69 protein-coding genes, 1 tRNA gene and 1 pseudogene (2 of these 71 cut by a window edge) are annotated in these 115,343 nt (G+C 59.3%); 43 read left to right on the plus strand and 28 right to left on the minus strand.

All coding sequences use genetic code 11. The features are described from left to right. The 9 genes from J3U87_RS19070 to J3U87_RS19110 all read left to right on the plus strand — a co-directional run. Positions 1-1,457, plus strand: the 3' portion of a protein-coding gene (locus J3U87_RS19070) for a pentapeptide repeat-containing protein (protein ID WP_237377370.1). 25 nt of this gene lie to the left of the window's left edge; 1,457 of the gene's 1,482 nt are visible here — the last part of the coding sequence; its start codon lies off the left edge, out of view; it ends in the stop codon at positions 1,455-1,457. Between the two features lie 300 nt (positions 1,458-1,757). Continuing rightward, positions 1,758-3,266 carry a M28 family peptidase gene (locus J3U87_RS19075; protein WP_237377371.1) on the plus strand — a complete coding sequence of 503 codons (1,509 nt, stop codon included), beginning with the start codon at positions 1,758-1,760 and terminating at the stop codon, positions 3,264-3,266. A gap of 115 nt (positions 3,267-3,381) precedes the next feature. After that, positions 3,382-3,906: a preprotein translocase subunit SecG gene (secG, locus tag J3U87_RS19080; RefSeq protein WP_237377372.1), complete on the plus strand. Its 525-nt coding sequence runs from the start codon at positions 3,382-3,384 to the stop codon at positions 3,904-3,906. Positions 3,907-3,975: 69 nt separating this feature from the next. After that, a tRNA-Leu gene (locus J3U87_RS19085) sits at positions 3,976-4,062 on the plus strand. 89 nt (positions 4,063-4,151) lie between these two features. After that, a complete protein-coding gene (locus tag J3U87_RS19090) occupies positions 4,152-5,093 on the plus strand; it encodes a hypothetical protein (protein ID WP_237377373.1) in 942 nt (313 codons plus the stop codon). Positions 5,094-5,833: 740 nt separating this feature from the next. Beyond that, positions 5,834-7,018 (plus strand): homocitrate synthase, encoded by a 1,185-nt coding sequence (gene lysS / locus J3U87_RS19095; protein WP_237377374.1) that lies wholly within the window; start codon positions 5,834-5,836, stop codon positions 7,016-7,018. After that, positions 7,002-8,294: a 3-isopropylmalate dehydratase large subunit gene (locus tag J3U87_RS19100; protein WP_237377375.1), complete on the plus strand. Its 1,293-nt coding sequence runs from the start codon at positions 7,002-7,004 to the stop codon at positions 8,292-8,294. The genes lysS and J3U87_RS19100 overlap by 17 nt, the downstream gene beginning before the upstream one ends. 101 nt (positions 8,295-8,395) lie before the next feature. Continuing rightward, positions 8,396-8,908: a LeuD/DmdB family oxidoreductase small subunit gene (locus J3U87_RS19105; protein WP_237377376.1), complete on the plus strand. Its 513-nt coding sequence runs from the start codon at positions 8,396-8,398 to the stop codon at positions 8,906-8,908. After that, positions 8,908-9,954 carry an isocitrate/isopropylmalate dehydrogenase family protein gene (locus tag J3U87_RS19110; protein ID WP_420038215.1) on the plus strand — a complete coding sequence of 349 codons (1,047 nt, stop codon included), beginning with the start codon at positions 8,908-8,910 and terminating at the stop codon, positions 9,952-9,954. The genes J3U87_RS19105 and J3U87_RS19110 overlap by 1 nt, the downstream gene beginning before the upstream one ends. A gap of 1,010 nt (positions 9,955-10,964) precedes the next feature. On the opposite strand, the gene J3U87_RS19115 is transcribed toward J3U87_RS19110, so the two are convergent. The 3 genes from J3U87_RS19115 to J3U87_RS19125 all read right to left on the minus strand — a co-directional run bounded on the left by J3U87_RS19115 (position 10,965) and on the right by J3U87_RS19125 (position 14,942). After that, positions 10,965-13,376 (minus strand): S9 family peptidase, encoded by a 2,412-nt coding sequence (locus tag J3U87_RS19115; protein WP_237377378.1) that lies wholly within the window; start codon positions 13,374-13,376, stop codon positions 10,965-10,967. A 495-nt stretch (positions 13,377-13,871) separates the two neighbouring features. Then, positions 13,872-14,153: an HU family DNA-binding protein gene (locus J3U87_RS19120; RefSeq protein ID WP_237384514.1), complete on the minus strand. Its 282-nt coding sequence runs from the start codon at positions 14,151-14,153 to the stop codon at positions 13,872-13,874. A gap of 495 nt (positions 14,154-14,648) precedes the next feature. Then, positions 14,649-14,942, minus strand: coding sequence for a DciA family protein (locus J3U87_RS19125; RefSeq protein ID WP_237377379.1), 294 nt, complete (start codon positions 14,940-14,942; stop codon positions 14,649-14,651). Between the two features lie 410 nt (positions 14,943-15,352). On the opposite strand from J3U87_RS19125, the gene J3U87_RS19130 reads away from it, so the two are divergent. Further along, positions 15,353-17,818, plus strand: a complete 2,466-nt coding sequence (locus J3U87_RS19130) for a hypothetical protein (protein ID WP_237377380.1) — start codon at positions 15,353-15,355, stop codon at positions 17,816-17,818. Between the two features lie 105 nt (positions 17,819-17,923). Here J3U87_RS19130 and J3U87_RS19135 read toward each other — a convergent pair whose 3' ends face one another. Together J3U87_RS19135 and J3U87_RS19140 are read right to left on the minus strand one after the other, a co-directional pair. Then, complete coding sequence (locus tag J3U87_RS19135) at positions 17,924-21,412, minus strand: two-component regulator propeller domain-containing protein (protein ID WP_237377381.1); 3,489 nt, start codon at positions 21,410-21,412, stop codon at positions 17,924-17,926. A gap of 329 nt (positions 21,413-21,741) precedes the next feature. Then, positions 21,742-25,578 (minus strand): PKD domain-containing protein, encoded by a 3,837-nt coding sequence (locus J3U87_RS19140; protein ID WP_237377382.1) that lies wholly within the window; start codon positions 25,576-25,578, stop codon positions 21,742-21,744. Between the two features lie 751 nt (positions 25,579-26,329). On the opposite strand from J3U87_RS19140, the gene J3U87_RS19145 reads away from it, so the two are divergent. The 5 genes from J3U87_RS19145 to J3U87_RS19165 all read left to right on the plus strand — a co-directional run bounded on the left by J3U87_RS19145 (position 26,330) and on the right by J3U87_RS19165 (position 32,260). Then, positions 26,330-27,253 carry a phytanoyl-CoA dioxygenase family protein gene (locus J3U87_RS19145; RefSeq protein WP_237377383.1) on the plus strand — a complete coding sequence of 308 codons (924 nt, stop codon included), beginning with the start codon at positions 26,330-26,332 and terminating at the stop codon, positions 27,251-27,253. Positions 27,254-27,524: 271 nt separating this feature from the next. Then, positions 27,525-28,754, plus strand: a complete 1,230-nt coding sequence (locus tag J3U87_RS19150; RefSeq protein WP_237377384.1) for a hypothetical protein — start codon at positions 27,525-27,527, stop codon at positions 28,752-28,754. 348 nt (positions 28,755-29,102) lie between these two features. Beyond that, positions 29,103-29,807: a hypothetical protein gene (locus tag J3U87_RS19155; RefSeq protein ID WP_237377385.1), complete on the plus strand. Its 705-nt coding sequence runs from the start codon at positions 29,103-29,105 to the stop codon at positions 29,805-29,807. Positions 29,808-29,963: 156 nt separating this feature from the next. Beyond that, positions 29,964-30,488 (plus strand): GrpB family protein, encoded by a 525-nt coding sequence (locus tag J3U87_RS19160; protein WP_237377386.1) that lies wholly within the window; start codon positions 29,964-29,966, stop codon positions 30,486-30,488. Positions 30,489-30,631: 143 nt separating this feature from the next. Further along, complete coding sequence (locus J3U87_RS19165) at positions 30,632-32,260, plus strand: NAD(P)/FAD-dependent oxidoreductase (RefSeq protein ID WP_237377387.1); 1,629 nt, start codon at positions 30,632-30,634, stop codon at positions 32,258-32,260. A 1,475-nt stretch (positions 32,261-33,735) separates the two neighbouring features. Here J3U87_RS19165 and J3U87_RS19170 read toward each other — a convergent pair. Next, complete coding sequence (locus tag J3U87_RS19170; RefSeq protein WP_237377388.1) at positions 33,736-37,020, minus strand: S41 family peptidase; 3,285 nt, start codon at positions 37,018-37,020, stop codon at positions 33,736-33,738. Between the two features lie 853 nt (positions 37,021-37,873). Here J3U87_RS19170 and J3U87_RS19175 point away from each other — a divergent pair. Continuing rightward, positions 37,874-39,643: a hypothetical protein gene (locus tag J3U87_RS19175; RefSeq protein WP_237377389.1), complete on the plus strand. Its 1,770-nt coding sequence runs from the start codon at positions 37,874-37,876 to the stop codon at positions 39,641-39,643. A 229-nt stretch (positions 39,644-39,872) separates the two neighbouring features. Here J3U87_RS19175 and J3U87_RS19180 read toward each other — a convergent pair whose 3' ends face one another. From J3U87_RS19180 to J3U87_RS19200, 5 genes are all read right to left on the minus strand, one after another. Next, positions 39,873-41,513, minus strand: a complete 1,641-nt coding sequence (locus J3U87_RS19180) for a sensor histidine kinase (protein WP_237377390.1) — start codon at positions 41,511-41,513, stop codon at positions 39,873-39,875. Between the two features lie 1,011 nt (positions 41,514-42,524). Further along, a complete protein-coding gene (locus J3U87_RS19185) occupies positions 42,525-43,760 on the minus strand; it encodes an MFS transporter (RefSeq protein WP_237377391.1) in 1,236 nt (411 codons plus the stop codon). 235 nt (positions 43,761-43,995) lie between these two features. Beyond that, positions 43,996-44,841: a pantoate--beta-alanine ligase gene (gene panC, locus J3U87_RS19190; RefSeq protein ID WP_237377392.1), complete on the minus strand. Its 846-nt coding sequence runs from the start codon at positions 44,839-44,841 to the stop codon at positions 43,996-43,998. A gap of 365 nt (positions 44,842-45,206) precedes the next feature. Further along, the gene (panB, locus tag J3U87_RS19195; protein ID WP_272932383.1) at positions 45,207-46,145 is read right to left on the minus strand and encodes a 3-methyl-2-oxobutanoate hydroxymethyltransferase; all 939 of its coding nucleotides are present in this window, start codon (positions 46,143-46,145) and stop codon (positions 45,207-45,209) included. A 465-nt stretch (positions 46,146-46,610) separates the two neighbouring features. Further along, positions 46,611-47,252, minus strand: a complete 642-nt coding sequence (locus tag J3U87_RS19200; protein ID WP_272932384.1) for a deoxynucleoside kinase — start codon at positions 47,250-47,252, stop codon at positions 46,611-46,613. A gap of 695 nt (positions 47,253-47,947) precedes the next feature. Between J3U87_RS19200 and J3U87_RS19205 the strand changes: the two genes are divergently transcribed. The 10 genes from J3U87_RS19205 to J3U87_RS19250 all read left to right on the plus strand — a co-directional run bounded on the left by J3U87_RS19205 (position 47,948) and on the right by J3U87_RS19250 (position 64,708). After that, positions 47,948-49,345 (plus strand): S1 RNA-binding domain-containing protein, encoded by a 1,398-nt coding sequence (locus J3U87_RS19205; protein WP_237377394.1) that lies wholly within the window; start codon positions 47,948-47,950, stop codon positions 49,343-49,345. A gap of 133 nt (positions 49,346-49,478) precedes the next feature. Beyond that, complete coding sequence (locus J3U87_RS19210; protein WP_237377395.1) at positions 49,479-50,213, plus strand: hypothetical protein; 735 nt, start codon at positions 49,479-49,481, stop codon at positions 50,211-50,213. A 472-nt stretch (positions 50,214-50,685) separates the two neighbouring features. Further along, positions 50,686-51,603 (plus strand): DUF58 domain-containing protein, encoded by a 918-nt coding sequence (locus J3U87_RS19215; RefSeq protein ID WP_237377396.1) that lies wholly within the window; start codon positions 50,686-50,688, stop codon positions 51,601-51,603. A gap of 88 nt (positions 51,604-51,691) precedes the next feature. Further along, positions 51,692-53,680, plus strand: a complete 1,989-nt coding sequence (locus J3U87_RS19220; RefSeq protein WP_237377397.1) for a vWA domain-containing protein — start codon at positions 51,692-51,694, stop codon at positions 53,678-53,680. Further along, entirely contained in the window at positions 53,680-54,435 is a 756-nt protein-coding gene (locus J3U87_RS19225; protein WP_237377398.1) for a DUF4159 domain-containing protein, read from the plus strand. Before J3U87_RS19220 ends, J3U87_RS19225 begins: the two co-directional genes overlap by 1 nt. After that, entirely contained in the window at positions 54,432-56,657 is a 2,226-nt protein-coding gene (locus J3U87_RS19230) for a hypothetical protein (RefSeq protein WP_237377399.1), read from the plus strand. Before J3U87_RS19225 ends, J3U87_RS19230 begins: the two co-directional genes overlap by 4 nt. 9 nt (positions 56,658-56,666) lie before the next feature. Beyond that, entirely contained in the window at positions 56,667-59,810 is a 3,144-nt protein-coding gene (locus J3U87_RS19235; protein ID WP_237377400.1) for a DUF4175 family protein, read from the plus strand. A gap of 103 nt (positions 59,811-59,913) precedes the next feature. Beyond that, on the plus strand, positions 59,914-61,464 hold the full coding sequence (locus J3U87_RS19240; RefSeq protein WP_237377401.1) for a peptidase MA family metallohydrolase: 1,551 nt from the start codon (positions 59,914-59,916) through the stop codon (positions 61,462-61,464). A 62-nt stretch (positions 61,465-61,526) separates the two neighbouring features. Continuing rightward, the gene (locus tag J3U87_RS19245; protein WP_237377402.1) at positions 61,527-62,546 is read left to right on the plus strand and encodes an AAA family ATPase; all 1,020 of its coding nucleotides are present in this window, start codon (positions 61,527-61,529) and stop codon (positions 62,544-62,546) included. Between the two features lie 743 nt (positions 62,547-63,289). Beyond that, positions 63,290-64,708: an IS1182 family transposase gene (locus J3U87_RS19250; RefSeq protein WP_237377403.1), complete on the plus strand. Its 1,419-nt coding sequence runs from the start codon at positions 63,290-63,292 to the stop codon at positions 64,706-64,708. A 657-nt stretch (positions 64,709-65,365) separates the two neighbouring features. Here J3U87_RS19250 and J3U87_RS19255 read toward each other — a convergent pair. Next, positions 65,366-65,626, minus strand: a complete 261-nt coding sequence (locus J3U87_RS19255; protein WP_237377404.1) for a hypothetical protein — start codon at positions 65,624-65,626, stop codon at positions 65,366-65,368. A gap of 581 nt (positions 65,627-66,207) precedes the next feature. On the opposite strand from J3U87_RS19255, the gene J3U87_RS19260 reads away from it, so the two are divergent. From J3U87_RS19260 to J3U87_RS19275, 4 genes are all read left to right on the plus strand, one after another. Continuing rightward, entirely contained in the window at positions 66,208-67,362 is a 1,155-nt protein-coding gene (locus J3U87_RS19260; protein ID WP_237377405.1) for an acyl-CoA dehydrogenase family protein, read from the plus strand. 150 nt (positions 67,363-67,512) lie between these two features. Continuing rightward, on the plus strand, positions 67,513-68,157 hold the full coding sequence (gene coaE / locus J3U87_RS19265; protein ID WP_237377406.1) for a dephospho-CoA kinase: 645 nt from the start codon (positions 67,513-67,515) through the stop codon (positions 68,155-68,157). Between the two features lie 498 nt (positions 68,158-68,655). Further along, positions 68,656-70,587 carry a polysaccharide biosynthesis protein gene (locus J3U87_RS19270; protein ID WP_237377407.1) on the plus strand — a complete coding sequence of 644 codons (1,932 nt, stop codon included), beginning with the start codon at positions 68,656-68,658 and terminating at the stop codon, positions 70,585-70,587. Between the two features lie 337 nt (positions 70,588-70,924). After that, positions 70,925-71,632, plus strand: coding sequence for a PilZ domain-containing protein (locus J3U87_RS19275; RefSeq protein WP_237377408.1), 708 nt, complete (start codon positions 70,925-70,927; stop codon positions 71,630-71,632). Here J3U87_RS19275 and J3U87_RS19280 read toward each other — a convergent pair. Continuing rightward, positions 71,602-71,868 (minus strand): HU family DNA-binding protein, encoded by a 267-nt coding sequence (locus J3U87_RS19280; RefSeq protein WP_237377409.1) that lies wholly within the window; start codon positions 71,866-71,868, stop codon positions 71,602-71,604. The two genes, J3U87_RS19275 and J3U87_RS19280, sit on opposite strands and share 31 nt — an antisense overlap. A gap of 77 nt (positions 71,869-71,945) precedes the next feature. Here J3U87_RS19280 and J3U87_RS19285 point away from each other — a divergent pair, with 77 nt between their 5' ends. From J3U87_RS19285 to pyrE, 4 genes are all read left to right on the plus strand, one after another. Then, complete coding sequence (locus J3U87_RS19285) at positions 71,946-72,245, plus strand: hypothetical protein (RefSeq protein ID WP_237377410.1); 300 nt, start codon at positions 71,946-71,948, stop codon at positions 72,243-72,245. A 400-nt stretch (positions 72,246-72,645) separates the two neighbouring features. After that, positions 72,646-72,936: a co-chaperone GroES gene (locus tag J3U87_RS19290; RefSeq protein ID WP_272932385.1), complete on the plus strand. Its 291-nt coding sequence runs from the start codon at positions 72,646-72,648 to the stop codon at positions 72,934-72,936. 175 nt (positions 72,937-73,111) lie between these two features. Beyond that, positions 73,112-74,764, plus strand: a complete 1,653-nt coding sequence (gene groL, locus J3U87_RS19295) for a chaperonin GroEL (RefSeq protein ID WP_237377411.1) — start codon at positions 73,112-73,114, stop codon at positions 74,762-74,764. A 170-nt stretch (positions 74,765-74,934) separates the two neighbouring features. Then, positions 74,935-75,609 (plus strand): orotate phosphoribosyltransferase, encoded by a 675-nt coding sequence (pyrE, locus tag J3U87_RS19300; RefSeq protein ID WP_237377412.1) that lies wholly within the window; start codon positions 74,935-74,937, stop codon positions 75,607-75,609. 316 nt (positions 75,610-75,925) lie between these two features. On the opposite strand, the gene treZ is transcribed toward pyrE, so the two are convergent. The 4 genes from treZ to J3U87_RS19320 all read right to left on the minus strand — a co-directional run bounded on the left by treZ (position 75,926) and on the right by J3U87_RS19320 (position 89,204). Beyond that, positions 75,926-77,731 carry a malto-oligosyltrehalose trehalohydrolase gene (treZ, locus tag J3U87_RS19305; protein ID WP_237377413.1) on the minus strand — a complete coding sequence of 602 codons (1,806 nt, stop codon included), beginning with the start codon at positions 77,729-77,731 and terminating at the stop codon, positions 75,926-75,928. A 134-nt stretch (positions 77,732-77,865) separates the two neighbouring features. Next, a complete protein-coding gene (locus J3U87_RS19310; protein ID WP_237377414.1) occupies positions 77,866-83,325 on the minus strand; it encodes an endonuclease/exonuclease/phosphatase family protein in 5,460 nt (1,819 codons plus the stop codon). Between the two features lie 323 nt (positions 83,326-83,648). Next, positions 83,649-85,979, minus strand: a complete 2,331-nt coding sequence (locus J3U87_RS19315) for a hypothetical protein (protein WP_237377415.1) — start codon at positions 85,977-85,979, stop codon at positions 83,649-83,651. A gap of 123 nt (positions 85,980-86,102) precedes the next feature. Continuing rightward, positions 86,103-89,204 (minus strand): sensor histidine kinase, encoded by a 3,102-nt coding sequence (locus tag J3U87_RS19320; protein WP_237377416.1) that lies wholly within the window; start codon positions 89,202-89,204, stop codon positions 86,103-86,105. Positions 89,205-90,349: 1,145 nt separating this feature from the next. Between J3U87_RS19320 and J3U87_RS19325 the strand changes: the two genes are divergently transcribed. Beyond that, positions 90,350-91,828, plus strand: coding sequence for a sensor histidine kinase (locus J3U87_RS19325; protein ID WP_237377417.1), 1,479 nt, complete (start codon positions 90,350-90,352; stop codon positions 91,826-91,828). Between the two features lie 485 nt (positions 91,829-92,313). Next, a complete protein-coding gene (guaD, locus tag J3U87_RS19330) occupies positions 92,314-93,618 on the plus strand; it encodes a guanine deaminase (RefSeq protein WP_237377418.1) in 1,305 nt (434 codons plus the stop codon). Positions 93,619-93,671: 53 nt separating this feature from the next. Here guaD and J3U87_RS19335 read toward each other — a convergent pair whose 3' ends face one another. The 3 genes from J3U87_RS19335 to J3U87_RS19345 all read right to left on the minus strand — a co-directional run bounded on the left by J3U87_RS19335 (position 93,672) and on the right by J3U87_RS19345 (position 96,221). Then, positions 93,672-94,376, minus strand: coding sequence for an outer membrane lipoprotein-sorting protein (locus tag J3U87_RS19335; RefSeq protein WP_237377419.1), 705 nt, complete (start codon positions 94,374-94,376; stop codon positions 93,672-93,674). 378 nt (positions 94,377-94,754) lie between these two features. Continuing rightward, positions 94,755-95,792, minus strand: coding sequence for an agmatinase family protein (locus J3U87_RS19340; RefSeq protein WP_237377420.1), 1,038 nt, complete (start codon positions 95,790-95,792; stop codon positions 94,755-94,757). A gap of 69 nt (positions 95,793-95,861) precedes the next feature. Beyond that, a complete protein-coding gene (locus tag J3U87_RS19345; RefSeq protein ID WP_237377421.1) occupies positions 95,862-96,221 on the minus strand; it encodes an arsenate reductase family protein in 360 nt (119 codons plus the stop codon). A 569-nt stretch (positions 96,222-96,790) separates the two neighbouring features. Between J3U87_RS19345 and J3U87_RS35315 the strand changes: the two are divergent. From J3U87_RS35315 to J3U87_RS19370, 5 genes and pseudogenes are all read left to right on the plus strand, one after another. After that, a pseudogene (locus tag J3U87_RS35315) lies at positions 96,791-97,363 on the plus strand (GTP-binding protein); the annotation flags it as partial. A 934-nt stretch (positions 97,364-98,297) separates the two neighbouring features. Beyond that, positions 98,298-98,942, plus strand: a complete 645-nt coding sequence (locus J3U87_RS19355; protein ID WP_237377422.1) for a succinate dehydrogenase cytochrome b subunit — start codon at positions 98,298-98,300, stop codon at positions 98,940-98,942. Between the two features lies 1 nt (position 98,943). After that, positions 98,944-100,857, plus strand: coding sequence for a fumarate reductase/succinate dehydrogenase flavoprotein subunit (locus tag J3U87_RS19360; protein WP_237377423.1), 1,914 nt, complete (start codon positions 98,944-98,946; stop codon positions 100,855-100,857). Continuing rightward, a complete protein-coding gene (locus J3U87_RS19365; RefSeq protein WP_237377424.1) occupies positions 100,854-101,609 on the plus strand; it encodes a succinate dehydrogenase/fumarate reductase iron-sulfur subunit in 756 nt (251 codons plus the stop codon). The genes J3U87_RS19360 and J3U87_RS19365 overlap by 4 nt, the downstream gene beginning before the upstream one ends. 122 nt (positions 101,610-101,731) lie before the next feature. Next, on the plus strand, positions 101,732-103,150 hold the full coding sequence (locus J3U87_RS19370) for a type I 3-dehydroquinate dehydratase (RefSeq protein WP_237377425.1): 1,419 nt from the start codon (positions 101,732-101,734) through the stop codon (positions 103,148-103,150). A 42-nt stretch (positions 103,151-103,192) separates the two neighbouring features. Here J3U87_RS19370 and J3U87_RS19375 read toward each other — a convergent pair whose 3' ends face one another. Beyond that, on the minus strand, positions 103,193-103,441 hold the full coding sequence (locus J3U87_RS19375) for a BolA/IbaG family iron-sulfur metabolism protein (RefSeq protein ID WP_237377426.1): 249 nt from the start codon (positions 103,439-103,441) through the stop codon (positions 103,193-103,195). A 385-nt stretch (positions 103,442-103,826) separates the two neighbouring features. Between J3U87_RS19375 and J3U87_RS19380 the strand changes: the two genes are divergently transcribed. Then, positions 103,827-107,276: a M4 family metallopeptidase gene (locus J3U87_RS19380; protein WP_237377427.1), complete on the plus strand. Its 3,450-nt coding sequence runs from the start codon at positions 103,827-103,829 to the stop codon at positions 107,274-107,276. A gap of 17 nt (positions 107,277-107,293) precedes the next feature. Here J3U87_RS19380 and J3U87_RS19385 read toward each other — a convergent pair whose 3' ends face one another. Both J3U87_RS19385 and J3U87_RS19390 read right to left on the minus strand, forming a co-directional pair. Next, positions 107,294-107,563, minus strand: coding sequence for a hypothetical protein (locus tag J3U87_RS19385; protein WP_237377428.1), 270 nt, complete (start codon positions 107,561-107,563; stop codon positions 107,294-107,296). Between the two features lie 55 nt (positions 107,564-107,618). Next, complete coding sequence (locus J3U87_RS19390; protein ID WP_237377429.1) at positions 107,619-108,176, minus strand: hypothetical protein; 558 nt, start codon at positions 108,174-108,176, stop codon at positions 107,619-107,621. A gap of 102 nt (positions 108,177-108,278) precedes the next feature. Between J3U87_RS19390 and J3U87_RS19395 the strand changes: the two genes are divergently transcribed. Next, positions 108,279-108,701, plus strand: coding sequence for a hypothetical protein (locus J3U87_RS19395; RefSeq protein WP_237377430.1), 423 nt, complete (start codon positions 108,279-108,281; stop codon positions 108,699-108,701). 78 nt (positions 108,702-108,779) lie between these two features. Here J3U87_RS19395 and J3U87_RS19400 read toward each other — a convergent pair whose 3' ends face one another. The 5 genes from J3U87_RS19400 to J3U87_RS19420 form a co-directional block, all read right to left on the minus strand. Then, positions 108,780-109,760: a hypothetical protein gene (locus J3U87_RS19400; RefSeq protein WP_237377431.1), complete on the minus strand. Its 981-nt coding sequence runs from the start codon at positions 109,758-109,760 to the stop codon at positions 108,780-108,782. 142 nt (positions 109,761-109,902) lie between these two features. Further along, positions 109,903-112,650, minus strand: coding sequence for a proprotein convertase P-domain-containing protein (locus J3U87_RS19405; protein ID WP_237377432.1), 2,748 nt, complete (start codon positions 112,648-112,650; stop codon positions 109,903-109,905). A gap of 670 nt (positions 112,651-113,320) precedes the next feature. After that, positions 113,321-113,644, minus strand: a complete 324-nt coding sequence (locus tag J3U87_RS19410) for a 2Fe-2S iron-sulfur cluster-binding protein (RefSeq protein ID WP_237377433.1) — start codon at positions 113,642-113,644, stop codon at positions 113,321-113,323. A gap of 21 nt (positions 113,645-113,665) precedes the next feature. Then, entirely contained in the window at positions 113,666-114,202 is a 537-nt protein-coding gene (cobU, locus tag J3U87_RS19415; protein WP_237377434.1) for a bifunctional adenosylcobinamide kinase/adenosylcobinamide-phosphate guanylyltransferase, read from the minus strand. Between the two features lie 90 nt (positions 114,203-114,292). Continuing rightward, on the minus strand, positions 114,293-115,343 hold the 3' portion of the coding sequence (locus tag J3U87_RS19420) for an FG-GAP repeat domain-containing protein (RefSeq protein WP_237377435.1). 908 nt of this gene lie beyond the right edge of the window; only the last 1,051 of its 1,959 coding nucleotides appear in the window; its start codon lies beyond the right edge, outside the window; the stop codon is at positions 114,293-114,295.

Below are 115,343 nucleotides of genomic sequence, written 5' to 3' on the forward strand. Positions count from 1 at the left end.
CCAAAGAACAACTGCTGCACGTGCTCAAAACCAATCTCGCCGGTTGGAACCAGTTGCGCGCGGGCTTTCCGGATTACGTGCCCAATCTGAGCAAAGCCGATTTGAGCGGTGTCAACCTCGCGGGTGCGGATTTGCGGCGGGTCAATTTGATTCGGGCCGACCTGAGCGGGGCCAATCTCAACAAGGCAGACCTCAGCCGCGCCAACCTGATCAGCACCCATTTGGCCGATGCCAACCTGAGCGGCGCGCTGCTCAAGGAGTCCAATCTCATGCGCGCGGTACTCGACCGTTGCAACCTGAATCGGGTCGACCTTTCCGCGGTCAATTTCGCACAGGCCTCGTTGGTGGGGGCCAATCTGATCCGCGTCAACCTGGCCAGTGCCGTGCTCACCGAAACCAACTTCACCGAAGCCAACATGGTGCATGCCTGCCTGACCGAGGCCCAATTGGAGAAGGCGATTCTGGTCAAAGCGAACCTGATCAACGCGGACCTGGAACGCGCCAATCTCTGCGATGCCGACTTGAGCGGAGTGACCCTCAACGAGGGAAAGTTGGCCGGCGCCAATTTGAAGCGCGTCGACCTGTCGATGGCCGATCTGAGCTGGGCCGACTTGAGCGAGGCCGACCTGGTTGGGGCCAAGCTGCGACGGGCCGACCTGACCAATGCCGATCTCAGCGGCGCTTGCCTTCAGCATGTGGATTTTACCGGGGCCACCCTCGCCAAGAGCGATTTGAGCGAGGCCGACTTGATCGGTGCGACCCTGATCGGGGCCGATCTGGAACGAGCCCATCTCGAACGGACCCTGTTCGGCGAAACGCTTTTTGGAAATTCGCGGTTGAAACATGCCGAGCAACTGGCGACCAGCGCATTTCGCGGGCCCTGCGGTCTGGATCACCGCACGTTGATGCAGTCCTGGCCCTTGCCGGTCGCCTTCCTGCAAGGCTGTGGTCTGCCCGACAACATGATCGAAGCGCTCGCCAAACGCGATTCGGGCTACCACTCGTGCTACATCTCCTTCAGTGGCTACAGCGATCGCGATACCGAACTGGTGGAGCGGCTCCACACCGATTTGCAGGTCAAGGGCATCCGGTGTTGGCAATCGCCTTATCGCAGCCGCGATCAAAAGGACAGCGAGCGACCGGCCGAGGCGGGTTCACGGACCACCGAACGGGTCGTCATGGTGCTTTCCTCGCACAGCATGTACAGTGAATGGCTCAAGAACGAGGTGGCCTTTCTGCGCAAGCAGGAAGCCAAGGACGGAGCTCGGCGGTTGTTCCCGGTGAGCCTGGTGGATCAGCAGGAAGTCGCGGAATGGGTATGTCCCGATCCGGAGACCGGAGTGGATCATGCGCCGGCCTTGCGGGAGCACGGCATCCTCGATTTCAGCGAATGGCGCGATTCGGACAATTATTCGTTCGCCATCGAATTACTTCGGGACAGTCTTCGTTTCATGTGAGGAAGCTCGGGGCCGCGAGCGCGGACCGGGCGATCGGCGAGGGTGGTTCGCCGCTGATCCTAAATGCCCGCGAACCGCGCGTCAACCCATGGGAACCCTTCGATTCCGGGTGGAAAAATCGCGGTGGGACGGTGGATATGGCGGTTTTGCCGCAGAGCCTGGGGCCGAAACCTCGTATCCATCATGTAAGATGGTTCCTTGAACTGTATCGACCGATGGTTTCGGCTCGCACCACGGCGGCTTTCCCGATTTCCCATGCCGTGGGGCCGAGTTCGGAATGTCGCGGCCCGGGGGGGTCTCTTGCCTCTTTGTACCTTTTTGTTACTGTCCCTTCTGGGGTTGGAGTCCGACCAGGTGGCCCGTGAACTCCAAGCCCACATCCGCTTCCTGGCCGACGACCTGTTGGAAGGTCGCGAGACCAGCTATCGCGGCCAACGTCTGGCCGCCCGTTACCTGGAGACCCAGCTCGAACTGGCCGGCTTGCAGCCGGTGGACGGCGCATCGGACCACGGTTATTTGCAGCCTTTCGACGTGCGTGTCGCCGAGGCCGAAAACGAGTCCCATCGAGCGCGGTTCCGCGGTGGCGGACGCGGCACTTCCTGGGCCCATGGTCGCGACTATCAGGTGATTCCCTACGGCGTCGGGCGCTACGACCGGGTCGCACCGATGCTCTATTTGGGTTACGGCATCAAGGCCGGCGATTACAACGACTGGGCGGGTATGGAGGCCAAGGACCACTGGGTCGTGGTGCACGACGGCCTGCCCGAGAACCCTTCCAAGGACGGCCCCTTCTCCTCCAAGGAAGCCCAACGGTTTTCCAATTTCATCAAGTTCTACAACGCCCACGGTGCGGAAGCGGCGGGCCTGATCATTTTGAAAAAGCGAAACCCCGACAAACCCCTGAGCTACCTGCCGGCGTTGCGGGATATGGAACTGGTGGAAACCAACGAATTCGAAACGAAGCTGTTTCCCATCCTTTGGGTCTACGAGGACAAGTGGCCCGAACTGTTCGGCCGCAGTTACGAACGGTTTCAGGAAGCGCACGACCAAATCGTGACCAAGGAGCGGCCGCGCTCGATGGAGATCCGCGGCCGGAAGCTGGCGCTGAAGCTCAACATTCAAAATCGCGTACGGCAAACCGAAAACGTGGTGGGTTGCGTACCGGGGACCGATCCGCAACTGCGCGACGAAGCCCTGGTGATCAGCGGCCATTACGACCACCTGGGCGTGATTCACGGTGAGGTCTTCAACGGCGCCGACGACAACGGCTCCGGTACTGCCACGCTGTTGTTGTTGGCTCGCCACTTCGCCAAGAACCCCACCCGGCGCAGCTTGATTTTCGCCTTTTTTACCGGTGAGGAGCAGGGCCTGTTGGGATCCGACTGGTTCGTGGCCAACACCCCGATTCCCCTCGAACGCATCGTGGCCAATATCAACGTCGACATGATCGGCCGCAACGCGACCGACACCATCGGCGTGATTCCTTCTGCCGGCAAGAGCGTGTCCACCATGAACGAGGTGCTCGATGCCGTCAATCTCAAGCAGAGCCAGGCATGGAGCTTCGACCGCAGTTTGGACAAGTACCACAACCGCAGCGACCAATATCATTTCGCCAAGAACGGGATACCCACCCTGTTTTTCTTTTCCGACGTGCACCCGCACTACCACAGCCCCGCCGACGATTGGGAGCGCTTGGACTACGACAAGCTGGCGCGCTTTTACACGCTGATGCGAGATTTCCTGACGGAAGTCGGCGATCGGGAAGAGCGTCCGAAGTTCTTGGAAACCGAGGCGGTTCCCGATCCCTGAGCGACACCGGGTTCGGCGGTCCTTTCAGCCCGGCTGTTCCGGGCCTTGGCAGCGATGATTTGTTGTGTTAGACTGCGACGTTCCGGGCCACGCCCGTATGTCATGGAGGAATCTGATGGGCTTTTTCTTCATCATCCACTGTTTTCTTTGCGTACTTTTGATTCTCGTTATTCTTTTCCAGGATGGGAAGACCGGCGGGCTCGTAAGTGTGGCCGATAATTCGAGCTCTCTTTTCGGCGCTCAAGGTGCGACCAGCTTTTTGACCAAATTTACCTCGGCGATCGCCATCCTCTTTATGGTTTCGTCCATGTTCCTGGCTTACCGCAACTCTCCCGACAACCAAGGGATCGCTTCCGGCTTCACGCCCACGACCCAGGCTCCGGTAGAGAGTACCGTGGTTCCCTCGAATGGAAACTCTGGCGATGCCGGTTCTTCCACCGTTCTTCCCGAAGGTATTCAGGCCATCGATGCCGAAGGCAATCCGATCAACCTCAAGGAGGCGATCACCAACCAAGAAGTGATCACCGATCCCAGCCAGCTTCCGCCGGACCTGCGCGAGGCTGAAATGCAGCGGATCAAGGAAGAAACGGAAAAAGCGAAGAAGCGCGCGCAGGAAGCGTCCGAGGGTAACGATCCCTAAAAAAGTTTCTGGAAATACAGCTTGCTTTTGCAGCGGTGCTTTTGTAGAATGCACCGCTGTAACAGAGATGCCCAAGTGGTGAAATTGGTAGACACGCTATCTTGAGGGGGTAGTGACCTTTCGGTCGTTCCGGTTCGAGTCCGGACTTGGGCACCACCTCAAAACAAAAAAGGCACCCCCTCGGGTGCCTTTTTTGTTTTGGGGCTGCGTTTCGGATCGAGGATTCGCGAGTGCGGAGGCCGCCCGTGTTTTGGATGTTGTTGATGCTTCTGGGGGCCCAGCCCGGCAAAGCCCCGTTGGAAGGGCTCAGTCCCGATCGCTTCTCGATCCACGAAATCCACGGCGTGGAAGCGCCCACCGGCATCCTGTGTCACGAGGGGGCCTGGTACCTGACCGCCGGACTGCCGGAGTCGCGTCCCGGCCTGTTTCGGCTCCTGCGCGAAACCAACGGCCGTTTCGAGGCCAAGCTGGCCTTTCCCGCGATGCAGTTGGATCTCTCCGCGCTGTTCCAGGCACCCGGGCAGGGCAATATCGGCTTGATCAGTGCGCGCACCTTCTCGTCCGAGGAATCGGATTGGCTCGGCACCTACGCGGTGCTCAACCTCGAGACCATGACGCCGCACCATCGGTGGACGCTTCAGATCGATCCGAAGTGCTACAACGGCACCTATGAATGCGGTCTCTCCTCCGTCGTTCACCTCGACGACAACCGTATCCTGGCTTTTCGCACGGCCGATCCTGCCCGCGTCACCCTGCTCACCAAACTGAACGGCCAGTGGCAGCCGTTGCAGGAGGTGACCCTGGTGATCGACCGCAAATACGTCAAGGTTGCCGAAGCGCGCCGTTTCGGCGACCGCATCCTGTTGTTGCTCCAGCGGCGCTGGATGCTGGTGGAGTTCGACATCGCCGCTTTCAACGATGCCGAGCTGGCGCGCCTCGAGTTGACCAAGCGCTTCGATTTCAGTGCCTTGAAGAAAAAAATCGTGAGTGCCGACCTGCGCACCCGCTACGAGGGGTTGGCGGAGGGTTTCGAGATCGACGACCGCGGCAACCTGTTGGTGGTGTTGAACAACAACGGGTTCGGGTACCAACGGATTCCGGAAACCGACAAGACGGCCACCAGTGGTCGCCTGTTGGTATTTCCGAAAGTGATTACGCCCAAGGATCTCCAGCAGATCGAAAAGTGAGCGGGGTGCTAACTGCGTTTGAATCCAAGCGGTTCGATCTTTTTTTGATTTTTACGGGTTGACAGGGCTCGCGCTTCACTCCTAGAATTCGCCCCATGAAAAGCGCAATCCTTCCTTCCACCAAACTTTTGAAGAAGAACAAGAAGGTGCCTACCGGCACGTTGTAGCGGCCTGTCCGCCTGAAGTTGCAACGTGCCTCGCTAAATCTAGCGGGGCTTTTTCATTTTAGGCCTCGAACATTACCGTTTCGGATTTACTCGGGAAAAACACATGTCTTTCGCCATCCAACAAACCATCGCCAAGAAAAAGGACAAGAAACGCAAACGGGTATCCCACCCGGTCGGCGGCGCTTGTCCCTGATTCGAGCCAGAATCTGAAACAGGAAAGCGGGCTTACCGGAACACGGTAAGCCCGCTTTTTTCGTTTTGGGGCCGGCCTTCCCCCGGTCGTCTCCACCTCGAAAATCCTCGATTCCCCCACCGACCTCAACCTTCCCCCAACCGTCTCGCACATCCCCAAGTGCCGTTACCGAACAAACCCCCAGCGCGCACCGCGCCAACTTCCAAAGGAGCTTTGCATCATGAAACGTCTCGAACTCGATCGAAAGCGACGGGCCACGAGCCCGAAACGCACCCTTCCTTCCATCGATAAAGCGTTTTTCACCACGTACTCCGGCTCGAATGCCGGCTTGATTTCGTCGCGCCCCTCTCTGGCGGGTCCGCGACGACGGAGGCCCGACCATGACATTGCCGCGCTTTTCCATCATTGAATCGACCTTGCGCGAGGGAGAGCAGTTCATTCATGCCTCCTTTTCCACATCCCAAAAAATTGAAATCGCTCGCTACCTGGATGCTTTCGGCGTCGAATACCTGGAACTGACGACACCCTGTGCGTCGCCCCGCAGCTTCGAAGATTGCTGCACCATCGCCGGACTCGGGTTGCGGGCCAAGATTCTCACCCACACCCGCTGCCACATGGACGACGTGCGGAGAGCGGTGGACGCGGGTGTCGACGGCGTCAACGTGGTGATCGGTACCTCGCGATTACTGCAACGCCACAGTCACGGCAAGAGCATCGAGGCCATCGTGGACCAGGCCTGTGAAGTGGTGTCGTGGTTGCTGTCGCAACGGGTGGAAACCCGGTTCAGTACCGAGGACAGCCTGCGCAGCGATCCCGCCGACCTGTTGCGGATCTACGAGGCGGTCGATGCGCTGGGCGTGCATCGGGTCGGCCTGGCCGATACGGTCGGGATCGGGACCCCTCAACAGATCGCCAGTCTGGTGGCGCGGGTGCGGACCCGCATCGGGGCCGACATCGAGTTTCACGGACACAACGATACCGGTTGCGCGGTCGCCAATGCCTTCGCGGCCTGGGAAGCGGGCGCCACCCACATCGACACCACCGTGCTCGGCATCGGCGAGCGCAACGGCATCACACCGCTGGGTGGGTTGATCGCACGCCTGCACGCCACCAACCCGGAGTTGACCCGCAAGTACGATCTCCCGCTCCTGAAGGAGCTGGACGCGCTGGTCGCCGAGATCGTCGGCATCGAGATCCCGTTCAACAACTACATCACCGGACAATGTGCCTTTTCCCACAAGGCCGGGATCCACACCAAAGCGGTACTCAAGCATCCGGCCACCTACGAGGTACTCCCGCCCGAGGCGTTCGGCCTGAGCCGCACCATTCACATCGGCCACAAGCTGACGGGCTGGAACGCCGTGGGTGCCCGCGCCCGACAACTTGGATTGGACCTGTCCGAGGCCCAGGCCCGTGATCTGGCGGTGCGGATCAAGGTCCTCGCCGATCGTGGCGACCTGAGTCCGGAATACGTGGACCAGATGATTCGTGAATGCGCCTGCGTTCTGGCCGCCCAACACCACCAAAGCCATACCGGGGAGGTAACCCATGTCACTCAGCGTTAGATCTCATGTCGAATCATCCGGGTCGAGGGTGGCCTCCGTGGATGTGGCCCAAACACTCGCCGAACAGATTCTCTCTCGCAAAGCTGGCCGGGCCGTGTGCGCCGGAGACATGATCGTCGTGGAACCGGACCTGGTCATGGGGCACGATTCGCTTTCGCCCAGCATCATTCGCGTCATGCAGGAGCAACTGGGGGTCGAGCGCGTGTTCGATGCGGGCAAGATCGCGATCGTCCTGGATCACGTGTCGCCGGCCTCGACCGTGGGCACGGCCAACAATCAAAACGCGGTGCGTCGGTTCGCGCGCGAGCAGGGCATCCAGTTGTTCGACGTGGGCCGCGGTATCTGCCATCAGGTCCTGGTGGAGGAGCGGCTGGCCAGGCCAGGCATGCTGATTTTCGGATCAGATTCCCATTCTTGCAGTTATGGCGCAGTTGGGGCCTTCGGGTCGGGCATGGGCACAACCGACATCGCGCTCATCTGGGCCACGGGCAAGACCTGGCTGCGCGTTCCCGAGACGATCCGCGTACGCGTTTCCGGGCGATTCCGTTCGGGCGTTTCGGCCAAGGACCTCGCACTGCGCATCTGCCGCGACCTGACGATTGCCGGCGCCACCTACGCTTCGGTGGAATACCACGGTTTGGATTGGCTACCCCTCGAGGGCCGGCAGACCTTGGCGAGCATGGCCGTCGAGATCGGCGCCAAGGCCGGCATCGTGCCGCCGACCGGTGTCGTCGCCGAACGGTTGACACCGCCCGACTGGTTGCAGGTCCACCCCGACGCCACCTACGCCCGAACCCTGGAAATCGACGCCGACCGACTGGAACCCCAGGTGGCGCGGCCGCACCAGGTCGACGCGGTCTGCAACTTGTCGGAAGTGGAGGGAACCCGGGTGAGCACCGTGTTTTTGGGGACCTGTACCAACGGACGTTACGAGGACATGCGCGCCGCGGCCAATCTGCTTTCCGGGCGTCGCATTCATCCCGAGATTCGCCTGATGATCACGCCGGCCTCCAGTCAGGAGCTGCAGCGCGCGATGCGCGACGACACGCTCAACACCTTGATCTCGGCCGGCGCCACCCTGACCACTCCGGGCTGCGGCATGTGCATGGGCCGTCACCAGGGCACCCTGGGCGACGACGATGTCTGCCTGTCCACCGGGAATCGGAATTTCCGGGGCCGGATGGGGGCGCCCAGCTCACAGATCTACCTCGCGTCGCCGGAAGTGGCCGCGGCCACCGCCATCACCGGCCGTATCACGGCACCTTTCGACCTCTGAATCGGAACCGGGTCCCCTGGGAGAAGCGCCGCGACGGCCGTGCCCAGGAGGTCGACAACATCCGGGGGGCCGTGCCTTCCGGAGCGGAAAGGAAAAGAATCATGGTTAGAATTTGGAAATTCGGTACCGATGTGGATACCGATCAAATCGTGCCGGGTCGCTATGCGCCCTACATGCGACCCAATGACGACGTAGCCGACGCGGCCTTCATCGAGGCGCGCCCGGACTTCAATCGCGATGCGGCGCCGGGCGACATCATGGTCGCCGGACCCAATTTCGGGTGTGGATCCTCGCGCGAGTACGCGCCGTTGGCGCTTCGGCGGCGCGGGGTTGGCGCCATCATCGCCCCCTCGTTCGCCCGCATTTTCTTTCGCAACGCCATCAATCTCGGTATCCCCCTGTACGTCAGTTCGGAAGTCGGGGAGTTCGTCGAGGATGGGGACCGTGCGGTGCTGGATGCCGAGCGCGGCGTGCTGGTGGTCGGCGATCGGGAAATACGTCTGCCGCCGCTGCCCTCTTTCGCACGCACGATCGTGGAGGCCGGCGGCATCGTGGCCTATGTGCGCGAGCATGGCCGCTTTCCCGATGCGGACGGCGAAAGGGCGGTGTCCTGATGGGGAGGATCGCGATACCTGAAGAGCGAAACCCATTGCGACTTTGCGTGATTCCGGGGGATGGGATCGGTCGGGAGGTCGTTCCGGCCGCGGTTGCCGTGTTGCAGGAGTTGTTGCCGGACCTGGAGATCGTGCAGGCCGATGGTGGCTGGGATTGTTTTCAACGCACGGGCACGGCCATGCCGGAAGCGACGCTGCAGGCGGTGCGCACTTGCGGGGCCGGGTTGTTCGGGGCCGTGTCTTCCCCCAGCCGGGCCGTGACCGGCTATCGCAGCGCCATTCTCACGTTGCGGCGCGAACTGGAGCTTTTCGCGAATGTGCGTCCCGTTCGCTCCCTGCCGGGATTGACCTCGCGCGAGGATGTGGATTTGATCGTCGTCCGCGAAAACACGGAAGGATTGTACGTGGGTCGCGAACGCAGCGAGCCCGGTGGTGCGGTGGCGGAACGACGGATCACCGAAGCGGCTTCGCGTCGCATCGGGGCTCGGGCCTTGGACCTGGCTTGCGGGCATTCGGGCGGACGGCTGACCATCGTGCACAAGGCAAACGTGCTGCCTTTGACCGATGGGCTCTTCCGCGACAGTGTGCGTGCGGTGATCGGAGAGGCCGAATCACCGCGCGTGGGCGACCTGATCGTGGACGAGCTCCTGGTGGATGTCGCCGCGCTCAAGCTCTTGGAGGCGCCCCAGCGATTCGGTGTGATCGTGACCACCAACCTGTTCGGTGACATTCTCTCCGATGCCGCCGCACATTGGTGTGGCGGGCTTGGATTGGCGCCTTCGCTGAATTGGGGCGAGGGGGTGGCCGTGGCCGAACCGGTTCACGGTTCGGCACCCGATATCGCCGGTACCGGAGCGGCCAATCCGGCGGCCGCGATCCTGAGCGCGGCCTTGTTGGTGCGCCATGTTTGGCAACGACCGGCCATGGCGGATCTGATCGAAGGCGCGGTACGAAGGGCGATGCAGGCGTCAGGCCCCGCCGCGGGCACCGCGGCGATCGGCGATGCGGTGCGGAGAAACCTCGAGGTGGCGGCGGCTTCGGGCTGATCGGGACATACTGCGGCGTCGGCGAGGTACCGGCGCCGCTCCGCTGCGCTCGCCGAATCTACCGTTGCCAAACCTGCCACTTTCGTCGAAGTGTGTTGTTTCGCAGTCCCCGAATGCCGAGAGAGGCCAGGTGCCTGTAGGTGGAGCAGCCTGCTCCACCAATCGAAGCGACTCAACCTTACGGTTTATCAGGATGCCCAAGAGCGAAGCCGATTCTTTCCCGAAACGCCCTCTCCGAAGTACCCATCCTCGCTGTTCCCGACTACCGAGAGAGAAACCATGCCTGTAGGTGGAGCAGCCTGCTCCACCAATCGAAGCCCAGCGGCATCGGAGAAGACAGAAACCTAGGAGCGAAGCTCCTTCTTTCGTGGAAGGGCCTCCCTCAAAGTGCATGGTCTCGCATTCCTCGTACGCGGAGAGAGGCGTTATCGCTGCAGTCATCATGAACTCACAACCAAGCGGGAACAGCGGACAGCGCATTTCGGCGAAGGCCCTTCGGCATGGCGACGGGCTCTGCTCTTTGGCGGCTGTCTTCTCCTGCGTTGAGTTGCTTCGATTGGTGGAGCAGGCTGCTCCACCTACAGGCACCACACCTCTCTCGGCATTCGGGAACTGCCGGGCAAAGCTCTTCGATGTGGACGTTTAGGGCAACCCTCGGCTCACGCTTCATCGCTTCCGGGACCGCTTCGAAGTGTCGGTCCAGCGCCCTGGGCGGGCCCGGCCCCCACAGGCCTGGTTTCTCTCTCTGCATGCGGGAACTGGGAGGCAGCGCATTTCGGCGAAGGTCCTTCGGCATCGCGATGGGCTTCGCGCTTTGACGTTGTTTTTCTTCGATTCCGAGTTGCTTCGATTGGTGGAGCAAGCTGCTCCACCTACAGGCATGGCATCTCTCTTGGCGTACGGGAACTTCTCGGTGCGTCACTTCGGCGGTGGGCTCCAGCCGAAAAAAGCCCGAAAAGCCGGCCAGGTGGCACGGCCTTTCGGGCTTTCGTTTCAATCGAAGCGAGCGATTATTTCAGCGTGCGCTGGAACAGTTCGTGGATCCGACGGTATTCGTCGTACCAGCCCGAGGGAGTCTGGAAGGTGTGCGGTTCGACGGGATAGGAACTCAGTTCCCAATTTTTCTTGCCGAGCTCGATCAGCTTCTGCGCCAATCGCACCGAGTCCTGGTAGTGCACGTTGTCGTCCACCATGCCGTGGCAGATGAGCAGGTGCCCTTTCAACCCTTCCGCGAAATAGATCGGCGAGCTGCGGCGATAGGCCTCGGGGTCCAGCCGCGGCGTGTTCAAGATCCGGCTGGTGTACCAGTGGTGGTAGTAGGCCCAATCGGTCACCGGGCGCAGGGCCGCGCCGGCTTGGAACACGTCCGGCTGGTCGAACATCGCCATCAAGGCGATGAAACCACCGTACGAGCCGCCGTAGACACCCAGACGATCTGCCGAAATACCGTGTTTTTCCACCAGGAACTTGGCGCCGTCGATCACGTCGTTCAAGTCGCGGCCGCCCATGTGGCGGTAGATGCCCGTACGCCAGTCGCGACCGTAACCGGCCGAGGCGGTGTAGTCGGGATCGAGCACGGTGTATCCTTCCCGCATCAACAGGTTGTGGAACATGTACTCGCGGAAATAGCCGCTCCACCCGAAGTGGGCGTTTTGGAGATAGCCCGCACCGTGGACAAACACGACGCCGGCGCCATTGGGATTCTCCGGCACGTAGAGGCGCGCGTACACTTCCTTGCCGTCGCGATTCTTGTAGGTGACGACTCGGGGTTTCACCCAGCTTTTGGCCTTGAATGCCTCGGAGCGCCCATCGTACAGCGTCTCCCAGCGCTTGCCGCGACGAACCCGGACCTGGTTGGGGGCATTGCTCTGGGCGAACAGTTCGACCATGGTGCCGTCGTGGGCCAGCGCCACGCGGTGATGGCCCACGCCGTTCGTCAGCTTTTGCATCTTGCCGCCCTTGGTGGGCATCCGGTAGAAGTGGAGCTCGCCGGGATGTTCCCTGTTGGCGTGAAAGTACCAGTACTTGTTTTCCGGGCCGACGAACGGATTGAACACCTCGAAATCGCCTTTGGTCACCGGCTTGGTCTGCTTGCTGGCCAGGTCGTAGGTGTACAGGTGCTGGAACTCGGTTTCGTCCGAAAGCCACGAGATCCGGCTGCCGTCGGGCACCCAGTTCGCCGCGCCACCGACCCAGGCGTCGAGGCCCTCGTTTCGCATGAAGAACTGAATCCAGGCCGGATCATACTGGTGATAGACGACTTCCTTGTTCATTGTGGCGGGGTCTACCTTGAGGACCCACTTGTCCTTCCAGTCCCGGCTGAAGACCGTGACCAGATAATGTGAATCGCTGGGATGGAAGCCGGAGGGCACGAAATACACCGAACGAGGCCCTTCGGGGGTGGCCGGCAGATATTTCCGATCTTCTTCGGAGATTTTGTCTTTGATCTCGGCGAGGCGATCGGTCTCGATTTCGGGGAGATCGGAAATGTCCAACCAGGAAAGTTTGTCCTCTTGGCGATCCCAGATCGCCAGTTTCCAGGTCGGCGTCTGATGGCCCACGCGCGGGCGCGCGTTCTTGGCCTGCACTTCCGCTTCCTCGTTGATGAATTCCGCGTATTGGGTGGGGTCGCCCTCGTTTTCCGGTTCCAAGGCGATCGCCACGAAGCGAAGATCGGCGGAGATGTCCAGCATGTGGCGATCGTGCTCGCTCACGTGCTTGCGGCCGATGCGGTGATCGGGACCCAGGTACAGGGGCTTGGGCTTGGCGTAGCCGCCGGCACCGCGGCGGATTTCCGCGTCGGCCTTGGCGGCCTCTTCCGCCACGTAGCGTTTGTCGACCTCGGTCAGCATGCGACGTTCTTCCGCGTGGTACCAACTGTCCGCGGGTTTTGGCTCGTCGCTCATCTGCAGGGACGTCAACTGGACGAGGCGACCCTGGCCGGGATCGAACTGAAATAGATCGTTGCCTTCGCGGAAAACGATCTTTCCATCAGGGGTGAAACGGACGAACCGGACCCATTCGTCGCGGGCGATCATGGGCGCCAGCGCCGCGTCCCCATGTGAGGACCAGAGATCGCCCTCGATTTCGGCGACCCGCAAATCCTTATGGAAAAAATTTTCCGAAACCAGTGCCTCGGAAAGCGCCTCGCGCGTCACGGGTACGACCTTTCCGTCCGCCAGTTGGATCATCAGGCGTTTTGCGGGGTGGGGGAGCGGCTGGGTCACACTGAGGTGAACGGTCTTGCCGTCGGGGGTGATCGTCAGGCTCTCCGGCAGTTCACCGATCCAGTAACGATCCTGCATGATGGTTTTCAAATCGAGCTCTTGGGCTGACAGTGGCGCGAGCGCTCCGAAGAGCACGAGCAGGCACAGCGGTGCGAGGCCTTCGAGCCGCCACTTGAGTCGGGAGAATTGGTTCACAGCAGACTCCGCAATATTAATCTTCCTTCGACAGGCAGGGGACATGCCCTCTTCACGAGAGAAGGAGACCAGCGGATCCTGGAACACGGCGGCGAATCGTTTTCAAAACGACAGCCGGTTCGGTCGAAACCGAACATCTGCGCGATCTTCGTGTGTGCACTACCCAACGCGTCGAAGCAGGGATCCCTTTCAAAAAGTCATAGGGATACAGGGTCGATCATTGGGCGCCATCATAACATAGGGCCTGCCGATTCAAGGGGATTGCGACAGGGGAAGAAGCCTTCGGTGGCGTTGCTGGAAAGCGCGCTCGCCATGGTTCGGGGAAACCGGGATGGATCGACCGGTGACCACGGCGATCACCCTGCAAAATACGCGATGGACGGCCGTCGCCATGGGGCGCGGCCGCGACCACAGGTCATCGCTTTCCCGAAAAACCCCATCAACCGAATCCCGCGCTGCTCAGGCCTGATCTATGGCTTTCACATCGGACGGGAATCAGTTGTTGGCGTTGATCAGCTCTTTCAATTGTTTGCCGACTTTGAAATAAGGAACTTTTTTCGGCGCGACTTCCACGCTTTCACCTGTTCGAGGGTTGCGACCGGTGCGCGGACCTCTTTCTCGTATACGGAAGCTGCCGAAACCCCTCAGTTCAACCCCTTCTCCGTGGTTGAGGGCGCTCACAACACACTCCAGAAAGGTATTCACCACCATTTCTGCATCTCTTTTGCTCACGTTGATGGACCGCGAGACAGCCTCAACGAGGTCTGCTTTTGTCATTGACACGGTTACCCAGCTCCTCTTCTCAGGATGATCGTTGAATGATCTTCGAAGTTTTCTTTAGACTGCTCTCTTTAAAATAGTTACCGTTTTTCGAATTGTCAATACCTCAAAAATGGGTTACGGCGCTTTTTTCGAAAAAGTGCGTCCTCCCACTCCAAACGATCGACACTCGCTCACCTCGCTTTTTTGTCGTGATGAGGTGTCGCGTTTTGGAGGTATCTTCGTTGTGATTCGTGTGGTGTTAAAAGTAATCTAACCCGTCTATCGGCACCTGCGCCATAAAATTAACTAAAATAAGGCCTTGATCTTAGAAAAAATTTAATTGGGTTGGAGCGGGCCCTTTCCCGACACGGTTTCCCATGCAACCGCAAGCCTGACGGGTCCCTGGGAAACGGATCTCGTGCAAACCCCTGTCTTGGAGTAAACCACTTGTAAAAAATAGTTTGACTGAGATTTTGCAAGGGTGGGGCGTCAGTCGCCCCGGGCTCGGATTTACGGCTCGATCAGAAGGTTCGTGATGCGCCGATTGAATGCTCGAGCCTTGCGCAGCAACTCGCCGCGGCCGTTTTCCAACTGGCGCCGCCAACCGCTGTCAGGTACGTGTAGAATCAGCGTGTTGTCTTCCAGAACCATCTCTTCGATTCGGTCGCCGATCAAGGGCCCGAAGATCAATCGAGGTTGGTCTGTCAGGCAGTGTTTTTTCAACCCTGGCAGGGCATTTTCGCGTATCAGCGTTTCGGTCAACGTCGCAATCGGCGTCATTTTTCTCAGGCGTTTGGTCCGCATCGCTACCTCCGGAGGGGTGCCGCGCCTATTGTGAAACAAATCTCCCTCATTCCAAAGCCACAATTCGTGGGTCCGCACCATGGCGACAGGTCGTCTCTCCCTCGAAGGCAGAAATCCGGGCCTTGTCTCTCGAATCGGGCACAACCACCACACCAATAGATCGGTGCCTGCAAGGTGAAATGAAGCCTTGATCTAAGTTGTTTTGGAACAGTAGATTGCGCGGGTGGTATGTGGCTTGCTTTGGTGCCTGTGAACGATACTCTATGGGGGCCGACCCGATGACGACTCAGCTCAAGTCATCCATGATACGTGTTTTGACCACGTGCGTATTTTTATCTTGCCTTTCTGTTGGGGCCATCGAGATTCGCACCAATATTAAAGAAGTCTCCCATGAGAGAGATTTTCAGTCCTTGGGTTTTTTCTTCCTGGACGTGGACAACGACGCCTTTGCCAATGCCAGTCCCGAAAACCCTATCTATATTCGCTTCAATACCGCTTTTTCCAACGGGTGGTCCAAGACCCTCGTCGATTTGCGGACCGGCTCCAACGGCGTACCGATCAACCTCGCGATCTCCCCCGCCAACAGCACGACGTCCCTGCACCCTGGAGTGCCGCCGACCGCGGTTCAATTGGTGCGGCTCATCAAGGGCGAAACCCAGGGCTGGATCCGGGTGACCTATTCCTCTTCGGTGTGGATCGACGGCGGCTCGGGTGGTGTCTCGCCATCCGAAGCGCAGCCGGTGACCTTCGGCCTGGGCCTGCGGGGCGGCGAATCGGTCAATCCGCGGTCCAACACCAGTACCGGCGGCAATGAATTCGACACCATCCCGGCCTTTACCGCCAGCACGGTGCTGTTCGCCGATTACCGGGAAACGCCGAGCTTTGGCGAAGGTACCCTCGAGACGCTCGATTTTCAGGCTTACGACAGCACTTCGCGAGGCATCGAGTCGGGTAGCCCGATTCCCGGGGCCGTGTTGTCCATCGCGTTCTCCAACGACAATCTCGTGGCGCGCGGCGTTTCCAGTCTTCCCTGTTTGGAATACCATTTCCAACCCGACGATTTCGAGTCGGTCGTGACGCCGCAACCGCTGTCGCGCTTCGATTTGGTGGGCATGCGGACCTACGGCATCAACTCCCCACCCGTGTACATTTCGAATACCAGCGATTTTCCCTGGCAGGCCGGTACCCGTTTGTTTCTCGTTCTCCCGGAATTCAATGTCGAGAGCTACGTGAAAGGCTGGCCACAAAGTACCACTCATTTCGATAGTGCGCGCGAGATCCTCATGTTCGCGAGGGACGTCGAAGTCAGCGGGGTTCCCGACACTTCCTGGGAAGTGAACAAGATCATGTGGGGCGATTCGATCTTCGCCGGCTACGAGATCGTCCTCAAAGAGGGTGAGTTCCCGGTGGATACCACGCTTCAGGTGGATGGGCTCTACGCCGAAGTGGATGCGGAAGATCTCGAATCGGCACGGCTCTCTCTCGAATTGAGCGGTTACTACCGCCACCAAACGGTGACGGATGGGGAATTTCGCTGGCTTCATCTTTCCGCGCGCCGCACGTTCGACCTGGAGGCATCCGAAGGTAGCTTTCAACGGCAGGTTCTGCCGTACACGGCCTTCGACGAAACGGAATGGAAATTCCAAGCCCAGGTCGTGAACACCCATGCCGGTAAGAACCGCGTGAGCGTCCATTTCTACAATCGCCACGGCATTCTCTTGCGGGTGTTCGGTCCTCATGAACTGAACGCCTTCGAACGCCTCGAGTTCGACCTCAACGAGTTGTTCGGTCCGGATGCCGATCGCCTGTTGGCCTGGGTCGAATTGCTCTCCGAACATTCGGCGACCGCGGTCGGGATCATCGAGGATGAGGCCCGCAGCATGCTGGATATCTATAGTAGTAACGATCGTCCGGTCGATACGCTGTATGGCGCGCATCTTCCGGCGCAGATCGGTGCCTGGGAAACCAAGGCGCTGGTGGTTTCGACGGATCTCGAAAAAGAAACGAGCTACTTCCTGCAATTGCCCGGAGCGGCCGAGCGCCAGTTGAGCGGATTTTTCTTCCCTGGCGGAACGGCGGTCCTGGACGACGAGGACTTCGTCGCTGACGAGGAACGCAGCCCCTGGTTCCAGGTTCAGGGTTCGTCGCAGTCCGGAGCCGGTTTGCTCTACTACTTCCGAAAGGACCGCGGCGATCAATTGGTATCGACGCCGCTGAACGTGGAGCCGCAGAAAAACTGGCGTTACGACCACGTGGGCGATCTCAAGAACCTTTGGTGGAACGGCCTGGTGATCCTGAACCAGAACGATCGGGCCGTCGAAGTGACCGTGCGCGGGTTCGGTGCCGACAACCAGGAAATCGAATCCAATACGTTCTCGATCGCCGCAAAGGAAAAGTTCGTGAATGTGTTGACCGCGGTGTTGCCCTACTTCGACGATCCCTATTTCACGCGAATCGAGGTGGTCTCCAACGTTCCCGTCGTCTCTTTCCTGCTGATGGGGCAAGAGGGCTTCTCGGTGTTGACGGCCGTCAACGGCAACATTCCCACCAGTGCCCACCAAATGGTTCCCTATGCGCCGAGACGTGAAGACGGGTTCCTGGGCCTGGCGGTGATCAATCCCTGGAACCAGAGCAATACCGTCGAGATCGGGTTCTATCGCGCCGACGGCAGCCTCGGCGAGACCCGCCAAGTCAACCTGGCGGCCTACGGCAAGCAGTTGACGCTGCTGCAGCAGCTCGTGGACGACCCGCTGCAGTACAGCCACCTCGTCCTCGAGAGTTCGCTGTCCTTCCGCACCTTCGCCCTGGCCGGAGGCAACGGCATCGAGCAGTTGGCCACGGTCGACGCCGTGCTCGTCACCTCGCCCGACGATTGAGATCGATCCCTCGATGGATCACTCTTTTCGACGTGCCACCTCCTTGACGCCTTCGCGGTTCGAATCGGTCGAAAGCCTCTGCCCTTCGAGACGCGGGGGCTTCTTTTATTCGGAGACGTCGTTCGTGGGGGAGGACGGCGGTTGGGGCTTCATGCGCACGACCACGACCGTCATGTCGTCGTCGTGGGTTCGGCCGTCGGCGAACAGGTCGCAGGCTTCGAAGAACTGGTGCGCCACGGTTTGGGCGCTGCCGCCGAGCCGGCAGATCCGTTGGAGCGTCTGGGCCACCTTTTCCTGGCCCCAGAGTTGGTTTTCCCGATTGAATCGTTCCGGGAACCCATCGCTGTAAAAGATCAGGTAATCGTCGGGTTCGAGCGTCAACTCCTGGCTCGCCACGGGGATTCGCTCCAAGAAGCCCAGCGGCGGGCCCTTCATGACCAGCGGTTTGAGCGTGTGGCTCTTGGCGCAGAAATGATAGGGGAACGGCATGCCCGCGAAGGCCATCTGGACATGGCGACTCTCCAGATCCAGAACCGAGATGCCGAGGCTCATGCCCATGGTTCGTTCGGTCAACGACTTTTTCAACCCGCGATTCAGTTCCTGGATCATGTCCACCAGTGAGGAGCCCTTCCCCAGCGCCCAAACCATGGAGCCCAATTTGGTCATGCCGACCACCAGGCCGGCGGCGAAGCCGTGTCCGGTGGCGTCGCCCACGGCGATGCAGAACCGCGAGGAATCCAGCTCGAGAAAATCGTAGTAGTCGCCACCCACCTCGGTGGCGGTGCGCATGGCGCCCACGGCCTCGAAGACTTCGTTGTCGACGTTGTCGCGAGGCAGCATCGAGAGCTGAATGCGGCGCGCGTAATCCAGTTCCTCGGTCTTGCGCTTGAGTTCCAGCTCTACCAGGGCTTCCTGTTGTTGGGACTCCAGCCGTCGCCGCTGCGCCAGGAAACCGAGGAACAACAGGGAGATGACAAGCACCACCTCGATGCCGTAGAACCACCAGGTTTGCCAAAAGGGCGGGCGAATACGAATGGCCAGGGTGGCACCTTCCTCGTTCCAGATGCCGTCGTTGTTGGCGCCGATGACGCGGAACGTATAGGTCCCGGGATCCAGGTTGGTGTACGTCACCTCGCGCTTGGTGCCGCTGAACTGCATGTGCGTGTCCAGGCCCTTGAGCTGGTAGTAGTACTGGTTTTTTTCGGTGTAGGTGAAGTCCAGCGCCGACCACTTGATTTCCAGGAAATTGCGGTTGTGGTCCAATTCCACGATGTGGTTGGGATCGAAGGGCCGCAGCGGCTGGCCCAGCACGTTGACGCCGGTCAGCACGATGGGCGGCGGATGGGGATTGGTGCTGAGCTCGGTGGGTTTGAACTGATTGAAGCCGTTGATGCCACCGAAAAAGAAGGTGTCGTCGCGATCGCGTCGAAAGAAACCGTGTGCGAAGGCGCTGTTGCCGATCAGGCCGTCGCCGGAATCGTAGTGAATCACTTCACCGCGACGCGGATCGAAGGATGTCAGACCCAGGCTGGTACAGAGCCAGAGGTTGCCGTCGCTGGATTCGAGTATGTCGTAGATGATGTTGCTGGCCAACGAGTCGCGCAGGGTGTAGTGCTCGAATCCGGCGGTTTCCCAGCGGTAGCGGTTGAGGCCGCCGCCCTGGGTGCCGACCCAGAGCCCCCCGTGGCCATCGATGTGCACGGCCGAAACGCCGTCGTGGCTGAGGCTGTCCTGGCGCGTGATGTCGTGGCGAAACAGGCGGGTTTTGCCTTCGTCTGGATGGTAACGAATCAGGCCGACACCGCGATTCGCCAGCCAGAGGTGTCCTTCTCCGTCCCTGACGATGTCCACGATGGCGCCCCGCTCGACGAGCGATTGGTCGCCACTCTTGAGATCGATGGCTTCGAACTGCTGGTTTTCGGGATCGAATCGATGCAGCACCGATCCGGTGGTGCCGACCCAAACCCCGCCGTCGCGGGCTTCGGCCAGGGACATGATGTAGTTGGAGGTGAGCTCCGAATTGGCGCGGGTGAACCTCGGAAACGTTCGATTGCTCAGATTGAGTCGACTCAATCCGGCCGGTGTACCGATCCAGAGGTTGCCGTCGGCGTCGTAGAGCAGGACCGTGATGTGGTCACTGGCCAAGCCGGTCGACGTATTCGATTCAGCCGTAGCATGGTGGATCACCCTTCCCGAAAGCGTGCTGAATCCCAGGACTCCGGATTGGAGCGTACCCAACCAGATCAGCGTGTCGTTTCCCGGGGCGTCGGTGATGGCCGTGATCTGATCGTTGGGCAGGCTGTTCTCGCGTTCGGGATCGCCGGTGATCAGCCTGAACTTGTGGCGAAAGCGGCTGAACTTGCTGAGGCCCGCGGATTTGGTGCCGATCCAGACCGTTTCGGCCCGGTCGACCGCGAGAGCCGTGATGTGGTCGTCCGAAAGGCTGTCGCGCCGGCTGGCGTCGTGCTGCAATCGAAAGAAGCGTTCACTGTTGGGATACAGCAGGTTGACGCCGTGCCCCGGCGTACCGATCCACAACCGATCCTGGGTGTCGAGTGCGAACACCGCTTCGCCGAAATTGGTGTCTGCCAACGAATAGGGATTGTCGGGATCGTGTCGGTATTTTTTGAAAGCGCCACTGCGCGGATCGAAGAGGTCCAGGCCGCCCGCTTCCGTCGCCAACCACAAACGGTCCAGGCCGTCGCGAAACAGGGTGTACACCACATTGTCGCTGATGCTTTGTGGCTCCGACGGGATGTGGCGGTATTGAATGTAGGTCTCTTCGATCAGGTCGAAGCGAATGAGGCCACCACCGTGGGTGATGATGAAGAGCTGATCCTCGATCTCAACCATTGGCGCCTGGTGGCGCTTGGGCGGAATCTTGTGGTAGCCGACCAACGAAAGGACGTCGATCGTGCCTGGATCCAGGAACCGCGAAAAGGTATCGGAATCCGGCAGATACTTGTTCAACCCGCCGCCATAGGTGGAGATCCAGAGGCCGCCGCGTCGATCGCGATGAATGTGCGAGACGAGGTTGGAACTGAGGCTCTCGAAATTGTCGGGATCGTGGAGGTAGGCCTCGAAGGAATCGCGCTCGCGATCGTAGCGGTAGAGGCCGCGATTGCGGGTACCGACCCAGACCTCGTCCCGGTGTTTTCCTTCGTGGTAACCGGTTTTCGGCGGATCGGCGAAGAGGGCCAGGGCCTGACCGGCACCGGTGTTGGTCTGCGCCAGATCGTAACGGTAGAACATGTCCTCCGCACGGGCATAGCGGTTCAGGACCCCGTTGGCGATCAGCCACAGATCGCCGTAGACATCCTCGGTGATTTCCGTGATGTGGTTCCCCGACAGCGTGTGCGGGTCGAAGGGTTCGTGCTTGAACGAGACCAGTTCGTATCCGTCGAAGCGCTGCAGGCCTTCCTGCGTGGCCACCCAAGAAAAGCCGTGCGAATCTTGAAACAGCACGTCGATTTTTCCCGGCGCCAGCCCTTGCTGCGACGTGATTCGCTGAAACGAGAAAGGCATGTTGGTCTGGGCCGACATCTGGACGGCACTCAAAAGCCCAACGGCCATGATCATCAAAAAAAACTTCATCTACTGGCCACGATTCCCACGAGTTTTCCGGATCCGACAGTTGCCGGTCGCACGTCGACCGATGTCGCGCACCGAGAGTGCCCTGCCGAGGGTTTCGACGGGGCGCGTCTCGGGTCGAGTGGTTCCGGCATCCCTCTTTTCCGCGGTGATGGGGACTGCAGGACCGGTCTTTTGTCGCGGTTCTGAAACTATCAAATCTTACTTTGACTGTTTACGAAATGTCAAAACGGGAAGTTCCGTTGCCTTTATGATGCTAACCTTTTTTTTCTGACTTATTTACGTTGTTAATTGGCACCGTCGCCCTTGTGGGCGGGGTCATTTTTTGAATTTCAGAAGGGAATGGCCGCCAAACCGGCCAATTGTTCGCCGAGGCCGGTATCCGTCAGGGTTCCGAACAGTTCGAAGCCGCAGATGGATTTTTGGTTGGCGTCGACGCGTAGGTAGCGAGCCGCCGCGGGAAGGGTCTCGGGTGCGAACAGGTCCTGGGCCACCGCTACCCACTTGGTGTTGGGTCCCAGTTGCCTGCTGGTCCGTACCAGCAACTGGCCATTGGCGTCATAGGCCGAGATTTGGATGTCGACCGCCACCGGTGCCACGTTGAGCAGCGAGATGCCGGTCCATTGACGGCCGTCCTCGAAGCTGACGTGCGGGAAATAGAGGCGATCCGTCAAGGCGGTGGCCGCCTGGAAGCCCGCCAACCGATTCAGTCCGTGGTCGCCGAAAAGTTCGAAGCCGGCCAGACCGCCGTCCGCTTCGACCTTGAGCCAGTCAACCTGGACTTCCCCGAACAGGTCCCGCGCGGTCTTCAAGAGCTTGCCGCCGGCCGGCAGGGATTGGTTGTCGAGCCGTATCTTCACCTGGCCGTCGTTGTCGTAGCCGACGAGGTTGAAGTTGGCTGTCGATGCGCCCACGTTGATCAGCGAGATACCGGTCCACCAGTTGATGGTGTCGCGCGCAATGTGGGTGAAATAGATTTCGTCGCCCTGGTAGGCGAAGTTGGGGTTCTCTCGGCGCGTGTTGATCATTTCGATGCCGGCCATTTCCCGCTGCTGGTCGGTGCGGCCGAAGACCTCGATGCCCGCCAGACCCGCTTCGCCGTTGGTGGTCTCGAACTCACCCCACCCGGGCAGGGGTCCCGCCAGGCGCTGGTCGAAGCGGAAATCGGTTTGGCTGTTGGTTTTCGCCAGCTCGGCGACCTGCCAATCCAGGTCGGGTGCCCTGAACCGCAAGGGGCTGTCCACCTCGCCCGCGTTGACGATGATCGCACGGGTATACCAGCCGTTGTTGGGGTCCGCGATGTGGGGCACCGTGATGCCGGGCGATAGCGAACGCAAGCCGCCGGTACTCATCAAGCGGGTGTCGTCCTCGCTTTCCGAGGAGGTATACCCCACCAGGCGCGTTTCGGCGCTGACCCGCACCCATTTGATGTCGCGGGCGGCGGGCGCGTCGGCATCGCCGCCGAAGAGGTCGGCGGCCTGGGTGTACATGTGGGCGCCGGCCTCCATCCGCAACGAAATGGTCGTGATGACGATGCCCTGTGCGTCCAGGCCTTGCAGGTTGACCTGGGTTGGCTGTCCGCTGGGATTGATCAGGCCGATGCTGGATGCCAGGTTGCCGTCCTCCACCAGAAACGGCAGGTACAGGCTGGGCTGCAGGGTGTTGATGGTCAGGCCGTAACTCAGGTTCATGCGGCGCTTGGCGTCGTTCACGGGTGCGATGGAGACGGCGTAGGCGCCCGGTTCCACATCTTGGACGACGAGGGCGTCTTCGCTGGATTGCGGGTCGCGCACGGGAACGTATGTCTCACCCTCCAACCGATAGAGCGTCACGGTCGCGGGAAGGTCGTCCTCGGTGCGGATCTGGACGCGAAGATTCCGTTCGGATTGGTTGACGGCGAACCGGAACACATCGAGGTCGTCGCCGTCGGACAGGCGCAGGTTATCGTAGTTGCCCTGCTGCAGTTCCGCGGCGTTATCGAGCCCGTCGTTGGGTTCGAAATTGCCGTCCTCGAAGGTCTGGACGGTGACGCGCACGGTGGCGGCGGTGGTTTCGGCGGTGAAGGGCGTGGTGGCTTTCAGCGAAACCACGTAGGGCTGACCCGGGGGCGAGGAGTTCGCGAAGGAAATGCCCGAAACGTAGGAACCGACGGCGCGCTGGATGTTGGCCGCCGTGCCGAAGTCCCACTCGTAGGTGAGGGCCAGGCCGTTGGGATCCTCACCGAAACCCTCGAACGTCAGGGCATCGCCCGGAGCCACGGTGATGTCTCCGTCGGGGAACACGATGCGCGAATCGGGTTCCAGGCTGGGGTCGATGACGCGTACCACCGTCTGCGACGGGAAGGTATTGCCGACACCGCCCGCATCCGTCACGAAATACTCGATCAGGTGTTCGCCCGCTTCGGTGAACGTGAACGGTGGCGGTGTTTCGCCGATGTCGTAGAAGGTGCCGTCGATCCACCACACGCTGGACAGGGGGAGTTGGCCGTCGGCGTCGCTGGGCGTTCCGCGAATGGTGACCGGCTGACCCACGGGTACCGCGAACACGCACTGGTTGCGCTCGTCGCGAACGTTGCAGCTCGGTTCCGCGATGGTCGCCTCGGGCGGAATGTTGTCGCCGAACACGAACAGCGAATACATTTCCCCAAAACTCCAGAGCCCGCATTGGTCGCGCGCGAACACGCGGATGGGGTACCAGCCGGGCTCGCTGAAGCCCACCGGATCGAGGCGCGATCCGGCTATCTCGCGCCCATCGGAAAAGTCCCAAAAGACGTCTTCGATGACCTGTCCCTCTTGCGGTAGGAAGCCGATCTCGAAATTGAACGTGACGCCCACCGGACCCGAAAGCGTGGTGTCGGCAGGGCTGATCGGTTGAAATACCGGATGGGGCACCTCGCACACCGCTTCGGGGTCGAGCACTTGGACGAAGCGCGTCAGGGCGAAGGTCGCCGCGCCGAAGCTGTCTTCCACCTGTAGGGAAATGCGGTACAGGCCGGCCCGATCCAGCGCCATGTTGTCGACGAACGGTTGCTCCCAACGCAGGGGCGGTTCGCTGCCCCAGGGGTAGCGGTCCACTTCCCATTTGAAACAGAGTTCGTCACCGTCGAGATCGTCGGCCACCCCGGAGAGCCCGAGCTCGGAGCCGAGAAGAATGTTGTGATCGAAATTGGGTTCGACGATGGACACGTTTTGGGGCGGGCGATTGGTGTCGCGGACCCAAATGTTCACGGTGTCGACGATCTCGTCGCGCAGGTTTTCGTCTTCGGCGGCGGCAGTGTGGAAAAAGGCCGAGTAGTAGCCGGCCTCCCAGGTCTGGGCCGGTGGCTCCGAGCCGTCGAGCATGAACCAGACGCCGTTGTCGTTGTCGAGGATATTCCAGTAACTGGTGATTTCGCCCAGATCCGATTCCGCTTCGACCCGACCCCGAAGAGTCACCTGGCCGCCGACCTGAATTTCGTAATCGCCCGTGGTCGCGTTGTTGGCAACCGGTGCCACGATGACTCCATTGGGTGGTTTGCGGCCCTCGTAAACTTGGATGGCCACGAAACTCAAGTTGCTTTGAATGTTGCCTTTGCTGTCCACGGCAAACAGGTTGGGGAACCAGACCCCGGCGTCGCCGTAGCTGTGGGTCGGCTCCGTTTGACCCGAAAGCAGGTTGCCGTCGCCGAAGTCCCAATACAGGGTGACGCCGTCGTCCTGGGCATCGAAGCCGTGGCCCTGAAAGGAGATCTCCTCGCCGAGGGCAAAGGTCGCGCCGTTGGCCGGCCGGTTGAAAAAGGGCCAGGGCGGGATTTCCTGGGCGTTGGCCACGATGCGCGGGTCGTGGACGAACAGCCAGCGGCGGAAGGGGGTGCCGGTCTGGCCCTGGTCGTTGCTGACCGTCAGGGTGACCTGGTAGATGCCCGGCTCGGCGTAGGTCGTGGTCGGCGCTTCGCCCGTACCGGTCTGTCCGTTGCCGAAATCCCATTGGTAGCCGAGATTTTCCGCATTGCGGCCATTGATCTCGAAGAAAACCGTTTCGTCGGGATTGGCCATGTAGGCGAAATCTCCGGCACCTCCCGTGAAGGAGGCCCAGGGCAGTTCCGTTTGGGCCTGGATGGGAAGGCTGCAAAGCAGGCCCCAAAGAATCGTCGAAACGAGAACGGTACACCGGTCAAACCATTTCAGCACAATACACCTACCTCAGCGACCAAGTTCGATTGTCTATAGTGGTTCTTCGTTGACCCTGTCGGCACCTCGATATCCTCGGCGCCGGGCGGGCATGGGCAATTCTGGTGGCGGCATCGCTGGCATGAAAAGGGCCCCGTGCTACCAGGTGACGAGCGGGTTCACGCTGGTGATCGGTCTGAGTCCGAACATCGAAAAGAGGCACCGATACCTTAATTAAATAATGAGCGAGACGGCGAATTGCCAACTTTTCGACCGATGAAGGCGCGTTTTTGTGGGGAATCACAAAAAGTGAGGGAACCCGGGGCCAAAACGCGATCGAGGTGTAAGACGCGTCGATCGAATGGCGGCCCGGACCTTTGGCTCGGGCAAATGCCGAGGCATCTTTCCCAAAGACCCGGACACATAAATCGGCAATGTCCTGTAGAAGCGGGCCCTTCAAGGCTTTGCGCGCCATCGTCGCCCTTTGCCGCCGTTCGCACCGGTTGCCGCACCTGCCATCGGCTGCTATGCTGAAGGCAAATCCAAAGGGATTCTGCGACGAGGTTTGGATCCCTCGCGATTCGTCCAACTTCCGTGTTCGTCCCGGTGATCAATTTCCCGAAATTGGCAACCGGAACGCATACGGGACTCACCCATTCATGGGAATCGCCGCTTTTCGGGCCGATGTTCGCGTCGGCTTGTGCGGCATTCCGCCAGCCGGCGGCGCCTTTTCATCACGGCGTTGCCGTGTCGATTGAACGAGGTTTTGTCCATGTCACCTGCACTGGCGACGTTACCGATGCTGTCCGTTGATGAACTGGAAATCGCCCGATTCGACACCGAAGGCTATCTGGTGTGTCGCGGACTCGTTCCCGGTTCGAGTTGCGACCGCCTGAAAGCGGCGTTCGAAGACGACATCAAACCGTTTCGCGGGGTGATGGCTCGGGATACCACCCGAGAGCCCGAGGCCCACCGCTTTTCCGAGAGTGGGGCGATCGTCAACGCCCTGCTGCACCCGCACGATTTGACCCGCAAGGCCTTTCGACCCTTTCGCGATGCCTGCCTGCACGTGCTTTCCAGTTCGGCCCTGCTGCATTGGGCCAGGCGATTGATCGGTGCCGATCCGGTTCTCGTCAAATCGGTCTACCACGAGAGCGGCACCGGCAAGGCACCTCACGCCGATACCCACTTCATGGATTCCCAATTGACCGGGAGGATGATCGGCTGCTGGATCGCGCTCGAGGACATCGCCGCCCAGGCCGGCCGTTTCTTCGTGTATCCGGGCAGTCACCGGCTTCACGATGCCACCCATTTTCCCGAGGATGCGGTGGAGGGTTTTCTGGCATACGAGTCCGCGATGCTCGAAGCGATTCGCGGGTATTACCTGGAGGGCGACACGGCCAACCTACGCGCCTTCGAATTGGCCCGCACCCGCCTGGCTGACGTCATTCGCGGCTGCCGCCTGGCCTGTCGCACCCCCGAACTGAAAAAAGGCGATGTCTTGTTCTGGCACGCCCGTACGCTGCACGGCAGCCTCAAACCCAAGAACCCGCCGCGGACCCGGCACTCCCTGACCGGCCATTTCATCCCGGCCGGAAGCCGGCTGTTGCGTTACCACAGCGAGGTGGAACCGGTGCCGGCGCGGGAAGTCGACGGACTCTGGGTTCGCTATCGCGGTGGCCGCCACTGGTCCTGATCCCCCGAATCGGCGGCCGACCCACGATCCCGGGAAACGGTGTCGCGTTCGTGTTTGGCGCGAACGCGACGCCCTCGAAAGTTCCCGCAAAGCGCCGGAACCGGCAAGACGCTTCCTGTCGGGAGGTTGCCGCTTATTTGGAAAAAAGCGTCATTGTTGTATGCTTGGCTTCCGTTAACAAGGGTACCGACCTGATTTCCGAAGACCGCCATCGCGCCGGCTTCCTGTCCTTTTCGCCGCTGTCGAGAACCACTTCGAGCCGAGGCAGAATGTGTACTCAAGAATCTTGATCCTTACCCTCCTGCTGATGTCGTCGATCCTGTTCTCGTGGCATCATTGGTCGGTTTACCTCGATCGAAGTGCCGCCTTTCCAGCCGTGGAGGACGACGCGTTGGTGCTCGCACGCCACCCCGAGGACCACCTGGCCTTGGAAATCCATTCCGCGGTGGCGCCCCATTTCGACGGACAGTTGTACCCGTTGCACATGCCCTTCTCGGAAGTCAGCCTGACCTTGGTGGAAGGGTTCCTCGCCCGAAATCAGGAGGCGATGACCCGGCTGATCCGCCTTCACCAGAAAGACGACACCCAGTGGCGTGTTCGCGATCCCGATCTGCGTCACCATTCCAGACAACCGGGAATCCTGGGGGACGAGGCGACCAGCGGCATGTCCAGCGACCTGTTGCTGGATTGGTCGGGCTCGTTGGCGGTGTACGGTGCCTTTCGCGAGTCCGAGCTGGGCAAACACGACGAAATGCGCCAGGCCCTGATGCTGTCGGCCGATCTCCGCGATCTGGCCCTGCACAATCCCAGTGCCGAGATGCTCAACAACACCCGGCATTGGCGGTTCCGGTTGCTCAGCCTGTTGGCGTTTCACCGCAGCAAGGCCTTGCCGGTCGAAGATGCCCTGGCGTTGGTGCCCGATACCATGCTGCTGCGGAAGGCACTCAGTACCGCGATGTACACCCGCTTGCGCGATATCGAGGCGGAAGTGAAAAAAATGGGGCGCAGTTCCTCGGTGTTCCAACCCATATCGCGGGACCGGGAGTGCCTGCTGCTCGTTCGCCGCCTCTACGGTTTCTACAATGGCGATCGCATGCGCGAGCCGCTGCTGAACAAAGTGCCCCCTTCGGATTGGTTCCAGATTACGCCTCACCGCTATCGGTTCGACCCTCGCTGGCTGCGCGACGAACTGGAGCGGATGATGGTGGAAACCGGGCTGGAAATGGTACTGCAGGACGCCACGCGTCTCATCGTGGTGCTCGGGCCCGATGCCCCCTCGCACGTCGTTGCGGCGCGGGCGGATGCGATCGATCGATTGGGATTGGTCAATCCCTTCGACGGTCGACGCTACAGATTGGATGCCGAGGGGCGTCTTTTGATGCTGCCTTCGGGTCACCGTTGGACGGCCTGGTTGGGCCCGCGTGAGGACCTGCACGAAAAGTGGGGTGATTGGATCGCACTCCCGGCGCATCCCGTCAAAAACGCCAGAATCGAGCACTGATCGTCCCGGACGGGGAAAAGCCTTTCCGTCTCGTTCCTGGACGCCTCATGCGTCGTCGCCCGATCGCCGATCGTCGGCACCCATCGCGACGGGACCCTCCAGCACCCGTTTTACGCCCCATGGAAAGAGGGGACCGGCAAATGCGGTTCGTCCGGGATCAGTTTGGCCTTGCCGGATCGCCGCGCTTTTTCCATACTTGGGATATCGCCACCACAACCCTTCTCTGGTCCATAGATCCGCTCTTGGATCCGAAATCAGTTGCAGGTGTCGAGTTGCGTCGTGGTCCCGGCGAACGCTGCGAAACGTGAATCTTCAATCATCGAGACAGTTTGTGAGGAGTGTCCCTATATGAGTAACGGCAAGAAAGGATGTGTGATCGCGGGATTGGGTTGTGGCACCATGATGCTCGTGGGCATGGGCATCGCGGGTTTTTTCATGTACCAGCAGGCCAAGGCCATTCAGGAAGGAATCGAGAATCCCGAACCCAGGGCACTGGAGCTCTTGGGAACGACGAGCCTGCCCGAGGGCTATTACGCCCAGATGGCGATGGGTGTGCCTTTCGTGATGGATGTGGTGTTCCTCTCCGATCGGCCGCCGAGCGAAGGAGAGCCGGGTCCCGATGGGCTTCAGAGCCAACGGGTGTTCATGTTCATGCAAATGAAAATCGCCAATATCAAGGAATCCGAGCTGGAAGCGTTCATTTCCGGGGAGGCCGACCAGTCCGATGTCCTGAGCCAATCGGGGATCCAGGTGGATCAGAGCCAAGTCATTCAGCGCGGCTTTTTCGATATGGAAGGCGGGAAAGTTCACTACATGACCCAGCGGGGTGAGGTCAAATTCGGGAACAACGCCAACTTCAACAATCGCGACGGCCTCTCCACCCTGTTCGTCGTCCATTGCGAAAGCGATCCCAAGGTGCGTTTCGGCGTTTGGTTCAGCAACGATCCGGATCCCAGTGTGCCTCTCGACCAGTTGGACGTGATCGGTACCGCCGCCGACCCCGAGGCTTTTCGCGGGCTGATGAGTCACTTCGGATTCTGCAACGCCAATTAAGTGAATCCCACCGGAGCATATCGATGCTCGAAGAGGGGAGAGACCCGTGAAGGAAACCCGGTGCCGTCGTTATCGGGTTTCCTCGCTTCGGGGTGGATGTCGCCTCGCAAGCCGATGCGAACCGGAGGGTTCGCCTGCCCCTGGAGGACCTGACCGATGCCCATGGAAGTTCGTGTCGTCGCCTACGATCCCGATTGGCCGCAGATGTTCCGGAACGAGTCACGGCAAATCGCGGCCGTTCTCGGGCCCGACCTGATCGAGATCCACCACATCGGCAGTACCGCGATCACGGGGATCTACGCCAAGCCGATCATCGACATGCTGGGCGAGGCTCGCCACTTGGCAGCCGTCGATCGCCACGCCGCGGAAATGACCGACTTGGGATACGAAGCCCTGGGCGAATTCGGGATCCCCGGGCGACGCTATTTCCGCAAGGAAACGCCGGAGGGCCGTAGAACCCACCATCTGCACGTCTTTTCCGCGGGATGCGACCAGGTGCGGCGCCACCTGGGCTTCCGCGACTTCATGAACCGCCATCCCGAATGGGCCCAAAGGTATTCGGCCCTGAAACGAAAACTGGCGGCGGCGCACCCCGACGATATCGAGGCCTACATGGACGGCAAGGATCCCTTCATCGGCGAGATCGACCGTCTGGTGGCACGCCGGCAATCGGGAGACTGATCCTCCCGCCGAGATGATCCGCTGCGGATGGTATACTTCCGGTCGCGGCGCGCGGAACCTGGGCGCTCCAATGGGATCGAAGACCGCTGCGGTCTGTGCGGACCTGCGCCGACTCCCGCGTCGAAGAGGATGATGTCGAACCCATGCTTTACGAACTCAGCAATTTGAAGCTGCCGGTAGGCGCTTCTCCGCAACCGCTGGAAGATGCCGTTGCCGGTCAGATCCGCGTAACCGCCGACCGTATCCAACGCGCGCGCATCACGCGCGAAGCGCTGGATGCGCGCAAAAAACCCCATCTCTTTCGGGTGGTGACCGTCGAATTCCGCGTCGATCCGCCGTTGCCGGAGCCGCTACCCAAGAACGTCCGCGTCCAGCCTGTTTCTCGGCTGGACATCACACGACCGGCGCCCTTGCCGCTGCGCGAGCCCGCCGTTCCCGGAGCGGGTCGGCGACCGGTAGTCGTGGTCGGCTCGGGGCCGGCGGGTCTCTTCGCGGCCCTGGCCCTGGGTGAGGCCGGCCTGCCGACGATCCTGCTGGAGCGCGGGAAACCGGTGGAGACGCGCATGCGCGACATCGGTCAACTCCGCTCGCACGGCGATCTGGATCCCGAGAGCAATGTCTGCTTCGGCGAAGGCGGCGCGGGCACCTACACCGACGGCAAACTCTACACGCGCGTCAAACACTCCTACGTGCGCTGGGTTTACCGGCGATTGGTGGATTTCGGGGCGCCGGAACGCATTTTGGTCGATGCACATCCGCACCTGGGAACCGACAAATTGGTGCGGTTGGTGAAGCATCTCCGGCTTCACCTGCAGGAGCGCGGGGTCACGGTGCGGTTCGGCGCGCTCGTGTCGCGTCTGTTGGTGCGCGATGCGCGGGTTCACGGTGTGCGGCTGGCCGACGGGGAAGAGATCGAGGCCGACCGAGTCGTGCTGGCGATCGGTCACTCGGCCCGCGACACCTTGGCCAACCTGTTGGAAGACGGGGTGAAAATGGAACCCAAGTCTTTCGCGGTCGGCGTTCGGGCCGAGCATCCCCAGGAACTCATCAACTTGTCCCAATACGGAACCGCGTCGCCGCCGGAAGACATCGGGGCGGCCGCCTACCGGCTCACCCACCAGGTGCCCGACGCGAATCTGGGTCGCCGCGGCGTCTATTCGTTCTGCATGTGCCCGGGCGGTTTCATCGTTCCCAGCCCGACGGAGGTCGCGCACATGGCGATCAACGGCATGAGCAACGCCAACCGCTCGGCGCCCTACGCCAATTCGGGCATCGTGGTGCAGGTCATGCCCGAGGACCTGGCCCGGCACGGCTACGCCCACCATCCCTTGATGGGGATTCGCTTTCAACGGGATCTGGAAGCGGCGGCCTTTCGGTCGACGGACACGGCCTATGGCGCACCGGGCATGCGCATCGACGATTTCGTTGCGCGCAGGGCGCGGGGCCGTATGGCCGGTACGCACTTTCGACCCAAGGCCGAGCCTCACGATTTGTGGGAACTCCTACCGAACTGGATCGCCGAGCCGCTCAGCCAGGGGCTGAAGCGCTTCGATCGGTTGATCAAGGGATACGCGGGGGCCGAAGGGAACCTGTTGGCGGTGGAAAGCCGAACCAGCGCGCCGATTCGGATCCCGCGCAACGAGGTCTTCGAGGCCGAGGGTATGGCGGGTTTGTATCCGGTCGGAGAAGGTGCGGGTTACGCCGGTGGTATCGTCAGCGCGGCGGTGGACGGACTGCGCGCCGCCGAACACATCATCGAAACCTGGTCCTGATCTGGTTGCCAGGTTTCGCGAGCCGAGCCCGGACCATTCAGGGAACCATCGCCATTGGAAGTGGCCAAGCTCGGTATCCCCGTTTCCAAAGAGCACAGTCGATCACGCCGCTGGCCGCGCGCCAGCGAAGCCGCCAAGTCCAAAGCCCCCGCCTCGAGAGAGGGGCGTGCGGCCTGTAGGTTCACCAGCTTGGTGAACCAATCGAAGCAACTCAAGCAACAAAAATCCATTGCGCCAAAGAGCAATGCACGGAATCACCCTCGCGACCCCAATCCGAAGCCGCCAAGTCCAAAGTCCCCGGATCGAGAGAGGGGCGTGCGGCCTGTAGGTTGGGCTGCCAGCCCGACAAATCGAAGCGACCCAGGCAGCGGTAGTGGGAAAGCGCCAAAGAGCGAAGCCAACACTCCGTTGGCAGCGCGCCAGCGAAGCTGCAAAGTCCAAAGTTCCCGCATTGCGAGAGGGGCGTGAGGCCTGTAGGTTCACCAGCTTGGTGAACCAATCGAAGCAACCCAGTTAGCGTTTCAGTGGAATGCTCAAGAGCGAAGCCGATCCCTTTCGTCGAAGGGCCTCCCGTCGAAATCCCCAAGCTTTGAGGTTCCCGATGCGGAAACTGGTGGTAGGGCGCTGACGACGGAAGCCTTTCAGCGAAACTTTTGGCTCCGCTCCTTGGGATCGTGTGATCTTGTGATCTGGCCCACTTGGAAGTGTCGGCCCGGCACTCTGGGTGGATCCGGCACGTACAGCGACGACGCCCCTCTCAGGGGGTGGCAACTACGAGACGACCCCCCTTGACGGATGGCCTTTCATCGAAGGATGGGTTTCGTTGTTGGACATTCTGATAAACCGTAGGTTGGGTCGCTTCGACATGTCGGCCCGGCGGGCTTACCGCCCCTGCCATACCGGCCGTGACCAACCGACAGCGACGACGCTTCTCTCAGCATGCGGGAACTACGAGACAACGCACTTCGCTGGAGAACCTTCCGCGGAAGAATCGGCTTCGCTCTTGGGCATCCCGATAAACCGTAGGGATGCGTTGCTTCGATTGGTGGAGCAGGCTGCTCCACCTACAGGCCAGGTTTCTCTCTCGGTAGTCGGGAACAGCGAGGATGGGTACTCCGGAGTGGGCGTTTCGGGAAAGAATCGGCTTCGCTCTTGGGCATCCTGATAAACCGTAGGGATGTGTTGCTTCGATTGGTGGAGCAGGCTGCTCCACCTACAGGCATGGTTCCTCCTCGCTGCGTTCGGGAACTTCCGCGCTGAGGCACTTCGACGTGTCGGCCGGGCCGGCCAACCTACCGCGACGACGCCCCTCTCACAAAGCGGGAACCTCAAAGTGATTCGCTTCGCATCGTTGGTCTCAGCGGCGATATCGGCGCTCGATCGGCCCTGGTACACGAAAAAGGCCTCGGTGGGACCGAGGCCTCGATGTGCATGTCTCGTGGTGGAACCCCGAGACGTGTCGATAGGGATGATGTTTATTTGGCGTCGATCTGCTTCAGCAGTTCGTCCACCGCGCGTTTCAATTGCGGGTCGCGGCCCGCCGCGTAGTCGTCCGGCGCTTCGTCGACGAGGATGTCGGGCTCGGCCGGGCCGTTTTCCATGTTTTGGTCGGTCGCCTTGGCGTACCAGCCGCGGTAGGGCATGCGCACCCGCGAACCGTCGATGAGGCCAACCGAACCGGTCGAGATGACCGCGCCGAAGGTCGGCTGTCCGATCAGCAGGCCACGGTTCAGGTTCTTGAAGGCGTGCGAGAAGATCTCGGCGTTGGAATAGCTGAATTCGTTGCACAGCGCCACGGCCGGGGCGACCCAAGCCGAGAGCGGCAGGCGTTCACCGTAGGGGTAGAACTTGCGGAAGTTGTGCTTTTCCTTCTCCAGCTTGCCCGCGGCACCGCGCGGAATGGTGAAGGCGTGTTGGCGGACGCTGAGGACCGTCATCATGTAATCCGTGGTCCAACCGCCGTTGTTGAAACGAACGTCGATGACCAGGCCGTCCTTGCCCTGGCCGCTGGCGGTGATGGCGGTTTCGAATCGCTCGAAACTGGGGATGTTCATGGAGCGGATGTGAACGTAGCCGAGGCGGCCCTTCGAGTACTTCTCCGTCAACGCGCGGCGGGACTTCACGAAGCTCTCGTAGAGTTGGCTGCGCTGGCGCTCGGTGGGTCGAATGATCACCTGGCGGGCCTTGCCCTTGGCGTTCTCCACCGTCAGCACCACCTTCTCGTTGACCGTATCCACCAACAGCGCGTAGATGTTGGTTTTCGGGCCGATCTTCTCGCCGTCGACCGCCGTGATGACATCGCCCACGGAAAGGCGCGAGGACTCGCGGTCGGCCGGTGTGTTCGGCAGGACCCGAACCACTTCGACACCCTTGGCCACGGGTACCAGTTCGGCACCCAACAAACCGGTCTTCTCCTCGGCGGTTTCGTAGCGGTTCTTGCCGTAGAAGCCCATGTGGCTGGCGTTCAGTTCGCCGAGCATCATGTTGAGCACGTCTTCGAAGTCGCGATCCGTGGACGCCAACGTGGCCCAGGATCGGTACTTGTCGTGGGCTTCCTGCCAGTCGGCGCCGTGGAAGTCGGGATCGTAGAAGCTGTCGTGCAGCGCGCGCCAGGCCTCGTCGAAGATCTGGAGATGTTCCAGGGGATGGTTGATGGCCATGCGGGCCTTGAAGCCGAGGGGCTCGACCTTGCCGCCTTTCGAGGCGATGCGAACCACCTTACCGCCCTGCTTGATCGCGAACAGGTGCTTGAAGCCGGGGCCCATTTTCAGGTAGGTCGGGTTCAATTTGTTCTTGGTGACGTTCTCCAGCTTGGTGCCGTCCCACTTGATCTTGAAGACGTCGCGACCCGTGAACCGCGGCGCATTGTTGCCGGTGGTGCCGAGGAAGTAGATCGTCTTGCCGTCCTCGGAAAACTGCGGTGCGCTTTCGTCGCCAGGGAAGGCCGTCACCTGGACCAGCCGTTCGTGGATATCCTCGAAATCGATGGTGATCGGTTCGGGCTCCTCCGTCTGCTTGTCCTTCTTGTCCTTGGTCTCGTCCTTCTCGCGTTCCTTCGAGCCATCCTTGCTGACCGGCTCGACGACCTCTTCCTCCCAATCGGCCGAGGTCTTTTCCCAATCGCGTTTGCGCAGCCAGACCATCCAGACGTCGTGGTCGACGCCCTCGCGCGCCGAGATGAAGCTCAGTTTGGTTCCGTCGGGACTCCACGCCGGCCGGATATCCATGCGCGGGTGAAGGGTGATGTTGGTCGCCGGACGCGAGCCGTCGATCGGCTGGATGTAGATGTCGGCATTGAAGGTCAAATCTTCCTGGGCGTAGGCCAACCAGCGACTGTCGGGGCTCCAGTTCAGGCTGCCGGGGGGCGACCATCCCTCGTAGAGCGCCCGTTCTTTGCCCAATGTGAAGTCGTCGCCGTAATCGGCCACGATCAGGTCGGCGACCCCGCGAATGAAGGCGACCTTTTTGCCGTCCGGGGAAATCGACGGTCGACGCTCGTCGCGTTGGTCGTCGGTGAGGCGAACCGTGCGGTGGGTCAAGCTGCGGAAGAGATCGGTCTGGTCTTCGTCGGCGGCGACCAGCGCGTACAGATCGTACTGGCCTTCGCGATCGGAACTGAAGATCAGGGTTTGATCGTCGGCCCACGCCACGTCGCGGTCACGGTGAGCATGTCGCGTCAACTGAACGGTACGCGTCTTTTCCTTGTCGTTTTGAATCAGGAACAGCTCGCCGCGAATGACGAGTGCCGCGTACTTTCCGTTGGGCGAAACCGCGATCTCGGTGGCGTTCGCCGTGAAGGTCTTGCGCTCGATTTCGGAGAAGCGCTGGTCCTGGGCGACCTGAATGTCCACCGGCGAGGCCTTGCCGGTGTCGCCCTCCTGGAGGAAAATTCGCGTATCGGCTTCCATGACGTAGCGATTTCCGGCTACGTCGTACCAGCGCACGCCGTCTTTCTCGAAATGGGTGATCTGGCGGGGTTCTCCCTTGGCTTTGCCGGCATTGTCGAGGCTCACTCGGAAAATGTTGTGGGTGCCGTTTCGCTCGCTCACGAAACAGAGCTCGCGTTTGGCGGCCCAGCGCGGGTGAAGATCGTTTCCGGCGAATTGGGTCAATTGGGTGTACCGCTTCTTCTTGGTGTCGTACAACCAGATTTCGCGATCGGCGGGACCGCGATAGCGTTTGCGCCATTCGCGCGTGGCGCCGCGAACCAGCGCGATGAAGCGGCCGTCGGGAGACATGGCCGGATTGCGACCCAGCCCGTCCAGTGCACGGGCGGGGGTGCCGCCCTCGACCGAGACGCCGTAGATCTCCGGCATCCAATGGAAGGGAGCGAAGTCGCGAATCGAGGTGAACAAAATGCGACCCTCGGGGGTCCAGTCGCAGACCACGTCGTCGCTGCTGCGATAGGTGAGGCGGCGCGGATCGCTGCCGTCGGACGCCATGATCCAGACGTCTTCGTTGCCCGATCTGTCGCTGTTGAAGGTCAGGTGCCGGCCGTCCGGTGCCCAGCGCGGCCGCGATTCATAGGCTTCGTGAACGGTGAGGCGGCGAGCCACTCCGCCGTTGACGGGCACGGTCCAGATGTCACCCTGGAAATTGAAGGCGAGGGTCTCGCCATCGGGGCTGAGGGACGGGAAACGGGTGAAAGGTCGCCCGTCCTGGGCGAACAGGGGCAGGCAAAACAGGGCGATCGTAAGTAGGTGTGGAACGGAACGGAACCAGGAACTGAACGCTTTGCAGGGCAAGCAAATTCGCGTCATGTGCACTCCCTCGTATTGATCTGTGGACGGTACTCCATGGGCTTGGGAACGGCGATGGGGCCGATGCGTGGGCAATCCGGCCGACATGGGGTGAGCAGCCTTGCACACCACAGGCAAGTCTCGATGAAATAAAAACGCTTCCAATCCGGAAACTGATGGCGATGAGAGACTTGGGCTGCATCCTGCCGTGCCGGAACGGTGGATGGTGATGACAAGCGAAAGAGCCGGAATCAAAAAGACTCAATCGGCGGAATGAAGCAATGTCACACACATTCCTATCGAGGTGGTGGCCTTTCACGGCTTGCGGTTTCGGATCGTGCCCACTGACTCCCCATTGATAACGCGTCGTTTGGGGGTGAACCGGCTCAGAAAATCCGCGAGGGCCACGCAAACTTGTGGAACGTGGCGCCAGGTTCGTTCCATGAACATTCATCAAACCACGTTCCCGTGGTCCTGGCCACCCAAAAAAGCCGGCCGAGCGAAAAGGGCGCGGCTCTGAATCAGGCGCTTTTTCTCCATCATCCGGCGGCCGGAATCGGTTCGGGTTCGGCTCGATCTGGGACAGGTTCTTGACGCCCGGCCGTGGTCGCGTTACAAGTGGGGAAGCGATTGGCGCACATTACCGCCTTATCTATATAAGTCGTCGAAAAGAAAGGGTCGGGGTTCGTCCCCGATGCCAGACACACCTGGGCACGGCATCGAAAAACGCCGTGGCCGGGTTAAACTATTTGATAACCGGTTCACGACGTCGGCTACGGGCCACGTCGCATCCTTCCCTCTTCCCCGAACCCCCACGCTCTGTCCACGACAACTGTTCGGTCGTTGGAAGAGCCTGCGTCATAAGGAGTTTGCATTGCTTACCCTACAGGAAAACCAATTGCATTACCCGTTGAAGGAACGAATCGGTTTGGCTGCCTTGTATGTGCAAAAGAAGGCCGTTTTCAGCGATTTCACCGCTTGGATCGACATGATTCCCAAGGAGCTGTCCAAATCGCGCGGCCTCTTCGGGCGGCGCAACAGCGGCAAGACCGCTTTCGTGCAACGGCTTTACAACCGGCTTTGGACCCACAACGGTGGTACCGTGCCCTTTTACCTGGAAATTCCGGAGATGCGTCTTTGGTTGCCCAATTTCGCCGAGGATTACTACCGCAACTTCGTGTCGCAATACATCTCGTTTCTGGATCGAGATCCCAGCCGCGTCAGCCAGGTCATGAGCCTGGATCAGATTCGCGAATACGGTGAGCGCCATGGCTATCGGGCGATGGTGGAGGACGTCGACCATTTCAAGGCGTTTTTCCCCTCGCGGCGTTTCGACCAGATGTGGCGCCTCGCCATCAGTGCCCCGCATCGGTTTTCAGCCCTGTACGGACGCCCGGTCCTGGTGATGTTGGACGAGTTCCAGAATCTAGGACGATTCGTCTACGCCGACGAATGCAAGCTTCACAACGATCCGTCGATCGTGGACGGCTTCCACGAGTGGTGCGAATCGAAATCGGCACCGATGCTGGTCACGGCTTCCCTGCGCGGACGTCAGGGACGTGTGATGGACAGTTTTCTGGAAGCCGGTTGCCTGACCAAGTATCCGTGGTTGCCCTGCCTGGGCGAGCAGGAGGGGGTCGAGGCGGTGTACCGTTACGCCCAGGCCTACGAAGTGGCCTTGACCAACGAAACGGCCCTGCTGATCAACGGCCTGACACGGAGCGATCCCTATTTCATCGCCTGCATGTTCCGATGTGTGGGAGCGGCCGACAAGGACCTGTCTTCTCCCGCGGCGGTGCTGCGTTGGGCTACCCACCAGTTGACCCATCGCGACGCCGAGTTGGCCACCGGTTGGATGGTCCATTTGGACCGCATTCTCGGCGAAGAGAATCACCTTCAGATCAAACGACTTCTGCTGTTTTTCACCCAGAACCCCGGGCGAACCTTCGCGGCCGAAGATTTGCGCGAGGAATTGGACCTCGAATCCGAGCCCGAACAGATTTTCGACATGCTCATCCACTTGCAGCACACGGGCTTGATTCTGTCGACCCCGCGCGAGTTCGCCTTCGAGGGACATGCGGATCCGACGCTGTCCCTGGTGTTGCAGGAGCGGTTCCGCGACGTGTTGGATGCCGAGGGCCAGGCCCGTGATTGGTTGGTCGCGCGAATGGACGAATTCGTGGCCGGTCGCGAGGGGATGGGCGACTGCCTCGAGGATTTGGCACCGAGCTTCGCCGCCCTCCAACTGGCCTACGACATGTGCGAGCGCGAGCGATTTCCGCTTTCCGCCTATTTCGACGGCATGGACCACGAGCGGCCCATTGCGGTGGCTCGGGTTTGTTGGCGCTACCTGGCTCAGAAACGCATCGGCGACAAACGCCAGTACGATTTGATGGTGGCGTCGCGCGACGAGCGGGTATTGCTGGTGGAGGTCCGCCGCAACGGAAAGCCGATCGGCATCGACCAGGTAAAACACTTTCTGGCTCGAGTGCGGTTCTTTCGGGAGGCGGAAGGGAAAGCCGAGACCCTGGCCGCGATCCTCTCCATCGCCGGATTCGAACCGGATGCGTTGGCTCTCTGCCGGGAAAATGAGGTGGGCACCGCTTCCCGGCTCAACTACCTGCGCGCCGATTGGAGCAGGTAGGGCCGGTGCGCCCGCTTTCGGGCATTCGGGTTTCCGGCTCCGCGCGGCGGTGTTCCGCGGTCCGTTGGTTGGTGCCCATCCAGAAACGCAAGAATGGTAACCGCCAATTTGGTTCGGTTCGTCTGGATGGGTACGGAATCAGGAAACGGCAAAAACCTTGTTCGCAAGGTATTGGCTGACACCTGACGGCCGCAGCCTGGGTGCATGGGCGATGTCGCGGAGTTTCCGTTCAGGACGCCTTGGCCGCCTGGCTGACGACCACCGGCAGGGTGACGGTGAATACCGCGCCCTGGCCCAAGCCGCCGCTGTCGACCGTCAGGGATCCGCCCATCTCGGATACCGCGTTGGCGCAGACGTGCAGCCCGAAGCCCTGGCTGCCCTGCTTCGTGGTGTATCCCGACTTGAAAATGTTGACCAGGTTCTCGGGGGCGATGCCGATCCCGTTGTCGCGCACGCTCAGCGACACTGCGTCCGATCCCGAGGTCCGCAGCTTCAGGGTGATCCGGCGATTTTCGCATTCCTTGTGGTCGAGCGCCTCGCGCGCGTTGCGCAACAATTGCAGCAGCACGAAACGGACCTTGGTGGTCGGGGCGTATAGGCGCGGCGTCTTTTGGAGATCTTTTTCCACCTTGATGTGGAGCTTGGTCAGCGAGAAGCTTTCCAGGCGCAGGGCCTCGTCCAGCAAATCCTCGAGCCGGATCGCTTGAGTGAAGGAGCTGATGCGCGCGTATTCCTGCTGCGAGAAAATCGCGTCCTTGATCTGCTTGATGTACTCTTCCAGCTTGGTCGTTTCGCGGGTCAGGTGGTCGTGTTCGTTCAACAGGCGTTCGCCGATCTGAAGGTAGTAGGTCAGCAGCTTGAGCCCACGGGGATCGGTGCTGATGAAGTCCACCAGGTCGTGGCGGTGCTGTGCCAGCAGGCTGTTGGCGCGTTCCAAGCGGTCGATGCTGGACTTCGCCAAGATCTCGTGAATCACGTGACCGCTGATATTGAGGCTGTTCAGGGTATTCCCGATATGGTGCAGCACGCCGATGGCGATCTCCGCCATGCCCGCCTGGTGGGCGTTTTCCAACAGGGTCTGCTCGGCCTCGCGTAGTTCGATCGTGCGCTCCTCCACCAGCCTTTCGAGGTTTTGCTTGTGATGCGCCAGTTCCTTGTTGGCGGTCAGCAGTTCCTCGTAGGATTGCTGGAGGGCGAGCTGCATCTCGTTGAAGGCCTGAACCACCTGATCCAGTTCGTCGTTGCCGCCGCGGGTCGCACTGCGATCGAGGGTCAGGTTCTCGATCGGTTTGTCCAGGCTGAAATTGTGGGCGAACCCCGCGATTTTTTCCAGGTGCCGAATGATGATGAAGTTGAAGATGAACAGCATGAACGCCGAAACCAGGAAGGTTTTGATCGCCTGGGTGGTCAACACGATCAGGACCTTTTCTCGGAGGCGGGCGTAAATGCCTTCGAGACTGGCGACGACGGTCAGTTCGCCCAGGTAGTTACGGGTGCCGTCCTTGTCGAAATAAAGGGCCACTTTGCGCACCTTGGTCGCCGTTTCCATCGGCGTTCCCACTTCCAACGAGTCGAAATCCACCGGGTCCACGCGCACGTATTCGATGTCCGGCAGCTTGTGAATGCCCTCCAGGTGAACCCGGACCTGCTGAAAGTCGATGTTCCACAGATCGTCGGTGATGCTCTTGACGAAGCTCGCGTCGATCTGCTCGAACCGATCGTTGAGCTGATCCATGTCACCGTGATAGTAGAGGTAGAGCTGCGTGGCCGTGGCGCCCAGAGTGATCAGCGAGCTGTACAGGAGAATGTAGAAGAGGAGACGGCGCGCAATACTAGGGTGACCGAGTAGTAGAATCGATTTGAGGGACAAGGTCGACTCCCATCAAAAGGAACTGCCGTGAGACGACATGAGGGCAACGAAACAGAGACCGAATGGGGAGGACATCGGCGCTATCCCTTTGACGGTTCGTACGGGTCCGGATTCGGTTTGATTCATGACACCTACTCGAGAGGCCTGAAGACCTGGTTGCGAAGTAGCGGTTTGATTTCCATGAATTGGAGCATGCCTGGGGATTGGTAGAAATCGCGGTGGTTCGTGTTTCTGCAGGAAAGGGACTCCGCCGCGAACCTTGTGAGGAAGGTGGCCTGGCGACTGGAGGCGACGGAGAGGCGGATGATTGCGTTGTGAACAGGGAAGGCCGTAATCGATTGTAACCTGAAATGGATTGACGGCGTTAGGGGACGCGATGGGAAAAGGAAAGGAAGTGACTTGGAGGGGACTCCGAATTCGATGTGCCCGCTCCGAAACGGGGCCACTCGGTTCTCCCGGATGACCTTGTCCGATTTACAGTCCCTATCGGTGCGAGAAATCGAAACGGTAAAAAATCTAACCTTTTCACGCGAATGGGTGCTGTACAATGACCCCATCCGTCATTCGGGAGGCTAATTGATGTTTATGTGTTTCGAGTCTGATGGCAAGCGTTCCGCCTTCCCGGAAGCATCACTGATTTGCTTGGATGATAACGGGTTCACCTTCCACTCTGCCGGTGGAAGTAGAACCGGCTCAAATTCCGTGTTTTTCCGGATGGATTCGTTTCAGGGGGCTTGCCAGAATTTTCAACAGGCTTTGAATTGGGTGCGTCGTAAACAACCACAACAGGGACAGCAACGACAGGCTCAACCCCCATCGGCAGGTGCCGACCGGCTTCCGAGCCAGCCCAAATTCTGATTTCGGCGCGCGGTATCGGTGCTTCGGCGATCTTTTTCGCCGAGCCCATGCCCACCGCGGCGCACCCTGTCGCGCGTCATCCGATGGCTGGCTCCGATCCATCCGGAGGAAAGATGCCGGGTGTTTCGCTGGATTCCCTCGAGGAAGCGGTCGTCAGTCCTCGTGAATGCCGCTTTCGTCCAGATGGCCCAATTGGCCGTAGAGCGGGACCATGATCAGCACCAGGGCGAACGAGAGCAGCAGTAAACCCATATTGGCGGGAATCTTCAGGTAGATCAAGCCCATCCATACCGCGCCCGAACCGACGATGCCGATGTAGTTGCAGAAGTTGATGGCGGCCAGGATTTCGCCCTTTTCTCCCATGGGCGGGCGCGCCTGCATGTAGGCCGCGAGCGGCACGTAGTACAGACCCGAGCCGAGACCGGCGAGAAAGAGCAGGCCGTAAATGGCCCCGAGAGGCAGCAGGTGGAAGTAGAGCAGACCTTCGCCGAGCGCCACGAAGAGTGCACCCAAAAGGACCGTCCACTTGCTTCCCATGCGGTGTTGGATGGGCGAACACATGAGGCAGCCGACCATGATGCCGACCGAAAGGGCGACCATCAGGAGTGAGGTGCCCGAAGCGTCCAGGCCCTTCAGGTTGATGCCGTAGTTGTTCACCGCTTGGGCCACGACGCCGCCGGAAAACCAGAAAAACGAAGCGGCGATGACGGTGAAGAGCATGGCCTTGTCCGTCCAGATCTTGCGCAGGCTCACGGTGATGTTCGCGAAAGGGTCCTTGGAAATGCGTAACTTGGGTCGGTTGGCTTCGCGCGGTAGGATCAGGTAGACCGTGCCGATGCCCAGCAGGGCGATGAGGATACAGAAGGCGCCGGCCACGTAGAGTTGGTCCGCGAAGATGTCCTTGAGAAATCCGGCGAGGGCGATACCCAGGATGATGGCGAGAAAGGTCGTCATTTGGACGACGCCGTTGGCCTTGACGAGCAGGTGGGTCTCGAGGAGTTCGGGGATGGCGCCGTATTTGGCCGGCCCGAAGAAGGCCGACTGGGTGCCCATCAGAAACAGGGTGAACAGCAGGAAGGGAAAGTTGGCGGTGTAGAAACCGATGCAACCCATGATCATGATGACCAATTCGCCGACCTTGGCGCCGCGCATCACGGTGGTCTTGGCGAATTTTTCCGAAAGCTGGCCCGCGAAGCCGCTGAAAATCAAAAAGGGCGCGGAAAACACGATCATGGCCGTGCCCTGCTGATCGGCCTGGGTCAGGGTCAAAGCCAACAACAGCATCAGTTGCTTGAACACGTTGTCGTTGAAGGCGCCGAAGTATTGGGTCAAGGTGAAGGCGATGAAGGATCGGTCTGCGAGCGAATGGGATGGCTTGGGTTGACTCACTTCGCACTCACTCCTCGGTTTCGGTATTCGCATTAAAACACAGAAACCCGAAGACTTGCAGACAATCCAAGGCGTAGCGAATCACGACCCTCCGGTATCGCCCATCGCGACGCTGCCCCTTGCGGAGCTCGCGGGCGGCCGTCGTTCTCGCTCGATTTGAAGATTCGACGCGAGGTTTGGTGGCATCGATCTCCTCGATGGGGAAGGCTTTTGCGGCGACCGAACGCAGCGGCGGTCAGGGCGTGAGGCGGGCGTTGTCGATCAGGCGCACGCCGTTCAGCCAGGCGCCCAGGAAGATGCGCGTGTCCTCGGTCAGGTGGGCGCAATCTTCCAGGAATTCGGGATCCCTGAAATCGAGGTAGTCCAGCTCCAGACCTTCGGGCCATTCGGCCACCAGTGCTTCGCGCAGTTTGGCGGCATCGCGCTCGCCCTCGGCGAAGGCCGTCTGGGCACGGGTGATGGTGCGATACAGTGTCAAGGCCAGGTCGCGGTCTTCCGGCTCGAGCTTGAGGTTGCGGCTGCTCATCGCCAAACCGTCGTCCTCGCGAACGATGGGACAACCCACCACGTCCACGTCCAAATAAAAATCCGCGGCCATGCGCTGGATGATGGCCAACTGCTGAAAGTCCTTGGCCCCGAAATAGGCCTGATGTGGCTGGATGAGATTGAACAGCTTGAGCACCACCGTGCAGATGCCCGGGAAAAACTGGGGCCGGCTCAGCCCGCACAAACGCTGCCCCAGAGGGCCTGGCTGCACCATCGTCTGGGCTTCTTCGGGATAGAGGTCTTCGACCTCCGGATACCAGATGAGATCCCCGCCCGCTTCCACCGCCAGCTCGAAATCGCTGTCGTGATCGCGCGGGTAGCTGTCGAAGTCTTCGTTCGGACCGAACTGCGCCGGGTTGACGAAAACCGAGACCACCGTGAAGTTGCCGTCGCCGCGCGAGGCCTCGATCAGGGATTGGTGCCCGGCGTGCAGGCCGCCCATGGTGGCGACGAATCCGATCGTTTCCCCTTGATCGCGTTGTTCGCGGAGCATGCGGCGCAGCTCGGCTGTGTGGGAGTGCAGACGTATGGCCATATTGGGTAAATCCTTCCGGCGCATGATGTTCGAGCCGTACGAAGTAGCCTCGAGGCGGCCTTGCGATGCGCATCTGGTGCTGCCGCGGAACGGCGGTAAACCTACGTTGGGCGATCCCGCCCTCGTGGTCGCAGTGAGATCACCTCCCGATTTTGCGGGCAAATCGGAACAAAAACAAGGGGTGCTCGCCGTCATGTGACCGGTTTCGGGCTCGCCGAAGCCTTGTCGATCGCTCCTCGGTGCGCGCGGTGACCGTCGACGCGCCGGATCCGGCGCCTGGCGTTCCTGTCGACGGGGCCCGTGGGGAAATGCGACACGCGCGGCGGCAAGCGATGATGCCGCGCGTGTCGCCGGCGGAAATCCGGTCAGTTGCCGGATGCCGCCATGGGAAGCTCGCCGCCACCGTAGAGTCTGAGGTTGTGGCGTTTTTTGGAAGCTTTGTAGGATTCACCGATGGAGGGGAAACTGCCGTCGCGAACCGCGTCGTTGAACGCGGTGACGGCGTCGATGCCCGTTTCGGTGAAATTGGCGAACTGACGCACGAACTTGGGCGGTTTGCCCAAACTCATGCCCAACAGGTCGTGGGTGACCAGGACCTGCCCGTCGCAGTGGGGTCCGGCGCCGATGCCGATGGTGGGAATCGAGAGGCGTTCGGTGATTTCGGCCGCCAAGTCGTAGGGAATACACTCGAGAACGATCGCGAAGACGCCGGTGTCTTCGAGGGCGAGGGCGTCTTCCACCACCCGTTTGCGCGATTCGTCGTTCTTGCCCTGAACCTTGAAGCCGCCCAGCGCATTGACCGATTGGGGGGTCAGGCCCACGTGACCCATGACCGGGATTTCCGCGTCCAGAATGGTCTGGATCATCGGGATCCGTTTGCTGCCGCCCTCGAGTTTGACGGCGTCGGCGCGGCCTTCGCGAATGATCCGGCCCGCGTTGCGCACCGTTTCGGCGGGGCTGATGTGGTAGCTGAGGTAGGGCATGTCGCCCACGATGAGAGCCCGTTTGCGGCCGCGCGATACGGCGCGGCAGTGGTACACGATGTCGTCGACGGTCACCTCGAGGGTGTTCTCCTTCCCTTGGATGACCATGCCCAGGGAATCACCGACCAGAATCATGTCGGTTCCGGCGGCATCGACCAATTGGCTGGTCCAGTAGTCGTAGGCCGTCAGCATGGTTAGCTTGTCGCGGCTACTGGTCATGTCGGTAACGGTCACCCTGCGTGACGGTTGAACCTTTTGCTTGGCACCCGGCGCGGGTCCCTTGGGGGCGGACTGCCCCTGAGAATGTTGCAACTGTTCCATTACAGCTCCTACTACGAGCCCGTTCGATGCGGGTCTCGTGTGTTCGCACAAATGGCTTTGAAAGCACTTGTGTTTTTGTGGGTGTTCGCCTCGATCACGGGCTCGGCCCCCGCGACGGCGCAGAATGATTCCGTGCGTCGCATCCGTGACCGTGTCGGGCGGTATGCGCGCTTCCAAAACAGACCGATCCATGCCGGCCTCTCGAGAGAGGTCAAGCCGAACCGGTGATGAAGGGCGCGGAAAATGAGTATAGCACGGAAAGATGCCGATCGTGCCAATCTGTCCAGGCAATGCTGCCGAGCTTGGAACGGATCGGCCGGGCGAGCGCGAAATCGGCGCCCGGCTCGACATTTCGAGCGATTTCCCTTCGTGACGCGGTGGGGTCGCTGCCGGGTGTGCCAAGCGCCTGTACGTCATGGCGGGCACGGGCTTCGCCTCCCGCCTCCGCGGCGGTGCCTGAACCTTTTACAGAGAGGTTTTAGGAGTCAGGTAGGTTACGCCGCGCAGATCCTTCTGAAAGTAGGAAAGCAGGTCGGACACCGCCGCCCGGTCCTTGCTGAAATTGACGCCGTTGGCGTTGAGAATGATCAACGGCGTCGCCTCGTAGTGGAAGAAAAAGCGGTTGTAGGCCTCTACCACGTTGTCCACGTACTCCGGAGAAATGTTCAGGGATTTCAATTCCTTGCGCTTCTTGAGGGTTTCCATGACCTTGTCGGCCGAAAGTTGGAGGTAGACCACGAGATCCGGTTGAACCTGGTCGGCGGTCAGCATGGGGTAGAGCTTTTCGTAGAGGGCCAGCTCGCTGTCGCTCAGGTTCTGATAGGCGTAGATGCGATCTTTTTCGATGATGAAATCGGTGACGATCGTCTGGCGGAACAGGTCCGGCTGCCGCAGGCCTTGGAGCAGTTGGTAGCGGTTCAGCAGAAAGAAGAGCTGGGCCTGGAAGGCCGCGCCGTTGCGGTCCTTGTAGAAATCGCCGAGAAAGGGGTTCGCCTGGAGGTCCTGGGTCAGCTCGGCATTGAGTTCCTTGGCGACCAAGCGAGCCAAACTTCTTTTTTCACAGCCTAGTGGACCTTCAAAGGCAATGTAGGAATACGGAGGAGCCATGCAGCAATCCCCAACAGTCAGGATCTAGTTGTTTCAGCAAACCCCAAAACTATATCACCGAAATCTTGCCGCCACAAATCGTGACCGGCATTCCCCCGAGGAAGTGGTTTCTCCATGCCGACCTTCTTTTCCAGGGGGTTTTGGATGACTCGACTTCGCGCCATTTCACGCGCCCCGATGGGAAACGGCGGTTCACGGTGGCCGATGGGATGTCTCCGGCCGAGCCGGGCGGCACCGTGAGACCGGTTCGGTCGAGCCCGTTCCCCCGACTCGACGGTGATCGGGCGCCGTGTATCATTGTCGTGAATCGCGGTTTGCGGGATAAAAAACCAAAATCAGGGTGTTTTCCGCCATCCTGAGGGCTGATTGGGCGGCACTTTGCTGGTAAAATGCGCTTTAATTGTTGGACGGTTCGCCTCGGGTGTACCGGGTGCGGCGGGTTTGCCGGGCTGGAAGCGATTGGCTTCAGGCCTCGATTGTCTGTGCGCGACGTTTTCCCATGTTTGTTTCCCGACGTCGCATGGGGATGGTCACGTCCAGGTCGCAACGGGTCTGAAGGCAATAGCAGCCAGTACGTACCCAGCTTGGGCCGGAATCCAACGACGGTGAATTTTTTCGAGGCGCGACACGAGAGAGAGTGGCCAATGGTGCTCTGCGGATGAAGATCGGCGCCTTAGACTCTGGAGCTAAGACAGATGGAAGAAAACCAACAGGAACCCAGTTTCGAACAACTATTAAACGAATCCGAAGCGCGTGAAATCAAGCGTGTTCAGCCTGGACAAGCCCTCGAAGGCAAGGTGGTCATGGTTTCCAAGGGAACCGTGTACGTGGACATCGGCATGCGGACCGAGGCTCAATTGGAGCTCGCCGAGGACGATGAGCGCTATCAGGCGTTGGAGGAAGGGCAGACGATCCAGGTGTTCGTCTCCAAAACCAAACAACCGATCGGCCTGAGCCTGGACCCCGTCATGGGTTATGGCGACATGAGTGTCGTTCGCGATGCCCACGAAGCCGGCAAGCCGGCGGAGGGCAAGGTTCAATCCGCCATCAAGGGCGGGTTCGAAGTCAACATCGCGGGTGTTCGCTGTTTCTGCCCCATTTCGCAGTTGGGTTTCCGCAACGACGACGACCGCGCGGCGGCCATTGGGCAAACCTACGAATTCAAGATCATCGAATTCGACGAGTCCAGCGAGAACGTCGTCGTTTCCCGGCGTGCATTGATCGAAGAACGCCGTGAAGAAAAAATCCGCGAGACACGCAAGAAGCTGATCCCCGGCTCCGTGTTGCAGGGTCGCGTTCGCGACATTCAGTCCTTCGGGGCTTTCGTGGACCTGGGCGGTTTGACCGGGTTGGTCCACATCAGCCAGCTCAGTCACCAGAATGTCGCTCGCGTCGAAGATGTGTTGGAAGTCGGCCAGGAGGTCGAGGTCAAGTTGCTGGAAACCCGCATCGACAATGCCGGCAAAGAACGCATTTCCCTGTCCATCAAAGCCTTGCTTCCGGATCCCTGGGACACCCTGGCCTTCGAAATCGGTCAAACTGTGACCGGTGAGGTCGTCCGCATCAGCAACTTCGGGGTATTTATCAACGTGGCCCCCGCCATCGACGGGCTCCTGCCGCTTCGCTTCATGAAGCAATCGGGCCGCTCGGTGGACCTCGACAGCTTCGAAGTCGGTCAGAAACTCGAAGTGGAGGTGGTCGACATCAACACCCAGGATCGCAAGATCGCGTTGGGGCTGCCCGGTTGGAACGAGGAAATGCGTTCCAGTCTCAAGCCTGGCGACGAGTTGCGGGCCGAGGTGATCAAAGTCATTCCCGCCGGTGTTTTGGTTCAAGGATTGGACGATCCCGCGCGCGGCCTGATTCCCAAGCGGACTCTCAAGCACACCTCCATGAAACAAATCGTCGATCAGTTCCCGCCCCAATCGCAACACGATGTGATTTTGGAGGAAATTGACGATCGCGGCCGCTATACCTTTTCACTCAAGGGACAGAGCGAGTCCATCGACGGCAAGACCCTGGATGCGTTCTTGGAGCAGGACGACGCGCTGAACAACAACCCGTTCGCCTCGTTTTTCAAAGACCGAGGCTGAGCAGGCCCCTTTCGATCGGGTTTCCGGTCGAATCGGGGATCATCCGACATCGAGGTACCGAACAGGGGAGGCGATCGCCTCCCTTTTCTATCTCGGCCCCCGGTGCGGCATTGCGACATCCAAGGAGCTTCCATTGAATCAGTCTCGTTCCCATTCCATCCAAGGTGTGTCGCCTCACGCCGAACCCTCCTCGCCCGGTGCACGCCGTCTGCTCCTGCTGTCGCTCCTTCTCGTCGGGTTCGCAACCACCGGTTGCATTCAATTGCGCATGGATTTGAACATGGCGCCCGACGGCTCCGTGGCCTCGCACATCCATATCGAGATGTTGGAGCAGATGTATCAAATGGTGCTGGGCACCGCCAGTCAGCCCGGTGAAACGATTCCGCTTTTCGACGAAGAGGAACTCAAGAGCTATCTGGCCGACAACAACGGGAAACTTCGGTCGTACAGCAACAAGAGCGAAGACGGGTTTCGCGTGATCGACATGCGCATCTTCGCCAAGGACGCCCCGTCGTTCGTCAACCGGGCCGGCGGCGATTTCATGGCGCTGGAGAAGACCGAGGGTGTCTGGCGCTGGACTTTCCTGGACAACGAAATGACCCGGACCTACCGCGAAATGGAAGACGCGCTTCTGGAAAACCAGTTGGAGATGCTGAAGGCCTCCTTCAGCGGGATGGACGTACAACTGGCGTTGACCGTTCCCGAACTGACGGATACCAATCTGGAAAAAGTCGATGGCACCAAGGTTCGGTACACCCTGAATTTCGACGAAGAGATCGGCATCGCGTCCGGCCCCGAGGCGGTAGAAAAGTTTCGTGGCCTCTTGTTACCGAAGTGGGTGGCCTTCAAGGGGTTCGGCAAAAAATGAAGCGTGCCCGCGGGATTCGAGCCGCGCGGTTCGGTTGGCATTTTGGTGCGAATGTAATTTAATGATGAGGTAGAGGTGTGATCCGGGAAGGGTTCGCGATTGGCGCGATCTCCTTCTCGCGGGGCACGACTGTCGCCATCCCGCTTGCGATTCCGTTGTCGATTCTCGTTCGTTTTTTCAGCTCGATCTCTGATTTCTTTTGCCCCGGGCAAGGCCTTTTGTCCGCGCCGAAAAATCCGTTTCGGTGCATTTCATCGGAATATGCAACGCCAAAATGACGTCTTGACGGCCAGGCTGACCGATACGCTTGTCATCATCGGTTCGGTCCTGTTTTAATTCGGTAAGGAATGACTCTCCCTCAAACAAAAATTTGAAACGAATTGCCGGGTGCCAACGGATAAAAAGGGAATACCTACCTGCGGTACGTTTCCTGCTTGTCGGCTCGCAAATCCTGAAGAAGGAGTACCTTGATTTGAGTACCTCCCACATCGCCGGATTAAGCCCTTCGGTCCTGATGGGCATCAAGAATTTGCTGGTGCGAGCGCGGAGCGTGGTCGAGGGAGCTTTGGTCGGTGAGCACGTTTCGCCGTTTCGCGGCGGCTCCATCGAATTTGCCCAACACCGCTCTTACAGTCCTGGCGACGAACTGCGTTACATCGATTGGCGCCTGTTTGCGCGGACCGATCACTACCACGTCAAACAGTTCGAAGTCACCACCAACCTGCGTGCCTACATCCTTTTGGACAGCAGCGGTTCCATGAGTTATCCCGAGGGCCAGGGTGTCGCCAAACACGATTACGCGGCCACCTTGGTGGCGGCCCTCTCCTACATCCTCATCCAGCAGTCGGATGCGGTTTCGGTAACCACCCATCGCGACGATGACGTGATTTTTTTGCCGCCGCGCAGTCAGGTTGCCTATCTACAGCAGATTTGTCAAATAATCGAAAATACCAAACCCGCCGGTGATCACGATATTCTCCAGTTACTCAAATTCGCCCAGGATCGAATCGTGCAGCGCAGCCTGGTCGTGCTTTTTTCCGATTTCCTGGTCGATCTCGACCAATTGATGGCCAAGATTCGCATTCTCCAAAGCCGTGGGCACGACCTGATGATCTACCAGATCCTCCACCGCGACGAGCTCGAGTTTCCCTTCAGCCGATTCTACCGCTTCGAATCCATGGAAGACCCGCGTTTCATGGTGGCCGACAGCAAACAGATTCGGGCCCAGTACATGGAAGCGCTTCAGGAGCATCAGGACCAGCTTCGCGCGGCGATGCGCAAGATTGGCGTCGATTTCCAAACGGTTCACACCGAAGAGAGCCCTTCGCGGGTGATCGCCAACTGTCTCAACGGTCCCATGCGGGCCAAGAAATTACGAAAACTCTATTGAATCCCCGTCAACGTCAACCGCGGCGGAAATCGCTCTCCCGGGTTTGGGAGCGGGTTTCGTCACCGAGTTTCGCCCCACAAGGTTGTCCATGAGCCTGTTCAACATCTCTTTCCTCGCACCTCTGGCGTTTCTGGGACTCCTGGCCCTGGCCATTCCCATTTACCTGCACATGCGCCACAAGCCCCGTGCCGAGCGCTATCGTTTTCCCGCCATCGACTTTCTTCTCAAGGCAGACAAGAAGCGCAAGCGGCGGTTCCGCGTGGAGCAGATGCTGCTCATGCTGTTCCGCATCATGATCGTTTGCCTGCTGGCGATTCTTTTCGCCAAACCCTATGTCGACGAGAAATTCGGCGATTCCGGTTTGAAGACCAACGCGCCCTTGATCGTCCTTCTCGACGATTCGGTCTCCATGATGGCCGCGCCCGGTGGTGAACGCCTCTTCGAGGAAGCCCGGCTCCAGATTCGCGATCTCCTGGAGCGGCGTGCGGGTGCGAGTCCCACGCGGTTGATCTTGGCCGGCAATCCCGAAGCCCATCCCAAGCTCAAAACCGCCGACCAGGTTCTCGACGTCCTGCCTCGACTCAAGCCGACGACCGGTGGCCACACGCTCGATGCAGGCTACGAGAAGGCACTGGCCATCGTGCGGGAGGAAGGCTGGAACCAGGCCATTCTGCGTATCATCACCGACGGCAGCCTCAGCGCATGGCGCCAGGTACCGGTCGAAAAGCCCAGTGCGGTCGAAGTCATCTACGCCTCGGTGCGTGGCGAGAAGCCGTTGCGAAATCTGGGGTTGTCCAAAGTGGATCAGGCACCCGGCGACACCAACTCGATCGAGGTCAGCCTCCAGAACGGCGGCGATCAACGGGAGCAGGCCAACCTGATCCTGTCCATGCCCGACGGGACGCGCCTCTCCCATCCGATGCGCGTCGACGGTTTCGCGCAAACCGTTCACCGGTTCGGCCTGGAGGAAAGGGTGCCCGCCACCCTGACGTTGCGTCTGCCTTCCGACGATTTCGACCTGGACAACGAGGTCGTCTATGCGCCGCGCAGCAATCGCAAGGTCAACATCCTGGTGGTCGACGGCGATTCGCACCCGGAAGCGATTCATTCGGAAAGCTTTTTCTTCAAAAACGCGTTGGGTTTGGATGAAAGCGACCTGTACGGATATGCCCTCAACGTGGTCACCCCGGCGGGTCTGGATCGATCCAAAACCGATTGGGCCGATGTCATCTGCATGCTCAACGCCGACCTTCCCCAGAGCGACATGCTCACGGAGGCCCTGGATACGGGCAAGGGCGTGATGGTCACCATGGGCGAGCGCATGGACCGCGATGCCTGGAACCAGTTCTTTTCGAAATACGGTTTGGAAATGTGGGAGGCGAAGTCGCTCGAACCGCCGCGTCCCGCCGAAATCAAACAATACGACCATCCCCTGTTTTCCTCGATCGATGAAAGCGATTGGCGCGGTTACCTGGACGGGTTCACGGTCGGGCGCTTCACGATCATGACCGCGGGTCAATCGGGGGCCAAGGTGCCCATCGCCCTGGCCGACGGGACACCGCTGCTGCTGACTCACCAGGCCAGTGCCGGCCGCCTTGCGGTCTGGGCCAGTTCGGCCGATTTGGATTGGAACAGCTTCGCGCTGAGTTTCGGATACGTGCCGTTCGTGCGCCAGATCGTGGCCTATCTTTCCGAACGCGACGAGAATATGAGTTACCAGGGCATGACCGTCTCCGAGGTTCTCGAACAGGACATCGCCGCTGAGTTGAATCCCAAGTACATTCCCGAGGTATACCGCGATCTGGATATTGCGGGCCCGCTGCCGGGGATCTATACCCGTCAGGTCAACAAGAACACCCAATTCATTCAGGTCCGCTTGGATCCCGAAGAGTTGAATTTCAAATCTTTCGAAGCTCTTGCCGATACGAATCAGGGAGAGAACGTCCTCGAACAGGCTGGGTTCCGCAGTTTCGTACGGGCCGAACTGGCGCCGCAGGTTCAGTGGTTGCTGTTCGCCCTGATTCTCGTGGAAACCTGTGTCGCGGCCAGGGTGAGCTTGAACTGGGGGGGCCGCTGATGGATCGCCGAGAATTCCTTACCTGGAGCGCGGGACTCTGTGCGGCTTCGGTCGCGGGGGCCATGCCCGCATTGGGCGGTGATGCCGACGTGTTCCAGTACGGCCTGCTTCGGCTGGGCGACAGTTGGGAGGAACGCGAACGGGCCCTCATCAAGCTGAGCTTCGAGGTCCAGAAACGCTGCAACATCCCGATCGAAGCCAAGCACAAAGTGCTCGATCTTTCCGATGTGGCCACCGTCAGCTCGCCGTTCTTCATCATCTCCGGCAGCAACACCATTCCCGAACCTTCGGTCAAGGAGGCCCGAGGCCTGCGTCTGGTTCTCAATTCCGGCGGTTTGTTGTTGTTCGACGACACCTCTCGCGATGGGCAGGACGACTTTTACAAATCGGCGCTGGCCCTCATGCGCAAGGTCTATCCCGAATTGACCGGACCCCAGGTCATCCCGCGCGATCACGCGGTCTACCAGAGCTACTACTTGCTCAAGGAGCCTCGTGGCCGGCTGAACAAGAAAAATTATCTCGAAGGATGGCCCGTGGGACATCGCACTCACGCGTTCTATTCACACAACGACCTGCTTGGCGCGATGGAGGCCGATCAGCTCGGCAACTGGCGCTTCAACATGGAAATCGGCGGTGGCTTCCGCCGCGAGTTGTGCTTTCGATTGGGCATCAATCTGACCTACTACACCTTGACGCTCAATTATAAGAAGGACCGAGCCTTTCCCCCGATCATCGAGAGGAGGCGCAGAATATGAACGGTTGGCCCAAACTGGAATTGCAGCCGCTGGGCCCGCTCTGGCTGGAAGTGTTGGTCCTGGGTGTTACCCTGGCCGCTTTCCTCTACGCCGTGTCGGCCACGCGCTTTCAACCGATGAAGATTCGCGTACTCTCGGGTTTCTTGCGGGCATTGTTGCTGGGAGCCGGCTACTTTCTGCTGCACCATCCCACGCTCACGCGCAGTGTGATTCAGCAACAGGAATCCCGTCTTGCGGTGCTCGTCGATCGATCGGGCAGCATGGGCGCGGAAGTCGAAGGTGGCGAATCGCGCTACCAGAAGGCCTTTGGCGTGCTCGATCAGATGCGGACCGCCAACGTGCCCATGGACGTGTTCGAATTCGATCACACCGTCTCCGAGCCGCTGGGCGCCGAACTCAACCCGCGTCGGCTGTCCGGCAACAAGACCGATTTCTACAACAGTCTCAGCCAGTTTCTGTCCAACCATTCCGACTACACCGGACTGATGGTGCTCTCCGATGGTCACGATCTGGGCAAGTTCAGTCAAATGTCCGTGGAGGACACCCGCCTGTGGCTCGAGCGGCTCAACGCCCCGCCCATCAACACCGTGTTGATTGGGGATCAGCTCCAGGGTCCCGAGGTGGCGATCCACTCCATCGACGCCCCGGCCTTTTCCTTCGTGCGTGCGCCCCTGAACATTCGAGCGACCATCATCGTGCGTAACCTGGACGGATTCCAGACCCAGGTTCAACTGCTGGACGGCGACCAGATCATTCAGATCAAGGATCTCGTGCTGGACGAACAGGGATTCGGGACCGTCGAGTTCCAGTTCTATCCCGAACAGCAGGGCGAACACCTCTACACCATTCTGGTACCGCCGCACCATCTGGAAGCCAATACCGAGAACAATCGCCAGCAGGTGTTGGTGGACATCGGCCGCGACAAGATCAGCGTCCTGCACATCGCGGGCAGCATCACCTGGGATCTGCAGGGTTTGCGGGCCATGTTCGAACGCGATCCGTTGGTGGACTTGACGGCCTTCTACATCATGCGGACGCGGGAACACATTCAAATCGGCACCGACAACCGCAGCATTCCCCACGACGAAATGGCGTTGGTCCCGTTTCCGACCGAGGAGATCTTCGATCGCCAACTGTTCGGTTTCGACGTGGTGGTCTTTCAGGATTTCGATGCCGGCAACTATTTCAGCGACAGTTATCAGGCCCGTCGCCTGATGCGCAAGATCAAGGAATTCGTGACCGAGCATCACGGCGGTTTCATCGCCATCGGCGGTCCGCGCACGGCTGGAGGACCCAGCTTGGGATTGACCCCGCTGGCCGAGATCCTGCCGGCCATTCCGCCCAATTACCGGACACCCTACAACGAGGAAACCCTGATTCCGCAGTTCACCGAATACGGCAAAAAGCACCCCATGCTGCGGCTGTTCAATCCCGAACTGCAGAAGTTCAAGGGCAGTATGGCGGGCGTGTCCCTGCACCAGTCCGGTCGGATGCTGATCCGCGATAAAAACGGCAAGCCGTTGTTGGCGGCCATGGAACCCGGTAACGGGCGCACCCTGTTTCTCAATTCCAGTTCCAGTTGGAAGTGGCGCCGCGACGCCTTGGCTTCCGGTCAAACCGGCGACAACTACTACGACTTCTGGGAGCAGGCGCTCAAGTGGGTGATCCAGGATCCGGCGCTGAATCAGGTGCGCGTCACCGCCACCAAGACCGCGTCCAACCCGCTCGGCCTGAACGTGGAACTGTTGATGCGGAGCCGCGATTACGAACCCGCCGAATCGGTTGCGGCGACCCTGGAGATCAAACCCCTGGACGGGCGCAGCGAACCGGTCAGTCTCCCCTTCACCACCGATTACAGCGGGCGGGCGGAAATTCAATACGCCGCCGATCGCCCGGGCTATTTTCAGGTGTCGATTCCCGAATCGCCCTGGTCCGAGCTGTCCCGTCCTGCCACCGTGTTCCTGGGTGGCTCCCAAGACGAACTGCGCAATTTGGATCTGGTCCCCGAAACGCTGCAGCGTTTGGCCTCCTTTTCCGGCGGTAAGTTCCAGTCGGAAACCAGCTCTTTCAATCACCGAGCCGTGGCCCAAGCCACGCCGGAATCCAAGCACATCATCGAAACCAGACGCTTGAAGCTCCGAAATTGGATTTGGAGCCTGCCGATCCTGCTGGCGATTGCCGGTTTGGAATGGGCGGTCCGTCGTTCCAGTCAATTGGCGTGAGGTGGCTGTATGCACCCGATACATCTGAATCTGAGCAAGATAGGGCGACAACTCCTGCGACAGAGAATTGCGCGCATGTTCGTCCAGGCGTTTTTTGCCACGGCGATCTATTTGCTCGTCTATTGTCTGGCCATTCTCGTGATCAAGAGCATGTCGCTGACCTGGTTTGGTTTGTTGTGGCTGCCGGTGTTGGTCGGGACCTTGTTGGTGGCGCTCCTGCCGTGGCAATGGTGGCGGCTGCGCAACGTGCGCCAGGTGGCCAATTTCGTCGAAGACCGCATTCCCAAAATGGCCCTGACCATTCACTCCGCGCTCGATTTTCTCGAAGATCGTTCCGACCAGTCGGAGCGATTCCTACGCGAAGCCTACGTGGAGCAGGTCGCCAAGAAACTGAGCGGACTCAACATTCGCGAACAGCCGCTCATTCCCTGGAATCGCTACGGCATGATGGCATTGGCCGCGAACGTGTTGATTTGGGGGCTGTTCCACGGCGCCATCCTGGACAAATTCTACAATCCCCGCGTGAGTTTCGGTCAGACCCACCTCGACTTGAACGAGGGCAGCATTACCATTTTCGAACCGGAATACACCCAAATTCCCGGCCGCACCCTGCCGCTTCGACCTGGTGCCTTTCGCGCCTACCCCGGCAGCCGTGTGCGTTTCATGGTGCAACTGCCTTCCGGCGCGCGCGAACTCTTCCTGGACGATGGGGTGGAGAAACCCCATCCCCTGCGTCGCAGTGAGGGCAACGAGGTCACGCACGAGTTCGTGTTGTTGGAAGACACCACGTTGCGATTCCTGGTCAGTGATTCGGCCAATGGCGGCCAAACCCAGCCCTACCAGTTCCAGGTGAAAACCGATCAGGCTCCGGAAGTGCTGCTGCGCGGTCATACGCCCGAGGGCATGCTGAACGTGCTGGATCCCCTGATCATCGAAACCGAGATCAAGGACGACTTCGGCATCAAGCAGCTCGAGGCGGTGGTGACCTGGAAGGGCGGCGAGAAGCGCATCGACATCGCCGTACCGCAGGGACGCAAGAATCATTTCATCACCCGCAATCAGTGGTACCTGAGCGACCTGGGCCTGGACAAGGCCGAATCGTTCAGCATCTACCTGGAGGCCAAGGACAACAACCCGATCAACGGGCCTGGCGTAGGCCGCTCCCGCGAATTGACCTACGAACTGGAGAGTCCCGAGCGCAAGTACGACGAGTTCATGGAAATGGCCCGTCAACTGCTCGATATCATGACCCACACCCTCGGTGACAATCTGGACACCGACCTGCCGCCCCAACCGGAAAAGGCCGTGTTGCAGGAAGCCAAGGACCTGGGCAAGAGCATTCGCAACGGACTCTACCGGGCCAGCGACCTGACCAACACGTTGATCACCAAGGTGCGCGATACGCCGAACATCACCCGGCTCGACCAGAACTTCCTGTATCAGTACCGCAACAAGATCAACAAGCGGGCGCGATCGCGATCCGAAATGGATTTGCTGTTCGCGAATGTCATCTACAACCCCACGGTCAACAATTCCTTCCGAAGGTTGCAGGGCCAACACATGCTCGAGGAGCGCGATCTGGAGGCACTCACCTACGAGTTGTTGCTTCAACTGAAGATGTGGGCCATTTTGGAGCTGGAACGCCAGAACAACGAATTGGAAGACAACCTCGATCAGCTTCAGGAACTGTTGGACAACAGCGAGAACATGGATAGCCAGGAATTGGCCGAGATGTTCGAGAAGCTCATGAACGAAGTGATGAAGGACTTCCAGGACATGATCCAGAAAGCCGCGCAGCAGATGGATATGTCGATGGAGGAGTTCATGAACAGCGACGCCATGCAGTTTTCCGAAGACATGATGGAACAGTTGAAGCAGCAGATCATGGAGGCCCTCAAGGAAGGCGACATCGAAAAGGCCAAGCGCTTGATGGAGCAAATGCGCCAGCAGATGCAGGGCGCCATGAATTCGATGCGCGAGACGATGGGCGAGATGTCCCCCGAAATGCGCGAAATGATGGCGCAGATGCGGGAGTTCATGGGCCTGTTGCGCGAGCTCAAGGAGCGCGAAGAGAACCTCGAGCGCGAGACCCAGGCGCTGCGGCGCGAGCTGGACAAGCAGATGGGCGGCAACAATGCCGAACTCAGCGAGCAGGATCAGGGCGAGCACAAGAAGATCATGGAAAACATCCACAAGATGTTGACCGAGCTCTACAACCGCCTGGTCGATTTCAATTCCGAGGATCTCTCCCAGCAATTGGTCGAACAAATTGCCGAACAGCGCACCCAACTGGACAACAGCGGCCTGTCCGATCGGCAACGGTTGGAGGTGGAGCAGGGCATCCGCAAGTTGGAGCAAACTTTGGACTTCATCGGCCGCAACGGCCTGGATCGGCTCCAGAACATGACCCTCAACGGCTTGGAGCACACCGAGAAGATGCAGGACTACCTGGATCAGGGTGAGCTGATGTTGAGCCTCGAGACCGGCCTCAAGCTGGAATCGTTCCTGGTTCGCGGCGAGCGGGTCGCCGACCGCACCGTACCCCAGGAGATGGAGGATCATCCGCGAGCCAAGGATACCTTCCAGGAGGCGCGGCGCGAGCTGTACGAGATTCTGGATGCGTTGCAAAACTTGAAGAACCAAATGGAAAACCGCCGGATGCAATTCATGCAGGCTCAAAACGAGGAACGGCAACGGCAACTGGGCGAGAAGCAGGCGAAGCTGCAGGAAATGATCGAGCAATTCCAGCAGCAGGCGCAGGATTCCCTGGGCGGTTCGCCCCTGTTCCAAAAACTGGAAGACATCGGCCTGTCCATGAAAAACGCCGAACGAAAACTGGATGGTTCCCGATTGGAGGGCGCCGTTCAATACGAGCAGGAGGCATTGCAGAAAATTGGTGAACTCATGGAGCAACTTCAGCAGGCACAACAACCTAACCCCGGAAGTCGGCGACCCATGATGGGCGGAATGCAAATGCAGCGCGAACGAATGCAGGGCGATCCGCTAATCAAAGACTTCTACATTCCCGATAGTCAGAAGAAAGCCTCACGAGATGAGATGAAAGACGCCATCCGCAAGCAACTTCAAAAGAATTTGCCGGATGCGTACGGCAAGGAGATCAGGAAGTACTATGAGAAACTCATGGACCAGTAGACTTCTGTTTTACTTGGGCCTGGCGCTTCTCGTCGGGGGGCTGTACGGTCAGGACGAGCCGGGGGAGGCGTCAACGCCGGATTCTTCGAAGGAAAACACCTCGATGAATCTGGTTTTGCGGGATGCCCATGAAATAGCCAGACAAATGGGGGAAATCATCCGTCTGTTGCGTGCGCTGCAGCCGGAAGAAGCGGCGCGTGCCCTGAACCGCACCACGCTGACCCCCGATCTGGAGCATTTCCTGCGCGGTTGGATCTTTCACCAACAGGGCAATTACGACAGTGCCTTCGAGCACTTCTCGAAGGTGAATCGCGAAAACCTGGAAGGCGACGGTTTTCTGAGCAACCGCTTCGACGAACTCTCCAAGACCGCCCAGAAACTCAAGGACTTCGAGGTGTTCGAGACGGCGAATTTCAGCATTCGCTATCAGGACGGACCGGACAAGGTCATGCTGTCCTACCTGCCCGAAGTGCTCGAGAACATTTACGCGTCCTATGCCAAGGCCTTCCATTTCAACCGTGGCGACAAGATCATCGTGGAAGTCATGCCGGACTACCAACTGTTCGCCTATGCCTCCGCCCTGACCAAGGAACAGATCGAGACCACCGGAACCATCGCCCTCTGCGTGGAGAACCGACTGGTCATGATCACGCCCCGTCGCGTCGCGCGCGGATACTACTGGCCCGATGTCCTTGCCCACGAGTACGTCCACTACATCCTCACCAAGCACAGCCGCGACAATGCGCCGCTGTGGTTCCAGGAGGGCGTGGCCAAGTACTTCGAAACCAAGTGGGAACGTCCGGATGCGGATCCCTTGGGCGAGGCCTTGGAAACCAGTCTCGCCAAGGCCATCCAAAAAGGCGAGTTTCTCACCGTCCAACAGATGATGCCCTCGTTCGCGGCCCTTCCGACCGCGGAACTGGCCATGCAGGCCTATGCCCAGACCGCCTCGATGGTGGATTATCTTTGCGAACTCCAGGGTGAGGATTTCATCTACCAGGTGGCCGTGGCGCTGCGCCAGGAGCCCGAGGTGGACGCCGTGTTGCGCGAATCTCTGGGCATCGAGTTCTCGGCCTTCGAGGAGAATTGGAAGCAATGGGCGTCCAATCGCGGGTACCGCATCCACGCCCACGTCGGCGGTGCGGATGGCGTCAAGCTTCTCGACGAGGACGAATCCAGCGAGGCGATTCGCGAGCTCGAGGAAGCCGACGAAGCCAACAAGAAACACACGCGGTTGGGCGATCTGCTGCTGGAGCGCGGTCGGTACAGCGCCGCCCTCAAGCAGTATCGCAAGACGGTGGTTTCGGGCGAGAAAATCCACCGCCAAGTTCTGCTCCGCATGCTGCGGTGCCAACAGCACCTCAACCGGAATCGGGAGATCATCGAGTACATCGACGAGAACGTGACGCGTGTTCAGGAAGATGCCACGATGTTGGTTTACCAGGCGCGCGCCTATCTGAGTCTCGATCAGAAAGCCAAGGCGATCGACCGCCTGGATCTGGCGGTTCGCGTCAATCCCTTCTACCCCGAGATCTACCGCCTGAAGCTGTTGGCCCTGGACCAGGACAAGCAGGCCGGAGAAGTGGAAAAGATGAACACCATTTTGGAGTTGCTCCACAAGCGTCCGGTGGAAAACAAAGAAACCAAGAGTTGAGTCGGGTTTTTGCGCGGGTTCGGTTCCGCGGATCCTTTATTCGCTTTGTTTAAGGAGACATTATGACCATTGCGTCCACGGAGATATCGGCCGATCACCAGCTTTTTCGCGAAAAAGTCGCCGATGTGCACAAGGGATACGAAGATCTCAAGACCGAAATCGGCAAGGTGGTCATCGGGCAACAGGCGGTTGTTGACCTGATGATCATTTCCATGTTCACCAGCAGCCACTCCCTGTTGATGGGGGTTCCCGGCCTGGCCAAGACACTGCTGGTTCACACTCTGGCGGATGCCACCTCGCTCGATTTCACCCGTGTCCAGTTCACGCCCGACATGATGCCCAGCGACCTGATCGGTACCGAGATCCTGCAGGAGGATCGCGCCACCGGACAACGGGCCTTCAAGTTCGTCAACGGCCCCTTGTTCACCAATTTGCTGCTGGCCGACGAGATCAACCGGACCACGCCCAAGACCCAGGCGGCCCTGCTCCAGAGTATGCAGGAGCGCCAGGTGTCGGCCGCGGGCACGACCTACAAGCTCGAGCCGCCGTTTTTGGTGTTCGCGACCCAGAACCCCATCGAGCAGGAGGGGACCTACCCCTTGCCCGAAGCCCAGTTGGACCGTTTTCTGTTCCGGATCGACGTGACCTATCCCAAGCAGGACGAGGAAATCCGGATGGTCATGAACACCACTTCGCGCGAGGAATCGACAGTTCTGCCCGTCTACACGCGCGAACGGCTCCTGGAGCACCAGGCCCTGGTGCGTGCCATTCCCGCCAGCGAGACCGTGGTCAAGTACGCGGTGTCGCTGGTGCGTTCCACCCGTCCGCACGGTGAGGGCGCCAATCCCTTCGCTTCCGAAAACATCCGTTGGGGTGCGGGCCCCCGCGCCAGCCAGTCGCTGATTCTGGCGGGCAAGGCGCGTGCGTTGTTGGACGGACGCTACGCGGTGGAAAAAGAGGACATCGTGGCGTTGGCCCAGCCGATTTTGGTGCACCGCATCATGCCCACCTTCCAGGCCGAGGCCGAGGGCATCACTTCGGCCAAGATCATTCAGCACTGCCTGGATACCGTGCGTATCTGATCGCTGCAGGCCGGGCTCGCCTGGCCTGCTCGCGCGCTCAATCGAAGTGATCGAGGCCGGACGTACTCGTTTGATCGAGAGAGACGTCGGCCAAGTACGTTGCCCCGCAGTTCCCGCGTGGTTGTGAGTGACGTCGGGCCTGTAGGTGAGGGGGCCGCCCAGGCCAGCTTGCTCCACCAATCGAAGCGACTTGGCCCACGGTTAATCGGGATGCCCAAGAGCGAAGCCCACCCTTCCACAGAAGGTCCTCCGCCGAAATGCGTCGCCTCGTAGTTCCCGCATACCGAAAGAGGCGTCGTCGCTGTAGGTTGGCCGGCCCGGCCGACACTTCGGAGTAACCCAACCTACAGTTCTTCAGGATGCCAAAGAGCGAAGCCAATTCTTTCCCGAATCGCCCACTCCGAAACACCCATCCTCGTTGTTCCCTCATGCCGAGAGAGAAACCAGGCCTGTAGGTTGAACCGGACCGCGCTGGCTGCCAGCTCGACCCATCGAAACAACCTACGCTTCATCAGCGCGTTACGCCATCAGATAAAGCTCATCCAAGCCTTGCCTGCCACCGCCCGAAGAGCTCGCTCCGCTCTTTAGCGCTGTATCTCGTCGTTTCCTGGTTCGCTTCGATTGGTGGAGCAAGCTGAGGCTGTGTGAAAACTCATAACATGTATATTTATCAGTATTTTACGTTTATTTTTGCGCAATTTTGTGCTATAAGTCTTTTAAAACAAGTGAGGTATCCGTGTTTTATGAGATACATTTCAGGCACTCCTCGTGATCAAACCCAGATGTTTCCTCCCCTCATGGACGACTTTGTTGCTGAGGAGAATCCGGTTCGGTTTATTGATGCTTTTGTCGACTCGCTCGACATGGAAGAACTTAAATTCGTACGTTCCGAACCTAAAAAAACCGGGCGCCCTGGCTACGATCCCAAGGACCTGATCAAGCTCTATATCTACGGATATCTCAACAAGATACGTTCCAGTCGAGGCCTCGAAAAGGAAACCCATCGGAACGTAGAGCTGATGTGGCTGATGCGTGGTCTGAAACCCGACTTCAAAACGATTGCCGATTTTCGCAAGAACAACAAAAAGGGGATCGCTGGGGTATTTCGCCAGTTCACCCTACTCTGCAAAAAGAACCAATTGTTCGGCTGTGAATTGCTCGGTATTGACGGCAGCAAGTTCAAAGCAGTCAACAGCCAGGCACGGAACTTCAATGCCTCGCGTTTGGCGAAGGTGATAAGCCAGATCGAAGAACGCATCGAAGACTACCTGGAAAAGCTGACCAAGCAGGACGAGAAAGAGGCAAAGGTTCAAAAGGCGACCAAGAAAGAGCTGAGAGAAAAAATCCGCAAGTTGACGGAGCAAAAGGAGGAATTGAAGGAGGCCGAAACTCGGTTGAAGGAGAGCCAAGATAGTCAGGTATCTCTTACAGATGAGGACGCCCGTGCAATGAGGGGAAGGCATGGGAAGACAGTGGGTTACAACGTGCAAATCGGAGTGGATCACAAGCACAAGCTGGTGGCGGCGGTGGATGTCAACCAAGCGCGAAACGATAAAGACCAGTTGAGTGGGATCAGCCTAAAATCAAAGGAAAATCTGGGGATCGAAAAGTGCGAGGTTGTAGCGGACAAAGGATATTACAGCCATCAGGAAATGGCGAAGTGTTTGGATGAAGGGATTACACCGAGGGTGCCTCCCTGTAGAACCCGGCAGCAGACATCGGGTCGATTCACGAAAGAGGCATTCGTTTACGACAGGGACGCGAACACCTACACGTGCCCGAACGGAGAGGTGTTGGAGCCCTTGAAAAAGAAGAGCTCAGAACAAGCGAAAACCATCTATAAAACGAAGGCTTGCAAAGGATGCCCGCTCAGAGATCAATGCACCACCGCAAAAAGCGGTCGACAGATCGAGAGAAGCGCATATGAAGATCAAATCGAGGAGTTAGAGCGGGAGAGCAAGAAAAAGGGCTTCCTGCAAAAGGCCCGAAAAGGGCTGGTGGAACATCCGTTTGGGGTGCTAAAGGCGAGCTTCCAGTATGGGAGTTTCTTAACGAAAGGAATGGAGAACGTGAGGACAGAAATGAACTTGGCGGCCCTGGCCTACAACATGAAGAGGTTCTTCAACATCATGGGACAAGAAAGACTGATGGAAGCTCTGTAAGAATAATACCGCGACTGAGTTGTAAGTTGTTTTAACCAAGCTAATTAAAAGATCAGGTGCTACCTCACCAGAAAAAGGAGACAGAAACCATCACCCCAAAGCCAACAAGATAAGGATTAAGTTGCGGAACGGCCGGAACGGCCGGTGAAGAAAAAGAACCGGTGCAGGCCGAAACGAGGGAATTCAGGGTTTTCACACAGCCTCAAGCTGCTCCACCTACAGCGACGACGCCACTCTCGTGATGCGGGAACCGCGGGGCGACGCATTTCGGCGTAGGTCCTCCCAACAAAAAAAGGAGCCCCGAGGGGGGCTCCCGAAATGAGGGAGGCAGGTTCTGGGAGCTACCTGCCGGAGGGACGGAGACAAGATCATGGAGGGATGACTCCATGGTCGGAGGGAGGTGGTGGGAAATCGTGTGACTCGGGTTTCGCGACCCGAAAGGGGCCGCTTGTGGGCTTTTCTCGCTGTCTGGGGGTTGCGGGAGTGGGTTGGGTGAAGGGATGAAGTACCGAAACCACCAGGCAGCCAGAAAAACCTACATTCGGTCGGCGGAAGGTAAGGACAATCAGGCCGTTTTGGGAAAAATCAGGGTGTTCGGATTCCTTTCCCGATGGTGGGCCGCGTCGAGATCCGGGGCGTGGGTCGGGAGTGCGGGCGTCAAGCGGCGTTCCGCCTGCCGTGGTCCTCTTCGAAGGGAACACCTGGTGCGATTTCGATCTGGGTAGGGGAGGCCTGTTCCGAAGATGGGGCTTCTTCTCGGGATCTGGGTTCGGCTGGGCAGGACCGCTTCGAGGCGACGCCCCGGGCATCTTTTGTCGAGGGCGCTTCGCTTCGTTCCGAAAGCCGACCGGCGTGAAAGGCAAGAATGTTGGCGATGGTGAAAAGCGTACCGAACAGGAACCAGGCTGCGATATTCATGGGCTCGACCTCCGTGCCGCTGCGTCGTATCCCTAATGTATCGCAGTGCCGAGACAGCCCTTGTCATCGACCCCAAAAAAGATCCTCAAAAAATGTAAATCAATGATTTTAAAAGGTTTGATTGTTTTGGCGTCGCGTGCGACGATCGCAACTCCCTGTCGAGACGTTTGGTTCACCGGAGCATTCGGGCGCAGATCCCGGCAAATCGGCCGCGGGCCCGCTCTCGAGCGTTGGCGTCGAAGATTTTGGGTTTATAATGAATTGTTGGTTTCGTTACATTTCAAGGTTTCCTGTTCGATTCGGAACCAACCGCTGTGAACCGCTCCGGGGGGAGAGCGCCACGTTTGCGATGGGCTGTCGGATTGCAGCCCCATGAGGACCCACCGTCACGGTGGAGTCGCGCCGCGGTGAGAGAACGGTTTCAGTGTGTTCGTAGGGATCGTGGAAGAGGCCCCGTTGCTTATTGATTCGCATCGTCGTCCGGCTCGATCGAACAGCCGGATCTTGATGGGAAACTCGTCCGCGTGTCGTCGCTGATCGGGCTGTGTACAGGGACAGCCCCGCAAAAGGAAGGAGTTTCAATGGTTGAGTTTGGCTATAGCGAAGATCAACAAATGATCGTGGAGAATGTTTCCAAGTTTGCCGAAGAGCGCATCCTGCCGCATGTCATGGAATGGGATGAGGCCGAGTTCTTTCCGGTCGATCTGTTTCACGAAATGGGTGAGCTCGGCTTGTTGGGCGTGTTGGTCCCCGAAGAATACGAAGGCTCGGGTTATGGATATGTAGACTACGTGGCCGTTCTGGAAGAGATCGGCCGGGTTTGCGGCAGTATCGGACTGGGTGTCGCCGCGCACAACTCGTTGTGCACCGGGCACATCCTGCAACACGCCAACGAGGCCCAGAAGCGCAAGTACCTGCCCGGATTGGCGACGGGTCGCCACATCGGTGCCTGGGGGCTGACGGAACCCGGTTCCGGTTCCGACGCGGGCGGCATGCTCTCCACCGCCAAAAAGGTGGACGGTGGCTGGCTGCTGAACGGCACCAAGAATTTCATTACGCACGCCATCAGCGGCGACATAGCCGTGGTGCTGGTGAATACCGAACCGGAATTGAAGACTCGCGGCATTTCGGCCTTTATCCTCGACAAGGACATGAAAGGCTGGAGCGGCGGCAAAAAAGAAAAGAAAGTCGGCATGCGCAGTTCGGAAACCGCGCAATTGGTGATGGAAGATTGTTTCGTGCCGGACGAGAACCTGATCGGCGAGGTCAACGAAGGCTTCAGGCAGGCCATGGTCGTCTTGGACGGTGGCCGGATTTCGATCGCGGCGTTGAGCCTCGGCATTGCTCGCGGTGCGCTCGAGTGCGCCCAACACTACGCCGCCGAACGCCGCCAATTCGGCAAGAGCATCGACGAGTTCCAGGCGATCAAGTTCAAGTTGGCCGATATGGCGATGGAACTGGAGGCCGCCCGCCTGCTGACCTTGAAAGCGGCCTACAACAAGCAACGCGGCGTCGGCCAGACCATCGAGTCGGCCATGGCGAAGCTCTATGCCAGTGAGGTGGCGGTTCGCAATGCCGAGGAATCCGTGCAAATCCACGGTGGATATGGGTATCTGAAAGAGTATCCGGCCGAAAAGTTCTGGCGGGATTCCAAGCTACTCACCATCGGCGAAGGCACTTCCGAGGTCCAGCGCATGGTCGTCGCCCGTGAATTGAAAAAAGGCCTGAATCGGTGATGGCACCCCACGGCGGGATCGAGACGATCTCGCCGACTCTCGGCCCGTCATCGGGTGCCGCGGAACCGAGCCGCCGTCGATCGACGATCGTTCGGTGATTGGAGGACTCGCCGTGCGCCGACGGGCCATCTTCACGAAAAGGGAGTGTTCATGACTACCGCATTTCCCGCCCCGTTGCGGGTATTGGGGCTGACTGGCGGCATCGCCTCCGGCAAATCGGCAGTTGGTGACATCATCGCGCGCCGATACCCGGTGCTCGACGCGGATCACGTGGCACGCGAGGTGGTACGGCCTGGCACGGAAGGCTTGGCGCGGATCGTCGAGGCCTTCGGACCCGAGGTGCTGTGCGGTGACGGGACCCTGGATCGCCGCGGCCTGCGCCAGATCATCGCGCACGACGAAGCCGCCCGGCTTCGATTGAACCACATCCTGCACCCTCTGATTCGCGCCGAAATCGAGCGCAAGTTGGAGGCGCTGGCCGCGCACCACGATGCCGCGTTCGTTTCGGCCGCGCTCATGTTGGAGACCGGCAGCTACCGACGCTACGACGGCGTCTTGTTGGTGACGGCACCCGAATCCGTGCGTTTGGCGCGTCTGCTGGCTCGCGACGGCATGGACGAGGAAAGCGCACGGGGTTTGATGGCCAAGCAGTGGGCCGACGAGAAAAAGCGCCCGTTCGCTACCGTGGAAGTGGAGAATGCCGGCGACCTGGCCGATCTCGAGCGACACACTTGGGACGCCCTGGACCGTTTGGGCCTGGCGGTCGATCGGGTGCAGCGGACTTCTCGTGGGTGAGACCCTTTCCGCAAGAGGTGCGATCTTTCGCCGGGCAAGCCGTCGGCCATGGGGTATCCCGATCGGGATCGCCGGAAAAAATCCGGCGCCGTTCCGGTCGATGAGCGGGCGGCTCGTTTCCAGGACCAGATGCGTGGAAACTACGGGAACCGGCGCCGGGAACCATTGGCTGCAAGAACGCGCAAGCGCGTTTGCCATGTCCGCCAATGTGTGTCATGCCGACAATGTAGTCCAGAGAGGAGATCGACTCGGCCCATCTTTCGGCGCCGGCAGGCTATGTCTCCGAGTGTGGCCCGGCTCACACTCCCGGTCGTCGTGGGCGCGGGTTCGATGCAGGTGAGCAGGGATTGAAAATGTAAGGTTAAGTTTTGTCGAGGATCTTGCCGATCTGTCAAATGAGATGATGAAGGTTGATCCCCGAATTGCGCTAACTTTATGGTTTAATGAGTGAAAAGCAACGCCAAATAGAAAGTTGACGACATCTTTCGATGATAAGTCATGGGTATTGTTATGCTGACAGCCTTGAATAAGCTGCCCCGTTATATGAAAAAGATCACCATCCTGATGGTGGACTTTTTGATTTTATGGGTCGCCCTTTGGGCTGCCTTTGCCATGCGTCTCGACACCTGGCTCCCCAAATACTTTTTCTTCTACCTGGACATCTGGGGTTTCGTTCCCTTTCTCACTATTCCGGTCCTCTACTATTTGGGTGTCTACAACGCGGTGATCCGCTACCTTTCACCCCATTTCCTGGTGCCCATCCTGCGTTCGGCCTGCATCGCGGTACTCATGTTCGCCGGCGTGGCCATCATGAACCACATCCAGATTCCACGCATGATCTACATCTTTTATTGCGCCAACGTGGCGATTCTGATGGGCGGTGTGCGTTTGCTGGCCAAGCTCTACCTGCCCGACGTGAGCTACCTGGAGTGCCGGAAACAGAAGATCGCCCTCTACGGGGCGGGCAAGGCCGGAACCCAGGTCGCCCACGCCCTGCAAGGCAGCTCCGAGTATCGGGTCGTCGCGTTCTTTGACGACAACGTGGAAATCCAGGGCTGGGAGATCCTCGGTATACGGGTCTTTCCTCCGCATCAGTTGGAGGAAGTGGTCGAGCGTTTTCAGATCGACGAACTGGTGCTCTGTATTCCCTCGGCGTCTCGGTGTCGGCGCAGGGAGATCCTGGAATCCATCGACAAGATTCAGGATGTCAAGATGAAGATCCTGCCGGGCATTCCCAACATCGTCTCCGGCCAGGTTCGCGTAGACGACATTCGCGAAGTGGAAATCGAGGACCTGCTCGGTCGCGATCCGGTGGAGCCCAAGATCGAATTGCTGCGCGAGGGCATCACCGACAGGACCGTGCTGGTTTCCGGTGCCGGGGGCTCGATCGGGTCGGAGCTGTGTCGTCAGATCCTCGATCAGCATCCGGCTCAATTGGTGCTGCTGGAAGCCAACGAGTACGGGCTCTACAGCATCGAGAAGGAATTGCGGGCCCGCATGTCTCCCGGTGACGAAGTGAACATCGTGTCCGTGCTGGGCTCGATCGTGGACGGCAAGCGCTGCCAACGGGTGATGGAAGCCTACGGTGTTCAGAGCATCTATCACGCGGCGGCCTACAAACACGTGCCCATCGTGGAGCAGAACCTCAGTGAGGGGATTCGCAACAACATCTTCGGGACGCTCGAATTTGCACTTGCGGCAGAAGCCGCGAAGGTGGAGCGGTTTACGCTGATCTCTACCGACAAGGCCGTGCGCCCATCCAGTGCCATGGGCGCCACCAAGCGATTTGCCGAGTTGATCTTGCAGGGTCTCAATCGCCGCGGCAGCACCACCGAGTTCTCGATGGTCCGGTTCGGCAACGTCCTGGGTTCTTCCGGCTCTGTCATACCCTTGTTTCGCCGGCAGATTCGAACCGGCGGGCCGGTGACCGTCACCCACCCCGAAATGACGCGCTACTTCATGACGATTCCCGAGGCGGCACAACTGGTGTTGCAGGCCTCGGCGATGGCCAGCGGCGGCGATGTGTTCGTGCTGGATATGGGCGAGCCCGTCAAAATCATGGATCTTGCGCGCAAAATGATCCATTTCAGTGGCTTGTCGATTCGCGACGAGGAAACCGGTGAAGGCGACATTCAAATCCTGTTTTCGGGAGTTCGGCCGGGTGAGAAGCTCTACGAAGAGCTGTTGATCGGGAAAAGCGCGCTGCCCACCGAGCACCCGCGGATTTCTCGGGCCGAAGAGGAGTGTCTGGAGTGGAAGCGCCTCGAAGGCTACCTCAAGGAGCTGCGCTACGCATTGGAGTCTTGTGACGCCAAGGCCGCGAGGGCCGCGTTGATGCGCAGCATTCCCAGCTATTCGCCCTCGCAAGACGCTCATTTCGATGCAGCTACGAATTCCAGCGGGGAGCCGATTCTCTTTCGGGTTTCGTGATCGGCGTCCACACAATGACAAAGAAGTGATGCCGCTTAGGGTCAGGCCAAGGGAATTATGCTAACCTTTATGTGGAATCTTCGTTTCTCAGCGTTCTCCCTTTTTTGATTTCCGACGGGTTTTCGGCCTCGGTGCGGCCGCGTTCCCGGTTCTTTCGGTAATTGGAAAAGAATCGGCGGGACTCATGGTGCCCGTCGTGGTGGCGTTGCGAGCCCGGATGTTCCGGGCCGATCGGGAGGCGGTTATTCTCATGAACGAAATAGAGAAAACGAATGTGGGCCTCATGAGACTTCGCGAGCCCGAATGTTCCGTTCCTCGTGATGATGGTGGTATGTCTGTGACCTTGAAAGCTGAAGCTGTCCCGACTTCTCGGGTTCTCGACAAAATCGCGGGATTGGTGGTGCCTCCTTCGCAGGCGACCGACTCGCAGGACCTGAGCTGCGCGCTGATCAACAACCGCAAGCAATGTCATTTGTTTCGGCCGCAAGCCGTCGATTCGGAAGCCCTGACCCTCGAGCTGGCAGTACCTGGCGGGCGGGTGGCGCCGTTGGACGAAAGCCAGGATTGGTCGTTGGTGGTTCAGGGAAAGTCGGGGGCCTATTGCACCGAAGTGGCTTCGCTCGAGGTCGGGGCCGAGCGGGTGATGTGTCACTTGGCTCCCGAGACGAACTTCCTGGCTCGGCGCAAATCCTATCGTCTCGCACCGGACTCACGGAACCCCGTTTGGGTGACGTTCCATCGCAAGGGCCGCGAGTTACGCGGCGTCCTCGTCGATTTCTCGCTGGCCGGTATCGGCATTCAGTTACATGATCGCGACGATCTCGATCTGGGGGATCTGGTCGGCGACGGCGCCTTTCAATTGCGCTCGATTTCCGTCGCCTTCGCCCAGGCCGCCGTGGCCCATCTCAAGGCCATCGAGGGAGGATGGCGCGCCGGTCTCGAATTCCGGTACGGATCCGATTCCGAACGTGCCCTGGTACAGCGCGCTTTCGATGCATTGGTGCGATCGCGGCCCTATTCTTCCTCGATTGCGGTTGACGGATAGAATTTGATCGTTTTCAGGTCCATGCCGCCGTAATAACGACCGTCTTTGGGGTTTTGAAAACCTGCTTGGCGGCGATTCGACAGTTTGAATACGCCGAATCCGCGTAGTTCCACGCGCCCATCGCGCTTGAGGCCCTGGGCGAGCGTTTCGAAAAATTGTCGAACGAACCACTCTGCCTCTTGCGTGCTGAGACCAGTTCGTTCTTTCAAAAAGACAACGAGATCAGAACGGTTCATTTTTTTGAGGCCTCCGACAAGGGCTGTCCAGCCGATGTCTTATATTACGAATGTAGCATAAATGAGGAGGGCCTACCATGACAGCAGAAAATTGGATCGACTGGTGCCAAAAACAGTTGGGAGACCTGAGTGCACGCTTGAGCCGCCAGGGCTACAGCCCGGCCAGAATCGAAACGCTCACCAAGACGAGCCCGCTCTTTCGGGAACGGTTCGAGCACTTCATGACCCAATTGACGATGGTGATGGATGCCATGGCGGACAACCCGGACGGCTACCACCACTACGAAGACTTCACCCATATGAAGATGGAAATGCTGAAATTCACGAACCTGCATCGCGAACAATTCCTGTACTTCGACCTGGCGGAAAGCGCCTGATCGAGAACGAAGGACGCATCGCCGGCAACGAAGGCGATGGCGTCACGTGCGAGCCGAACGAATCGGACGTGCGACCTTTGCATTTTAACCCACTCTAATAACGATCGTTGGCCTGCATCTGCCAGGTGGAAGAGTGAAGGCAAAGGTGGCCCGCCCGCCGCGTTCGGCTTTTTTTGTGTTTGGTCCAGGGCAAGAAGATGGTTTGGATATGAGTGTTGTGGACTAATAAAAAGGTTATGTTGTGATGTAAGATAAATGTGATGAAGATGAGCTGAAATTTTTTGGTGTTTGCTTCAGAATAGCGGTTGACATCGCTGAGCAGTTTGGGTAGATTAGCACTCACTGAGAAAGAGTGCTAAAGCTGTTTAGCATCCAATTCACTACGTGAGGTGCTCATATCATGAAGGTAACACCGCTTTATGATCGAGTTCTGGTTAAGCGCGTCGAAGCGAAAGAAGAAGTTCGTGGTGGGATCATCATCCCCGATTCCGCCAAGGAAAAGCCCTTGGAAGCAGTGATCGTCGCTGTTGGCCCCGGGAAACGCGCCGAAAACGGTGAGCAGATCGCCCTGGCTGTCAAAGCCGGCGACAAAGTGCTGGTCGGCAAGTATGCCGGCACCGAGATCAAAGTGAATGATGAAGACCACATCATTCTGCGCGAAGACGAAATCCTCGCCAAGCTGGAAGGCTGAGATCCGCTGCCCATGACGGCAGCTTCGGTTTCGTGATCCGGCCTCCCGCGGTGTGTACCGTTGCGGCGGTTTGCCGCGGGCCGGTTACTCGGGATCGCGCACGCCAGGCGCGTGCGTCCCGCAAGAAAGTACAGTTACTCATTCGAGAAATCGAAACTTTTTAGGAGCGATAGACATGTCAGACGCAAAACTCCTGACTTTTGACGAAAACGCTCGTCAGGCACTGCTGCGCGGTGTGAACAAGTTGGCTGATGCCGTTCAGGTTACCCTGGGTCCCAAAGGCCGCAACGTTTTGATCGAAAAGAAATTCGGTTCCCCCACCATCACCAAGGACGGGGTTACCGTGGCCAAGGAAATCCAGGTCGAGGACAAGAACGAGAACCTCGGTGCCCAACTGGTTAAAGAAGTGGCTTCCAAGACCTCCGACACGGCTGGTGACGGAACCACCACCGCGACTGTTTTGGCTCGCGCCATCTATCGTTCGGGTGTGAAGTCCGTAAGCTCCGGCCACAACCCGATGTCCATCAAGCGCGGTATCGACAAAGCTGTCGAAGCGATCATCGCCGAAATCAACAGCTCGTCCCGCCCCGTCGAAGGCGATGCCATCGCCCACGTCGGCACCATCTCCGCCAACAACGATCCCTCCATCGGCAAAATCATCGCCGAAGCCATGGAAAAGGTCGGCAAAGACGGCGTCATCACGGTTGAAGAAGCTCGTGGCCTGGAAACCGAACTGGAAGTCGTCGAAGGTATGCAGTTCGATCGCGGCTACCTGTCTCCCTACTTCGTGACCGACCACGACCGCATGGTCGCCAACCTGGAAAACCCCTACATTCTCCTCTTCGAGAAAAAGGTTTCCAACATGCGCGATCTGCTGCCCGTCCTGGAGCAGGTCGTCAAGACCAGCCGTCCCTTCCTGATCATCGCCGAAGACATCGACGGCGAAGCTCTGGCCACCCTGGTCGTCAACAAGCTGCGCGGCACCCTGAACGTCGCCGCCGTCAAGGCTCCCGGCTTCGGCGACCGTCGTAAAGCGATGCTCGAAGATATCGCCATCCTCACCGGTGGCCGCCTGATCTCCGAAGATATCGGCATCAAGTTGGAGAACGTCACCTTGGAAGACCTCGGTCAAGCCAAGACCGTGACGATCGACAAAGACAACACCACCATCATCAACGGTTCCGGCTCCAACAGCGACATCCAGGCTCGCGTCAAGCAGATCCGCGCTCAAATCGAAAGCACCACTTCCGATTACGACCGTGAAAAGCTGCAGGAGCGCTTGGCCAAGTTGGTCGGCGGCGTCGCCGTCATCAAAGTCGGTGCCGCTACCGAAACCGAGATGAAAGAGAAGAAGGCTCGCGTCGAAGACGCCATGCACGCCACCAAAGCTGCCGTTGAAGAAGGCATCGTCGCCGGTGGTGGCACCGCGCTTCTGCGTGCCGGCAAGAAAGCCGAAAACCTGCTCGAGGGTCTGGCCGATACCGACGAGACCCACGGCGTGAAAATCATCCTGGAAGCTCTGGAAGCACCGCTGCGTCAGATCGCCGCCAACTGCGGTAAAGAAGGCGCCATCGTGGTGAACGAAGTGGCCAAAGGCGAAGGTTCCTTCGGGTACAACGCTGCGACCGACAAGTTCGAAGACCTGATCAAGGCCGGTGTCATCGATCCCGCCAAGGTCGTCAAGCACGCGTTGATGAACGCCGCTTCCGTTTCCAGCATGATGCTGACCACTCAAGCGACCGTAACCGAAGTCGAAAAAGAAGAGCCTCCCGCACCTGCCGGTGGCGGTATGCCCGGCGGCATGGGCGGCATGGGCGGCATGATGTAATCCAGCCGTTCGGCGATTTGTCCCATCGAGAAAGGGAGGGTGTCCGCACCCTCCCTTTTTTCGTTGGGGAACTCCGCCAAGTCGTGCTGGTTTCCCCGTGCCGGCACCTCTATAATGCTGCATGATGCCGGCCCGGGTGCCGGCCGTAATCGAATTCAAGGGGATGAACGATGTCGCAATCGGGTAGTGAACGCAAAGCCACGCCGGAACAATTGGAAATCGCCACGCTCTTGTTGGAATTGGGTGCCGTATCGGTATCGCCGAACGAGCCGTTTACCTGGACCAGTGGCCTCAAGTCTCCGATATACTGCGACAATCGCCTGATTATCAGCACCGTCGATCAACGTCGCCGCGTGGCGCGCGGATTCGTCGACCTGATGAAACAGAACGACTGGCAACCGGACCTGGTCGCCGGTACCGCCACCGCCGGCATCCCACACGGCGCCTGGGTCGCCGACCGTTTGGACCTGCCCATGGTCTACGTGCGCTCGGCCGAGAAGAAACACGGCAAGAAGAACTTGATCGAGGGACGCGTGCCCGACGGTGCTTCGGTGGTTGTGGTGGAAGATTTGATTTCCACCGGCGGAAGCTGTATCAAGGCCGCTCAGGCCCTGGAAGAACAGGGCGCGAAGGTCCTCGGCGTCGTCGCCATTTTTCAATACGGCCTACCGAAAGCGGCTGCAGGCTTCGCGGAAGCGAACCTGAACTACAGCACCTTGACGAACATGTCGGCGCTGTTGGATGTGGCGATCGAATCGGGTCGGCTTTCGGCCGGTGATCGCGCCAGTCTGGTCGCCTGGCAGGAAGACCCCGCGGCCTGGTCCGTCAGACACGGCGGCGCCTGACCGTGTTACGCGAAAGCCACTGGCGGAAAGACACCAACTAATATTGTTATGGTGACCTTTCTAGTTAGTGCCCATCCAGAAACGGAAAGGCTGCCAGCCCTGGGTGGTTTGACTGGATGGGCACGCGATCAGGTATCAGGCGTCAGGTTTTAGCAAGATACTTGTTCGAAAGTAATTAGCTGAAACCTGATACCTGAAGGCTGATAGCAGCTTGCATTGGAAACCCGACCGATCCAGAGGATCCCTAACAAAAACACCCTGTTTCTGGATGGGCACTAGTTAAAGGCAACGCAAATTGAACAACGGTGTTGGGTGATCACAGCGATGCGAACACGATGGTTGCGTGAGCTGCTGCCGTCGTTTCTCGCCAATTCCCGTGGAAGCGTTCTTCGCTGAAGGCCCATATCGCTTCGCCCGCTTCACCTTCCAAAATATCACCCAATCCCAGGGGCTTTTCGCCCGTATTGACGACCACCCCGAGCCATTTTCGTTGACGGCGGTATTCGATTCGCAGCCAGTGACCCTGTTCGTCCGCGGTAACCGTCATGCGGTCGTGGTCGAGTAGCCGCATCTCGCGTGCCTGGCGGCGCAGGTGCATCAGGGATCGGTAGGCGGCAAACACCTGTGCGTGAACACCTTGTTCGCGATCGGCAAAGTCGAGGATACACGATTCTCTCGTTTCGGGGTCCTGGGGATCGGGGGCTTTTTCGCGCCAACCGAATTCGCGAAGCTCCTTGTTGCGCCCCTTGCGCATGCCCTTGATCATGGTGGGGTCGCCGTGATTCGTGAAAAACAGGAAGGGCTGATCGGCTGCGTATTCCTCACCCATGAAGAGCATTGGCGTATACGGCGATAGGATCGTCAGCGCGGCCGCCTGAATGGCGCGGTCGACGCCGATCAGGTGATGGAGCCGTTCGCCCTTGGGGCGATTGCCCGTTTGGTCGTGGTTTTGGGTGTAGACGACCAGTTGTTCCTGGTGCGCGGCGCCGAAGTCGCGGCCATAGTTGCGCTTGCGGTAGGTGCGGTAGCCTCCCGGTGCGAAAGTGCCTTTTCTCAGCGTTTTTTTTACGTGTCGGAGAGAGCCGAAATCGGCGTAATACCCTTCGCGCTCGCCGGTGAAATAAGCATGGAGTGCATGGTGGAAATCGTCGATCCAAACCGCGTCCAAGCCGATGCCCCCGCGCTCGCGGGGAATGATGAAACGAGGATCGTTGGCGTTGCTTTCCCCGATGAGCACGTGAGGGTGCCCGGTTTCGCGCGACAGTTCGTAGACCTGCTCCGCCAATGACTCCAGAAAGGGCTTGGCGGAAGTGTCCACGATTTCGTCGATGGCATCCAGGCGCAGCCCGTCGACTCGACATTCCCGCAACCAGAAAAGGGCGTTTTCGATGAAGAAGTCGCACACGGGATCGCAATGGGGACCGTCGAAATTGAGGGCCGCACCCCAGGGGGTCTTGAAGCGCTCGGAGTAGTAGGGCCCGAACCGGGAAAAGTAGTTCCCCTCCGGACCCAGGTGGTTGTACACGACATCGAGAATGACCGAAAGGTCCAAGTCATGGGCCCGCTCCACAAATCGCCTGAATGTCGCGAAGGTGCCGTAACAGGCCGGGACGGCATAGGGAAAGACGCCGTCGTAACCCCAATTCCGGTCGCCGGGAAAGGCCGACAAGGGCAGCAACTCCACCGCCGTGATGCCCAAATCAGCCAGGATCGGCAACTTTTCGGCCGCCGCCTCGAGCGTGCCCTCGCGGGTGAAGGTGCCCACATGGAGTTCGTAGATCAGGGCATCCTTCAAATTGCCGAGCGAGACCTCGTCATGACGCTTCTCGCACTGCCAGGAGAAATGGTGGTCCACGACCATCGAGGGACCGTGAACGCCGTCGGGTTGGCAGAACGAGGCGGGATCGGGAAGGGGAGCGCCTTCGTCGAGGCGATATCGATATAAAAAGCCGGGTGGGCAATCGTCGAACGTGGCGCTGAAATAGCCGTTGGCCTCGGCGCCGAGTGGTCGTTCCCAGCGGTCGTTCTCCGCCACCAGCCAAACTTCGTCGCTGTGCGGTGCCCAGACTCGGAATCGCGTCCGGCCGTCATTGGAATAGACAGCGCCATGGGAAAAATTCATTGGCCATGCCTCGTTTTCTGAGTCGTGTTGGAAAGCATAACACGCTTGGAAACGGCCGTTTCCCACGGAAATGAAAAAGGCCGCCTCGCAAGCGGGCGGCCTTCTTGGTTCGTTCCGGTTTCGATGCGGTTGGATCAGGCCCGGCGGCGACCGTCACGGGACGATTTGACCGCGGCCATCATCAATAGCAGGGCGAAGGCGATCAGGCCCCATTCGCCGAGCGTAGGCACGGTTGCCCCGCTGCCGCTGGTGGGCTGGATGAGGCCGTCGAGGCCGCCGACACCCACGATGACGTCATCGGGCAGATTCACGTCGATGACAGCCTGGCCGTCGCCGTTCAGGCTGAAGTTCGCCACGAACACCCATTCACCGGTGTCGGGATCCAGATAGTAGAATCCGCCGGCACCGTTGTTCGGCCCCAGAATGGTGGCCGTGTCGCCGGAGATCCGGATCGAGAAATCCAGCGAGCTGGTGGTGTTGAGATTGGTGACGGCGACATCGTCAGGGTCGACGTTGTCGAAGTCCGGATCGGTACTGGTCGCGGCGCCGAGGACGACGGTGAACGCGATGTCGTTGTCGATGACGCCGTCGAACACACCGGTCACCGTCACGGTTTGGGGCTGATCCCAATTTCCGTTAGTGAAGGTCAGCGCATTGACGTCGACCGTGCCTTCGTCTTCGTTGTCGCTGCTCACCGATACGGTGACGTCCGCACTGGGCTGGGCGCCCAGAACAACCGTGAACTGAGCCGTGGTGCCGTCTTCATCGACGACGAGATCGGTGGTCGGGTCGACCACGATGGTCGCCGCGTCCTTCGAGGTGTTGGTCACGCCCACATCGGCAGGGTCGACGCCGGAGTAGCACAAATCGGTGCTGACCACCGGACTCAACTGAATCGTGTAGGCCTGGGAGCCGTCGATGACATCGTCGTCCACCCCGGTGATGGTCACGGTCTGGGCGGTGTCCCAATTGCTCGAGGTGAAGGTCAGCGAGCTCACGTCGACGGTGCCCTCGGTCGTGTCGGAGCTGGCCACCGCTATGGTGACATCCGCGCTGGGCTGGCTCTGAAGCACCACGGTGAACTGTGCCGTGGTTCCCGTTTCGCTGGTGGTCAAGCCCGAGGTGGGTGTCACCAGGATGCCCGGGATCTTGACGTAGGCGACCGAACCGTCGTGGTCCGAAGCGCGCGACGGCGTGCCGGGATCGTCTTCGAGGTCGCGGGGCATGTCGGCATTGCCGCGAGCGTATTGGACTTCGCTGACGGCGCAGGTGAGGCTCTGGGAAGTCAGCACGTGCTCGAAGGCGTTGCTGCTGCCCCGGAACACGAAGGAGTAGCGCTCGGCGGCGGGCAGGTCGGCGATGTGGTTGTGCAGGTCCGGGTTCACTTCGTCGGTGCCGGGAATCAAGGCGCCCAGCGGATCCAGGTCACCCGTCATCTGACCGACCACGTCCACGTAACCATCGGTGAATTCATAGGCGTTGAAGTCGCCCACGACCATCAGGTGGATGTCGGGATCGGCGTTCTGCATGCTCTGGATGTGCTGCGAAGTACGCAGTGCCTGCTGGTTGCGCTTGAAGCGGACGAACTCGCCGCTACCCGGATCTTCGTCGATGTCGTTGCGCGAGCGATGGTGAACCACCATGACCACGATCGGGTAGTTTTCGCCATTGCCGAGGTCGACGGTGGCGTCGAGCACCAGCGGCGGGCGATCGTGCAGGGTGAAGGAATTGCTGTTGAAATCGAAGGTCTCGTTCTCCTGGACCTGGGAAACGTCGTTGACGGAGACCGTATCCCGCACCAGATAGCCCACGTCGATCGTGCCGGGGTCGTTGCCCTCCAGCAGATAGGCCGTGTAGTTGATGCTGCTGTCGTCCGTGTTGATCTGGGAGGCGAGATCTTGAAGCACTTCGATCTTCTCGACCTCCTGGACGGCCAGAATATCGGGGGCGCCCAGGACGTTGCGGATCAACATGGAGAATTTGGTCAGTCGATCCTGGTACTCCTGGGCGCTGACCGTGGAATCTCCGTTGCCGTCGTTCACGTCGTCGTAGAGTCGCAACATGTTCTGCGAAGCTACGGTGAACTCACCGGATTCGCGGTTGCGAACCGGAGTCGAGGAGAAGTCGGGCGTCGCCGGGTTCAGGGTGGTGGGCCAGATCTGGTAATCGCCGAAGCTGAAGGCCAGCGGGCCGGTGGCCTCGTTGACCGTTTGGCCGGCGTGCATCTGAACCGCGGGGCCGCCCAGAGCGGTGGAGTTGATTTCGAAGATTTCGGGGTTGCCGTCGTACACCGGCAGGCCCACTTGACCGGGGAAGGTGATCCCGGGCTCGACGAAGGGGCGGGTGGTGGTCGCGACGACCGGGGTGTCGCCGAATTGGTCGGTGGGTCCGGCGGCGATACCGCTCATGGTGACCAGCATGCCTTCGAAGCGCTCCAGTTCCGTATCCGGCTGGGGCTGGTTCGGCGAAGGCGTCGTGCCGTCGAAGGTGATGACGGCGGGCAGCGGATTGCCGCTGGACACGATGTCGACGACGATGCCCGCACCGGCGAACTCGGTGAAATCGAAGAACTCGACGATCGGTCCTTCGACGTTGACGATGTCACCCACGGACACGGTCGGCGCCGTGTTGAGGAATACGTAGACGCCCTCGGATGTCTCGGGATCGGCGTCTACATTGGCGTCGGGCGTTTGAATGAAGAATCCGACCGCACCGACCGCGGTGACGACGTTGCCTTCCGTGCGAACGGTTTGGCCGTCGAAGGGCGAGGTCAGGCCGTTGCCCTGGATTTCGGCGATCGTGACCGAAGCGCCACCGGCGACGTTGGATTCGCCCGGTGTCGGGGTCTGCTGGGTGTAGCTGTCAGTGTCGCGGGGCGTGCCGCCGTCGGGGAAGCGGCTGTTGGAATGGCCGTCCTTGTCGCCCATGTCGTCTTCGTTGATTTGAGCCTGGCCGGCATTCAGGAGCACGAGCAGGCCGGCGTCGTCGCCGTCGTTGGTATCGTAGACCAGGGCGTCGACCAGGTTGGTCGTGGTGACCGGTGTATTGGTGGGGAAATCGGTGTCGTCGCCCGTGTAGAGCGCGACGGCGTCGGCGCCGTTTTGGAGTCCGTTATCGGCGAAGGTCACATCGACATTGGCGACACCCGTGTTACCCGCGACAAAGAAGCCGTTGGCGTCGAGGGATTGGCCGTCCAGGTCGATGGCCAGGTAGGATTGGTCGCTGCTGCCGTTGAAAAACACCAGGACGAAACCGTTCAGGCTGGCGTTGGGGGTGCCGAACAGCTCGACGAATTCCAGGGTGTCGGAGCCGGCGGTATCGGCATCGACCTCGTTGATCACCAGTTCGGACGGGGCCGGCTGGTTCGAGGCTCCGGGCGTGGCGAGCTGTTGAACGAAGGTGTCGGTGTTGCGCGCGGTGCCCCCGTCGGGTACGCGACTGTTGGAGTGAATGTCCTTGTCGCCCGCGCCGTCTTCGTTGAGCTGGGGCTGACCGGCATTGAGCAATACCAGCAAGCCGGCGTCGTCGCCGTCGTTGGTGTCGTAGACCACGGCGTCCACCAGATCGGTCGTGGTGACCGCGGTGCCGTCCGGGAAATCGGTGTCGTTACCCATGTAGAGCGCGACGGCATCGGCACCGTTTTGCAGGCCGTTGTCGGGGAAGGTCACGTCGACGTTGGCGACGCCGGTGTTACCCGCGACAAAGAAGCCGTTGGCGTCGAGGGACTGACCGTCCAGATCGATGGCCCGATAGGATTGATCGCTGCTGCCGTTGTAGAAGACCAGGACGAAGCCGTCGAGGCTGGTGTTGGGGGTGCCGAACAGTTCGACGAATTCCAGCACGTCGGAACTGGGCGTGTCGGCATCGACCTCGTTGATGACGATGTCGCTGGAAGGAGTGGGCTGGTTGGAGGCGCCCGGAGTGGGGTCTTGCTGGACGTAGGTATCGGTGTTGCGGGCGGTGCCGCCGTCGGGCACGCGGCTGTTGGAGTGACCGTCCTTGTTGCCCAGCTCGTCTTCGTTGATTTGGGCCTGGCCACCGTTGAGAAGGGCCAGCAGACCGGCGTCATCTCCGTCGTTGGTGTCGTACACCAGGGCGTCGACCAGGTTGGTCGTGGTCACGCCGGTGCCGTTGGGGAAATCGGTGTCGTCACCCATGAAGAGCGCGACGGCGTCGGCGCCGTTTTGCAGGGTGTTGTCGGGGAAGGTCACGTCGACGTTGGTGACCGCGGTGTTTCCTGCGACAAAGAAGCCGTTGGCATCGAGCGATTGGCCGTCGAGATCGAGGGCAAAATAGGATTGGTCGTTGCTGCCGTTGAACAGGACCAGGACGAAACCGTCGAGGCTGGTGTTGGGGGTGCCGAACAGCTCGACGAATTCCAGGGTGTCGGAGCCGGCGGTGTCCGCATCGACTTCGTTGATGACGATGTCGGTGGAGGGACCGGTCTGGTTGGAAGCACCCGGAGTGGGGGCCTGTTGGACGTAGGTGTCGGTGTTGCGGGCGGTACCGCCGTCGGGCACGCGACTGTTGGAATGGCCGTCCTTGTCGCCCATGCCGTCTTCGTTGACCTGGGGCTGGCCGGCGTTGAGCAGCGCGAGAAGACCGGCGTCGTCCCCGTCATTGGTGTCGTACACCAGGGCGTCGACCAAATCGGTGGTGGTCACGCCGGTTCCGTTGGGGAAATCGGTGTCGTCGCCCACGTAGAGCGCGACGGCGTCGGCGCCGTTTTGCAGGGTATTGTCGGGAAAGGTGACGGAGGCCGCGGTGACGGCGGTATTGCCGGCGACAAAAAAGCCGTTGGCGTCGAGCGATTCGCCGTCGAGATCGATGGCCAGGAAGGACTGATCGTTACTGCCGTTGAACAGGACCAGGACCAGGCCGTCGAGGCTGGTGTTGGGGTTTCCGAACAGCTCGACGAATTCCAGGGTGTCGGTGCCGGCGGTGTCCGCGTCGACTTCGTTGATGACGACGTTGGTGGCGGGACCGGCCTGGTTGGGGGCGCCGGGCGTGGGGTCCTGCTGGACGTAGGTGTCGGTGTTGCGGGCGGTGCCACCATCGGGCACGCGGCTGTTGGAGTGAGCGTCCTTGTCGCCTGCACCGTCTTCGTTGACCTGGGGCTGGCCGCCGTTGAGCAGGACCAACAGTCCCGCATCGTCGGCGTCGTTGGTGCCGTAGACCACGGCGTCCACCAGGTTGGTGGTGGTGACGGCCGTTCCGTTGGGGAAGTCGGTGTCGTTGGCCGTGTAGAGGGCGACGGCATCGGCACCGTTCTGCACCGTGCTGTCGGGCAGGCTCACATCGACGGAAGCGATGCCGCTGCCGCCGGCGACAAAGAAGCCGTTGGAATCGAGGGTTTGACCGTCGAGATCGACGGCCAGGTAGGAGGTATCACCGTTTCCGTTGAAAAATACCAGGACGAAGCCGTCGAGCGGGGTGTTGGGATTGCCGAACAACTCGACGAATTCCCGATCTTCGGTACCGGCTTGGTCGGCATCCACTTCGTTGATCACGACGTTGGGCGAGCCGAGTCGGTCACTGAGACCGCCGTCCTGGGCGATAAGCGGCTGGCTGAAAAAAGCCGCGACTAGCGTCATAAAGGTAAGCATTGTTGACCTGGAGCCTGAGATCCGTGAAACCTCAGCAGGTCCCTTGGCAAAAATGTGGGACATTGAATCAATTTCTCCTTTGGGTGGCAGCTCGGATGAATATGATTGAGGTGGGAATCATATGAAGCGAAATCACAATTGGCCGGTCCGTCGGCATTCTAGCGGCGAAAGGTTTAGCTTATGTTAAAAGCCCCCGCCTTTGCAGTGTTTTTCCCGCTTGAATCCTCGAAAATCTGAACCTTCACCGGGTAAATCTTCGAGTTTTGGAAGAGTTGTGCCCAAAAGAGAGATCGTGGCGTGATCTGGTCCGGTTAATTGCCGCCGGCGCTGAAGTTCTTGTCCACGAAAATATCGTCGAATACGCTGAATTCTTCCCAGCGTTTGCGGGCCGCGATGATGCGTGAAACGATTTCCGCATCGCCACTTTTGTCGTGAATTCGCGGCTGGTTTTTTGCCGTTTCCCGGTATTCGAGCAGGTAGTTTTCTTCGTCGATGCCGGCAAGAACCTGGTGAAGCGGTCCCCGCTTTTTGGCCAACTTGAACATCATTTTCGAAAGGTGGAAATTGCGCAGGCTCGTCTGGTCCATCGAACGCCGCAGGCGGTAGCGCAGGATCGGGCGGAACAGCAACCAGCGTCCCAGTTTCGTGCGTTGGCCTCGTCGCTCCTTCAAAGCCGTGGCGACCACGTCGGCGGCCTGGTCCATGCCCTCGTCGCCAATGACCAGCCGGTAGCCGATCTCGGCGTCCTCCAGGTGCGTTTTGGGGAACCAGGAGCCGCTTCGGGACAGCGGGGCGCGTTCTCCGAGGGTGCGCTTCATGCGCTGGGTGACCTGGTAGTACCGGATGGGCGACATGCGGCCCTGGGAAATCTGGTCGACCACCTGGCCGTAAAAATTGTCTTCGCCGTACTCGTCCGAAATGCTGCCGATCCCTTCGAAGGCGAGGGTTTGGACATGGCGATTGTGGACCGTGTCGATGAACCGGAAGGTGCGATCGAAGGTGAACGAGCCGGAGCGCCCGCGATTCTCGCTCAGGTTGAGGAGATCGAAGAGATGCCAGTCATCTTCGATGATGGTTTTCTGACCGCGCAGGGAGATCGGCCGAAAGCCGATCTTTCCGTAGTTCTCGCGGTACAGGTAGCGGCTCTCGAGCCTGGTCTCCCAAGCGATTTCGGGAAGGGTGCCGCGGATGAAGCGGTCCACCAGAAAGGCATCGATGCGCGGGAGGAAAGTGAAGTTGATGATGGCGGCCGTGCCCAGGAACAATCCGTTGAACCGCAGGCCGCGACTCAAGGTGTCGAGGGTCTCTCTGACCGCCGCCGGATCTTTCAGGTCGACCTTTTTCTGGAGGAAGATGCGGCTGCCGTAGGTGCGTTCGGTGCGCAGTTGGAGCGCGGTACCGACCACCAGGCGCAAGGGATCGAAGTAGCCGTCGAAATCCGGTCGAATACGCAGGTCCAGGCTGAACGGTCGCTCGATGCGGGCGCCGAAGCGCAAGTCCATTTCGGATTCGTTGCGCTTCACGATGCTGATGAAAAAGGTCCCGCGAATACCCATGAAGGCATTGTGCCGAACGGGGAGCGATTGACCGAAAATGTTGGTGCGGCTGACGTCCTCGACGAGGGTCAAACCAGTGGAACTGGGAAGGATGATGCGCATGCCCACCGGCAGGCTGGCCAGGTTTTCGGCCGTGTAGGGGAGACGGCGAGGGGAGAAGGGTTTGGCGAACAGGGCTTCGTGCCAGTTGGCGTATCCGTGGCGAATGGTGATGAGTCGTTTGGCCGTTTCGAGTCTGGCCCCCGTCTCGCGGGTGGATCGCTCCTCGGCGCGGATCTTTCGATCGCCCACCAGGAATTCGACCTCGAGACTAAAAATGTCGAAAACGGTGTAGGTGCCGTTGAAATCGCGTTTCAGTCGGCGTTCCACCGCGATTCGTGGCGAGAGGCGACTGAATTTTTCGGTGACATCCCAGGTTTGCGAGAGGCGAATGGGAACGCCCTCGCGGTCCATCAGTTCCTCGTTGACGAGATCCGCCAGGAACGAAGCCCGCGGTTGGCTGTCCTCCGTGAAGGGGACCTCCGGCTCGATCGGGGCCTGTCCCTCGATTTCGCCGGGCACTTGCGTGGCACGCCAGATCGGCAGCAGCACCAGATTGAACGGGGGTTTGTGCCAGACATCTTCGTCTTGCGGGTAGTCCCGGAAGATCATCAGCTTGCCTTCCTCACGTTTGGCGACCAGGCGCCCGTTGGGAAGATTGGCAAGGAGATTGTCCCAGGTCACCTGTTCGGGGTGGCCCCATAGCTCGCAAAAACGGGTCAGTTGATCGGGTGGTAACTGCCATACTTCGAAGACCGTGTAGCCCTGGTCCGGCGAGCTGAGAATCAGTCGCTTGAACTGCACCTGACCCTGCATCTGCTCCGGTGTCCAACTCAGGCTGATATCCGTGTCGGGATGGGTCAAATCCCAAATGCTGGGTTGGTGGGTGGACAGGGCGGCCTGAATGTCGCGAAGCATTCGGGCGCGCATGGGAAAGGGTTCCCGCGGCGTGGCCGGCTGCGGGTTGGCCCGTTGGTTTTCAGGCTCTTCGACGGGAAGATCGGGCTCCTTTTGGACGCAGAGTAGGAGCAGGAATAAGTACCACATAACTACATTATCGGGCAGACGGAGGGAAGCGCCTAGGGCAAGAACCCGCGACTGTGATTTTGCGAACGTGTTAAATTTTTTCGAATAAATATGTTGGAGGCGTGTTTTGGTGCCGCGGTGGTTTTAGGCGCTGCCGGACAATGGGAACTTGATGAAAAAAGAACAGCCGCGATGATGGCTGGACTCCGCCCAGATGGAACCGCCCTGCATATCCACGAGCTGTTTCACGATGTAGAGGCCCAGGCCCGAGGATGTCTCTCCGCCCGTCGGCCGTGCCGACAGTTTTTGGAACTTGCCGAACAGCTTCTTCATGTCATCGGGCGAGAGACCCGCGCCCTCGTCCTTGACCTGAATGAGGGCGTGCCGGTCCTCCCGCTTGAGGTACAGCGAAATGTTGGTTTGAGGCGGTGAAAATTTGATCGCGTTGCTGACCAGGTTGTCGAGGATCTCCTTGGTGCGGACCCAGTCGATGCGCACACTCGCTTCGTCTTGGCAGATCAGTTTCAGTTCCTGCTGCTTACGTGCCGCCAACACTTGCCATTCGGTGAACCAATCGGCCAACAGCGCATCCAGTGGTTCTTCCCGAATTTTCAACCGGACGCCATCGTTTTCGATGCGTTCGGTTTGCAGCAGTTCGTTGATCATGCTCAACATCTGGTTGCTGGTGCGCTGAATGCGGTCGGCGACGATCTTCACCTCTTCGGTATCGTCGGCGTCCTCGTGGACCATTTGGGCGTAACCGGAGATGGCCGAAAGCGGGTTTTTCAGGTCGTGGATGACCATGTGCATCAGGTCGCTGCGCTGTTGTAAGGCCTCGATCAGGGCCTCGTTAGCCTGTTCCAGTTGGTATTTCTGTTGTTCGATTTCGTGGGTGCGCGAAGCCACCAACTGGGCGAGGTGACGCTCGCGCTGCGCCAGCCGGCGGGTTGCGAACAGGTGGAGCAGGTAACCTAGAAGGAGTACGACGCTGACGACCGTCAGCCGAAATGGAGTGGTTTGGTAGAAAAAGGGTCGCAACCTAAAGGTGATGGTCGTCGGTTCCGAACTCCAAACGCCGTCCTGGTTGGCAGCCTTGACCATGAACCGGTATTCGCCTGGGCTCAGATTGGTGTATTTGACTTCCGTCTTGTTGGTTTCTTCGATCCAGTCTCGGTCCTGACCCTCCAGACGGTAGCGGAACAGGCGTTTTTCGAGCGAGCCGAAGCTCAAGGCGCTGAAGCGGAAATAAAACGACCGGCTTTGCGGGGGAAAGTGCAGCGATCGTTCGAGGTGGTTCGGATCTATGGTCCGATCGTCAACCTGGATCGAATCGATGACCACGCGGGGCTCGTGGGGGTTCGGGCGGCAGCGTTGGGGGTCGGCGATGGCGAATCCCTGCATGGTCGGCACCCAGAGGCGGCCCTGTGCGTCACGCGCACCGTTGGGGAAGAAACCCCCGTTGCATTCTTTGGTGGCCATTCCCTCGGGAACGCCGAAGCTCTGGTAGCTCGGCCGGTAATCGGAGTCCTCCAGGACCGCCTTCATCTCCTCCTTGGCGATGCGGAAGAGGCCCTCGTTGGAGGACAGCCAAAGGTGCCCATCGGGGTCTTCGTCGATCCAGTTGACCGTCGAGGGAGGGAAATCGTTGCGGGACCGAATCGGTGTTACCTGATTCCCGTTCAAGGTGGCCATGCCACCACCATAGGTGCCCAGCCAGGTGGTGCCCTCGCTGTCCTGAAACATGCTGCGGACGATGTTCTCGGGTAGGCCCTGAGTGAGGGTAATGCCCTGCCAGCGACCGTTTTGGCCGATGCCCAGGCCGCCGCTGGTCCCCACCAGGAGGCGTCCTTCGCGGTCTTCGCAGAAGGCGATGATTCGGTCCCCCGGCAGCCCGTCCGCCCGAGTGACGTGGTTGATGACCGCATCCTCCTTCCATTGGTACAGGCCTTTTGCGGTGCCGATCCACATTTGGTCGGATCGGTCTCGGAAGAGCGAGATCACCGGTCCGTTGTAGTCCGCCAGATCCAGTTGGGAGAAGCGGCCTTCCGAATCATAAAGATTGATGCCGGCCTGGGTGCCGATCCAAATCCGCCCCTGCGCATCTTCGGCGATCGACCAGACGATGTCGTGTAACAAACTCTCCGCGGCGGTGAAGTGGCGGATCTCGTTCCCTTCCTGGAGATAGAGGCCGCCGGCATAGGTGCCCATCCAGGTTCGGTTGCGGCTGTCGTGAAAAACGGCCTGCATGGCGTCGTGGCGCAGGCCTTGAGCGCGGTGTACCAATTCGATCGGTTGGCGCGCCATTTGGTACATGCCACCACCGTGGGTACCGAACCAGATGTTCCCTTCGTGATCCTCGAGCAACGCCCAAATGTTGCCTTCCTCCACGGGGAAATGGCGGAATTCGGTCCCGTCGAATTGGGCCAGTCCCCCCGAGCCCGCGATCCACAAAATGCCCTCTTGATCCATCATGATGCGGTTCGTGTAGTTGTTGATCAGGCCGTCACCGGCACCGTAGTGGCGCCAATCGCTGTCCTTCAGATGGAGTAGCCCGTTTTTGCCGAGCCCGATCCAAAGGCTGCCGTCCTTGCCCGCCTCCAACGTGGAGATCCCGACGCGGTCCTGGGAAATCGGAAGTTCCTTCTCCTCCCAGGCGCCTCCGTCGGCTTTCCGGTACCAAAGCCCCTGCAGGCCACCGACCCAGACGGTGCCGTCGGCGTCCTCCACGGCCGACCACAACGTTTGCCCTCGAAAGGCTTTGGGCGACGCGATGAGGCCCTTTTCGGCGTCGAACACGCTGAGTCCGGTCTGGGTGCAGATCCAGAGGTCGCCCCTGCTGTCGCTGTACAACCAATTGATGACATCTCCGGCGAGCCCCGCCTCGCGGTTGTAGGTTGCGATACCTGTCTCCCGCATCGCCACCAGCCCGGCACCTTGGGTGCCCACCCAAAGGGTTTCGTCGGGTGTTTCGGCCAGGGACACGATGCGATGGCTGGGAAATTGTGGCGTGTTTTGTGGATTGAAAATCCGGAAACGCGAACCGTCGAAACGGGCCAGGCCGGCCAGGGTTCCCGCGTAGATATAGCGCTCGCGGGTTTGCAGCAGGACGGGAATGGAGTTTTGCGGCAGGCCGTCGAGGGTCGTCCACTGGCGCAGGCGAAATCCTTTCAGTTCACCCGCGAGTGCGTGATTGGCTACCTGAAAAACCAAATTCGATAGAAGAAAGACGAGAACTGTCTGATGCATGGTTGAATCTTGTGCGAGTTCCAAATTACCGGTATCGGTGCGCCGTCACCGGCAAATACCGTTCGCTCGGGTTTCGAGTGTGGGAAGGTGCGACATCGCGAAGCGTTTCTGAACGACAACCATTCGGGACTCGCAGACTTGTGACACGGAAATCGTTGGGGATCGAGGGTTTCGAACCGGTCTCCGCATCGATCGGAGATCGGTTGCGCGCCGTGGTGAACTTTGGAAAGTCCGTGTTCGCGAACCGGAACCGAAGCCGCGATGCGATGGACGGTACCGGCTCGTGGGGTTTTGGGTTGTTCGGTAACGAGTCGATGGCTCGGGGAGTGATCGGCTGAAGGTGGGTGGCATTTATGAGAAGGGGATCGAATGGACAGGGCGACCTTGCCACCGTGGGTTCGGTCGGGCTCTCCAGCGAGCGGGTACTTCCGGAATCGGGAAAGGGAACAAGGGGGATGGTGCCTTGGTACCGGCTCCTGGCAAATGATATCGGAAAATGCTTCACATCTCTTGATTCATTCCGTTGCTAAAGATGTTACCCGATTGGATTTGTGATTTGTTGCAATGAATTTTTCGAGGCTTTAATTTCGGGGGCTCCGCATTCGATGGGTTTCGATGTCCTGGCTGCGATTCTGGGGTAGAATGACGTATTTGATTTGTATGGGCATGTCACCCAAATCGGGCGATTCCCGATGGGACACTGCGGCGATCTGTTGAGTCACAGCGAGAGCGGGAGTGTTCGGCGTAATTTTTGAGGACGTCTTTCTCTTGAGTATCTCGTTTCGCTTTAATGGTTTGTGGTGGTCCGTTCCGCCGGGCACACCCTTTGGGCTTCCTTTTTTCGATACGGTTTTCGTCGGTTGTATTCCAGCGCTTCCGCAACGCGGGCTATCGCTTTCGGAAGCGCAGCATCTTCCCGTCTGGCGTTGGGTTGGCTTTCTGCCTCGATTGGCGTTTTTATCCCGACATCTCCAAGGTGATACACATTTCCTTTTGTAGGTTTGGCGAGTAACCCATGCAATTTTCCTTCATTTCGACTCTTTGGAAGTTAAGTTCACTCCACTTTGTAGTTCTTATGAATCGGTGGCCTCTATCTTCCGGAATTCTCGGGACGGGGGTCATTGTGCTGCAGGAAAGAGGGGACCATGACTGACCATTCGGAGTCGCACCACGCGCTTGCCGAAATTTTGAAAAAGAGCGGAGCTCTATTCGACATCGAAGACGACCGTACCTTGATGGCGGCCGCGCTCGTGCTTTGGAGCGAGGTGACGGGTTCGCGGCGTGGCCATCTCGTCGTGCGGCGCTGTGAAGAGTTGACCCATTTGGAAGTGGGTGCCTTGCCGGAGGGCGGCTTTCAACGCGAGCAGTGGGCCAGATGGGAGGAGGCGGAGACTGAATCGGCCTGGCAGGCCATCGGCGACCGGTTGGTGCTCGAAGCCCAGCCACTTCAGTTGGCTGCCACCGACCTTCCCAGGAATTGGGAATTGCCGTTTTTCGAAGACTTGGAGCCGGGCGGTTTTGTGCTCGTCATTCCGATGGCGAGCCAGAAGCAAGCGCCTTTTGGCGTCGTCTTCCTCCAGCGTGCCACCCGGTTCGAGATGGCCGATGTGGATATCGCGCTGGCCCTTTCCAAACAAGTGGTCGGAGCACTACGGGGATTGGGTGCGGTGCCCTCCGTCTTGTCGGATCCGGAGGCCAACCGCAAGGAAGAGCGTCTGCAGGCACAGGTCAACCGGATGGATCGGGAAATCGAGCGAAATCGCGAGCAGTTGCTGCGGCAGGAGAAGCTGGCTTCCATCGGCACCCTGACCGCCGGCATTTCCCATGAACTGAAAAACCCGCTCAACTTCATCAACAACTTCTCCGGCATCTGTAAGGAGTTGGTGGAGGAAATGGTCGAGGTGTTGCGGGAGCATCAGGCCAGCCTGCCCGCTGCGGCTCGAGAGGACATCGACGACATTCTGCACACCCTTCGAAACGATGTGGACATCATCAACAAACACGGAAAACGCGCCACCGGCATCATTCAGAGCATGTTGATGCTGGCGCGCAACGCCCCGTCGAAACCGGTGGCCACCGACATCAACGCCCTGGTCGAAGAATATGTCTCGTTCGCTTATCATGGCATGCAGGCCAAACACAAGGCGATGAGTTTGAACATTCGCAAGGAATTCGATGCCGGGCTTGGCTACATCGTGGTGGTGCCCCAAACGCTCAGCAGGGTCTTGCTCAATATTCTCAACAACGCCTGCTACGCCGTCTTGGAGAAGCGAAACCGATTGGGCAGTGGGTTTACGCCGGAAATCTGGGTGCGAACCACGCAGGAGGCCGGCTGGGTGTCAATCTCCATTCGCGACAATGGGGAAGGCATCCCCAAAGAGCTGATCGCCAGCATTTTCGCGCCTTTCTTCACGACCAAGCCTCCGGGTGAGGGGACCGGACTTGGGCTGGCGATTTGCCGCGACATCATTCAAGACCACGGCGGGGACATTCGCGTCGAAAGCGAAACCGGCAAGTTCACCGAATTCAATATTCGCCTGCCCAAAAAGCTACACAGCCGGGCCCGCAAAAAACCCCGCTCAGAGACCGAAGTGCGTCAACCCGGCAGTCCTTCCAACCCCTAGTCCTTCCCGGTTCGCGGGGGAAGGGCCCCTCGCGGGGCCCCTGGACCTTGACGGGAGTCCTTCGGGTACATTTTCGAAACGGGTAACCCTCGCGTAACGGGAAAGCTCCTGCAGAAAGCGAAGCATCCGGTAAGGAAAAAATCGGGCTTGGCCATCGACGATGTTCTTCGGGTGCCCGATCCTTGGTCCCGAGCCTCGTGTATCTCGGGTCTGACATGCGCTGAAGAAATTCAGCCTATCAGAAGGGCGATCCCGGAGCAATACGAACTGGAGTGGATGGAGGAAGCGATTCGGCGAACGTGTTTCCGATCATGAGATTTTCGTGTTCACCGAACTCGGCCCTCGGATCTCGTGGCTGGAAGATGACGAGAAAACCCCGCGCTATGGCCCCCACGCGCGATTTGCTATGATGGTTAGCCGCCTTCGTTCGTCCTCCCGCGAAAGGGCTTCGAACGGGGTGATCACGCCTATGGTTGGAGTATTGGATGAAGCGTCTTTTTTTGGGTATTGTCGCGCATGTTTTGGAAAACCCGTTTACGGGTTCTGCCGAAGACTGTCTCGAAATCATCGAAGACGGAGCTTTGCTCGCCGACGAGCACGGCAAGATTTTGGCGCGAGGTCCCAAACAAACCCTCATGGCGGCGCACCCCGATGCGGAAATCGTCGATTTCGGCGATGATTGGCTTCTTCCGGGTTTCGTGGACGGCCACGTTCATTTCCCTCAGGTCTATGCGACCGCGGCCTATGGGCACCATTTGCTGGATTGGCTCCAAACGTCCGTGTTTCCCGCGGAACTGGCCTTTGCTGACGAAGCCTTCGCCGTGGTTGCGGCGCGGCGCTTCGTTCATCAACTCCTGCGCATGGGAACCACCACCGCGCTGGTGTTCGGATCCCAGTTCACGCCGGCCACCCGAGCTTTGTTCGAAGCGGCGCGCCAGCAGGGATTGCGCTTGATCAGCGGATTGACGCTGATGGATCTGGACGCGCCCGCCCGCCTGTTGCACACTCCTCAGAGCGCCTACGACGAATGCCGGCAGTTGATTCGCATGACCGAGAAGACACCGGGCCTGTACTACGCCGTTACCCCGCGTTTCGCGCTCTCTTGCTCGCCTGCCATGATGGACGTGTGTCGCTCCCTGATCGAGGAATTTCCCGACTGCTATCTCCAAACCCACATCAACGAAAACCTGGATGAGATCGAAGCCGTCAAAGCGTCGTTTCCCGAGGCCCACAACTACCTGGACGTCTATGCTCGCCAGGGTTTGCTTTCGCCGCGGACGGTGCTGGCCCACAGCGTTCATTCCACCGATGCGGAACTGGATCGAATGGCCGAATTGGATTGCCGGGTCTGCCATTGTCCCGCGAGCAACATGTACCTGGGCAGCGGCATCTTCAATTTGGCGCGGCATCTCGAGCGCCGGATCCAGGTTCTCGTGGGTACCGATATTGGCGCGGGTACCAACTTCTCGATTCTCGAGGAACTGAGCGATGTTTACAAGGCGCAGCAAATGTACGATATGCGTCTGGGGGCGGCCAAGTTGCTGTACCTGGGGACCTTGGCCGGAGCCGAAGCCCTGCATCTCGCTGGCGAGACCGGAAATTTCGCGGAGGGCAAGAGTGCCGATTTCGTAGTTCTCAGCAGCCAAACCGACCTGTGTTTTCAGGAGCGGTTGGCGCGCTGCACGTCCCGAAAGGACCAGTTGTTCGCCTGGCTGAATATGTTTCGGCCTTCCCACTTGCGGGCGACTTATAGCGGCGGACGGCTGGTCATTCCCGAGGAGCGACCCTGAACCGCGTGCCCGGTCGGGGTGTAACCCGGTGAGCGCGCTCGTCGGTTTCGGTCTTATTTGGCCGTGGCGAGCAACGAGGAAGAATCGCGAATCTTGAACAGCCCGACATCGATCGGAGGGTTGAGGGAAATATCCTCGAATGCCACTTCATAGGTGGCGTAACATTTTGTCTGCGCGTCGTGCTCTTCGTGGGGGCATTGGTTGAGATCGCGCTTTTCGATGCGTTTCGGGAAGATCAGGCCTCCGATCTTTTGGTAGGTCATGGTGCGCTTCTCTACCGGTTTCTTACCCTGACTCTTTTCCGAAACCATTAAAACCAAATGGGTTTCTTTGTCGATGAAAAAATCTTTCTTGTGCTTCGCGGCGGTGACCAACTCGATTTTGTACGTGTCGCGGTCGCCCAGTTTCACATCGCCGACATAGCGCACCTTGTGTTTCTTTTTGCGCCAGTCCACCAGGGGCCCCGCCGTATCGGCCATTTCTTCCAGCCAGGCCACTTCCTTGGTGCCCATGCAGCGCGGTTCCTTGTTGCCGAGCATGGGGTTGACCTGCCACGCTTCCTTGCCGGTGTACAGCATGATGATGTGGTTGTCGTTCATGACGTATTCGAGACGAATTTTGCCGCCATCGGTAACATAGGCGAAATGCATCTTGAGGGAAGATGAAATGACTTCGCCCTTGACGCGAATGGAGGAGGTGGCGCGGAGTTTCTCGAGTCCGCCGCGGGCTTCGTAATTTTTGGCGAGAATGTTGTCCAAATCGCCGGCCGTTCCGGCTATGCCGGAAAGGCATAGAAGCCAAACCCCCCTGAGAACCGATGTGCGCAAACTTTTCATTCAAACCCCGTTATGTCGTTGTGCCGCTGATCAGTCGGGAACCGAAGCTCCTCGTTTTCTCGAAGACCGGCCCCCTGTGTCTTGGGGACATCTATTCCGCACTACGGGCGCGTCGCGAGCAAAGTTGCAGCGCGGGTGGGCATGGTGCCCGATCTCACCGGAGATATGTTCGCCACGATGAACATGTTTCACCGCGCGGAGGAAGGGTGATCGAAAAAAGAGGCGCTTGATTTCTGTCAGTCTACCGCAAACGGAGAGATGCGACCAGGACCTGAACGAGAGATCCCGATCGTCCTTCGTTCACCCTTGTCGGGTTGCGATGGTCAGTGCGCAAAGCTTGTGGAGAATTCGAGAGGCCACGTTCAGATCCCACTCGTCTTCCGGGTCTTGCGGGTTGGGGGACACCTCGCACAGGTCGAAACCGACGATGTTCTTTCCGGAACTCGCGACGGCCTCCAGGAGAAAGATGGCCTGATCGTAGGCCAAGCCCCCGGGGACCGGTGTGCCGGTATGGGGACAGGACCGGGGATCCAGCCCGTCGATGTCGAAGGACACGTAGACGTCTTCCGGCAATTTTTCCACGATTCGGGCGCAGATGCCGCTCCAGGACTCTCCACGAAACAGATCGGCTTTCATGTCGCGGTCGTAGAACGTGGTGATGCGGGCATCCCGAGTCGCTTGTTCGCGTTCGAACTTCGCGTAGTCGCGAATGCCCACGGCAACCAGGGGACCGGCCGGGTCGGCTTCCGTCAACCAGTTGTACATGATGGAAGCGTGTGAATAGGTGAAGCCTTCGTACGCTTGACGAAGATCGTGGTGCGCGTCGATGTGGAGAACGCCCAGTTTCGGGAAGCGCTCGTGATAGGCCTTCATACAACCCAGCGGACTGGAATGGTCCCCGCCCAGAACCGCGACGATCTTGCCCTGCTTCAACCAATGCCGCGTCAGCGCGAGCAGTTCTTCATTGATTTGCCGGCCGAGTCGATTGATTTCGGCGAGGTTGTCGGCCAGTTCGCCCGAGATCCGTCCACCCGCTTCGATGATTGGCTCGGCCAGGTGGGTGGCGCGGTCGTTGGCGTCCAGCCAGGACTGATTGAGGGGCAGCATGGCCACCTCCTTGGAAAGATCCCGCTGGAGGAAGGGCTCGAAGAAATCGAGTTGATGGGACGCGGCCACGATCCTCGACGGCGTGTTCGAGGTGCCGCGGCCGTAGGAAACCGTCGGTTCCCAAGGCACACCGATCACGATGATATCGGCCTGATCGGGAGATGTTTCGCTGGTGAACAGGCCGGTGTCCTTATCCGGGGCATATTCTGGAACGAATTCGGGGGATTTCATGTGGGGACTCCTCCAATGAGCGGCGACGGGGGGAACGGGGCGCCGGCGCGATCGTGCGAGGCGCCCGGATCACGGGTTGAGGGTTTCTTTCAGGATGGCGTCGTACCGGCCCTCTTCGAAGCCGTTGGCCAAGAGCCGACCCTCTTTGATGAGCGCGGGTCGCTTCATCGCCGTGGGCTGGGCCAGGAGGACCTCGAGTTTGCGCACCTCGTTCAATTCGGCGGCTTTGAACCCGGTTTTCCGGAACGATGGGCTCCGTGTATTGATCAGTTTGCCTTCCAGGTCCTGGGCAATCAGGTCCTGCCATTCGGACTCGCTCAGGGGTTGCTTGCGCAGGTCGCGGAATTGGAAGGCGACCTGGCTTTTTTCCAGATAGACACGTGCCTTTTTGACGGTGTCACAATTGGGAATACCCAATAGTGTCAGCATGGATGCGCTCGCTTGTTCGTGGATGTAGTGAATGGGCCGATCGGCGAAATCCGCGGTGAGAAAGCCATGGCTCCGCCGGTCTTCGGCCACACGGAACCGGAGGCATTCGAGGTCTCCGGTTCCGTGTGGGGACCTATTATTAAAGTTCCATCTTGGAACATCAAGGACGGATTCGTCCCGGTCCACAAGTGAGGAAAGGGCGTCTGAGGGTATGGAATCCTTGCGTTTTACAAATAGTGTCGAAAAAATATGATCATGCGCAAATCACATGGTTTTCGGCGCGACGCGGGTTTTGCCGGCCGGTCTCGTGGACATTGCCGGAGGAGGCTCGAGCGGGCCGCAACCGAGACCGATGATGATTTGAGAACTGATTGTAATTCACCGTTTTAGCAAATGTGATTTGGCTTTTATCGGCTGATTTGGAAAGGGTATTTAAATTGTACTCACGTGACGAATCGTGCTAGATTACTGCATTGCTATGACTTTGCAAGGGAAGATATTCAACGTCGCTCATCGCTTGAGACGGTGACGGATTCGGTCTAAAACCAGACTGTGTTTTGGAGCGCCAGATGGTTCTATTCAATTACGCCACCAAAGAATTGACAGCCAAGGTCGTCTATTACGGACCCGGGCTTTGCGGCAAAACCACCAATTTGCAGTACATCTACGATACGTTGCCGGGAACGGCGAAGGGGAAAATGCTATCCCTGGCCACGAAAACCGACCGGACATTGTTTTTTGACTTTTTGCCCATCGATCTTGGGAAAATTCGGGGCATGAAGACGAAAATACAGCTCTATACCGTTCCAGGTCAGGTTTTTTATGACACTACCCGGAAATTGGTCCTCAAAGGTGCCGATGGTGTCGTGTTTGTCGCGGATTCACAGGCTCCGATGATCGAAGCCAATATCGATAGTTTTCAAAACTTGATTACCAATCTCAAGGAACAGAACATCGATATCAGTGAAATGCCCCACGTGATCCAGTACAACAAGCGCGACATGAAAAACGTCATGTCGATCGAAGAGCTCGAGTCACGGGTCAATAATTACAGCGTGCCCTATTTCGAAGCGATCGCACCGAAGGGCACCGGTGTTTTCGAGACATTGAAAGGCATCAGCAAGGTCGTGCTCAAGAATTTGGCGCAAAAATACGGGCTCGAAGAAGAGATGCAGGACACCGGCGGTTCCAAATTCGGCGCCAAGCCTCCGCCCCTGCCCAGCGTTCCCGGTGGCCGCAATGCGAGTCAACCCGCCGCCTCCGCCGGCATTTCCCGCCAGCCCAAGCCCGCGGCGACCGCCACCGCGACGGCCAACCCCAGCCGCTTCTCGCAGCCGGCGCCGGCGGCCGCATCGATCGATCCCACCCCGGTGCACCCGGCCGCCCAGAACAACCCGAAGAAGTCACCGCGGGTTGAATCGGATATGGAAGAGATTCAGTTTATCGAGGATGAAACCGGTGATCCCCTGGGCGCTGCCGTGAGCGAAACGCCGGCACCCCAGGCGCCCACGCCCCCTGCTCAGCGAGCCGCGCCGCCCTCGCGTGGAGCCGATTTGGAACCGATTCCCTCGCTTGACGACTCCGAGGTCATCGAGCTGGACGATATGGATCCGCTCGAAATCGAAGAGTTGGACGACATGGCCGAGATTGCGACCATGGCGTCCGAATCTGGCAAGGTCGAACGGATGGCCGCGCCCGAGCCGGCTCCAGCCGCAGGCGTCGCCCCCATCGAGGTACCCGTTTCGATCAACTTGCCGATGAATCTGGCCGGAAAACCCTTGCGGTTGCGGCTCGATATCGTGTTCGAGGAGGAGTAGCGCGGGGTCTCATCCAAACTACTCCACCTTATAGGCGGTATGATGAGGATTGCGCTGTCGGGAGCGGCGCTTTTATGCCTTAACATCGCCCCAAACGTCGTCTAATGGTCTAGGATATCCGGCATGTACTCATTTGTTTAGGTGGCTCGAGATTTCGGGCTTACGGTGAATGAGGGGTTTTATTTGAGTCTGCCGATTAGTTGATTTAGGCTTCAAACAGTTCGATTGGCGTTTCACGCTCAGGAACAGGAGTAATTGGATGAGATGGCTTGTTAGATTTGTGAACTCGTCCATCGGCAAGAAGATGCTGATGGCCGTCACAGGCATCTTGATGAGTGGATGGCTTGTGGCCCACTTAACGGGAAACTTGCTGATTTTTCTCGGAGCAGATGCATTCAATGGATACGCCGAATGGTTGTCCCACCAACCATGGCTTTGGCCGGCACGTCTCGGCCTGCTTGCAATTTTTTTGATTCACGTCGTATATGCGATTCGCTTGACCATGGAAAACAACGCGGCACGGCGTGCCGGTTATGAATACAAAGACCCCTCCGGGGCGTCCTACGCTGCACGCACCATGATCCTTACCGGTGTCCTGGTGATTTTCTACGTCGGAATTCACCTGCTCGACTTCACCTTCGCAGACAAGAGTGGTCCGATGGGGCTCTACGGCCTCGTCGTGGAGAAACTCGGCAACCCGCTACATGCGCTGATGTACTTGGGTTTCCTCGCCGTTCTCGGTTTCCACCTCAGCCACGGTTTGCAAAGCGTCTTTCAGTCGATGGGTCTCAACCACACCGTGTACACCCCGCTTATCAAGAAACTCACCTTACTGGGTGCCGTCGGATTGTGGCTCGGATTCTCCGCCATTCCGGTTTACCTGATGATCAAGGGAGGTCTGTAGCATGCAGCTAGATTCAAGGATCCCGGAAGGCCCCATTGATAAAGCATGGGATAACCACCGCTTCAACTTGAAGCTCGTGAACCCCGCCAACAAGCGCAAATATTCGGTGATCGTCGTCGGTACCGGGTTGGCGGGCGCCGCGGCCGCGGCCTCTCTCGCCGAGTTGGGGTATCACGTCAAGAATTTCTGTATTTCGGACAGTCCGCGTCGGGCTCACAGTATCGCCGCCCAGGGCGGGATCAACGCCGCCAAGAACTACCCCAACGACGGCGACAGCATCTACCGCCTCTTTTATGACACCGTCAAGGGGGGTGACTACCGCGCGCGTGAAGCCAATGTATATCGTCTGGCCCAAGTCAGTAACAACATCATCGACCAATGTGTGGCCCAAGGTGTGCCGTTCGCGCGCGAATACTCCGGGCTGCTGGCCAACCGTTCCTTCGGCGGGGCCCAGGTTTCGCGGACCTTCTACGCGCGCGGCCAGACCGGACAGCAGTTGCTGCTCGGTGCCTACAGCGCGCTGATGCGTCAGGTGCAGTTGGGCAATGTCTCCATGTACCCACGCATGGAAATGCTCGATCTGGTGGTTGTCGATGGGCATGCCCGCGGCATCGTGACACGGGACATGGTCTCCGGTCGCATCGAATCTCATGCCGCCCATGCGGTTTGCCTCGCCACCGGCGGTTACAGCAACGTGTTTTTCCTGTCGACCAACGCCATGCCGTGTAACGTGACCGCGGCCTTCCGGGCCTACAAGCGCGGCGCGCTGTTCGCGAATCCCTGTTACACCCAGATCCACCCGACCTGTATCCCGGTTGCCGGCGAGCACCAGTCGAAATTGACGTTGATGTCCGAATCGCTTCGGAACGACGGTCGCGTCTGGGTTCCCAAGGAACACGGAGACAAGCGTCATCCCACGGACATTCCCGAAGGCGAGCGCGATTACTATCTGGAACGGCGTTATCCCAGTTTCGGGAACCTGGTTCCGCGCGACGTCGCCTCGCGTGCCGCCAAGGCGGTCTGCGACGAGGGGCGCGGCGTAGGGGCCACCGGCCTGGCGGTCTACCTGGACTTCGCCGATGCCATCAAGCGCGACGGCCGTGCCGCCATCGAGGCGCGTTATGGAAACCTGTTCCATATGTACCACAAGATCACCGGCGAAGATCCCTACTCGGTACCGATGCGGATTTTCCCCGCGCCGCACTATACGATGGGTGGTCTTTGGGTCGACTACAACCTGATGTCCACCGTTCCCGGCCTGTTCGTCCTGGGCGAGGCCAACTTCTCCGATCACGGCGCCAACCGTCTCGGCGCCAGTGCGTTGATGCAGGGCCTGGCCGATGGATATTTCGTCATTCCCTACACGATCGGTGGTTACCTGAGCCAAATCAAGGGGGGTCCCGTCGATACGTCCGCGCCCGAGTTCAAGGCTTCCGAGCAGTTCGTGAACGAGCGCCTGAACAAGTTGCTCTCGATCAAGGGGAAGCAGACCGTCGATGGGATTCACAAGAAGTTGGGCCGCATCATGTGGGACAACTGCGGCATGTCGCGCCAGGCCGACGGGCTCAAGAAAGCGATCGAAGAGATCCCGAAGCTGCGTGAAGAGTTCTGGAACGACGTATCGGTCATCGGCACGCAGGGCGAGTTCAATCAGGTGTTGGAACGCGCAGGCCGCGTTGCCGATTTCCTGGAGTTCGGCGAAATGATGTGCCGCGATGCCCTGGCTCGTGAAGAATCTTGCGGAGGTCACTTCCGCGAGGAGCACCAAACCCCGGAAAACGAGGCGAAGCGCGACGATGAGAAATTCACCCACGTCGCTGCCTGGGAATACAAAGGCGACGATGAAGTTCCCACCCGCCACACCGAATCGCTTGAATTCAATTACGTCAAGCTGACGCAAAGGAGTTATAAGTGAGTAAGTTGAACTTGACATTGAGGGTTTGGCGTCAAAACGGGGCCAATGGTGAAGGCAAGTTCGTCGATTACGAGATGAAAGACGTCGATACCCATGCCTCCTTTCTGGAAATGCTGGACGTATTGAACGACGAGCTGGAATCGAAGGGTGAGGCGCCCATCGCGTTCGACCACGATTGCCGCGAAGGAATCTGCGGGGCCTGCAGCCTGTTCATCAACGGAAGACCCCACGGTCCCGAAAATGGAACCACCGCCTGTCAGCTCCACATGCGCAGTTTCCAGGATGGTGAAACGATTGTCATCGAGCCCTGGCGCGCCAAGCCGTTTCCCATCATCCGCGATCTGGTCGTGGACCGCAGCGCGTTCGATCGCATCATCGCCGCCGGCGGTTACATTTCCGTGAAGACGGGATCCGCGCCCGACGCCAATGCGATTCCCGTCGCCAAGGAAAAAGCGGACAAAGCCATGGATGCCGCAGCCTGTATCGGTTGTGGTGCCTGCGTGGCGGCCTGTAAGAACGCCTCGGCGATGCTGTTCGTTTCGGCCAAGGTCTCGCAATTCGCCTTGTTGCCCCAAGGTAAGGTGGAATCGAATAAACGCGTGCTCGATATGGTCGAAGCGATGGATCGCGAAGGGTTCGGCAACTGCACCAACACCGGCGCCTGTGAAGCCGAATGCCCCAAGGAGATCTCGCTCGAGAATATCGCCCGTTTGAACCGCGAGTGGGTCAAGGCCAACTTCTCGGTGGGCTGATCCAAACGCTTGATACATTTAGGTCGGCTTCGTTTCGACCGCGGAGGGCCCGGCTGTGTAAGCCGGGCTTTTTTGTAGGGTGAGCGAAGTGCTCCCAGATTCTCGCTATAGGAGCGGTTGTCGTGCGTTATTTGTTTTCGGTGTCCTCCGACGATGTGGAGCTGCTTGGGGAATTGCCTCTTCCGGAACAGGCCGGTTGTGAAATTCGGCTGGATACCTTTGATGTCCCGCCGAATCCGGTCGTCTTGCGATCTCGGACGGCGCGTCCCCTTTTGGCGACCTTCCGCAGCGAGGCCCACCTCGGTCGCGCCAGTCGGGAAGCGCGAGACGATCAGGGATGGGCCCTGCGTCGAAGCTGCTTGGAAGCGGGTTTCGATTGGATCGACCTGGAGTTGGATGAGCCGGATCTCGAGGCGAAGATCGAGGAAGTTCACCGCTTCGGGAAACGCGTCGTTCTTTCCCATCACGATCTTGAGGGGGGTGAAAGCGTTCACTCGGCGATCGCTTCTGGCCTGGAGACCCGCGCGGATATCGTGAAAGTCATCGGGACGGGTACCCAAGCCGAAGACTTTCGAATCCAGCGCGAATGGTACCGGAAGGTGAAGCCGGAACGGCTGGTTCTGTTCTACATGGGGGAGGATTTCGCGGCCAGTCGGGTGCTTTCCCTGGTCTACGGTGCACCCTTCACGTTTCTCACCCCTGGTCGGGAGCCCGCTGTCGCCCCGGGGCAGCTCACGGTGACTCAAGTGAGGGACATTTTTCGTGTCGAAGAGATAGAGTTGGCGCGATTGCGGCTTTTTGCGGTGATCGGGAAGCCGATCGGACACTCGCGCTCGCCCGCTTTTCATAACCCGTTGCTCAAAAAGTACGTGTCCTCGGCCCTCTTCCTCGCATTGCCGGCGGTTTCCGAAGCCGATTTGCGATGCTATTTCGTGACCTTCCCCGAGCTTGAGGGGCTGGCGGTGACCAAACCCATGAAAGCCGTGGCCCACGAAGTGGCAGGTACGTACGAGGAATCGGACGCGTGGGAATTAGGCGCGGCGAACACCTTGTTGGCATATGGTGATCACCTGACCGCAGACAATACGGATTTCGGTGCCATGAAACGGCTTATCGAGACCCATGTACCGAAAGGCGAGACCGTTCGCGTTCTCGGTTATGGCGGTTTGGGCAAGGCGGTCGTCCAGGCCTGCCTCTCCCTGGGGTATCCCGTTCAAGTGACCAACCGATCCAAGGCGCGGTTATCCGATTTGCCTTCTGCAGCGACCGTCGTCGATTGGGAAAACAGAGCGTGCCCGGGGGCCTATGCCTGGGTCCAGGCCACCTCGGTGGGGATGGCTCCCGATGATCGAGCCTGCCCGGTCGAGGCTATTCCCGCCGATCTCCGCCTGGTCGTCGAAACCATCTACAACCCGAGAGAGACCCAATTAATGGCCTTGGCACGCACAAATGGGGTGCAGGTCCTGGACGGCATGGCCTTGTTCGAGGGCCAGGCCGCCCTTCAGAATCAACTATTTCTTCGAAGACTCATACACGGTTGAGGTGGGGCGGGGGCGTGGGATTGGCTATACTGTCGGTCCGACTCAGCCGTGTGGCCAGTTTTCGGCGGTGAAGGTCGTGATTTTTAAAGCGTGGACCTGGTTGCTGTCGATCAGGTCCCGCAAGGGTTTGTATATCGCTTGGTGCTGTTTGACCCGGCTCATGCCCTTGAATGTGTCGCTGGCAATTTCGAGGTGCCAATGGTCGTTGGTTCCGGTCGTGTCGGTCAAGACCATTTTGGCATCGGGAAAGGTTTCTTTGAGACGAGTCAGCACGGTTTCCTTCAGAGTCAAGCGTCTACCTCCGCTCCGGCGCCATCGAACGGCGCTGCATGTGTGCAGGGCATTCTCTCCCAGCTCCTCGCTCGGGTCAACCTACGCGGGCAACAGGGAAACCCTCCGCAGTTTTCCAAAAGACACTCCAATGGCTCCACGGCGCATCGCGTCGTTTCAAGTCCTTCAGTCGAAACGGAGAACATCCGATGGTTTTTTGAACCTACTTTGCCAGTGAATGTGCGGCCCGGCTCGTTTTCCGAAGCACAAGGGGAATGAAGTCGCGCCAAGCCACCCTCGTTCTGCCACACTGGACGGCGATCCGGTTCTCAAGCGGCGAATCGGTACCCGGGGCGCCGCCTGACATCTCGTGCCCTCCTCTGGTTGAACATTAGGAGTTTTCGCTATGAAGCCTACGTTTCTGTTTTCGTTGCTGGTCCTAATCTATTGTTCCCACGGATTCGGCAGCGGGGATTGTTGGGTAGAGAGCGTGGATTCATTGGCGAAGGAATCGGGAACGGAGGTTCGATGGCGCGTCAGTCAGGCGACGGGGGTGATCGAGCTTCTCGCAGTGCGGGCCGGGTCCGAGGGGAGTTTGCTCCCGCGAGGCACCAGTACCCCGACCCACCTGAAGAAAGTGGACATCGCTAAAACTTTCATGGCCCGGTTCGGCTCGCTGTTCGGGATGAAACATGCGGATCGAGATTTGGTGTTGATCGACGAGTTCACCGACAAAATGGGAGTCACCCATCTTTCTTTTGGACAACGCTACCGGAAGGTTCCGGTTTTCGCTACGCGGTTGCGATTCCATATCGACGGATACGGGCGATTGCGCGTGGTCAACGGTGCGGTCGTGCCGGGTTTGGATTTGTCGACGCAACCGACCCGCTCGGCTGAAATGGCCGCGGCCGAAGCGATGGCGCACTACTTGGAACGGTACGCCCGCGTGCCCGCGGATCGTGCCCTTTTGGAGGAGCCGGTGCTCACCATTTATCGGAAGGGATTGGATCGAGGGGTTCACGGCAAGAGCGTTCTGACCTGGCGGGTAGAGCTTGGGTCCGTCGAGGGTCGGTCGGAAACGATGTTCATCGATGCCCACACCGCGAAATTGGTCGATGTCCTCCCTCGTTTTCGCAGCCTGGCCCGGGAGGTGTTCGATGGGGGAACGACTCCCGAATTCCTCGTTTGGCAGGAAGGCGATCCGCTGCCTTTCCAGGGGAATAACGCGGCTTCAGTCAACGAGTTGATTCAAGGCTCCCTGGAGACTTTCCACTTGTTCGCGAGCCTGACCGATGGGGATTACCTGTCTTTCGACGGTCAAGACGGCCTCATGAGTTCCTTGCTCAATCCGCCCGATGGAGACTGCCCCAATGCCTTTTGGAGCGGGGCGATGACCGTTTTTTGTGAGGGCTTTGCGGTCGATGACGTGATCGCCCACGAATGGACCCACGCCTATACCGATTACACCAACAATTTGATCTACCGCTGGCAGCCCGGTGCCCTGAACGAATCCTACTCGGATATTTTTGGAGAATTGGTGGATCTGCTCAACCTGCGGGACCAAGTGGGTACTCAGCAGGTACGGGTGGATGGCGGCATTTCCACCTTTCGGCCCGCTGGACCTGAAGTCGTGGTGAATGCCAACGATGGTTCCACCAACGTGCTCTTGGCCTCGGGCGCCACCTTTGGAGTCCCGGTCACCCAACAGGGGCTTTCCTCGATGGTGGTCCCGGTCGCTTCGGGTGGGGATGCGCCTTTGGAGGGATGCAGCGAGCTGGTCAATGCCGCGGAAGTGGCCGGCCGCATCGGCCTGGTGGATCGAGGTAGCTGCTTCTTCGTGGACAAGGCACGTTTTGCCGAGCAAGCCGGGGCGATCGGCCTGATCGTCATCAATCAAGAGGGTGACGAGCTGTTAACCATGGCGGGTGCGGAGGATGCGCCGGTGATCGGGATCCCCGCCGTCATGATCGGTAGAACGAACGGGCAGGCTCTTCGGGCGGCGTTGGCTCGCAACGAGGTCGTGAGTGTGACGGTACGCGGTGCCCAAGGCCAGATCGAATCGTCCGCTCGCTGGGTTTTGGGAGAGGATCTGGCGACGGGCGGTTTGCGCGATATGTGGCGACCGAACTCGGGGCGCGATCCCGATCGAGTGTCCGATCCCCACTATCATTGTGGCCCGGAGGATTCCGATTTTGGCGGTGTTCACGTCAACTCCGGCATCAACAATCGCGCCTTCTCCCTGCTGGTCGACGGCGGAACCGCCAACGGCATCGTGGTGGAGCCGATCGGCATGACCAAGGCGGCCCATATCTTTTGGCGGGCCATGTCCGTGTACCTGACCGCGGTTTCGGATTTTACCGACAATGCGGATGCGCTGATGCTGGCAGCGGGCGATTTGCAGGGCATTCCACTCCAGAGTTTGGTGGTGCATGAGAATTGGCCAGGGCCGAGCGAGGAAATCATCGATACACAAGATGTCCTGCAGGTTGAACGGGCGATTCAAGCGGTAGAAATGCAATTGGCTCCGGTTCGATGTACCTTTGCCACCAATTTGGATCCCGCCGAGGTCGAATTGTGTGCGGCAAGCACGGTGGATACCTTGTTTTTCGACGATTTCGAAGGGGATGTCGGCAGTTGGCGCACCTTTAATCTCGGCATTTTCGATTCGTTCACGGAGCGCGATTGGGCCGTGACCGAAAACTTGCCGGAGGGGAGAACTGGCCGGGCTTTTTATGCGGAGGATGTGGGTCTGACCCGCAACTGTGGCGTGGGCTTGAACGATGAGTCGGGCATGGTTTCGCTCTTGAGCCCCGTGATTGCCGTTCCTGAAACGGGCGATGTGTGGCTGTCTTTCGAGCATTATTTTTCCACCGAAAAGGAATTCGATGGAGGTAACGTCAAGATTCGTGCGGACAACGGCGACTTCGTGCTGATCCCAAGCGATGCCTTCGCCTTCAATGGTTATAGCGGCGCCTTGAGCACCAATCGCAACCAGAACCCCTTATCGGGGCAGCAAGCCTTTCACGGAATCAACGAAGGGGTGGTGACCGGGGGAACCTGGGGCACCTCGCTGGCCAATCTATCGGCACTGTTGCAAGGAGCCACGCGATTCCAACTCAGGTTCGATTTCGGTATGGACACTTGTGTGGGTGACGACGGCTGGTACCTGAACTCGGTTCGCGTTTTTCAGTGTGTTCAGGAAGTGGTGCATCACGAAGCCAGCAATCGCTGGATCACCCACGTCACCCGCCAGGGAGCCGGTTTCACGACAAACATTCAGCTTGTGAACGAAGGGGAATTGCCTGTATCGATTAAGCTCCAGCCGTATTTGGCAGATGGAACCGCGATTGCGGCCGTGAATTTCGAGGTACCCGGCGCTGGCCGGCTCGAGATGAGTTCGATCGATGCATTCGGAAGTCGGGACCTGAGCCATTTCTCCATCGTTGGTCCCGAAACCTGCCGGGTGTCGGTTTCCTACCAAATGGTGTCCGACCAGAATGCAGTGGCTCAGGTTGGCGAATTCTCGCACGCCGGCAAGGGATTCGAAGTGACTCCTGGCGATTCGGTCCTGTTTTTCGACGGAGTGGCCTTGGTCAACCTTGCGGAAGAGGCCAACAATGTGTCGCTTCAGCTCCTCGATGCGGCTGGAGACATCCTGACGACCCACACCATCCAGGATGCTTTGGCCCCGAAAGCCAAACATTTGGTGCTGCTCGGCCAGTTTCTGACCGCGGACACGGCCCGAGTCAAAATCGTCACGCCACAGCCGGCCGCCGTGTTGTTCTTGCGGGGAACCAATGCCGGAATCGAGCCCGGTTCTCTCGTCGAGGTGGTGCCGACCGTGACGAAAGAGTGATTAGATCCTCCCGGGAATCACGCGAACACGTCTTCGAGTGATTTCGCGCAAACGAAGTTCTGAATACTAGCGTTCAATTCCGCGACAGTGGCTTCCCGAATGCGTGTGAGGGTCCAGGGAGGGAGGTCGTCGAAACGGGCGCGAAGCAGCGTTTCAAGGGTGGCGCGAAGAGCTTTTTCTTCGCCTTTGGCCTCGCCGAGGGCAATGCCACGAGCTTCGCCTTTGGCCTCGCCAAGCGCGATGCCTCGGGCCTCGGCCCTGCGTTCGATGGTACTGACGTAATCCACGTTCATCCCTTCCTCGCTCTCCCTGCCGTGGGGAAAGGAAATGATTGCCGTGTCTTTAAGTGTGATCCTTGGTTTCGAACACATCTTCGAGTGATGTGGCGAGAAGGCAATTGGGAATCCAGGCGTTCAAATCCACGACAGTGGCTTCCTGAATGCGTGTGAGGGTCCAGGGAGGGAGGACGTCGAAACGGGCACGAAGCAGCGTTTCAAGGGTGGCGCGAAGGGCTTTCTCTTCGCCTTTGGCCTCGCCGAGGGCAATGCCACGAGCTACGCCTTTGGCCTCGCCGAGGGCAATGCCACGAGCTTCGCCTTTGGCCTCGCCGAGGGCAATACCACGAGCTTCGCCTTTGGCCTCGCCAAGCGCGATGCCTCGGGCCTCGGCTCTGCGTTCGATGGTACTGACGTAATCCACGTTCATCTCCTCCTCGATCTCGAGGATCTCCCGTTCGATTCGTTTCTCTAAATTCTCGGGCAGATCAAGAACCCAGTCAATGAAATTAAAGAGAGCGACGAATTCGGCCTTGGGTTTTCGCCGGTCGTAGAGTTGTTTGATCAGCCGCAGCTTCCATGCGTATCGGTCTTCGATATCGCGTCCGGTCTGTTTGGCCTTCAAATGGGCCCTAACCACCGTGGCGAAGGGATTGGGGTCACGTTCCAGTTGTTCCCACTCGTCCAGATAGTCTGTAATTTTGACCATCGGGAAGGTCCAACGCAAATGCTGGCCCCACAATCCGGTTTCATAGCGATTCGGTCGCCACCGGGGTTGCATGTCGGCCAGGATGACCAGGCTGACGACCTGCCCGCCCAGAAGATGCGCCAGGCGCGTGTAATAGTGGAACACTCTTTGGGGGAAGGCCCGCTGTCGGTTTCCCTGGATTTCGACGTGCAGGTGGACGCGGCCTTCGGAACGAGCCTTGCGGTTCACCCGTATCAGCTTGTCCACCAAAAGCTTGCCGACGGCCGCATCTCGGCTGACTTTCTGGAGTTCCGTTTCCCGGAATTCGAAACCCCGTGGCCAGTCGATCTCTTTCGCCGCAGAGGGGAAAAAGAAGTCGAGGAACTGGGGAAAAAAATCCTCCAGCATATTCTTCCAAGGAGAATCGTATTCGGCCATGTCGGTGCTCTGATGAAGGAGTAACACCAACATACCCTGGCTGTTGCCAGGAATGCTAGGGAAATGGGAACACTTGGGTCGGTGAAGCTCCGCCACACCTGGTCATCGGTCTCGATCGACGTGCCGTTCGAGCCAGAGTGCGAGCAACGGCATGCCGCCGTGGGCCAGCCGGAATACGGTGTGGTACCACCAACTGTCCATCCAGCCCAGCAGGTTTTGGGGATGGTAATAGGCGACGACGCGGGCAAACGCGGTCAGAAACCCCCAAAAAGCCGCGTAGATCAGGGCCACCCGACTCAGGAACGGAATGAAAACTGCCACCGCCACCACGAAATCCAAATATCCGGCGATGTTCAGCAGTATACGGGCACTGCTTTCATCCAGGGCCAGGCAGCGCATGATCATGGAGACGAAATAGCCCGGTTGCGGATGAAAGCCCATCGCATAGAGCCCGTGTCCCGTGAAGGTGAGTGCGATCGCTACCTTCAAGTAAAGCAGATGTTTGCGGCTGAAACCCGAAGATGGACGGGTTCCCGGGATCGCCGAATCGCCACCGCGCAGGAACGCCAACAAAAACAGCGGAGTCGCCCATTGCAGGGTGTGTTCGATGCCTTGCCCGATTTGGAACCCCTTGCCGATGAAGTAGATCGAGAAGTTGAACAGGAGCAGGAAAGAGCCCGCGACGATCACGACACCTTGGCGTCGCGAGGTGCCTCGAACCGTCCAAACCAGGACGGCGCAGGCCAGCAGCCAAATGCCCATGAAGCGCGTGAGGCCCTGGATCACCATGTCCGTGGTCGGGCTGGTGACGTATGCCTGCCAACTCATACCGGTCAGGAAAGCGACCGGCCCTTCGAGCCAGTCCTGTTTCCACATGATGGTGCGCAAGGGTGAATCCCAACGCAGAAATTGCCAGGAGCGGCCCAAAAAGACCGCTGATGCCAGGAACCTCAGGAGCCACTCGATGTTTTGGATTCGAGCCATGCCGAGATTGGTGGTCGAGGGTGGCGAATCAGCCGCGACGGATGCTCCCTGTCGTTCGGAAGTCCCCAGGTTTTCGAGCGTCATGGTGTGTTTGGTCATTGCAAAAGCCTTTGTGAGCGGTTCGGCGATTCGATGTGTCGCCGAGCAGGAACCCCTCGAAGGAGGGAAAAGGGTCGACCGGACACCTCCGAGCCGACCCGCTTGTTGCGGCGCCACGTCGTAGCACCTTGGTCGATGGGTGTTAAAACTCGATTTTCCAGGAAGTCAGCGTGCCGGTATCCTGTCCGGCGGTGTCGTTGATCCAAAGGATCCAACGACCGATCGCCTCGCGGCCGGATGCATTGACCTGATAGGTTTGGTTGATGTCGTCACTGGACCCGCCGGACTTGTCGTGAAGCGTCCATTCGGATCCGTTGGGTGCGCGGAGCTTGACCGTGAGATCGCCGATGTAGGTGTGGTCGAGGTTCACCGTAACGGCGATCGTGCCGCTGTCGCCGTTGTGCGTGACGTCGATGGCGCTTTGAACACCCGCGCTGTCGTTGTCGGGAATGGCGAGGTCGTTGTCGTTTTGGTAGACCTTCGAGTCGCCCTGGTTGCTGTAGTCGGCTTGAAGCGACAGACCCGAATAGGCGCGATAGGCGCGAATCATGACGTGCCAGGTGCCCGCAGCGGGATTGGCGATATTCACCGATTCGTTGTTGCCGTTCAGGTAGGGTCGATGGTCCCACGAACTGGTCGTTGGTTTTTGCCCGTAGCGAATATAAATGTCGGCGTCACCACTGCCGCCCCAGATTTTGAAATCCAGGGACGAGGTATTGGCGGGTACCGTGATTTGGAAGAATTGCTCGCTGTTCTGCGCGCCGGACAGATTGCTTACCGGCTGACCGTTCTGCAAACCGTCGTCGCCGGGCGGCGGACCGTCTCCACCGGAAAAGATCACGCTCAGTTCGGCTGCCTTGTCGGATTCGCCTTCGTAGGCTTCCGCGACCCGTCGGCCTTCACCGTCGAAGAGGAACACCATCGCATTGCCGGACTGCCAGCTCGGGTGATCGACGATTTCCTCGACGATTTCGGCCAGATTGGGGGTTCGCTGAGCCGCACCCGATGCACCCCTCGATGACCAGGAAGAGGGATGCCAAGCCACGTTGCTCGAGGTTCGAACGCGGCTGGAAATATTGGCGCTGCTTCCGGAGAACGTGGTCGCGTCGCCCGTGTCCTCACCGAAGATTTGAAGGCTGGTCGTTTCCGTGCTTGTCTCGTCGACCGTGAATTGAATGTAAGCGCTGCTCACCGACGCACCGGGTGGAACGTGCAGGTTGTTGAACCGGATGCCGACGATCTGGTCTCTCGTCCCATCGCGGACCAACTCCAGGTCCGAACTGTCGAGATACATACTGCCGGAAGATCGTTCTTCCGCATCGTCGGTGCCCTGGCTGACCGTGCGAAGCAGGGTCTGCACACCGACGCTGATTTCGACCGTATCTTCGGCGGTCTCGCCGTTGTTCGCGGTCGCCAAAGCGCGCAGCCGGTACTCACCGTTTGCCGACGGGTTCCACGAGAAGCTGTAGGGGGCCGAGGTGTCCTGGCCCAGATAGGTGTCGTTCGCGTAAAAGCGAACGGAGCCGATGGTGCCGTCACTCATGCTCGCCTGAGCATTGATTTGGACGGTTTGGCCTTCGTCGAAGAATTGGTTGTCCTGAGGCTGGGTGATTTGAACCGTCGGGCGGCCGATCTGATCGTTCTCGATCACGATGACCGATCCGTTGCTGGGATTCCAGACATCCAATCCGGATGGTTCCGCCCAAGGGTCGTTGTCGTTCACTTGCCCGACCTGGCTGACGTTCTCGTAAAGAATCGTTTTGACTTCCATGCGTTGCGGCGTGACATGGATCCACTTGAATTGGTTGAAACTGCCGCTGTTGCGCGTCCAGTTCTTGCCGTCGTTGGCGGAGCGCAAGGGGGCGCCCCAGGTGCCTTCTCCCACGTAGACGGTGCCGTTTTCGTCGTCGCGAACGAAGCCCTCGTCGTTACCGGAGCCATAGGTCGGGCGCACCGGCCAACTGGATTTCACGCAGTGGGAATCACATTCGACGACCAGTTGGACCTTGTGTTGGTAGAAGAGGTCGGCCCAGGCGTCGTATTCGTCCCAGCCCTCGCTTTTCGAGCTCACGTGAGGGCGCATGGGCTTGTGATATTGAGCCATGCGCCAGGTGACGTTCTGGTTGAATTGGAGGTCACCGGACAGCCAATTGGCCTGGTTGCCGCCCTCGGTGTCTTCGGAGTTCAAGGTATAGGTGCGCAGCAGGTTTCCGCCAAAGGTCAGCGCGTAGTAGACCTGCGAATGGGGAACGTCGAAGATGTTCACGATCACCGAATTGGCGCGCTCGTGGTTGCCGCGAGCCGCGACGATCGGGAACATCCGGCCGTCGCTGGCGATGGTGTCCTGCCAGTCCTCCAGCCACTGTTGCCATTGACTGTTGCTGTCGGCATCGGTCATGTCGCCGCCGAACGCCACGAACAGCGGGCGCAACTTGGCGACCATCCGGTTCGCCTTGCGTCGCGTGGAGGCATTGTTGCGGGAATCTCCGCCCGCAATCATCGTGAAGGGTTCGGCGCTGCTGGGCGCGGTTCGGAACCAGAATCGTTGGCTGACGCTGTTGCTGTCCGCGACCACGAAATAGTAGGCGGTGTCCGGTTGAAGGTTGGTCAGTCGGGCGAATTGGTGGGTCATGCCCTTGGACGAGCGACTGACGCTGGGACTCATCTGAAAGCTGTAGTTTTGGGTGTTGGTTCCGTGGTCTTGGGTGTCGTAATGAACCTTGGGGCTGCTGCCGCTGGTCTGGACCCAACCGACGACCATGGTCGTCGCCGGATTGTCGCGCCAGGTAAGCCGATACTTTTCCGTGGCCCCGAACAGACTCAGAAACAAACCAGCAGAGAATAGCAATGCCGTCAGACCCTTCCAGAAGGAACGGCTCGTGGTTTTCATGATTTCTCCTCAAAACAAGCGCGGGGTGTCCCGCGGAATCACATGTGGATGAAAATGGAAATGAGAGGATGGAAACCCTGCGGTCCTCGGCTCGAAGCTCCCTGAAGGAGCTTCCTCATCCGGTGAGAAACGAACGATACGTCTCCGATGGGTCGAACTCTCGATGCCACGACAACCCGACAGTCGTTGCCGACACACGGGATGGCGCGGAAAAAGATGTCGTTGGGACGATCGCCGGAAAACCGGGGTCGCGACCTTTCCAAAGGAACTATCCCATCGTGAGTGGTCCGCAAGCGGCCGAAACTGTGGGGCGAATGCACCTGACACCGTTGCACCCACAAGATCAGGGCTCGAGCGGACATCGATTCGATCGGGTTCGGCAGTTCGTCATTCGATTGGATGGATCCATGAGAGAAAGGGAAGCGCAAAGAGGAAACCGACCCCAATTCAGGGTCTTACCGGTGGGAATCCGAAAGAAAAAGGGTTCCTGAGAACCAGGGCGAAGGATAGGTGCCCTACGTTAAGCAAGTGTTAGGCAAAGGTAACATTTTTGTATCTTTGCATTGCCCAGTTTTTCGGTGTTTGGGAAATGTGATCTTGTGTCGAAAGTCACAGGGTTCGGCTCTCCGACCGTTGCGACAGGATTTTCCTCGCGCTTCTCACGACATGCTCAATGCAGTGGTTTGAGCTTCAGGTTCGCGGTGACGGTGAGGCGGCAAGCGAGGCGGGCTGTCGCGTTGCCGGGCGCGTAAAACGCCAACAACTCCTGTTCTCGCTCGTCCGGGGGGCTCAGCACGCCGTCGCGAACTTCGGTCACTTCGCACAGGCAGGTGCCGCACACACCCGTGCGACATCCGAATGGAATGGGGTCCAGGTCGTCCGTGAGGACCCGATCCAGCGGCAGGCCGGCAGCGACTTCCATCGACGGCACGTCCGACCCGGAGAAACGAACCTCGAAGGTTTTGGTGCCGGTGGCACGCTCGATCCCTTTCATGACGTCCTCGGGGGAGTCGGGTCACGGCGCCTTGATCGTCACCGGAATGCCGGAAACCATCAGCACCACCTGGTCGGCGCGACTGGCGAAGATTTGATTACAGCGACCCACCAGGTCGCGAAAATGGCGGGCGAGGTCGTTCGTCGGCGTAATGCCCAGCCCCGTTTCATTCGTGACGACGATCAGATGCCCGGATTGAGTCTCACACTTGGTCACGAACTCTTCGGTCAATTCCGCCATTCGCTCCTCCGGCAAGGCCAGGGTTCCTTGGTGATAGAGCAGGTTGTTGATCCATAGCGTCAGGCAGTCGAGCACGATGACGGGATAGGATTCCAAGGCCGTGAGGGCTTTCGAGAGGTTGGTCTCCTCCTCCACTGTGTGCCATTGGTCGGCTTCACGCTCTTTCTGGTGGCGTTCGATGCGGGCCGCCATTTCGTCGTCCATCCTCGGGCAGGTCGCGAGAAAGGCCCGAGGCGCCGCGTGTCGCATGGCCTGGGACAGAGCGTAAGCACTTTTTCCGGAGCGACATCCGCCGGTGATCAGGGTGATCTTCCGCAACAGTCTCCTCCTGTTCGCGCTCGGTGGCAGAAGAGTTCGGTTGATCAACCCTAACCGGTTGGATTCGAATTCGCAACCCCGCCGTCGGCCCTACCGATTCGGCAGCGGCTGAATGGTGTAGACGTGGCCCGGCTTCTCGGGAAATTGACGCAGAGTCCAGGCACCGACGGGCACCTGGGCCTCCACTTGGTATCGCCAGTTCTCGTCTGCATTTTGTGGGGTCTGCCAGGCCACGCTTGCGCTTCCGTTGGCGGGGATCGTCAGGTTGCGAGTCTCGGCGGCGGTTCCCGTCTCGTCGACGAGGCTGATCGAGACCGAGGTCTCCCGTGGCTGTGGGTTGATCACGCGAAAGTGGTGATCGTTGCCGGCATCTCCCGTCGCGAAGGACCAGGTCCTGCCGACCTGGGGCAGCGCCAGGGCGTGGTACTTGGGTCCCTCTTGCCCGGCGATGGTGAGGAAGGTCTGAACCACGACCTCATCTCCTTGTTTGAAGTAGGCCGGGGCCGCCGTGGCCTTGGATGGCGCGATGTCCGCAATGGCCAGTTCGCGATTGCTCTTGGCCGGCAAAACGCCTTGGAGGGTCGCGATCGAGTTGCCATCCTGGTCGAAAGCCTCCAGTGCATAGCTCTGCTGCACACTGGTTCCGTTGATCAGGGTCAGCGTCGCGTTTTGATAGGAGAGAGAATCCGGTGGAAGTGCGATCAGTGTGGCCTTGTCGCTCGTCTCCAGGTTGCGAATGTTCCCCAGGGCCACCGCCGCGGTGCGATTGGATCCCAGCCGTTGACCCGAATCCGAGAATTGCGCCGATCCGTCGTTCAGCCACACGCGATTGGGCGAACCGCTATCGCCCCGGTTGGCCACGAATGCGTCCAGGTCGCCGTCCTCGTCAAGGTCGGCGAGATCGACCCACATGCTCGGGCTGTTGCCGAAGTAGGCGCCGTCCTCGAAGGCACCACTGCCGTCGTTGAGCCAGATGTGGTTGGCGCCGTCACAGTCCTGATCACTGTTGGTGACGAAGGCGTCCAGGTCGCCGTCCGCATCCAGGTCACCGAGTTTGACGCAAGTACTGCGTTGGAATCCGAGGAGCTGCAGCGAGTCGCTCAATTCGCCGTCCCCGTTGTTGAACAGTACCGAATTCGGG

Origin of the sequence: Sulfidibacter corallicola, assembly GCF_017498545.1 — a bacterium.
Taxonomy (GTDB): Bacteria; Acidobacteriota; Holophagae; order Acanthopleuribacterales; family Acanthopleuribacteraceae; genus Sulfidibacter; species Sulfidibacter corallicola.

What these genes read in the sequence shown, in the direction of transcription:
- J3U87_RS19320 (WP_237377416.1), bottom strand. Translation starts at nt 89,204, where the DNA reads ATGCATCAGACAGTTCTCGTCTTTCTTCTATCGAATTTGGTTTTTCAG.
- J3U87_RS19135 (WP_237377381.1), bottom strand. Translation starts at nt 21,412, where the DNA reads ATGAAGTTTTTTTTGATGATCATGGCCGTTGGGCTTTTGAGTGCCGTC.
- J3U87_RS19255 (WP_237377404.1), bottom strand. Translation starts at nt 65,626, where the DNA reads ATGAATATCGCAGCCTGGTTCCTGTTCGGTACGCTTTTCACCATCGCC.
- J3U87_RS19145 (WP_237377383.1), top strand. Translation starts at nt 26,330, where the DNA reads ATGTCACCTGCACTGGCGACGTTACCGATGCTGTCCGTTGATGAACTG.
- J3U87_RS19340 (WP_237377420.1), bottom strand. Translation starts at nt 95,792, where the DNA reads ATGAAATCCCCCGAATTCGTTCCAGAATATGCCCCGGATAAGGACACC.
- lysS (WP_237377374.1), top strand. Translation starts at nt 5,834, where the DNA reads ATGACATTGCCGCGCTTTTCCATCATTGAATCGACCTTGCGCGAGGGA.
- J3U87_RS19205 (WP_237377394.1), top strand. Translation starts at nt 47,948, where the DNA reads ATGGAAGAAAACCAACAGGAACCCAGTTTCGAACAACTATTAAACGAA.
- J3U87_RS19360 (WP_237377423.1), top strand. Translation starts at nt 98,944, where the DNA reads ATGCAGCTAGATTCAAGGATCCCGGAAGGCCCCATTGATAAAGCATGG.
- panC (WP_237377392.1), bottom strand. Translation starts at nt 44,841, where the DNA reads ATGGCCATACGTCTGCACTCCCACACAGCCGAGCTGCGCCGCATGCTC.
- J3U87_RS19345 (WP_237377421.1), bottom strand. Translation starts at nt 96,221, where the DNA reads ATGCTGACACTATTGGGTATTCCCAATTGTGACACCGTCAAAAAGGCA.
- J3U87_RS19200 (WP_272932384.1), bottom strand. Translation starts at nt 47,252, where the DNA reads ATGGCTCCTCCGTATTCCTACATTGCCTTTGAAGGTCCACTAGGCTGT.
- J3U87_RS19220 (WP_237377397.1), top strand. Translation starts at nt 51,692, where the DNA reads ATGAGCCTGTTCAACATCTCTTTCCTCGCACCTCTGGCGTTTCTGGGA.
- J3U87_RS19410 (WP_237377433.1), bottom strand. Translation starts at nt 113,644, where the DNA reads ATGAAAGGGATCGAGCGTGCCACCGGCACCAAAACCTTCGAGGTTCGT.
- J3U87_RS19125 (WP_237377379.1), bottom strand. Translation starts at nt 14,942, where the DNA reads ATGCGGACCAAACGCCTGAGAAAAATGACGCCGATTGCGACGTTGACC.
- J3U87_RS19285 (WP_237377410.1), top strand. Translation starts at nt 71,946, where the DNA reads ATGACAGCAGAAAATTGGATCGACTGGTGCCAAAAACAGTTGGGAGAC.
- J3U87_RS19110 (WP_420038215.1), top strand. Translation starts at nt 8,908, where the DNA reads ATGGGGAGGATCGCGATACCTGAAGAGCGAAACCCATTGCGACTTTGC.
- J3U87_RS19240 (WP_237377401.1), top strand. Translation starts at nt 59,914, where the DNA reads ATGAATCTGGTTTTGCGGGATGCCCATGAAATAGCCAGACAAATGGGG.
- J3U87_RS19225 (WP_237377398.1), top strand. Translation starts at nt 53,680, where the DNA reads ATGGATCGCCGAGAATTCCTTACCTGGAGCGCGGGACTCTGTGCGGCT.
- coaE (WP_237377406.1), top strand. Translation starts at nt 67,513, where the DNA reads ATGACTACCGCATTTCCCGCCCCGTTGCGGGTATTGGGGCTGACTGGC.
- J3U87_RS19160 (WP_237377386.1), top strand. Translation starts at nt 29,964, where the DNA reads ATGCCCATGGAAGTTCGTGTCGTCGCCTACGATCCCGATTGGCCGCAG.
- J3U87_RS19235 (WP_237377400.1), top strand. Translation starts at nt 56,667, where the DNA reads ATGCACCCGATACATCTGAATCTGAGCAAGATAGGGCGACAACTCCTG.
- J3U87_RS19325 (WP_237377417.1), top strand. Translation starts at nt 90,350, where the DNA reads ATGACTGACCATTCGGAGTCGCACCACGCGCTTGCCGAAATTTTGAAA.
- J3U87_RS19250 (WP_237377403.1), top strand. Translation starts at nt 63,290, where the DNA reads ATGAGATACATTTCAGGCACTCCTCGTGATCAAACCCAGATGTTTCCT.
- J3U87_RS19405 (WP_237377432.1), bottom strand. Translation starts at nt 112,650, where the DNA reads ATGAAAACCACGAGCCGTTCCTTCTGGAAGGGTCTGACGGCATTGCTA.
- panB (WP_272932383.1), bottom strand. Translation starts at nt 46,145, where the DNA reads ATGGAACAGTTGCAACATTCTCAGGGGCAGTCCGCCCCCAAGGGACCC.
- J3U87_RS19355 (WP_237377422.1), top strand. Translation starts at nt 98,298, where the DNA reads ATGAGATGGCTTGTTAGATTTGTGAACTCGTCCATCGGCAAGAAGATG.
- J3U87_RS19260 (WP_237377405.1), top strand. Translation starts at nt 66,208, where the DNA reads ATGGTTGAGTTTGGCTATAGCGAAGATCAACAAATGATCGTGGAGAAT.
- guaD (WP_237377418.1), top strand. Translation starts at nt 92,314, where the DNA reads ATGAAGCGTCTTTTTTTGGGTATTGTCGCGCATGTTTTGGAAAACCCG.
- J3U87_RS19315 (WP_237377415.1), bottom strand. Translation starts at nt 85,979, where the DNA reads ATGTGGTACTTATTCCTGCTCCTACTCTGCGTCCAAAAGGAGCCCGAT.
- treZ (WP_237377413.1), bottom strand. Translation starts at nt 77,731, where the DNA reads ATGAATTTTTCCCATGGCGCTGTCTATTCCAATGACGGCCGGACGCGA.
- secG (WP_237377372.1), top strand. Translation starts at nt 3,382, where the DNA reads ATGGGCTTTTTCTTCATCATCCACTGTTTTCTTTGCGTACTTTTGATT.
- J3U87_RS19280 (WP_237377409.1), bottom strand. Translation starts at nt 71,868, where the DNA reads ATGAACCGTTCTGATCTCGTTGTCTTTTTGAAAGAACGAACTGGTCTC.
- J3U87_RS19245 (WP_237377402.1), top strand. Translation starts at nt 61,527, where the DNA reads ATGACCATTGCGTCCACGGAGATATCGGCCGATCACCAGCTTTTTCGC.
- J3U87_RS19380 (WP_237377427.1), top strand. Translation starts at nt 103,827, where the DNA reads ATGAAGCCTACGTTTCTGTTTTCGTTGCTGGTCCTAATCTATTGTTCC.
- J3U87_RS19270 (WP_237377407.1), top strand. Translation starts at nt 68,656, where the DNA reads ATGGGTATTGTTATGCTGACAGCCTTGAATAAGCTGCCCCGTTATATG.
- J3U87_RS19100 (WP_237377375.1), top strand. Translation starts at nt 7,002, where the DNA reads ATGTCACTCAGCGTTAGATCTCATGTCGAATCATCCGGGTCGAGGGTG.
- J3U87_RS19230 (WP_237377399.1), top strand. Translation starts at nt 54,432, where the DNA reads ATGAACGGTTGGCCCAAACTGGAATTGCAGCCGCTGGGCCCGCTCTGG.
- groL (WP_237377411.1), top strand. Translation starts at nt 73,112, where the DNA reads ATGTCAGACGCAAAACTCCTGACTTTTGACGAAAACGCTCGTCAGGCA.
- J3U87_RS19170 (WP_237377388.1), bottom strand. Translation starts at nt 37,020, where the DNA reads ATGACGCGAATTTGCTTGCCCTGCAAAGCGTTCAGTTCCTGGTTCCGT.
- J3U87_RS19400 (WP_237377431.1), bottom strand. Translation starts at nt 109,760, where the DNA reads ATGACCAAACACACCATGACGCTCGAAAACCTGGGGACTTCCGAACGA.
- pyrE (WP_237377412.1), top strand. Translation starts at nt 74,935, where the DNA reads ATGTCGCAATCGGGTAGTGAACGCAAAGCCACGCCGGAACAATTGGAA.
- J3U87_RS19395 (WP_237377430.1), top strand. Translation starts at nt 108,279, where the DNA reads ATGCTGGCCCCACAATCCGGTTTCATAGCGATTCGGTCGCCACCGGGG.
- J3U87_RS19290 (WP_272932385.1), top strand. Translation starts at nt 72,646, where the DNA reads ATGAAGGTAACACCGCTTTATGATCGAGTTCTGGTTAAGCGCGTCGAA.
- J3U87_RS19310 (WP_237377414.1), bottom strand. Translation starts at nt 83,325, where the DNA reads ATGACGCTAGTCGCGGCTTTTTTCAGCCAGCCGCTTATCGCCCAGGAC.
- J3U87_RS19165 (WP_237377387.1), top strand. Translation starts at nt 30,632, where the DNA reads ATGCTTTACGAACTCAGCAATTTGAAGCTGCCGGTAGGCGCTTCTCCG.
- J3U87_RS19105 (WP_237377376.1), top strand. Translation starts at nt 8,396, where the DNA reads ATGGTTAGAATTTGGAAATTCGGTACCGATGTGGATACCGATCAAATC.
- J3U87_RS19155 (WP_237377385.1), top strand. Translation starts at nt 29,103, where the DNA reads ATGAGTAACGGCAAGAAAGGATGTGTGATCGCGGGATTGGGTTGTGGC.
- J3U87_RS19120 (WP_237384514.1), bottom strand. Translation starts at nt 14,153, where the DNA reads ATGACAAAAGCAGACCTCGTTGAGGCTGTCTCGCGGTCCATCAACGTG.